Origin of the sequence: Paenibacillus sp. EKM212P, assembly GCF_011066115.1 — a bacterium.
Lineage (GTDB): Bacteria > Bacillota > Bacilli > Paenibacillales > Paenibacillaceae > Paenibacillus > Paenibacillus polymyxa_B.
In genome coordinates this window covers 1-115,343 of sequence record NZ_JAAMNR010000010.1, presented here as the reverse complement: position 1 = coordinate 115,343, position 115,343 = coordinate 1, and the positions used below count along the sequence as shown (strand labels likewise).

92 protein-coding genes and 4 pseudogenes (1 of these 96 running past the window's edge) are annotated in these 115,343 nt (G+C 44.2%); 66 read left to right on the top strand and 30 right to left on the bottom strand.

Going from position 1 to position 115,343, the window contains the following annotated elements; all coding sequences use genetic code 11:
* Positions 1-602 carry the 3' portion of a carbohydrate kinase family protein gene (locus G9G54_RS22710; protein WP_061830151.1) on the top strand. Its footprint begins 442 nt before the window's first position, so 602 of the gene's 1,044 nt are visible here — the last part of the coding sequence; its start codon lies off the left edge, out of view; its stop codon occupies positions 600-602.
* A 647-nt stretch (positions 603-1,249) separates the two neighbouring features.
* The gene (locus G9G54_RS22700; protein WP_165179717.1) at positions 1,250-2,989 is read left to right on the top strand and encodes a proline--tRNA ligase; all 1,740 of its coding nucleotides are present in this window, start codon (positions 1,250-1,252) and stop codon (positions 2,987-2,989) included.
* On the opposite strand, the gene G9G54_RS22695 is transcribed toward G9G54_RS22700, so the two are convergent.
* Positions 2,986-3,732, bottom strand: coding sequence for a spermidine synthase (locus tag G9G54_RS22695; protein ID WP_165179716.1), 747 nt, complete (start codon positions 3,730-3,732; stop codon positions 2,986-2,988). The genes G9G54_RS22700 and G9G54_RS22695 overlap by 4 nt on opposite strands.
* 236 nt (positions 3,733-3,968) lie before the next feature.
* Here G9G54_RS22695 and G9G54_RS22690 point away from each other — a divergent pair, with 236 nt between their 5' ends.
* From G9G54_RS22690 to G9G54_RS22675, 4 genes are all read left to right on the top strand, one after another.
* Positions 3,969-4,688 (top strand): YebC/PmpR family DNA-binding transcriptional regulator, encoded by a 720-nt coding sequence (locus G9G54_RS22690; RefSeq protein WP_165179743.1) that lies wholly within the window; start codon positions 3,969-3,971, stop codon positions 4,686-4,688.
* A gap of 169 nt (positions 4,689-4,857) precedes the next feature.
* Positions 4,858-5,442 carry a TetR/AcrR family transcriptional regulator gene (locus tag G9G54_RS22685; protein WP_165179715.1) on the top strand — a complete coding sequence of 195 codons (585 nt, stop codon included), beginning with the start codon at positions 4,858-4,860 and terminating at the stop codon, positions 5,440-5,442.
* Positions 5,443-5,658: 216 nt separating this feature from the next.
* Positions 5,659-6,036 (top strand): nuclear transport factor 2 family protein, encoded by a 378-nt coding sequence (locus tag G9G54_RS22680; RefSeq protein ID WP_165179714.1) that lies wholly within the window; start codon positions 5,659-5,661, stop codon positions 6,034-6,036.
* A gap of 74 nt (positions 6,037-6,110) precedes the next feature.
* On the top strand, positions 6,111-6,965 hold the full coding sequence (locus G9G54_RS22675; protein ID WP_165179713.1) for an NmrA family NAD(P)-binding protein: 855 nt from the start codon (positions 6,111-6,113) through the stop codon (positions 6,963-6,965).
* A gap of 82 nt (positions 6,966-7,047) precedes the next feature.
* Here G9G54_RS22675 and G9G54_RS22670 read toward each other — a convergent pair whose 3' ends face one another.
* The 3 genes from G9G54_RS22670 to G9G54_RS22660 form a co-directional block, all read right to left on the bottom strand.
* On the bottom strand, positions 7,048-8,238 hold the full coding sequence (locus G9G54_RS22670) for an oxalate decarboxylase family bicupin (protein ID WP_185156325.1): 1,191 nt from the start codon (positions 8,236-8,238) through the stop codon (positions 7,048-7,050).
* An 88-nt stretch (positions 8,239-8,326) separates the two neighbouring features.
* Positions 8,327-8,806 (bottom strand): Cys-tRNA(Pro) deacylase, encoded by a 480-nt coding sequence (gene ybaK / locus G9G54_RS22665; protein ID WP_165179711.1) that lies wholly within the window; start codon positions 8,804-8,806, stop codon positions 8,327-8,329.
* 17 nt (positions 8,807-8,823) lie between these two features.
* On the bottom strand, positions 8,824-9,189 hold the full coding sequence (locus tag G9G54_RS22660; protein WP_446723031.1) for a ribosomal protein L7/L12: 366 nt from the start codon (positions 9,187-9,189) through the stop codon (positions 8,824-8,826).
* 283 nt (positions 9,190-9,472) lie between these two features.
* Between G9G54_RS22660 and G9G54_RS22655 the strand changes: the two genes are divergently transcribed.
* The 10 genes from G9G54_RS22655 to G9G54_RS22610 all read left to right on the top strand — a co-directional run bounded on the left by G9G54_RS22655 (position 9,473) and on the right by G9G54_RS22610 (position 19,975).
* Complete coding sequence (locus G9G54_RS22655) at positions 9,473-10,381, top strand: ROK family protein (RefSeq protein ID WP_165179709.1); 909 nt, start codon at positions 9,473-9,475, stop codon at positions 10,379-10,381.
* A 35-nt stretch (positions 10,382-10,416) separates the two neighbouring features.
* Positions 10,417-11,025, top strand: coding sequence for a DUF1349 domain-containing protein (locus G9G54_RS22650; protein ID WP_103047531.1), 609 nt, complete (start codon positions 10,417-10,419; stop codon positions 11,023-11,025).
* 211 nt (positions 11,026-11,236) lie between these two features.
* Positions 11,237-12,652 (top strand): glycoside hydrolase family 1 protein, encoded by a 1,416-nt coding sequence (locus G9G54_RS22645; protein ID WP_165179708.1) that lies wholly within the window; start codon positions 11,237-11,239, stop codon positions 12,650-12,652.
* Between the two features lie 317 nt (positions 12,653-12,969).
* A complete protein-coding gene (locus tag G9G54_RS22640) occupies positions 12,970-13,350 on the top strand; it encodes a VOC family protein (RefSeq protein WP_023988486.1) in 381 nt (126 codons plus the stop codon).
* A 22-nt stretch (positions 13,351-13,372) separates the two neighbouring features.
* Positions 13,373-13,600, top strand: coding sequence for a maltose acetyltransferase domain-containing protein (locus tag G9G54_RS22635; protein ID WP_238808340.1), 228 nt, complete (start codon positions 13,373-13,375; stop codon positions 13,598-13,600).
* A gap of 228 nt (positions 13,601-13,828) precedes the next feature.
* Positions 13,829-14,380 carry a phosphodiesterase gene (yfcE, locus tag G9G54_RS22630; protein WP_165179707.1) on the top strand — a complete coding sequence of 184 codons (552 nt, stop codon included), beginning with the start codon at positions 13,829-13,831 and terminating at the stop codon, positions 14,378-14,380.
* Positions 14,381-14,498: 118 nt separating this feature from the next.
* Complete coding sequence (locus tag G9G54_RS22625) at positions 14,499-15,530, top strand: agmatine deiminase family protein (protein ID WP_165179706.1); 1,032 nt, start codon at positions 14,499-14,501, stop codon at positions 15,528-15,530.
* A gap of 26 nt (positions 15,531-15,556) precedes the next feature.
* A complete protein-coding gene (gene aguB / locus G9G54_RS22620; protein WP_025721082.1) occupies positions 15,557-16,432 on the top strand; it encodes an N-carbamoylputrescine amidase in 876 nt (291 codons plus the stop codon).
* A 410-nt stretch (positions 16,433-16,842) separates the two neighbouring features.
* Positions 16,843-18,864, top strand: a complete 2,022-nt coding sequence (locus G9G54_RS22615; protein ID WP_165179705.1) for an NAD(P)/FAD-dependent oxidoreductase — start codon at positions 16,843-16,845, stop codon at positions 18,862-18,864.
* Positions 18,865-19,054: 190 nt separating this feature from the next.
* Entirely contained in the window at positions 19,055-19,975 is a 921-nt protein-coding gene (locus G9G54_RS22610) for an aminoglycoside phosphotransferase family protein (RefSeq protein WP_165179704.1), read from the top strand.
* A gap of 44 nt (positions 19,976-20,019) precedes the next feature.
* On the opposite strand, the gene G9G54_RS22605 is transcribed toward G9G54_RS22610, so the two are convergent.
* Positions 20,020-20,451 (bottom strand): hypothetical protein, encoded by a 432-nt coding sequence (locus G9G54_RS22605; RefSeq protein ID WP_165179703.1) that lies wholly within the window; start codon positions 20,449-20,451, stop codon positions 20,020-20,022.
* Positions 20,452-20,630: 179 nt separating this feature from the next.
* On the opposite strand from G9G54_RS22605, the gene G9G54_RS22600 reads away from it, so the two are divergent.
* From G9G54_RS22600 to G9G54_RS22585, 4 genes are all read left to right on the top strand, one after another.
* The gene (locus G9G54_RS22600; RefSeq protein WP_061830167.1) at positions 20,631-21,080 is read left to right on the top strand and encodes an Imm63 family immunity protein; all 450 of its coding nucleotides are present in this window, start codon (positions 20,631-20,633) and stop codon (positions 21,078-21,080) included.
* 133 nt (positions 21,081-21,213) lie between these two features.
* Positions 21,214-22,197, top strand: a complete 984-nt coding sequence (locus tag G9G54_RS22595; protein WP_165179702.1) for an ABC transporter substrate-binding protein — start codon at positions 21,214-21,216, stop codon at positions 22,195-22,197.
* Between the two features lie 33 nt (positions 22,198-22,230).
* On the top strand, positions 22,231-23,256 hold the full coding sequence (locus G9G54_RS22590; protein ID WP_165179701.1) for a FecCD family ABC transporter permease: 1,026 nt from the start codon (positions 22,231-22,233) through the stop codon (positions 23,254-23,256).
* On the top strand, positions 23,253-24,260 hold the full coding sequence (locus G9G54_RS22585) for a FecCD family ABC transporter permease (RefSeq protein WP_165179700.1): 1,008 nt from the start codon (positions 23,253-23,255) through the stop codon (positions 24,258-24,260). The genes G9G54_RS22590 and G9G54_RS22585 overlap by 4 nt, the downstream gene beginning before the upstream one ends.
* A 275-nt stretch (positions 24,261-24,535) precedes the next feature.
* Here G9G54_RS22585 and G9G54_RS22580 read toward each other — a convergent pair whose 3' ends face one another.
* Positions 24,536-25,111, bottom strand: a complete 576-nt coding sequence (locus tag G9G54_RS22580) for an NAD(P)H oxidoreductase (protein ID WP_165179699.1) — start codon at positions 25,109-25,111, stop codon at positions 24,536-24,538.
* 234 nt (positions 25,112-25,345) lie between these two features.
* Here G9G54_RS22580 and G9G54_RS22575 point away from each other — a divergent pair, with 234 nt between their 5' ends.
* On the top strand, positions 25,346-25,717 hold the full coding sequence (locus tag G9G54_RS22575; RefSeq protein WP_165179698.1) for a winged helix-turn-helix transcriptional regulator: 372 nt from the start codon (positions 25,346-25,348) through the stop codon (positions 25,715-25,717).
* A gap of 101 nt (positions 25,718-25,818) precedes the next feature.
* On the opposite strand, the gene G9G54_RS22570 is transcribed toward G9G54_RS22575, so the two are convergent.
* The 3 genes from G9G54_RS22570 to G9G54_RS22560 form a co-directional block, all read right to left on the bottom strand.
* On the bottom strand, positions 25,819-26,247 hold the full coding sequence (locus G9G54_RS22570) for a VOC family protein (RefSeq protein ID WP_061830173.1): 429 nt from the start codon (positions 26,245-26,247) through the stop codon (positions 25,819-25,821).
* A gap of 218 nt (positions 26,248-26,465) precedes the next feature.
* Positions 26,466-27,878, bottom strand: coding sequence for a hypothetical protein (locus G9G54_RS22565; protein WP_165179697.1), 1,413 nt, complete (start codon positions 27,876-27,878; stop codon positions 26,466-26,468).
* Positions 27,879-27,920: 42 nt separating this feature from the next.
* Complete coding sequence (locus G9G54_RS22560; RefSeq protein WP_165179696.1) at positions 27,921-28,421, bottom strand: histidine phosphatase family protein; 501 nt, start codon at positions 28,419-28,421, stop codon at positions 27,921-27,923.
* A 216-nt stretch (positions 28,422-28,637) separates the two neighbouring features.
* Here G9G54_RS22560 and G9G54_RS22555 point away from each other — a divergent pair, with 216 nt between their 5' ends.
* The gene (locus G9G54_RS22555; protein WP_013310240.1) at positions 28,638-28,835 is read left to right on the top strand and encodes a DUF3934 family protein; all 198 of its coding nucleotides are present in this window, start codon (positions 28,638-28,640) and stop codon (positions 28,833-28,835) included.
* 114 nt (positions 28,836-28,949) lie between these two features.
* Positions 28,950-29,642, top strand: a complete 693-nt coding sequence (locus G9G54_RS22550) for a pseudouridine synthase (protein WP_165179695.1) — start codon at positions 28,950-28,952, stop codon at positions 29,640-29,642.
* A gap of 54 nt (positions 29,643-29,696) precedes the next feature.
* Here the strand turns inward: G9G54_RS22550 and G9G54_RS22545 are convergent, their stop codons facing one another.
* The 4 genes from G9G54_RS22545 to G9G54_RS22530 are packed head-to-tail and all read right to left on the bottom strand — an operon-like array spanning position 29,697 to position 33,690.
* Complete coding sequence (locus tag G9G54_RS22545; protein ID WP_165179694.1) at positions 29,697-30,791, bottom strand: GerAB/ArcD/ProY family transporter; 1,095 nt, start codon at positions 30,789-30,791, stop codon at positions 29,697-29,699.
* 12 nt (positions 30,792-30,803) lie between these two features.
* On the bottom strand, positions 30,804-31,031 hold the full coding sequence (locus G9G54_RS22540; RefSeq protein ID WP_165179693.1) for a hypothetical protein: 228 nt from the start codon (positions 31,029-31,031) through the stop codon (positions 30,804-30,806).
* Positions 31,032-31,036: 5 nt separating this feature from the next.
* On the bottom strand, positions 31,037-32,245 hold the full coding sequence (locus G9G54_RS22535; RefSeq protein ID WP_165179692.1) for a Ger(x)C family spore germination protein: 1,209 nt from the start codon (positions 32,243-32,245) through the stop codon (positions 31,037-31,039).
* 14 nt (positions 32,246-32,259) lie between these two features.
* Complete coding sequence (locus tag G9G54_RS22530) at positions 32,260-33,690, bottom strand: spore germination protein (protein WP_165179691.1); 1,431 nt, start codon at positions 33,688-33,690, stop codon at positions 32,260-32,262.
* Between the two features lie 329 nt (positions 33,691-34,019).
* Here G9G54_RS22530 and G9G54_RS22525 point away from each other — a divergent pair, with 329 nt between their 5' ends.
* The gene (locus G9G54_RS22525) at positions 34,020-34,862 is read left to right on the top strand and encodes an alpha/beta fold hydrolase (RefSeq protein WP_165179690.1); all 843 of its coding nucleotides are present in this window, start codon (positions 34,020-34,022) and stop codon (positions 34,860-34,862) included.
* 179 nt (positions 34,863-35,041) lie between these two features.
* On the opposite strand, the gene G9G54_RS22520 is transcribed toward G9G54_RS22525, so the two are convergent.
* Positions 35,042-35,863: an NAD(P)H-binding protein gene (locus G9G54_RS22520; protein WP_165179689.1), complete on the bottom strand. Its 822-nt coding sequence runs from the start codon at positions 35,861-35,863 to the stop codon at positions 35,042-35,044.
* 131 nt (positions 35,864-35,994) lie between these two features.
* Here G9G54_RS22520 and G9G54_RS22515 point away from each other — a divergent pair, with 131 nt between their 5' ends.
* Complete coding sequence (locus tag G9G54_RS22515) at positions 35,995-36,819, top strand: MerR family transcriptional regulator (protein ID WP_165179688.1); 825 nt, start codon at positions 35,995-35,997, stop codon at positions 36,817-36,819.
* A gap of 165 nt (positions 36,820-36,984) precedes the next feature.
* Here G9G54_RS22515 and G9G54_RS22510 read toward each other — a convergent pair.
* Positions 36,985-38,111, bottom strand: a protein-coding gene (locus G9G54_RS22510) for an IS3 family transposase (RefSeq protein WP_165179687.1) whose coding sequence is annotated in 2 segments (ribosomal slippage) — positions 36,985-37,862 and positions 37,862-38,111 — 1,128 coding nt in all. Because the reading frame shifts where the segments join, the coding sequence is not laid out codon by codon here.
* A gap of 231 nt (positions 38,112-38,342) precedes the next feature.
* Positions 38,343-38,945, bottom strand: a complete 603-nt coding sequence (locus G9G54_RS22505; RefSeq protein ID WP_165179686.1) for a TetR/AcrR family transcriptional regulator — start codon at positions 38,943-38,945, stop codon at positions 38,343-38,345.
* Positions 38,946-39,132: 187 nt separating this feature from the next.
* On the opposite strand from G9G54_RS22505, the gene G9G54_RS22500 reads away from it, so the two are divergent.
* The gene (locus G9G54_RS22500; RefSeq protein ID WP_165179685.1) at positions 39,133-40,338 is read left to right on the top strand and encodes an MFS transporter; all 1,206 of its coding nucleotides are present in this window, start codon (positions 39,133-39,135) and stop codon (positions 40,336-40,338) included.
* A 426-nt stretch (positions 40,339-40,764) separates the two neighbouring features.
* Here the strand turns inward: G9G54_RS22500 and G9G54_RS22495 are convergent, their stop codons facing one another.
* Positions 40,765-40,983: a helix-turn-helix domain-containing protein gene (locus G9G54_RS22495; protein WP_165179742.1), complete on the bottom strand. Its 219-nt coding sequence runs from the start codon at positions 40,981-40,983 to the stop codon at positions 40,765-40,767.
* A 114-nt stretch (positions 40,984-41,097) separates the two neighbouring features.
* On the opposite strand from G9G54_RS22495, the gene G9G54_RS22490 reads away from it, so the two are divergent.
* Complete coding sequence (locus G9G54_RS22490; RefSeq protein ID WP_165179684.1) at positions 41,098-41,376, top strand: DUF6809 family protein; 279 nt, start codon at positions 41,098-41,100, stop codon at positions 41,374-41,376.
* Positions 41,377-41,464: 88 nt separating this feature from the next.
* Here G9G54_RS22490 and G9G54_RS22485 read toward each other — a convergent pair whose 3' ends face one another.
* The gene (locus G9G54_RS22485) at positions 41,465-41,683 is read right to left on the bottom strand and encodes a helix-turn-helix domain-containing protein (RefSeq protein WP_044645949.1); all 219 of its coding nucleotides are present in this window, start codon (positions 41,681-41,683) and stop codon (positions 41,465-41,467) included.
* Positions 41,684-42,268: 585 nt separating this feature from the next.
* Between G9G54_RS22485 and G9G54_RS22480 the strand changes: the two genes are divergently transcribed.
* The 7 genes and pseudogenes from G9G54_RS22480 to G9G54_RS22450 form a co-directional block, all read left to right on the top strand.
* Positions 42,269-42,481: a hypothetical protein gene (locus tag G9G54_RS22480; protein WP_165179683.1), complete on the top strand. Its 213-nt coding sequence runs from the start codon at positions 42,269-42,271 to the stop codon at positions 42,479-42,481.
* Between the two features lie 39 nt (positions 42,482-42,520).
* Positions 42,521-42,709, top strand: a complete 189-nt coding sequence (locus G9G54_RS22475) for a hypothetical protein (RefSeq protein WP_238808337.1) — start codon at positions 42,521-42,523, stop codon at positions 42,707-42,709.
* A gap of 24 nt (positions 42,710-42,733) precedes the next feature.
* Complete coding sequence (locus G9G54_RS22470) at positions 42,734-42,913, top strand: hypothetical protein (protein WP_165179681.1); 180 nt, start codon at positions 42,734-42,736, stop codon at positions 42,911-42,913.
* Positions 42,914-43,123: 210 nt separating this feature from the next.
* Positions 43,124-44,403, top strand: a pseudogene (locus G9G54_RS26160) (WXG100 family type VII secretion target).
* A gap of 5 nt (positions 44,404-44,408) precedes the next feature.
* Positions 44,409-44,915, top strand: coding sequence for a hypothetical protein (locus G9G54_RS22460; RefSeq protein ID WP_165179680.1), 507 nt, complete (start codon positions 44,409-44,411; stop codon positions 44,913-44,915).
* A gap of 241 nt (positions 44,916-45,156) precedes the next feature.
* On the top strand, positions 45,157-45,396 hold the full coding sequence (locus tag G9G54_RS22455; RefSeq protein ID WP_165179679.1) for a nucleotidyltransferase domain-containing protein: 240 nt from the start codon (positions 45,157-45,159) through the stop codon (positions 45,394-45,396).
* A gap of 222 nt (positions 45,397-45,618) precedes the next feature.
* A pseudogene (locus G9G54_RS22450) lies at positions 45,619-46,398 on the top strand (glycoside hydrolase family 16 protein); the annotation flags it as partial.
* Between the two features lie 53 nt (positions 46,399-46,451).
* On the opposite strand, the gene G9G54_RS22445 reads toward G9G54_RS22450, so the two are convergent.
* The 3 genes from G9G54_RS22445 to clpP are packed head-to-tail and all read right to left on the bottom strand — an operon-like array spanning position 46,452 to position 48,047.
* The gene (locus G9G54_RS22445; protein WP_165179677.1) at positions 46,452-47,147 is read right to left on the bottom strand and encodes an MBL fold metallo-hydrolase; all 696 of its coding nucleotides are present in this window, start codon (positions 47,145-47,147) and stop codon (positions 46,452-46,454) included.
* A 49-nt stretch (positions 47,148-47,196) separates the two neighbouring features.
* Positions 47,197-47,403 carry a hypothetical protein gene (locus G9G54_RS22440; protein WP_165179676.1) on the bottom strand — a complete coding sequence of 69 codons (207 nt, stop codon included), beginning with the start codon at positions 47,401-47,403 and terminating at the stop codon, positions 47,197-47,199.
* Between the two features lie 59 nt (positions 47,404-47,462).
* A complete protein-coding gene (clpP, locus tag G9G54_RS22435) occupies positions 47,463-48,047 on the bottom strand; it encodes an ATP-dependent Clp endopeptidase proteolytic subunit ClpP (protein WP_165179675.1) in 585 nt (194 codons plus the stop codon).
* 223 nt (positions 48,048-48,270) lie between these two features.
* On the opposite strand from clpP, the gene G9G54_RS22430 reads away from it, so the two are divergent.
* Positions 48,271-48,972, top strand: a complete 702-nt coding sequence (locus tag G9G54_RS22430; protein WP_238808333.1) for an RNA polymerase sigma factor — start codon at positions 48,271-48,273, stop codon at positions 48,970-48,972.
* A gap of 312 nt (positions 48,973-49,284) precedes the next feature.
* On the opposite strand, the gene G9G54_RS22425 is transcribed toward G9G54_RS22430, so the two are convergent.
* Entirely contained in the window at positions 49,285-49,815 is a 531-nt protein-coding gene (locus G9G54_RS22425; RefSeq protein ID WP_165179673.1) for a DUF4303 domain-containing protein, read from the bottom strand.
* A 251-nt stretch (positions 49,816-50,066) separates the two neighbouring features.
* Between G9G54_RS22425 and G9G54_RS22420 the strand changes: the two genes are divergently transcribed.
* The gene (locus G9G54_RS22420) at positions 50,067-50,570 is read left to right on the top strand and encodes a hypothetical protein (RefSeq protein WP_165179672.1); all 504 of its coding nucleotides are present in this window, start codon (positions 50,067-50,069) and stop codon (positions 50,568-50,570) included.
* A gap of 207 nt (positions 50,571-50,777) precedes the next feature.
* On the opposite strand, the gene map is transcribed toward G9G54_RS22420, so the two are convergent.
* Positions 50,778-51,524: a type I methionyl aminopeptidase gene (map, locus tag G9G54_RS22415; RefSeq protein WP_165179671.1), complete on the bottom strand. Its 747-nt coding sequence runs from the start codon at positions 51,522-51,524 to the stop codon at positions 50,778-50,780.
* Positions 51,525-51,550: 26 nt separating this feature from the next.
* Positions 51,551-52,273 (bottom strand): TetR/AcrR family transcriptional regulator, encoded by a 723-nt coding sequence (locus G9G54_RS22410; protein ID WP_165179670.1) that lies wholly within the window; start codon positions 52,271-52,273, stop codon positions 51,551-51,553.
* 400 nt (positions 52,274-52,673) lie between these two features.
* On the opposite strand from G9G54_RS22410, the gene G9G54_RS22405 reads away from it, so the two are divergent.
* From G9G54_RS22405 to G9G54_RS22385, 5 genes are all read left to right on the top strand, one after another.
* Positions 52,674-52,946, top strand: a complete 273-nt coding sequence (locus G9G54_RS22405) for a CD3324 family protein (RefSeq protein ID WP_076161227.1) — start codon at positions 52,674-52,676, stop codon at positions 52,944-52,946.
* Positions 52,947-53,368: 422 nt separating this feature from the next.
* The gene (locus G9G54_RS22400) at positions 53,369-54,373 is read left to right on the top strand and encodes an alpha/beta hydrolase fold domain-containing protein (RefSeq protein ID WP_165179669.1); all 1,005 of its coding nucleotides are present in this window, start codon (positions 53,369-53,371) and stop codon (positions 54,371-54,373) included.
* 241 nt (positions 54,374-54,614) lie between these two features.
* Complete coding sequence (locus tag G9G54_RS22395; protein WP_165179668.1) at positions 54,615-56,681, top strand: thioredoxin domain-containing protein; 2,067 nt, start codon at positions 54,615-54,617, stop codon at positions 56,679-56,681.
* Positions 56,682-57,081: 400 nt separating this feature from the next.
* Positions 57,082-59,082 carry a methyl-accepting chemotaxis protein gene (locus G9G54_RS22390; RefSeq protein ID WP_165179667.1) on the top strand — a complete coding sequence of 667 codons (2,001 nt, stop codon included), beginning with the start codon at positions 57,082-57,084 and terminating at the stop codon, positions 59,080-59,082.
* Between the two features lie 146 nt (positions 59,083-59,228).
* A complete protein-coding gene (locus tag G9G54_RS22385) occupies positions 59,229-61,790 on the top strand; it encodes a response regulator (protein WP_165179666.1) in 2,562 nt (853 codons plus the stop codon).
* 5 nt (positions 61,791-61,795) lie between these two features.
* Here the strand turns inward: G9G54_RS22385 and G9G54_RS22380 are convergent, their stop codons facing one another.
* On the bottom strand, positions 61,796-62,482 hold the full coding sequence (locus G9G54_RS22380) for a response regulator transcription factor (RefSeq protein ID WP_165179665.1): 687 nt from the start codon (positions 62,480-62,482) through the stop codon (positions 61,796-61,798).
* A 592-nt stretch (positions 62,483-63,074) separates the two neighbouring features.
* On the opposite strand from G9G54_RS22380, the gene ectB reads away from it, so the two are divergent.
* Complete coding sequence (ectB, locus tag G9G54_RS22375; RefSeq protein WP_069291890.1) at positions 63,075-64,337, top strand: diaminobutyrate--2-oxoglutarate transaminase; 1,263 nt, start codon at positions 63,075-63,077, stop codon at positions 64,335-64,337.
* Positions 64,338-64,425: 88 nt separating this feature from the next.
* Here the strand turns inward: ectB and G9G54_RS22370 are convergent, their stop codons facing one another.
* The 3 genes and pseudogenes from G9G54_RS22370 to G9G54_RS22360 form a co-directional block, all read right to left on the bottom strand.
* Positions 64,426-64,944 (bottom strand): NAD(P)H-dependent oxidoreductase, encoded by a 519-nt coding sequence (locus G9G54_RS22370; protein ID WP_165179664.1) that lies wholly within the window; start codon positions 64,942-64,944, stop codon positions 64,426-64,428.
* Positions 64,945-65,112: 168 nt separating this feature from the next.
* A complete protein-coding gene (locus tag G9G54_RS22365; RefSeq protein ID WP_165179663.1) occupies positions 65,113-66,237 on the bottom strand; it encodes a GGDEF domain-containing protein in 1,125 nt (374 codons plus the stop codon).
* A 95-nt stretch (positions 66,238-66,332) separates the two neighbouring features.
* A pseudogene (locus G9G54_RS22360) lies at positions 66,333-67,983 on the bottom strand (GH36-type glycosyl hydrolase domain-containing protein); the annotation flags it as partial.
* 190 nt (positions 67,984-68,173) lie between these two features.
* Between G9G54_RS22360 and G9G54_RS22355 the strand changes: the two are divergent.
* Both G9G54_RS22355 and G9G54_RS22350 read left to right on the top strand, forming a co-directional pair.
* Entirely contained in the window at positions 68,174-68,908 is a 735-nt protein-coding gene (locus tag G9G54_RS22355) for a thioesterase II family protein (RefSeq protein ID WP_165179662.1), read from the top strand.
* 19 nt (positions 68,909-68,927) lie between these two features.
* Positions 68,928-69,791, top strand: coding sequence for a sugar phosphate isomerase/epimerase family protein (locus G9G54_RS22350; protein ID WP_165179661.1), 864 nt, complete (start codon positions 68,928-68,930; stop codon positions 69,789-69,791).
* Between the two features lie 91 nt (positions 69,792-69,882).
* On the opposite strand, the gene G9G54_RS22345 is transcribed toward G9G54_RS22350, so the two are convergent.
* Entirely contained in the window at positions 69,883-70,251 is a 369-nt protein-coding gene (locus G9G54_RS22345; RefSeq protein WP_061831662.1) for a DUF423 domain-containing protein, read from the bottom strand.
* Positions 70,252-70,567: 316 nt separating this feature from the next.
* Between G9G54_RS22345 and G9G54_RS22340 the strand changes: the two genes are divergently transcribed.
* The 21 genes and pseudogenes from G9G54_RS22340 to G9G54_RS22245 all read left to right on the top strand — a co-directional run bounded on the left by G9G54_RS22340 (position 70,568) and on the right by G9G54_RS22245 (position 113,121).
* A complete protein-coding gene (locus G9G54_RS22340; RefSeq protein WP_185156324.1) occupies positions 70,568-73,516 on the top strand; it encodes a glycoside hydrolase family 48 protein in 2,949 nt (982 codons plus the stop codon).
* Between the two features lie 134 nt (positions 73,517-73,650).
* Entirely contained in the window at positions 73,651-74,154 is a 504-nt protein-coding gene (locus tag G9G54_RS22335) for a ferritin (protein ID WP_013310291.1), read from the top strand.
* Between the two features lie 288 nt (positions 74,155-74,442).
* A complete protein-coding gene (locus G9G54_RS22330) occupies positions 74,443-74,991 on the top strand; it encodes a GNAT family N-acetyltransferase (protein WP_165179659.1) in 549 nt (182 codons plus the stop codon).
* Positions 74,992-75,047: 56 nt separating this feature from the next.
* Positions 75,048-75,650: pseudogene (locus tag G9G54_RS22325) on the top strand (LLM class flavin-dependent oxidoreductase); the annotation flags it as partial.
* 4 nt (positions 75,651-75,654) lie between these two features.
* Positions 75,655-75,843, top strand: coding sequence for a hypothetical protein (locus G9G54_RS26275; protein WP_446723030.1), 189 nt, complete (start codon positions 75,655-75,657; stop codon positions 75,841-75,843).
* A gap of 215 nt (positions 75,844-76,058) precedes the next feature.
* Positions 76,059-78,086: a S9 family peptidase gene (locus G9G54_RS22320; RefSeq protein ID WP_165179658.1), complete on the top strand. Its 2,028-nt coding sequence runs from the start codon at positions 76,059-76,061 to the stop codon at positions 78,084-78,086.
* A gap of 613 nt (positions 78,087-78,699) precedes the next feature.
* Positions 78,700-79,923 carry an ACP S-malonyltransferase gene (gene fabD, locus G9G54_RS22315; RefSeq protein WP_165179657.1) on the top strand — a complete coding sequence of 408 codons (1,224 nt, stop codon included), beginning with the start codon at positions 78,700-78,702 and terminating at the stop codon, positions 79,921-79,923.
* Positions 79,898-92,557 carry a non-ribosomal peptide synthetase/type I polyketide synthase gene (locus tag G9G54_RS22310; RefSeq protein WP_165179656.1) on the top strand — a complete coding sequence of 4,220 codons (12,660 nt, stop codon included), beginning with the start codon at positions 79,898-79,900 and terminating at the stop codon, positions 92,555-92,557. Before fabD ends, G9G54_RS22310 begins: the two co-directional genes overlap by 26 nt.
* Positions 92,558-92,581: 24 nt before the next feature.
* The gene (locus tag G9G54_RS22305; RefSeq protein ID WP_165179655.1) at positions 92,582-101,944 is read left to right on the top strand and encodes a non-ribosomal peptide synthetase; all 9,363 of its coding nucleotides are present in this window, start codon (positions 92,582-92,584) and stop codon (positions 101,942-101,944) included.
* Between the two features lie 12 nt (positions 101,945-101,956).
* Positions 101,957-103,210 carry an MFS transporter gene (locus tag G9G54_RS22300; protein ID WP_165179654.1) on the top strand — a complete coding sequence of 418 codons (1,254 nt, stop codon included), beginning with the start codon at positions 101,957-101,959 and terminating at the stop codon, positions 103,208-103,210.
* Between the two features lie 171 nt (positions 103,211-103,381).
* Positions 103,382-104,485 (top strand): DNA alkylation repair protein, encoded by a 1,104-nt coding sequence (locus G9G54_RS22295; RefSeq protein ID WP_165179653.1) that lies wholly within the window; start codon positions 103,382-103,384, stop codon positions 104,483-104,485.
* Between the two features lie 178 nt (positions 104,486-104,663).
* A complete protein-coding gene (locus G9G54_RS22290) occupies positions 104,664-106,253 on the top strand; it encodes an acyl-CoA synthetase (RefSeq protein WP_165179652.1) in 1,590 nt (529 codons plus the stop codon).
* A 47-nt stretch (positions 106,254-106,300) separates the two neighbouring features.
* Complete coding sequence (locus tag G9G54_RS22285) at positions 106,301-107,533, top strand: aminopeptidase (protein ID WP_165179651.1); 1,233 nt, start codon at positions 106,301-106,303, stop codon at positions 107,531-107,533.
* 229 nt (positions 107,534-107,762) lie between these two features.
* Positions 107,763-108,353, top strand: a complete 591-nt coding sequence (locus G9G54_RS22280; RefSeq protein WP_165179650.1) for a TetR/AcrR family transcriptional regulator — start codon at positions 107,763-107,765, stop codon at positions 108,351-108,353.
* A gap of 18 nt (positions 108,354-108,371) precedes the next feature.
* Positions 108,372-108,998, top strand: coding sequence for an HXXEE domain-containing protein (locus tag G9G54_RS22275; protein WP_023988548.1), 627 nt, complete (start codon positions 108,372-108,374; stop codon positions 108,996-108,998).
* Between the two features lie 120 nt (positions 108,999-109,118).
* Positions 109,119-109,814, top strand: coding sequence for a DUF4309 domain-containing protein (locus G9G54_RS22270; protein WP_165179649.1), 696 nt, complete (start codon positions 109,119-109,121; stop codon positions 109,812-109,814).
* A gap of 150 nt (positions 109,815-109,964) precedes the next feature.
* A complete protein-coding gene (locus G9G54_RS22265) occupies positions 109,965-110,492 on the top strand; it encodes a TetR/AcrR family transcriptional regulator (protein WP_069080840.1) in 528 nt (175 codons plus the stop codon).
* Positions 110,493-110,705: 213 nt separating this feature from the next.
* Positions 110,706-111,296 (top strand): sulfurtransferase TusA family protein, encoded by a 591-nt coding sequence (locus G9G54_RS22260; protein WP_023988551.1) that lies wholly within the window; start codon positions 110,706-110,708, stop codon positions 111,294-111,296.
* Positions 111,293-111,808, top strand: coding sequence for a DsrE/DsrF/DrsH-like family protein (locus tag G9G54_RS22255; protein WP_165179648.1), 516 nt, complete (start codon positions 111,293-111,295; stop codon positions 111,806-111,808). The genes G9G54_RS22260 and G9G54_RS22255 overlap by 4 nt, the downstream gene beginning before the upstream one ends.
* A gap of 76 nt (positions 111,809-111,884) precedes the next feature.
* Positions 111,885-112,151, top strand: a complete 267-nt coding sequence (locus G9G54_RS22250) for a metal-sensitive transcriptional regulator (RefSeq protein ID WP_013310304.1) — start codon at positions 111,885-111,887, stop codon at positions 112,149-112,151.
* A gap of 289 nt (positions 112,152-112,440) precedes the next feature.
* Positions 112,441-113,121 carry a YetF domain-containing protein gene (locus tag G9G54_RS22245; RefSeq protein ID WP_165179647.1) on the top strand — a complete coding sequence of 227 codons (681 nt, stop codon included), beginning with the start codon at positions 112,441-112,443 and terminating at the stop codon, positions 113,119-113,121.
* Positions 113,122-113,166: 45 nt separating this feature from the next.
* On the opposite strand, the gene G9G54_RS22240 is transcribed toward G9G54_RS22245, so the two are convergent.
* The gene (locus G9G54_RS22240) at positions 113,167-113,517 is read right to left on the bottom strand and encodes a hypothetical protein (RefSeq protein WP_238808331.1); all 351 of its coding nucleotides are present in this window, start codon (positions 113,515-113,517) and stop codon (positions 113,167-113,169) included.
* A gap of 235 nt (positions 113,518-113,752) precedes the next feature.
* Here G9G54_RS22240 and G9G54_RS22235 point away from each other — a divergent pair, with 235 nt between their 5' ends.
* The gene (locus G9G54_RS22235; protein ID WP_165179741.1) at positions 113,753-114,913 is read left to right on the top strand and encodes a trans-sulfuration enzyme family protein; all 1,161 of its coding nucleotides are present in this window, start codon (positions 113,753-113,755) and stop codon (positions 114,911-114,913) included.
* Positions 114,914-115,343 lie beyond the last annotated feature (430 nt).

The window sequence follows — 115,343 nt, the reverse complement described above, 5'->3', positions numbered from 1 at the left end:
CGTCCCGACTCGTTCTGCTGGACACTAATTTCTCTATGAACGTAATTGCAGCCACCATACATGTCTGCCATGAACATCGGGTTCCGATTGTCGTTTCTTCGGTATCGGCCTCCAAGATGAGAAAGCTTCCCCGAAATTTGCATGGAGTGGAATGGCTGGTATGTAAACCGGTGGAGGCTGAAGCTTATTTGGGGCTAGAACTTACAGATGATCAGCATATGTTGGATGCCACCCGGATTTTTCACAAACTTGGGGTTCAAAATGTCATTTTTATCTGTGGTGCTGATCGAGTTTTGTACGCCTCTCAGGATGGAACTCATGGACAAATTCCTATGCATCCCGTTCAAGAGGTCATTGATGTCACAGGCGCAGATGATGCTTTTATTGCCGGGATGATTTATGGAATCACCCAAGGTTATCCTATGGAGCAAGTGTGCCAATTTGGAATTAGCTGTGTCGACTTGACCCTGCAAACGGATCGGACGGTTTCAGAGACCCTTTCTATGAATAAACTCCATTCTAGGTTTCAGGAGCTGTATGGCACACATTCGCAAAATTTTGTGTTTTTCAAGGGCGTGTATTTTAAAAAGGAAGATACATAAGTAATTAAGAGAACTCTACCCTACAACAGCTCGTACTGGGAGCTACACGTACGTAATGGCCTCAACCAATTAATTGGTAAAAGGAGCATGTTGTCTGATGGACAGCGTGAAATACGTAATTGTTTTTCTGCCACAGTGCCTCCTTTATTTGCTTTTAAAGGGAGGTTCTTTGGTAGAGTCCGCTTTGTTCTGGGTTTTCGCAGGTGTATCCGTTCTAAAGTCTGGCCACTCATTATGCAATAGGGTAACCAACGGAATTTAATTATCTTGAAAATTAAATATCGTTCATGTCCCTGGCTGATCTCAGATAGACGATTATCTCCTTGACTAGAAATTACATTTCGTGTAAAGTGGTGAAAATTGTAATATATAGGAATAGTGTAGACCAAGGATCAAAGGTTCAATACCCGCTGTACAGAGAAGAAACTCATGGGCTGAAAGGTTTCTCGCCGCGAATGAACGTTTCCCTGCCTTGCGAGCTGTAGCGGTTTGTAAGATAAACCGTTACCGGCTAGACGCCGTTATCTGATGAAGGACCGTTCCGTGTATGGCTACGGTCAAATTAGGGTGGTACCACGACACATTCGTCCCTGACGGATGTGTCTTTTTGCGTACATTTTATCGTCCATACAAGGAGGTAGCTACACATGCGCCAAAGCCAATTATTACTGACAACCTTGCGTGAAGCACCCGCAGAGGCCGAAGTGATCAGTCATCAGCTTATGTTGCGGGGAGGATTTATCCGCCAACTGGCGGCTGGAATGTACACCTACATGCCATTGGGCAGACGGGTGCTCAGAAAAGTAGAGCAAATCATACGAGATGAAATGGATCGCGCCGGAGCTGGGGAGCTGCTGATGCCTGTATTGCAGCCAATGGAGCTATGGCAAGAATCAGGGAGATACGATGTTTACGGTCCTGAGCTGATGCGTCTGCAAGATCGACATGATCGAGAGTTTGCATTGGGGCCTACACATGAAGAGGTCATTACGTCTTTAATACGAAATGAAGTGAATTCTTATCGCAAATTGCCTGTAACCCTGTATCAAATTCAAACCAAATTTCGGGATGAACGACGTCCTCGATTTGGCCTGCTTCGCAGCAGAGAATTCTTGATGAAGGATGCCTATTCGTTTGATGCACATTGGGAAGGACTAGATCATACCTATTGGACTATGTTCCAGGCATATCAGCGCATTTTTACCCGCTGCGGTCTGTATTTTCGTGCAGTAGAAGCAGATGCGGGTGCCATTGGTGGCGAAGGTGAAACCCATGAATTTATGGCTCTAGCTGATATTGGAGAGGACACCATTGTAGCATGCACCTGCTGTGAATATGCAGCTAATCTTGAAAAAGCCGTCGCGCGGTCGACGGAGAAAATAGAAATAGCTCCAGTCTCAGATGAAAATGAACTTGTCAGCCATCCTTCTTTTGATACAGCTAAAATGGAAAAATTCCATACTCCAGGCCTACGTACAATAGATCAACTGGTTGAATCGCTTCACATAGAACCTGAAGAAATCATCAAAACACTGATTTATATGGCTGACGATCAACCTGTTGCTGTAGTTGTCAGGGGTGATCATGAGGTTAACGAAGTGAAAGTTAAACATATTTTAGGTAGTGAAAAATTCGAAATAGCAAGTACAGACACCGTGTCAAAGGCGACTGGAACCCCCTCGGGGTTCATAGGCCCATGCGGATTGACGATCCCTGTGTGGGTAGATTACGCCGTTGTCCAAATGTCCAGCGGTATCGCAGGCGCGAATGAGCTGGATTATCATTATCGACATGTGAATCCAAGGCGCGATATAGATCTTCGGCATGTGGCTGACTTGCGGAATGTAATAGAAGGGGATAGATGTCCTCGATGTGACGAAGGGGAATTGAAACTTTATCGTGGGATTGAGATCGGACACGTGTTTAAGCTGGGCACCAAATATAGTGAGAAGCTGGGTGCGACTTTTCTGGATGCATCTGGAACGGAGCAAACGATGATTATGGGCTGCTACGGTATTGGGGTTTCCCGAATCCTTTCTGCCATTGTAGAGCAAAATCATGATCAGAACGGAATGATATGGCCTCATGCGCTGGCCCCGTTTCAAGTTCATATCATTCCGATTTCTGTGAAAGACAGGCTTCAGATGCAATTAGCCGAGAAATTATACAACCAACTGCAGGATCACGGTGTGGAGGTGCTGCTGGACGATCGGGAGGAACGGCCCGGGGTTAAATTCAAAGACTCTGATTTAGTAGGCATTCCCGTGCGCATCGTCGTTGGTAAAGATGCCGAACACGGGAAAGTAGAGTTAGTGGAACGAAAAAGCTGCAACAAAGAGACGATTCATATCGAAGATGTAGAGAGACGGATATTGGAACTACGCTAAGCATCTGTATCCCGTAGAATATGGCCTTCTCCAAGTGTAATCTCATGAAAGTCCGCCATCTGACGTGCCTGAAACCGGATTGGCTTGTCCCGACCTACCATAATGATATTTTGAATGTCGGCAGCGCCTTCCGAGGGGAGCGAGAAAGTTGTGACATAGGCGAATTCTTCACGCAACGTTGTGTGAATGGCATTAATCAGATGGTCGTGTTCACTTTTGCCCATTAAATTCATGATCAGGGAGCCTTCGGAATCCAGCTTTTCTTTGGCCATCTTGAAAAATTCCCAGGATACTAAATGCAAGGGTGTACCCTGCTCTGTGAAGGCGTCCAGAATAATATAGTCATAAGCATCAGACGCTTCCTTCTCCAGAATGCGTCGTCCATCGCCAACAGTTACATTATCCTGATCGTATCCAAAGAATGTTCGGCTGAACTCTACGACTTGTGCATCCAGCTCGGCAATCTTAAAGCGTTTATCTGTAAAATGACCCGCTATTGTACCTATACCGTGCCCAATAACAAATACATCTTCAAATGACGGATCGTTCAGTTCCATGAGATGGATGATTGCTCTAGGATATTCGAACAAAATGCGTTGCGGATGATTCAAGTCCACCGCGCCTTGGATGGCTGTATTTGAAAACTGCATCACCCGAAATAATCCCTTTTCACCGTACAGCTCGGTGGTTTCGTATACTGTGATTTCATGATTATGGCTCAACTTTTTGTACAAGACATCCAATTAAATGATCTCCTTCAAGTCAGACTTCCTCCTCATCTTAGACATGGATAGGGGGATTGTCCATAGATGAGGAGAATTGAAAGTTCATATTTTCAAGCATCCCTAATTAGGTAGAATTGTTTATTTTTCCATAACGGAGTTGTTTGAACTTGTTCGTATGTCCTTTAGGAGATATAATATACGAGGATATAATGAAGTTCGTTGTGTATATTCATACAGGAAGAGAGCGGGATATTATGGGACGTAAGTGGAATAACATTAAAGAAAAGAAGGCATCCAAGGATGCTAATACGAGTCGTATATATGCTAAATTTGGCGTGGAAATTTATGTGGCAGCCAAACAGGGCGAACCTGATCCTGAATCCAATCGGGTATTAAGAGTCGTTTTAGAACGTGCAAAAACGTACAATGTACCCAAAGCAATCATTGACCGTGCTATTGAAAAAGCAAAAGGTGCTGGCGATGAAAACTACGTAGAGCTTCGTTATGAAGGTTTCGGACCGAACGGTTCCATTGTCATTGTAGATGCACTGACCAATAACGTTAATCGTACAGCATCGGATGTGCGTTCTGCTTTTACTAAAAATGGCGGTAGCCTGGGTGTGAGCGGATCTGTAGCCTACATGTTTGATTCAACAGCAGTTATTGGTCTGGTGGGTAAAACCGCAGATGAAGTGCTGGAGCTGCTGATGGAGGCAGATGTAGAGGTGCGTGACATCATTGAAGAAGATGAAGCCGTCATCGTATATGCAGAGCCTGATCAATTCCATGCTGTGCAGGAAGCTTTCAAACAAGCAGGAGTTACTGAGTTTACCGTTGCGGAGCTCACCATGCTTGCTCAAAATGATATTTCTCTTCCAGAAGATGCACAAGTTCAATTCGATAAATTGATTGATGCATTAGAAGATTTGGAGGATGTTCAGCAGGTTTACCATAATGTAGACTCTGACGAATAGTCGGATTGCATCATTTACATCTGAGCGTTTGTATAAAATAAACATTCCTAAACCATCGTATTTCGGTACGATGGTTTTTTTGTAAATAAACTTATAAAAAATCATTTTATTTTCTTGACTGATCAGTCTGTAAAAATTATAATCATAGGCAAGGAGGTGAACATAAGGTTTGGGAAGAGCAAAAGAATTTGATACTGAAAGTGTTCTACGAAAAGCTATGGCTGTATTTGGAGAGCATGGCTATGAGGGAACTTCTCTGACAATTTTACTGAATCAGTTGGGTATAGCGCGGCAGAGTCTTTATGATACCTACGGAACGAAATATGATTTGTTTTTTTCGGCTATTCAGCTTTATATACGTGACAAGACCGAAGCCGTAGTTCATCTGCTCAGTCAACCTGGGAGCATTAAGGATGCAATAGCGATGATTTTTAATGAATCTGTTAGAGTGTTGACGGATAAGAGGCTGTCCAAGGAATGCTTTATTATGAACAGTGCTATTGAACAGGCTCCGCATCATCATGAGATCAAAGCTTTTATTTCTGAAAACACTGAAAAGCTTGAACTTGCTTTTTACGACGCCCTAGTCCGCGCCCAAAAAGAGGGGGAGATTCATGCTACGGAATCTGAGCTATTGTCAATCGCCAGATTTCTAAATCATGCCCGACTATCGTTGACATTTACCGCCAAGACAGGCGCGAGCACTGAGGTGCTTAGAGATATTGTGCGTACAACGCTGTCGATTTTAGATTGATCTTTATGAACGCTTAATAGCGTTTATTTTTTGAACATTCCAGACTGATTGGTCAAATTTTTTTGAGTATTATAGACTGTTCAATCTAGAATGCTTATGTTTATTTTAGCGTCTTGAATTCGTTTTTTAAGCAGGAACTAAAAATATATTTGCGAGGTGTCTACCATGACAATCAATCCGAATATTGACGAAGTAAAACAGTAAGCGCAAGCAGTCATGCATAAATTTACGAGCAACCTGTTAGAAGAAAATATGGAGCAATGGATTTCATTATTTGATGATAACGCTGTTTTCGAGTTCCCTTATGCACCTAAGCATTTTGCACAAATGCTTCAAGGCAAAGCAGCAATTTACGAGTACATTAAGGAGTTTCCTAATATACTTCGGATTCAGCATTTCTCTTCACCAATTATCCATACGACAACGGACCCGGATTTATTCGTGGCCGAGTTCGCCTGTGAGGCGCAGGCTGTGAGCACAGGTAAACCGTATAATCAAACCTACATTTCTGTTATTAAGCTGAAGAACGGAAAAATTATTCACTACAAAGATTACTGGAACCCTTTAGTAGCTCTTGAAGCCCTGGAATCATGAATGAAAGAGTTCAAGCCTCATGGGGATATGGATATCTAGGCGAAAACAAAAAATTTAAATAGGAGTTGAATTTCATGAAAGACAGAAATATAGCGTTGATTACAGGAGCAAACGGCAAAACAGGTAGCCGTGTAGCCGCCAGACTTACGCAACTTCAGCATCCGGTACGTTTGGCAGGACGTGCTCATCCTGCCGAATGGGAAGGGAAAGATTATGTATATTTTGATTGGTATGATGAATCAACACATGCACAGGCGCTGATGAATGTAGATAAAATTTATTTGGTAGTACCTGTGCTGGATGTCAATCCCGCCAAAGTGATGATTCCTTTTATTGAGAGGGCCTTGAGAGAAGGAGTGCAAAGGTTTGTGCTGTTAGGGAGCGCATCTGTGCCTGAGGACGGACCAGTATTTGGACCTGTGCATCAAGCACTACGTAGATTAGCTCCAGAGTGGGCTGTATTGCAGCCATCCTACTTTATGGAGAATTTTACAGAAGGTCAGCATGTAAGTACCATCAAAAACACCAGCACGATTTATAGTGCGACAGGAGATGGGAGAGTAGGTTTTGTCAGTGCAGATGACATTACAGAAGTGGGAGTACGAGCTCTGATTGACGATAAACCACATAACACAGCTCATGTCATCACTGGACCTCAGTCACTAACCTATGGCGAAGTCGGTAAGATTATTGGGAAGTTAACAGGCCAAGCGATCCAGCATATCTCGTTGCCTGATGAAGAGCTAAAAGCGGGCATGGTTCACGCTGGAATGTCTGAAGAATATGCAGATATGCTGGCGGGATTGGATAGAAGGATACGTGAAAATGGAAGTGAAGATCAAGTTACTCATACCGTAGAGCGTGTCACTGGGCGCCGTCCGATATCATTCGAGCAGTTTGTGCAAACACACGTAGACATCTGGAAATAATCATGAAAGGGGCAAATGAATAACCCATCATATTCAAGAAGAGGATTCATTGATCTAGTGGCGAGCGTGATACCGTTCCCGGTTACTTCTTATTAGGGTCATAAGAATAACCAGGATATTTGACGACGGGCCATTTTACCTTTCGTAAATTAGAGATTACATCAACACCTACATGTAAATTACTCTGAATCAGTTCTGTGGGCGTAAGAGCCATCCATTGATTCAGGGAAACATCCGCAAAACGGTCACTTTTAAACATTTCAAGAAACCATAATGAGCTAGAGCCAGTATTTTGAATGTAATGACCATAAGCAAAAGGCACATATCCGACATCTCCGGCTCTAAAATCAAATGTGCGGGCAGCGCCATTACCACCAAAGACAGTCATCCGTCCTTGCCCTGTAAGATAGTATTGCCATTCGTCATTATTGGGGTGCCAGTGCATTTCTCGCATGGCTCCGGGCTCAATCTCAACAAGGGCGGCTGCGATGGTTTTGGAAATCGGAAAATTGGAGGAGTCAACGATGCGTACGCTTCCGCCCGGTGTTTTGATTGGGGGCTGGGCTAGTAATTCATGCTTGAAGGATTGGGGCAACGTCCCGTAAGGAGAGGGAACCGCTTGGCTTTGAATTGAACCGGGAATTGAATCCTGATAGATGTATACTTGGTCTTGAGGAATTGCTGCAAAATCAGCTTCTGGTACACCAAAATTTGCAGAAAGTACGTCTTTGGGAGTATGTGCGAACCAATCCGAGATGGATAGGGTGTTCAGATCGGAAAAGCTGCCATCATCAAAAACCAGCAGAAATTCACAGCCATCCTCAAGCCCCTCTATAGAGTGGGGAATGCCAGGAGGAAAATACCAGAGATCCCCGGGACCCACATCAGCAATAAAATTACGTCCATTTTGGTCAACTGCCGTAATACGAGCACTTCCCAACAGCATATAAGACCATTCCGCCTGCTGATGCCAGTGAAGCTCACGTACACCTCCCGGCGTCAAACTCATATTCACCCCGGCAAGGGTTGTGGCAATAGGTAATTCTCTTACCGTTACTTCTCTTGACCACCCACCATGATTAAGCTGCATATGGGCGTCAGAAAAAGAAAATCTCATATTCGGAATGAGACCATTGTCCGTTACGGGGGGAACCAGCATATCGGGATTTTGTAGATCCCTCATCACATCACGTGGGCCCTTGTCGATGCCCCCAGCACCATCGCTTCTGATGGGTTGGGGGATTCTTACATTTTTCGGGCAATCATTATGCATCATTAGATCTTCCTTTCCAGGTTGAAGCTTGATGAAGCAAGGAATTAGAGAAAATATGCATAAAGATTTTATGATCATGTGGTGAGTTTTATGCTGTATGCGTCAGATCTGCAAACTGTGCTTGAATGATTTGAGCTAAATCGTGTGGACTCAACTCCAGTTGGGTCCCAATTTTCCCACCGCTCACAACGATGGCTTCCAGTTCCAATGCAGGCTGGTCGATAAAAGTGGGGTAGAGCTTTTTCATTCCTATGGGGGAGCAGCCACCGCGAATATATCCCGTATACTTTTGCAAATCCTTAACTGGAAGCATTTCAATTTTTTTCTCTCCCGCGCATTTGGCTGCTTTTTTGAGATCAAGCTCTTTATGTACAGGGATTACAAAAACAAACAGATTTTGTTTGCTGTGTGCAATCAAAGTTTTGAAAACCATTTCTGGGGCTCTCTCTATTTTCTCAGCCACATTCATCCCGTCTATTTTTCCGTCTTGATGATCATAACTCAAAATATTGTATTGTATGTGTTGCCTATCTAATATGCGCATGGCGTTTGTTTTGCTGGCACTCATCTTATTTCTTCCTTTCTTTAGAGTTTTTCCAATTGATCGACATAATCCTTTGCATCCTTAAGGGAAAGATCCTTAGCGGTTCTCAGCTCTTTTATGGCTTGAATCTTTTTTCCTTCCCTAATTAGCAGGAGCAACTTTTCATTGATATCTTCTGAAGCTCCTGCATCTAGAACATGTGAAGGAGTGGCAGCAATAGTACCCGACAGCGATGTTCCTTGTATTCCTGAACGATTTTCAAGACGCTCCACGTCGGATTTCAGGTCATTAAGACGCGATTGAAGGCTATAGACCTTAATTAAAAGTATGACGGAGAGGAGCAACGCGATTATTGCTATATACTCAATAGCTGACAACAGAATCCCTCCTATTTCACTTAGTTTCATCGTAAAGATGCCGTATTAAGAATTTGTTTCTTATTTATAGTATAGCATGATGATGGAGGAGAAGAGGAAGACGCGTTCAAATTGACTTTTTGCAGGCAGAGCGGTATATTACAACTTATTATAAACCTTTTAATAAATACTGGAAAAGGAGTGTATTCAAATACAACCAGTCTCCAATAATACCATTCGGGTTAAACAAATTAATGTAGAGTTAGTTAAAAACACACTGAAATCCAAAGAATATGCAACCAAGTCATCCATAGCCAGTATCACAGGTCTTAGTGTGGCAACCTGCGGAAATATTCTGAATGAGCTTCTTCAAACCGGGGAAGTATTAGAGACGGAATTGGAAGAATCGAACGGCGGACGTCCGGCTAGACGGTACAAATATAACGCTGATTATTCATATATTATCTGTTTAAATGTGAAAACGGAAGGCGGTATACATTCTCTTACTTATGCTGTAGCCAATTTGCTTGGTGATATCATCATCGAGAATACTTCCATAGTGCCCCATATTGATTATGAGGTCATAGAAACCCAAATTGGAGAGCTGATTATTAACTATGGAAACGTCAAAGCCATTGGGATTGGCATCCCTGGGGTTGTTCATCAAGGGATTATCGATGTTTGCGATCTCGACCTGCTCATAGGAGTCCCTGTAGGTCCACGGCTTCAAGATAAATACGGATTGGAAGTTACCATTGAAAATGATATGCATTTGACAGTCTACGGATTTTATAACATGCAGAATTATGATGAGGATAAAACCTTTGCTATTGTTTCGTTTCCCAAAGACAATTTCCCCGGAGCGGGTTTTATTGTCGACGGACATTTGTTAAAAGGAAATACCAAGTTTGCGGGGGAGGTGTCCTTCTTACCCTTTGATTTAACAAGAGAGGAACAGCTTAAACAGTTAAATAGCACAGAGGGATTTGTTCCTCTGGCGATCCAAACGATTACTTCCATTATTGCAATTATAGACCCTGTATCTATCGCTTTGACTGGAGAGTTATCCAAGCCGACTCTGTTGGACGATATTTATAACGGCTGTCTAAAAGATGTACCCAAAGAACATATGCCCGAGATTTTTGTGAAAAACGATACGCATGATGAATATATGTATGGCTTGATTTCGGTGACCCTTGAAAGTCTGACGTACAATTTGCAATTGGTGGAGAAAAGGAAATAGGACATCGTTCAATAAAGCATGAGAGGATGAGATCAATGACTCAAAAATCAATTGCATGGACTACAGGAACATGGACTAATCACCCTGTATCATCCATAGAAGAAGACCAGTTTCTTAAAGTTGAAACCAGAGAAGGAAGCGACTACTGGGAAAAAACTTTGTATGGATTTGAACGCAGTAGCGGACATTCCCTGCTTACAGACTGGGAAGAAGGCTCTGCCATCGAAGTCACGTTTCAATTAGGCTCATTTACGGAGCTTTACGACCAAGCCGGTATTATGTTGTATCAAGGACAGCAAAAGTGGATTAAAGCTGGGATTGAATTAAATGACGGAATTCCTCAATTAGCTGTCGTAGTTACAGATGGCTATTCCGATTGGTCATTAGCTCCTGTACCTGAGTGGGTTGGGAAAAATGTCACGATTCGTGCTTCACAGCTACAGGATGCAGTTATCATTAGAGCTCGAACCGAAAATCAAAGCTGGCGCACCGTACGTGTAGCACGTTTTCCTTATGAAACGGGACAACAGGCGGGTCCTTTTGCCTGCGCGCCGACTCGAGCCGGCTTTCAGGTTATCTTTACACGTTGGGTAAGCACGGAACCAGATAGAGATATTCATGTAGATCCGCCAATTAAAGAATAGTCATTTTACTCAATAATAGAAGGGGTTATAAATATGGGAGTACTTATTGGAGGTAATACAGTTATAAGCTCTAGAAGTTTTTAAAATAATACTTGACATGAAACGCGTTACAAACCTTAAGATTCATTTAGAAGTACTTATAACAACATTAGCATAGAGGTAACGTATTTCTATCTAGTTAATGAAAAACATCAGCAAAGGCGGAGAAAATATGAGTACACAGTTTCCAAAAGATTTCCTGTGGGGCGGAGCAGTTGCTGCTAATCAGCTCGAAGGCGCTTATCAAGAAGATGGAAAAGGCTGGTCCATTCAGGATGTAACTCCTCGTGGTGGCTGGGGGCCCGTTACGGATGTACCAACAGAAGATAACATGAAGTTGATCGGTATTGATTTTTATCATCATTATAAAGAAGATATCAAACTTTTTGCGGAAATGGGCTTCAAAGTATTCCGTACTTCTATTGCATGGTCACGTATCTTCCCTAAAGGTGACGAACTGGAGCCTAACGAAAAAGGCTTGCAATTTTATGATGATTTGTTTGATGAACTTCACAAATATGGAATTGAGCCACTCGTTACATTATCTCACTATGAAACACCTTTACATTTGTCCAGAGAATACGATGGTTGGGTAAACCGTAAGCTTGTTGATTTTTATGAGCGCTATGCTACAACTGTATTTAATCGCTACAAAAATAAAGTTAAATACTGGTTGACTTTCAATGAAATCAACTCCATTCTTGAAGCACCATTCATGAGTGGAGGAATTAGCACACCAAAAGATCAACTTAGTGAGCAAGATCTTTATCAAGCTATTCACCATGAGCTTGTAGCGAGTGCAAGAGCGGTAAAAATCGGTCATCAGATCAACCCTGATTTCAAAATTGGCTGTATGGTGCTGAGCATGCCTACTTATCCGCTGACACCTAATCCGGACGATGTGATTGCTGCGATGGAATTTGATCACAGAAACATGGCATTTGCCGATATTCACGCAAGAGGTCAATACCCAGGTTACATGAAACGTTTCTTTAAAGAAAACGGAATTTCTATTCACTTTGAACCAGGTGATGCCGAAGATTTGAAGCATACCGTTGATTTTATCTCGTTCAGCTATTATATGAGTACTTGTGAGACAGCTGACGAAGCTAAAAAAGTCAAAGGTGAAGGTAACATCCTTGGTGGTGTCAGCAATCCGCATCTCGAGGCAAGTGAGTGGGGCTGGCAAATTGATCCGCAAGGTCTGCGTTATGTACTGAATACGTTCTATGATCGCTTCCAAAAACCACTGTTCATCGTTGAAAATGGCCTGGGCGCCGTTGATGAACTGATCACGAATGAAAAAGGCGAAAAAACGGTTGAGGATGACTACCGAATCAACTACCTGAATGATCATTTGGTTCAAGTTGGAGAAGCTATTGAGGACGGAGTAGAGGTTTTGGGCTATACGTCTTGGGGATGTATTGACCTTGTCAGCGCTTCGACCGCTCAGCTTAAAAAACGTTATGGCTACATTTACGTAGACCGTCATGATGATGGTAGCGGTACACTTGAAAGATATCCGAAGAAATCGTTCCATTGGTACAAAGAAGTTATTGCTACGAACGGTGAAAGCTTGAAACGTTAATTTATAAATAAACCAGTGATTAAGTATTAAATATACAATGAAGGCTTATAGATAGCGACCGCTTCTTCTCTTTTACGAAGCGGTCGCTAATTTTTTAAGGGGTATTAGCAACCGAATTACAAACTGAGGACGAAAGAGCTTTCATGAATGATTCGTAAGCGTTATTTATTGATAATTGATGATAAATAGATTGGACAAAAATGAATTACTGAGATATATTGAGACTTATTAAAACGTTAATAATAACTGTGCTAAAAATTGAGTCCAGTATAAATTAATGATTTTTTAATGATGAGGGCTGCAGAAGGAGGAAAATAATGAAGATTGAGCATGTAGCGATCTGGGTGAGAGACTTAGAAAAGATGAAAAGCTTTTACGAGCAATATTTTGATGGAAAATCTAACGATAAATATTATAACGCTACAAAAGGATTTGAGTCCTATTTTATCACCTTTGAGGATGGAGCAAGGTTAGAGGTTATGCGTAAAACGGGAGTAGATCATTCACCACAGATAAATATTACGGGCTGGGCTCATGTGGCATTTTCCGTTGGAAGTAAAGCACGGGTGAATGAAAAGACAGAGCAGCTCATGCATGCAGGATATGAAGTTGTGGGTCAGCCAAGATTGACAGGTGACGGCTATTATGAAAGCGTAATTAAAGATCCAGAAGGTAATTTGGTGGAAATTTCAATGTGAGTAGCTTTCCAGTTCTGAAGAGTTGATTGAAGAACGTTTATACGCCAAAAGTCTCTGCCACGAATATAATCAGCTTCATCCTAGAAATATCAAAGAACGAGAAACACTCATCAAAACTTTACTTGGGAAGACAACTGATAGATTCTTGATTGAGCAACCTTTTGTTGTGACTATGGCTATAACATTGAAATCGGTGAAAATTTCTATAGTAACCATAATACGATCATGCTTGATGGGGCAAAAGGTGTGATCGCTGCTGGAAACCCATGTAAGGTAATCCGTAAAATCACCGAAGATGATAAGACCAAGTACAAAAGGAACTAAGAATAAACTACAGTTCACTCGGAGCTGTAGTTTATTGTCTTATAAGAGTGTTACCAAACAAAAGAACAATTTTGCACAGATTTGTTCAGGGAATAATGCAATAATGTACTTAAGTGGAATATTTTTTAGCCTATTCAGAAAGGAAAGAACAATCATGAAATTGATGTTTATATCAGATATTCACGGCTCATTACACTGGTTGCAATTGGCACTGGAAAAGTACAGGGAGGAGAAAGCCGATCGTCTTGTTCTGCTCGGAGACTATATGTACCACGGACCACGTAATCCGTTACCAGAAGGGTATAATCCGGCAGAAGTGGCAGCTCTGCTGAATAAGTACAAGTCCCATATTGCGGTTTCTGTGCGCGGAAATTGTGATGCAGAGGTGGACCAGATGCTACTGGAGTTTCCTATGATGGGTGATTATGCTTTGTTGCACCATGAAGGACGGAGAATCTATGTCACGCACGGACATGGCTTTAGTATCGGAAATTTACCACCACTGGAAGCGGGAGATGTGTTCATCCAGGGACATATTCATATTCCGGTAGCGGATGTGGAAAATGGGGTCTTTATACTGAATCCCGGTTCGATCTCGCTGCCAAAAGGAAACTACCCATCCTCTTACGGTGTGCTGGACGGAGCACAATTCACTGTGAAGGATTTTGATGGGAATACGGTGAAAGCAATCACGTTTTCAAAGTAATTTATTCCAATGTGAATGTAAATTATTAAAACTTTTCCGCTTCGATTGAGACAAAGATCATATTATTGTATGATAGGAGCGGAGTCTACATTATGAAAAAGAAAGAGAGCTTCAATACATGCAAATTAAGGATTCACATTATAAGATGCCGCCTGAATGGGCGCCACATGAACGCACGTATATTTCTTGGCCTGTAAAATCTTCAATGGTTTACCCAGATATGCATGCTGATGTATGCAAGGGCTATGCCGGAATTGTACGCGCCATGGCGGAATTTGAACCAGTTACTGTGGTCGTAAATCCGGATGATCTGGAGAACGTTAAGGCGCTTGAACTTGGGGAACGGGTAGAACTGCTGCCGATTGAGCACAGTGATGCGTGGCTGCGTGACAACGGCCCTACTTTTCTCACAGACGAGCATGGTCAATTGGCAGGTGTAAACTGGAAGTTTAACGCCTGGGGCGGCAAATACGCTCCATGGGATCTAGATGACCAGGTTGCGCCGCAAATTTTGGACCAACTTGGAGTTCCACGGTTTGATGCACCGCTTGTGATGGAAGGCGGCTCACTGCACGTAGACGGCGAAGGCACACTGATTACAACCGAAGAGTGTTTGCTCAATTCCAACCGAAATCCGGAATTAAGCAGAGAAGAAATTGAACGGTATGTATGTGAGTATACAGGTGTCGAGAAAATAATATGGCTAAAACGTGGTCTTAGTGGCGACGAAACAGATGGCCATGTGGACAATATTGCTTGCTTTGCAGCTCCTGGCAAGGTCATTATGCAAGTATGTGATGATCCTGAGGATGAAAATTACGAAATCACGCAGGAAAATCTGCGTATTTTGGAGCAAGCAACGGATGCCCAAGGCCGTAAGCTGGAAGTGATTCGGATCGGCCAGCCACCGCGCGTGGATTATGAAGATAGCCGATTGACACTGAGCTATATTAACTTCTACTTTGTGAATGGCGGCATTATTTTGCCGGTGTTTGGCGGCACTGCCGCTGAGAGCGATCTTGCAGCTGAGCAAGTGTTGGCAAATGTATTTCCAGATCGCATCATTCGTACTGTAGACGGTATGGCGGTCATCCGTGAAGGCGGTAACGTACACTGTACGACCCAGCAGATGCCTGCTGTAAATCGTTGAACGATACAATTAAAAGGAGGACTAACGTGAGAAAAGTAAAAGTGGCAGCAACTCAAATGAGCTGCTCTACCAATATCGAAGAAAATATTAGTAAAGCAGAGAAGTTAGTACGTGAAGCGGCTGCGCAGGGCGCACAAATTATTTTGCTGCAGGAGTTGTTCGAGACTCCATATTTCTGTCAGAAGGAAAAGTCTGATTATTATTCATATGCAACTGAGCTGGAGCACAACAAGGCGGTTAACCATTTTAAGAAGATCGCCAAAGAATTACAGGTTGTGCTGCCCATCAGTTTTTATGAAAAGAAAAACTACGCGCGCTACAACAGTCTTGCTGTCATTGACGCAGACGGTGAAGTGTTGGGTAAATACCGCAAAAGCCATATCCCTGACGGTCCTGGGTATGAGGAAAAATTTTATTTTAATCCGGGCGATACCGGTTTTAAAGTATGGAATACACGTTATGCCAAAATTGGGGTAGGCGTGTGCTGGGATCAATGGTACCCAGAGGCGGCCCGCTGTATGGCGCTCATGGGCGCAGAACTTTTGTTCTATCCGACAGCTATTGGCTCAGAACCACAGGATTCTGCCATTGATTCCAAAGATCACTGGCAGACCTGCATGCTGGGTCATGCGGCTTCCAATCTGATTCCAGTCATTGCTTCCAATCGGATTGGAACTGAAACGGACGAGGACTCCAGTATTACATTCTACGGTTCTTCCTTTATTGCCGGACATCAAGGTAACAAGATCGCAGAAGCGGGTCGTACCGATGAGGAAGTGCTTACTGCTGAATTTGATCTGGATGAGCTGGAAGTAGGACGGATTGAATGGGGCATTTTCCGTGACCGTCGTCCTGAACTGTACAATATGATTGCCACCTATGATGGTGATTTAAAAGTATAATCTGTATACGGATAGACAAGTCTCCCTTGACGTCAAGCTGGGGTGTTTCCTTTCATTGGATTCACCCGGCTTTTCGGGCAGGGGATTTTGGAGCGTGTACCCAACGGTTTCAAAAGAACGGATCGGTAGGTGGTCCGGAATATAAGCATGATTTTTTCACACAAAAGGGACATTCCTCACAGGTTTGTTCCTTTTTTATGTCTTAATCCAGTTAATCTATAGACTGAAACTATGATTCACTACATAAAATAGCATTAGAATTTATGAATTAGATGATATAAAATCAAACCATAAGGAATGATCGTACTCAATAACATCTCGATATTCCTAAAAGTGAAAAAAATCACATATGAGAATGCTTTAATGGAAGCTTTAACATGAAATTTGTAAACTCGCAAGGAGGAAGAACAATGAACCACTATCCTGCTATCTTTGAACCTCTAACCATACGACGCATGACCTTGAAAAATCGGATTGTTATGCCCCCGATGGGAACTAACTTTGCTGCCATGGACGGAAGCTTTGTTCAGGATCATATTGACTATTACGTGCAACGGGCCAAAGGTGGTACCGGCTTGATAACAGTAGAAAATGTTTGTCTGGATTTCCCAATGGGTACGAACGGAACAACCCAGTTGCGTATGGATAACGATCAGTTTATTCCCGGACTATTTAGATTAACAGAAGCCCTGCACTCTTATGGAGCTTGTGTTTCTGTACAAATTAACCATGCGGGTGCTTCGGCTTATGTGGGACGACTGAACGGAGTTCAGCCTGTATCTTCTTCGAATATTCCTTCCAAAAAGGGCGGAGTGATTCCAAGACCTCTGCAAAAAGAAGAAATTTACTCCATTGTGCGCAAATACGGAGAAGCAGCGGGAAGAGCGCAACGAGCAGGATTTGACTGTGTTGAAATTCATGCGGGACACTCCTACTTGCTGAGTCAGTTTCTTTCGCCGATGTATAATAAACGCACGGATGAATTTGGCGGAAGCGCAGAAAACCGTACCCGTTTTGCCAGATTAGTCATTGATGAAATTCGTTCAGTGGTGGGTCCATTTTTCCCTATTTGCTTACGGTTTAGCGCGGAAGAGTTCACAGAAGGTGGGAACACACTGGAAGATACACTCGAGTTATTGGAGTATCTTAATGATGAGGTAGATATTCTGAACGTTTCTGCTGCTCTGAATGATTCCATCCAGTTCCAGATTGACGGGATGAACTTGCCGGATGGTTGGCGCTCATATATGGCCAAAGCAGTAAAAGAAAAATTCGGGAAGGTCACGATGACCTCTGGTAATATTCGGAACCCACAGGTTGCGCAGAATATTTTGGAGAGAGGTGACGCTGATCTTCTGGCTATGGGTAGAGGCTTGATTGCAGAACCGAACTGGGTGCTTAAAGTGCAAAACGGCTACGAACATTTGCTTAGAAAATGTATCTCTTGCAACATTGGTTGTGCGGATCACCGTATCTCCAAAAGTAAACCGATTTGCTGTACGGTAAATCCGGATCTGTTCAAAGAAGCTGAATACAGGAAACAACGAGTTAAGAACAATATTCAGGTTGTGGTTATTGGTGGTGGGACCGCTGGTATGGAAGCTGCATGTACGGCAGCCGAAGTAGGCTGCAAAGTAACCCTCTTTGAGGAAAAACCAGAGTTGGGCGGCTTGGCTCGTGATATTGCCCGCCTGCCAGACAAAACACGCATCAATGATTTCCCTGATTATCTGATTCAACGCACCAAACAGTTAACCAATCTGAACATTGTAACAGGGACCCGAGCCGATTTGGCTATGATTAGTGCCCTGAATCCTGATATTATTGTCAATGCAACGGGGGCCACACCACTTCTTCCGCCCATTGCAGGTTTACATGAGCAATTGGGTAAACCAGGTACAAAAGTGTTCTCCATCTTTGATCTTTTGCACAACATGGAGAAATTCCAGGAATTTGAAGGTAAACGCATTGCTGTAGTTGGCGGCGGAGCCGTGGGACTGGATGTCGTCGAATATTATGCAGAGCGTGGAGCACAAGAGGTTTCTATTATTGAGATGATGCCGTTACTGGGTAAAGATCTGGATATGATTACTCGGATTTCCATGATGAAAATGGTAGAGGAGCGGGAAGTGAACGTCCATATGGAAACAGCTTTGACAGAAGTGTGTAGCGACCGCTTCAAAGTAAAGCATGGAGAACAGGAGTTTGAGATTCCTTTTGATCTTGGATTCGTATGCTTGGGTATGCGTTCACACAGTCCGCTGATGGACAGCTTGCTCGAATATGGTAAAGAACATCAAGTAGAAGTTATTAATATCGGGGATAGTAAACAAGCTCGTCGTATTATTGATGGCACACGTGAAGGTCGCAATATTCTGAAAACCATTCAACGGGTAGACGAATTTAAACATGAGTTTTCTTATTCTTACTGATTTGAAAATACAAGTGATGGGTGTTCACGATGGCAACTCAGTGAATGTTGAGGTTGAAGAGACGGCTTGTCTTTTCAGCCTTTTTTATTTGAGTTTTTCCGGGAAGAGGATTGATTCCTCTGTCATTACGAAGGTAAACTATGGAAAGCATATATAGTAAGTAAGGCTATCTTAACTTGGGGGGATGAGCGTGAATCAACTCTTTAGTGAAATACCGGGTGCCAGCAGGTGGAGACACGTGGAAGAAATTCATAGAGGCTGGTCCAGTGACAAGAAATATTATATTCAAACCACTGACGGTAGGGACTTGCTGCTAAGAATGGCGGATATGGTTCATTATGATAAAAAGAAGCGCGAGTTTGAAGCTGTAACAAAGCTGAACCACGTGGAGAATCTGTTCATGTCCCGGCCGCTTGAATTTGGGATTTGTCATGATGGTCAATATGTATATTCCCTGTTCACCTGGATCGAAGGGAAAGATGCTGAAGAGATTATCCCTACGTTGACCGCAGCACAACAGTATCAACTCGGGGTTCAAGCAGGAGATGCATTGAAAAAAATGCATGAGATTCATGCGGAGCAAGATCGAGTCCCATGGGCTGAACATTATAATGGCAAAATAAACAGATATATTACAAACTATAAGTCATGCGGTATTCCCCTAAAGGGAGCAGATCAAGCCATAAGCTTTATTGAGCAAAATCGTCAGCTATTAGAAAATCGTCCCCAGACTTTTCAGCATGGGGATTATCATGTGGGCAATATGTTGGTTACCCCATCCGGTGAACTGGGTATCATCGATTTTAATAGAATGGATTATGGTGATCCTTGGGAGGAATTCAATAGAATTACCTGGTGTGCAGCGTTAAGTCCTTTATTCGCTTCGGGCCGTATCCACGGTTATTTTAATAACCATGTACCTGATTTATTTTTTAGATTAATGGCTCTGTATATTGCAAGCAATCAGCTTTCATCGGTTCACTGGGCCATTCCATTTGGCAATAAAGAGGTGGACGATATGGTGCAACGAGCTGAAGAGGTTTTGGAAGCGTATGATTACTTTCAAACCTATATACCGAAATGGTATGTGCCCGGTTACCGCGACTTGTAAAAGCGAAGACCGCCCCTCCTGGGAGTGACGGTCTATTTTTTCTATTATTGTTTCTTAATCTTATACGTAAATTCCCAAACGGCTTGATGACCTGAGTAACGCCCACGGTTTTCAGTAACCGTCACTCTTAGCTTAACGGTAGAACCTTTGGCAGAAACAGAGGAGACCTTTACATTCTTGGTGGCTTCGCCTTCATCAGGAATTTTGTCTTGTTCCTCGGCATACGCATACAGCTTAATGCTGCCCCCTGATTTGACCTTTACCTTTTCGCTGTTGCCTTCACTAATGGATTGGCCCGCCACCTGGGCAGCAATGGCCCATTCGTTGCCTACGTGATCGTTGGATACCAAGGTTGCTTGTTGAAACGTAACGATATACGTTGATGTTGCTGAAGCTGCGAGCGCGTACGTTCCATTGAACAACAGGGATATTACTACCAATAGAATAGCCGATGCTTTCGTCCATACTCTATTCATTCGCCTGTCTCCTTCAGTTGGATATATTGAGGGAAATCCCTCTATTCTAATTATCGTTTGCATCAAACAAAATTGTTAATGGTTGGTAAAAAAAGAGTTTGACTTCTTATTGCATCACTTGTGATCTAATTTAACTATGACTTGAATTTATTTAGCAGAGAAAGGCAAGGGAAAATCTGATGAAAAAAATATACAGTGAACAAGAAATCATAGATATGACTATTAAGCTGCTTGAACAAACTTCAATATATGAAGAGCAGTATGAGCAATATGTAAGACGACCTTTCCGTACGGATTTTTATGATGATCTTAGTCCGTATGTTCAAGTAGGCAAGCGGGGTTATACGCTCCAGATGTATGAAAGAGGCATACAGATGCTGAACAAGCTTACGAAAGATGTAGAGGATGTGATTTATTGGATTATCGAAGATACGATTCACATCATTGCTCATCTAAATCTGCTTCGCAAATATAAAGTGGATAACATAAATACTCATTTAAAATATACCAAGGAGATCATGAAGGAGCTGACAACTGTAATGAACAAAGCCTTTTATGAAATTGGAGGAATCTATCAGGAATGGCATGAAGCAAATAGAAGAGGGGAGCTGGAGAACCCATTAAAGTAAAACATAAAACTTAAAGAAACAGTTGACAATCAGTGAGGTAAAATTTACAATTTGAAATTAGTGATAATGATTATCAATATCACTAATTTTAAGTATGTTTTGCACTTACTATATTTCAAAGGAGATTTACAACATGCATCGTATGATGAATAAGAAGTTTCACATGATTTTATGTGCACTATTCGTAGTGATTTTCGTTATTTCAGGTTGCGGGAATGCTGGCAGTTCCTCTGATTCATCTGCTAAACCCGCGTCGTCCGTGAAGGAAGAGACAAGCAGTGATTCTGATACGCGTACAGTCTCTACGATAAAAGGAGACGTGAAGGTGCCCGCTAATCCTCAACGGGTAGTCGTGAACTGGTATGTTGGCGATGTATTTACACTAGGGATTAAGCCAGCCGCAGTCATGGGGTGGAAACAAGAAACGATGCCTTTTTACGATAAGTTTAACGACATCCCTAATATTGAAAAGTGGGAAACTGAGGAAATTATGAAGTATGATCCTGATCTCATCATTACATATGATACAAAGGATTATGATAAGCTGTCTAAAATTGCGCCTGTTCTTGTGATACCTGAGGATAAAATGACTTCTATAGAACGTCTGAAATTCCTTGGTCAGGCCACAGGACATGAAGCAGAAGCAGACAAAGTGATTTCACTGTTTGAAAGCAAGCTGAGTCAGGCCAAAGAAAAACTAAATTCCGACATATTCAAGGACAAAACGTTTAGCATTTTCGAGGATTGGGGCAGTGGTTCTTACGGAATATATTATGAAACAGGCTCACGTGGAGGAACGTTGCTTTACAATTATCTGGGACTTCACAAACCGGAAAAGCTCAACACATTGGTTAAAAATTCCGGAGAGAGTCGGGGTTCTTTATCCTACGAGGTAGCTGCTGAATACTTTGGAGATTATGTCCTTTGGTTTAAGCAGGAAGGCAAGGAATCTGAATATGCGAAGACAAAAATCTGGAGCAGTATTCCAGCCGTTAAAAACGGACATATCATCGAAATTCCAGCGAAATATGCAGGACTGTTCTATTATTCGGACGTTGCTAGTATGACGGGACAGCTAGATTATATTATTAGCAAATTGCTGGAACAGACTAAGTAACGATGCATAATTGACCAACTAAGGGTGTAATCGATGTCTACTCACAAAGAACCAAATAAAAAAGGAATATTTCATTTTGTAAGCTACATGATCGTGGGCGTGTTCCTGCTCCTGCTGGTTACCGCAGCATCTATTACCTTTGGTGCTGCGGAAATGAGCCTGAAGCTGGCATGGGGTGCTATATTTCAGTTTGATCCCAACATTACAGAACATCAGATTATTCACACCTTGCGTTTTCCACGAACCGTGGCAGATATCATTGTAGGGTGCAGCTTGGCTGTGTGTGGGGCAATTATGCAGGGAACCACTCGTAATCCACTAGCGGATTCGGGACTCATTGGCATAAGTTCTGGGTCGACATTTGCAATTGCGTTATGTATGGCCTTTTTGCCTGGTCGCACCTACGGAGAAACTATGCTGTATTCTTTTCTAGGTGCAGCAATCACTACAGGCATTACGTATTACATCGCATCTATAGGCAAGCGAGGAATGACGCCTCAGCGACTGGTGCTGGCAGGAATGTCCATCTCCATGCTTTTTGGTGCGTTTAGTACGTTTATCGCTATTAAGTATGAGATTGGCCAAGCCCTTGATTACTGGTCTGCTGGTGGTACAGCTAGTGCCAAGTGGGGTGAATTAGCTTTCATTGCGCCACTGTTTGTAGTGGGTTTGATCTGTGCCATCGTGCTTTCTCCCTCGATTACGATTTTGAGCTTCGGGGAGGATGTGGCATCAGGCTTGGGTATTCGTGCGAACAGGATTAAGCTATTTTCAACCTTAATTGTATTAATTCTAACGGGGTTATCGGTTATTGTGGTCGGCCCTGTTGGCTTCGTTGGTTTGATCGTGCCACACATTATGCGCCATCTGGTCGGAACGGATTATCGGTATATTATCCCGGCCTCAGCTTTGTATGGAGCAGTCTTTCTGTTGGCGGCGGATTTACTCGGACGTCTAATCAATCGTCCCCACGAAACACCCCTTGGCATTATTTTTGCCTTGGTGGGCGTACCCTATTTTCTCTACCTTGTGCGCAAGCAGAGGAGGGAGTTTAGTTGAAACCGTCCCGTAATACCAGGGGGATTAGCATTATTTTACTGTTAGTAGTGCTGACGCTGCTAGTGGCTGTACTTAGTATGAATGTTGGGAAAATGAACCTTTCTCCACTCGAAGTTTTCAAGGTTATCATTGGCGAAGGAACGAGCAAACAGAACCTGATCGTGTTTGACTTTCGACTGCCACGTATTGTGCTTTCTATATTGGTAGGTATTGGCATGGGGATATCAGGCTGTATTATGCAAAGCTTGCTCAAAAACGACATGGCCAGTCCGGGAACACTCGGCATCAGCTCAGGCTCAGGGTTATTTGTACTTATGTATATTACGTTGTTCGCTAGTGAAGGATTGCTATCGCCTATTCTTCTTCCTGGGCTGGCTTTTGCAGGCGGCCTTACGGCAGCATTTTTGATTTTTATGTTTGCTTTCAGGCGGGGAAGAGACATCTCGCCTACAGGCTTAATTTTAACTGGTGTCGCTATGGGCAGTGGCTACAGCGCATTATCTCTGATGTTGACACTCCGGCTAGACAAGCAACAGTATGACTTTGCTTTGAGATGGCAGGCTGGAGACCTGTGGGGGGACGACTGGAGCTATATTATGGTGCTGCTCCCATGGGTGCTTATCATCTATTTTTACGTTTTTTACAGGTCGAACACACTCAATACGTTGAATTTGGGGAATCAGACAGCATCGGGCCTCGGCGTAGCAATTAAAAGGGAGTTTATCGGCTTGACGATTGCTGCCGTTGCGCTTGCTTCTGGTAGCGTGGCACTTGGCGGAAATTTCTTTTTTGTAGGCATGGTCAGCCCCCATCTAGCGCGCAAGCTAGTAGGGCCCAATCATAAGCTATTGCTACCTACGACGGCATTAGTTGGTGCACTCGTCATTTTGATTGCTGACACACTTACTCGGACGATTAGTTTTGGGGCAGATATTCCAACCGGAATTATTATCACCATACTGGTCACCCCTTATTTCCTTTACTTGCTGTCAAAAGCCAGTTAAATGTACGATAAGTAAAAAGACGCTAACCATGTCCATGGAAAAAATGGCTAGGTTAGTATCTTTTTTTGTTACTACTTAGGTCTCCTTGCGGAAAAACAATTCTTTCTCACATTCTGTTAGGATTTCCGGCCTTCGTGTTGAAGGGTGGGGATTGTAAAAAATTGATTTGCTATAAAGCTGAACAATTATTGTAGGAAACACATTATCATTGTAGGAGTTTTGATACGTTGGGCCAATAAGTTGTCACGATTGTTCAAACTCAGCCTACTTAAAGCCTAATCCTTGGCATAATTCAAACCCAAGTGATAAGCTTGGTCCAGCAGCATTTCAAAATGACCGGAATTTGAACTCAGGGTCTCATATAAGAATTCAACCTTGGAATTGGAAACCCCGCAATAATCTGCAATTCCCACATTCAGCAAATGAGTAATCATTTCATCATACTTACGCTTTTTCATCTGTTCCTTCGAAACTCCGGCCAAGCCAATCCACAAGACATGCTGATGATGCAGGTAATTCGAACCGTACGCAAACCCATTGTTCCATACACGGTCAATATAACCCTTCAGCATAGCTGGCAAATTCCACCACCAAAGAGGAAAAATAAATGCCAATGCATCATGCTCCTTCATCCGCCTTATTTCCATTTCTACTTCAGGGGAAAAGGACTGTTCCGCAACTGTCAAATCCGGTTCATCTACTCCTTTTAAAATAGGATCAAAACCAATCCCATGCAAATCCAATATCTCATAATCGTGGCCTGCATCGGCAAGACCCTGTACGAAACGATCAGCAACCTTAAAGGTCAAGGAATCTTTTCTCGGGTGTGAAACAACGGTTAATACTTTCATGCTTCTTCACTACCTTTCTCAATAGCTTACTTCTAGGAATGCTCAATGCTTGATGCTATTATATACAGTAGGAAAATAATCTGGAAGTACGCACTTCTAAGTTCTATAGGATGATACAGGTGCCATAGGAACATGGAAGTGCCCTAGGTAGATTCCCTAGAAACTGATCTGAGTAATGAATTGAAGTGATGGGTTGTTCTGAGCAAACGAAGCCTTCTAAAGGAGGATTAAGAAATGACTGAACAGACAAAAAATAGGGTTCAAAAGAAGTATCAAGTTGGAGTGGAAGCGGCTTTAGAGGTGATGGGAGGGAAATGGAAGCCTTTAATTATCTACCATCTGATGACAGGACGGAAACGAACGTCTGAGTTTCGTCGGTTAATACCCGGCATTACACAAAAAATGCTGACCACTCAGCTCAGAAGCCTAGAAAAGGATGAGATCGTTACACGAAAGGTTTATAATGAAATCCCTCCTAAAGTAGAGTATGAGTTAACGGACTACGGCTGGGGATTAAAACCCGCGCTAGACCATTTATGCTACTGGGGAGAGGATCACCTGGATAAGATTCATGGAGACAAATTCAAGGTTTTGGAAGAATTCTAAGGCTGCTGTATAGAGTAACTTTAAGCTGATATTAAGCCCTCACAAAGTATTCAATCAGAATAGCTTGCGAGAGCTTAACTATCGCAGGGTAATATAACAGACTAACTGTCGGTCATTCCGTTATCATAACTTAATTGCCATTCAATTCCGAACTTATCTTTAAGGCTACCGTAACATTTGCTCCAGAATGTTTCTTGAAGTTCCATGCTTACGGTTCCTCCTTCTTTTAATTTATGAAAGTACGATCGAATTTTCTCTTCGTCCTTATTGACGATGGCGAGGCTGATGTTGTTTCCGGCTACGAAAGGCATACCAGGAAAAACGTCTGAGAACATGACATTACTACCATCAATTTGAAGCCGTGTATGCATGACCAAATTTTTGGCTTCTTCAGGGAGAGGATAATCGGGGTTGGGTGGTGCTTCACCGAACGTCATGATTTGTGGTTTCTCAGTCCCAAATGCCTCTGCGTAAAACTCCGCTGCTTCACGACAATTTCCATTAAAGTTAAGATAAACATCAACAGACATGTGTTTCACTCCCTTATGGCTGATTTTTTTACTTGCAAATTCTCACCTATCATTATTAGCCTGTGCAGAAGCAAAAATACCAAGTGTTCATGGACTTTCTAACGTGTAGCCGTTGAGGGGGATGTTAGCGTCTTTTTAAGGGATTAGAATTAAACTAACCCGCAAAAAGGCTGCTTGTCCTTAAGCAAACTATTTTGCGGGTTCTGATTATGGCTTGCTTAGAGTGAAATCAGGTTTGAAGTGGCAGGGTGATAGAGCAGATGACGTGAAATATCGCCGGGATGCTGTACGAAAAGTGGTCCCCAAGCAGGATTGGTATCGTGCATCAGCTTTAACAGCGACAGCATCCGATTAAATATAACCTGCAGATCCGCTTCGCGGGAAAGTCCCTCAGTAACAGCGGCAGCTACCACATGCGCTGCGTAGAAGCCAGAGCGGTGTTCGTCGGTAAGGGAACCGGTGGTTTGCAGCAAGGTACGTAAAAGTGCGGCGACGCTCTCATCCTCATTTCTCCAGTTTTGGATTTCATCCAGACTGTGATTTTCAAGGCTTGCAAGTTTAGTCTTCATAATGGCTTCAGCTACAATTCGTGCAGAACGTTTTGCTGTATTAGCGTCGATGGCTCTGCCGTTAAGCTTAATATTTGTCAGATCCTTGTCGGTTTCCGATTCAATGACTTCTGCCCATGCTCCAGCTTGGTCGAATTCCAAAAGTGCAGTGGCGTAGGCACCCAAATATCCCCGTAAAATATCTGCGGCATGTGGATCACGGGTAGGTCCTTCATTTCGAAGTTGAGCTCTTCCCGAAAAGGCGGCATTCATACCCCGGAAATAACCGATTAAGCCAATGGCAGCTGCCGGTCCCAGATTAAGGACACCCAATACATCCGACGCAGTTTCATCGATGCGGGAAGCCCAGTAGTCCGGTAGTCCTTGTCCGATGTTTTCGCTGTTTAATCTGTTTCTAACGACATTGGCCAACTCTTGAAGTAGACCCAGATCAGCATGCAAAATGTCATGACCACATACTTCATGCGGGATACTGGACCAAGCCAGCAGTCCATTTGTCGCATGCGCAGGAGGAAGACTGACAATCGCTGCTTGCACTTTAAATACGGTTGTGGCATCAGCGGGCCATGTATACGGGCCATTTTCCGGCTCTCCCCATTTAACAAGTGCTGGAATAATACTGAGATCCGGTTCTTTTATTCCTTCACGATCTTCTGCGCTAAGAAAACCGTCATACAGGTCACTCACAATCTCCTGAAAAGCATCGGTCGCAAGTGCATTGTAGCCTTCTCCGTTTTGCAAAATGCTCTGAGCGATATCCAGCATGAGTCCGGCAGCTCTAGTTCTGCTTGGGTCCTGAATCAAAATTTCAGTGAAGCCCTGTTGCCCAAGCTTGTCCAATTCCTTAATAAACGGAATTGCGACCGTTTCCTGATATATTTTCGGCAGTTTGGCTTTTGCCGCATGGAGTCTTCCCATCAATTGGTGATAATCCGTAGGGGCTGGCGGCCCCTGAAGATTGGAGAGCACAGCCTTTTTCACATTTTCAATACAAGCAGACATGTTGGATACATCGGGTTTGGTAACAGCGGTGATGCGATTTCTTTCCAGCATTCCTTGCATAATTAGATGACCCCCAGTTTTTTTGAATTAAAATACAACAGTCTACTCTGTACTCCACAAATGCTTTGCCTGACATTTTCCATCACTAAACGTTAAAAGATAAAGATCCGGATTCGTGATTTCCTCTAGAATAAAATCTGGAGCATAATGATGCAGCATGAGTGTTATGATCAAGCGATGGGTGACTAACAGAAAAGTGTGTCGACCGCTCTCCAGCAATTCTTCCGTTAAGGCAGTGACCCGGTTGTTAACCATTTCTTCAGACTCTTCATCCGTAACTTCGGGCACCCCTCGTTCTCTAAGACGATCTTCAGGTGGATCAAGTCTGATGTTTAATCGTTCTTCAATGATTTCCGCTGTCTGCCAAGCTCGTTTATACGGACTGGAAATCAAACGGTCTACATGCAAGCCATCCATATGCAGTAGAAAATCAGCCAACTGCTCGGCTTGCTCGAAGCCCTCTGGAACTCTGAGCGTAGCATCCGGCTCATTACCAGTCCCAATACCGTGACGGACCACAAACAGCCTTACTTCATTATTCATCCTGTATCCTTCTTTTCTAGAGGGATTTAGCCGTTTAATGGGGAAAAAGAAAGCTTTTTTCGCGGCCTACAATAACATGTGTGAGCTTTCACATGATTATGTGCTCCTTTATTTGGCACAGTTTATACTTCAATTTTTAAAACAAATGGGCATTATGATCAAAGTAATGGTATGATAGCTTAGTTAAATCTGAACGACTAGTAATGGAGTGATCATATGGGTGGAAAAAGCAAGGGCGGCGGAACCGGCAGAGGTACAGGTAGTAAGGGCTGGACACGCTGGAACAAAACTGCGAAGCCAGTAAGGACAAAAAGCGCTTCTACAAGCGCACCGGGAAGCAAAGCGGCAGGTGGCACAAAAGGCGGCACAGCCAAACCAACAAGGAATAAAAGCGGCGGCAACAGTAGCAAATAAGCCGGGAAAGTATAAGTTGTCGTAAACGTCGAACATCTGATTAAGCAAGAACAATCAGGTGTTTTTTAATTATTTTACTTAAACTCGCATATTATAATCAGAAGCAGGTGAATCGTGAGAATTAACAAGTACATCAGTGAGACAGGATTTTGCTCACGTCGGGAAACCAACAGGCTGATTGCAGCAGGACGAATTACGATTAATGGCAATGTTTGTGAAGCGGGCGCAGAAGTAGAGCCACAGGATCTCGTGCTGGTTGATGGGGAAGTTATTCCAGCCAACTGTAATGAACCTGTATATTTGGCTCTGAATAAGCCTATAGGCATTGTTTGTACCGCAGCGGAGCAAGTGGCTGGCAATATTATTAGTTATGTTAACTATCCTTCGCGGATTTTTGCCATCGGCAGGCTGGACAAAGCGTCAGAGGGACTCATTCTATTAACCAACGATGGAAGCATTGTCAATCAAATGATGCGTTCCGAGAATGGTCATGAGAAGGAATATATAGTGACTGTAGACAAACCTGTTACAAACGAGTTTACGCAAGCCATGTCTCGTGGCGTTGAAATATTGAACGTCATTACCAAACCGTGCAAGGTTGATCGTACAAGCGAATACGAGTTCCGCATTATTTTGACGCAGGGTCTGAACTTGCAAATTCGCAGAATGTGCAAGGCCTTGGGGTACAGGGTGCTAAAGCTGGAACGTGTTCGAATTATGAATATTAACTTGGATCATCTGGAACGTGGACAATGGAGACATCTTGAGAGGGAGGAACTGGAGTTGCTTCTTGCTAAATTGCAATAATGAGTACAACAAAAGTTTATTTGAGAACAGTATGTTCATACAGCCAACGCAACTTTAGTGATACTTTTTACTTAATTTCAACGATACCTTACCCACCAGCCATAGCACAATAGGAAACACGATACCGAAAATCATGGCGTAAAAAGGCCATACTGAAAAAAACTTGATTAAAAATTGCATATTTGGCCAAATAGAATGAACCATTGCCAATGCGATTAGGATCAGAGGAACTAAGAGAGAGTTAGCGCTTCGAAGACGAAAAGCATCTGCAAGCCCTTGCGCTGAAACATATAAAAGCAGTGCGAGTCGGAAAAAAATGGTGACAAACCAAAACACTGCAACGAAAATTTCAAACCGTTGAAGAAACTCTCCGTTACTGATTGTTCGGTTAATAAAAAAAGTAGGAAATGTCAAATTAGATACAACACCTTCACTCATCACGGCGATTATTTGTAGAACCATGAAAAAATACATGCCGCCACTAATCAAAGCACAAGTTATCACTGTCTTTCTCCACTTTTTTGGATCGGGGATGTGCTGTGCAAAAAAAAGATACAGAATTGCCTCAAGGTAGGGAAAGGCAAACAAATTGAACGAAGCGAGAACGATAGGATTGAAACCATACTCAAAAATAGGGAGCACATTATCTATGGTGGTATCAGAAAGAAGGGTAATCCTGACCAACAGATACAGAACCAGAAGGAAAAAAAATAGGATTTCCGCACAACGGCCAATTACAGCAGGGCCTGATCGAACGGCAAAATAAATGACTATAAGCATGATGAAATATATCGAGTCGGAGGGAGTTTCCGGCATAATAGCTGTCGTGATAAAGTCGCCCAGATTTCGAAGTGTCATAATGAACACAAGAAAGGGAAAGAAAAAAATGAAAACGATGCTGATCGTCCCGCCCAAGGGACCGAAGAGGCAACGGAGATGCTCTACGAAAGATTTCCCCTGCATTTGCCTAGCGATGGAGGCATATAAAGGTATCAATAACAGATGGAAACCTAAGGAGACTGGGATGGAGAGCCAGGCATCTTGTTTAGCGACAGCGGTAATTACCGCTGGGAGCACCAGATATGCGCTTCCTATTTGATACAATGCAAACCACAAAATAGCTTGTCGAACTGTCAAATTGGAATTCATTCGAATGCCCCCTTAAGATAACATTTCTGTAAGTAACCGACTTATCGGTTGAAATAGGATTTGAACACCCGTCAGTGGAGTCGGCAGTTTAATGTTGGCGATCCGTAGGATAATCAATATAACGCCTATAATCAACAATATCGAGCTGAATACAATTTCACGCAAATATTGTTTCTCCTTAAATTTTTTAAACTCATACAACGATGTTAAAATGGAAGTTACGAGAATCACATAAAGCATTGCACTCACTCCTGATTGTGTATTCCCATATCGATTGGACTGGTAATGTCTCCGAACCGGACTAAACGATAATTGAGCTGAATATCCACTTTAAGCGTTTGAAATTTTTGTGGCCAATCCTCTTTCCATTTATGCCATTCACGTGGGTACTTGCGGTGAAAAGCTTCTCCAAACCCGAATATATCGGAACCGATTTGTTGTGCGTACGAAATGCCTTCCTTCAAAGACTGTTCCAGATGCTCTTTAGCTGATTCTTGAAGATCTCTAAATGTCTCTTCATTCTTAAGGTTGGCATTGCACGAGACCGTTCCGATATTGGATTCTGTATCCACAATAAGAGAAATGTACGGCTCATGGTCTATTATTTCTGGACGCATCTTTACTTTGGAACGGATTACTTCAACAACAAATTTTCCTTTGGAATTCGGACAATCGATGGAAGCTACGGTGCTGGAAACACGGTTGGATATATAGGTAAAGGCTTTACTTTGTGAATCATCCATCCAATCGATAAGTCGGTCGCCCTTGAAAACACCAATTCCAGTGAAAAAATATTTAACATGTTGGGGCGACTTTGTCACATTATCAATAGTTAGACCTTTTTCTAGGTTTGTCAGTCGAATACCAGTGAGAACCGGTTCAATGCCATCCTCTGTAAATTTTTGTAAAATGTCTTTCACATTGACCGCGGAAGTAGGAGCCCATGCTTTTTCAGAAAGCCTTAATGCCTTATACATATCCATTGCAGGCAAGACCTCGGTTGGAGCTACAAAAGTAACGGCCTCCTTTGCCGAGTTTCCTCTGACAACGGCCAAATAGAAATCAGGCCGAACTTCATGATCACGGAACAGAAAGTCCAGCGGCTCCTTGATTCCTTTTTTTGCCGTTTTTTCATCAAAAATGACAAACTTTAAGTGAGACATATACATTTTTCGGGACGATTCCGTTGTTAATTTTCGAATAGCTTCAAATATGGTATCGGCGCGTTTGGAAAAAACGATCGTTGGCGTCCGTTCCATGGGGGAATTATGAGACATTTTCGATGGGTCAACCACTTGTAAACTGACTTCATATTGGTCATCAACTGCATCAATGCCCAGAGCCATCACGACGGAAATTGCGCTCAATTCCTTACTGTTCCAGCAACCCGTAAGAAACACCATTAGCCAGATGCACATAAACAGTAATAAAATGGTGGATCGATACGAGTTCATGATGGTCTACTCCTTTAGTTTTTGCGATGTTTTTTTTTAGTTCTATATGGAAAACGCAATATGGCGTCCCTCTGCTCCGACGATTTGTAATTGGCAAAGGGGCTCAAATACGGTACACCGAACGAATGAAGCCCATTCAGATGCACAAAGAGCATGAGGATACCAACAGTCAATCCGTACACACCAAACATAGCGGCTATGCCTATGAAAGCGAAACGTAATATCCGGATTGGAATAGCAAAGGTGTACGAGGGAATGACAAAGCTCGAAATGGCAGTTATTGCAACAACAATGACCATAACAGCCGAAACGATGTTTGCTTCTACAGCTGCCTGGCCGATCACTATTGACCCAACAATTGAAACGGCTTGACCGACCGTCCGTGGCATACGAAGACCTGCCTCCCTCAGAATTTCAAAAACCACTTCCATGATCATTGCCTCAATAAATGCTGGAAACGGTACTCCTTCACGTTGCGCGGATAAGCTTAATAACAAAACTGTTGGAATCATATCCTGATGGAATGTCGTTAATGCGACATAAATGGCCGGAGCCAACATACAGATTGCTAGACAGATGTACCTTAATATTCGAATGATACTGCTGTAAATAAAGGATTGATAATAATCTTCTGCGGATTGAAGGAAATCTGCAAACACCGCAGGTGCAAGGATGGCGAAGGGAGATCCATCCACAAATATCGCAATTTTCCCCTCCATAATTCCTGCTGCAATAGAGTCTGGGCGATCAGAATTATAAAAGAGCGGAAATATCGTGAGTTGCTTATCTTCATGGAGACATTCTTCCAAATATTCGCTTTCAAGCACGCCTTCTACATGCATGTTCTTTAACTTGGATATCATGTCCTGCACCTTTTTTGGGTCAGCGACCCCATGTAAATACATGACAGATACATCGGTCTTGGTTTTTTCGCCAACTTTTACCGTAGTTAGACGTACTCTTGTATCCTTCACCCTTCGACGAACCATAGTCGTATTCGTACGTAAAGTTTCTGTAAACGCTTCTTGCGGACCTCTGACCACAGGCTGCGTCTTCGAGTCCGTAATGCTGCGTTCTTCCCATCCAGGCAAAGAAATGACCAATCCTTCATCCGTATCGTTCAGTAGTAGGAGAAGACCACCTGAGAGGATCTGTTCCAAGGCATCTTCAAAGTTTTGAGTAAAGCTTGCTTCACCAATGTCCAAAATTGCGTTTTTCAATAACGGTAAAGTGATCTCGTCAGAGGAAACACGATCATGCAACGGACGGATCGCGTTGTCCTGTACCTTTTGCATGTCAGTCATTCCGTCCAAATAAAAAAGTGCGGCGTGTTTATGGCCAACTGTGATTTCACGAACAATAAAATCCGAACTGTTTCCCATGAAGTCACAAATGAGATCGATATTCCGGCATAATTGTCTTGAAAATTTGGTATGTAACTTCATTTTCACCCTCCTCAGATACGTAGTATTAACAATAATCCGAAATAATACCACAATAATCCATAATTGCGTTTGTTGTCGGTAAGGTCAATGACATCTTAACGGTGGAGGATTCGGGCTAAGTAATTTTTGAAGACAGCTGCGGACAACAAGAAACTCTTGGATAAGGGAAATTTTGATATAGCAAACAGCGTGAAAGAAACCAATTGTGTGCTTAAAACATCCGTTTGACTACGGAAAACACTAAAATCCATAGCTGGGCCTAATCAGGACTAGCAGAAGGGTGACTACGAAGGGTACAATATCTATATCATTGAGGGGAGGAATCCTACATGAACGAACAACTCATAAAAAGCGATGGAATAGAAATTTGTACTGACAGTTTTGGAAAGCGAGTTAACCCGGCAATATTACTGATTATGGGGGCTCAATCCTCACTGATCTGGTGGGAGGAAGAATTCTGCCAGCGTTTAGCTGAGACAGGTCGCTTTGTTGTTCGCTATGATAACCGAGATGTTGGATGTTCTACAACCTATGAACCTGGGCAACCAGACTATACTTTCGAAGACATGGCAGATGATGCTATTCGAGTATTGGAAGCGTATAAGATTGAGCAAGTGCATATCGTAGGGATGTCCATGGGCGGAATGCTGACTCAAATGATAGCTCTGCGACATCCAGGCAGAGTTCTAACCGTTACCCTCGTATCAACATCCAATTTTGCTCCCGATCTTCCACCGATGGAGGAAAAGGTTATGGACTATTTCTCGAATATGGGAGCAATAGATTGGACGAACGAACAATCGGTGGTCGATTTTGTGATAGGTAGATCAAGAATTCTAGTAGGTTCAAAACACGCTTTCGATGAAAAAAAAGTTTATAAATTAGCAAAAGAAGAATGGAAAAGAAGCAACAATATAGCCAGCATGAACAATCACGCAATGCTGTCAGGTGGAGAATCCTATCTGGCTAGGACAAGGGAAATAACCGTCCCTGCTCTGGTTATACACGGTACTGAAGATCCGATTATCCCTTATGAACACGGAATAAATCTTGCTAACGAAATTCCGGGTGCGGTTTTACTTACATTGGAAGGAACTGGACATGAACTTCACTACGACGATTGGGATTTAATAATCGATTCTATTTCAAATCACATTTCGATATCCAATTAAGTCAAACTGATGTGTAGGATAGTTGAATAAAACAGTGGCAGTCTAAGACTTTATTTTTCGTCCATGGCTGCCGCTGTTTCTATTACTTGGATCAGTCTAATGTAGTATCGTTTTAATCTTTGCCATTCATCGTTCAACTAACGTTTTCCGTTAGGTAATTAGTAAAAGTACATAAGGGGTTATACAAAATAATGCTTGTTTTCATTAACCCATTGAGTAAATGTTCTGGCTGGCTTGCCTGTAACTTGTTCTACTGTCGGTAGAACGGTATAGGCTCCTTTAGGAGGGTTTTTCCCCATCTCTATAATAAAGTATTCAATAAATTCATTGTCATAGCCTTTGCTTTTCCAATCTTGTTTTACTTGTTCTTCTGTAATTTCAACAAGATCAATGTATTTATCTATAACTACAGAAATTTGTTTAACCATACTTCTTGGAGACAATGCTTCTGGTCCTGTCAAATCATATGTCCGCTTATCATGGCCTTCTTCTGTTAGTGCCTTTACTGCGACATCAGCGATATCAGCTTCATGAATTCTAGCGCTTAAACTATCGGGGAAAGCCGTACGAATAAGTCCTTCTTTTTGGATTGATTCTGTCCAACCACTGTAAAGTGCATTTTTCATAAATTCCACTGGCTTTAATAAAGTCCATTCCATTCCGCTATTTTTAATAACATCCTCAATTGGGTTCCCTTCAAAATCTATCAGGGCTACAATTCTTGCAACATTAGCTTGTTTTGCCATCTGAATAATTCTTTTGTTTTTCATAAATTTTTCGTCCGTTTGTTCACTCTGAGTGATCAGAAACAAGCTATCTATAGTATGGAGATGTGCTTTTATAGTTTCGGGAATATCAAGATCACCTAGAACTACTTGTGCTCCTTTAGGCAAGTTGCTTTCCTTCCTTGATAATGCCTTTACTTCTATATCTTTTGCAAGTAGTTGTTCAACAATATGACTTCCCACACTTCCTGTTGCTCCTGTAACTAGAACTTTCATTTCTTATATCCTCCCAAGATTAATTATTTAGGTATTACTTTCGATTAGATACTCCTCATGGTCTACTGCTATTTGAAGGTTACTTGGTTATAATAAAGTGTGGTGTAACACTATAGTCAAGGAGGGATTTCATGGAGAATAATGTTCAAACTCATTTAACGTCAGGACAATTTGCAAAAGTAATGGGTATTAGCAAGGATACTTTATTTCACTATGATCGACTTGGAATTCTTTCTCCTGAATTTAAAGCTGAAAATGGGTATAGATATTATTCAATTAATCAAATGGATGTTTTTAAAGTGATTTCAATACTTAAAGAATTAGAAATGCCATTAAAAGAGATAAAAGAGTATTTAAATAAAAGGTCACCTCAGGAGCTCATTGTCCTACTGGGGAAAGAAGAGGCAATGCTGAATTCAAAAATTAAACAACTGCAAAAAATGAAAAGTATAATATCAGAGAAGAAACGAATTACCCAAGCAGCAACTGAGATCATTTCAACTGATATTATTATTGAGGAAAAAAAGGAGGAGTTTTTGGTAGTAACAGAGGCTGATCCTTACACAAATGATAAAAGCATTTACGATTCTATGATAAAACACGAAAAGTACTTGAACATTTATAGTATTGATGCTTCCCATACAGTAGGCTGGATGAGAGATACTAAAAGAGTCTTAGCAAATGAAACATTCAATTATGATTATCTTTTTACTAGAGTTAGTAAAAAATCAAATTATTTAAATTTCAAGCGAGAAAAAGGAACATATTTAATCGCGTACCATACAGAGGGATACTCAAGCGTATGTGACACTTATGATCGAATAATAAATTATGCTAAAGATAAGAGCATAGAATTACAGGGATTTTTTTATGAGGATGTTTTGTTAGATGATCTTTCAGTTAGAGGTTATGAAGAGTATTTAATTAAGATCTCTGTTCAAATCTTAAAGATGTAGATTAGACAACAAAGAGAACCCATTTCTCTACTTTACTGTATATAATACTCACGGCAAATCAAACTTTCCTGCTGGTTAAACATCCATGCATCCCAATAAAACATTTTCCGGTACAGACGGAATTCTGCATAAAAATAGATACAGGTTTGGATTGTCAACACTAAACTAGACAACCTTTTTGTGGTGTCTCTGTTTGAATTCAACCGGACTCAAGTATTCTAGAGAACCATGAATCCGAATATGGTTAAACCAGTGCACATAGTCATGTAATTCTGTGGTTAGCTCAGCTAGACTTTCAAAATGACGTTTCTTCACAAACTCCGTTTTGAAAATTTTAAACGTGGCTTCCGCAACGGCGTTGTCATAGGGGCAGCCTTTCATGCTTAAGGAACGCTCAATCTGAAAAGCCTCCAGCGCATCGTCAATGAGCTTATTCTTGAATTCATTGCCTCGGTCGGTGTGGAAGAGCTGAATGTCATTCAGGTTGCTCTCAATCGAAGCCAAAGCACGGTAAACCAGCTTGGCATCCTTGTGTGGCCCCGCACTGTAACCGATAATTTCGCGGTTAAACAGATCCACAAAGAAGCATACGTAATTCCAATATAAACCTACTCTAACGTACGTCAGATCGCTTACGACGACAGATAACGCCTGCTCTTGCTCAAATTTCCGGTCCAATACATTCGCTTGCTTGGCTTCATTGTATTTCGTGGGATGAGGCTTGTACTGAGCGACCGTATACGAGGAAACCAGTCCGAATTCCTTCATGATTCGTCCTATTCTCCGCCTGGATACCGTAAAGCCTTGTTGGTGCAGCTCTTTTTTTATCTTACGCGTACCATAGTTTTGACGACTCCTTTGAAAAATGTCTACAATAATAGGGGAAATTTCATCCTCGGATGGAACTTCGACTTTGCATTCTTCATAATAATAGGTGCTTCTGGGGATGTTCAGGACGTCGCACATTGCTGATACCGAGTATTTATGTTTATTCTGGCGAATGACATTTACTTTCGTCCCATGATCAGCGCGGCTTGCTTTAAAATGTCATTCTCCATGAGCAGTTGCTTGTTCTGTTTTCGAAGCTCGATCAGTTCTATTTCCTCTGGAGTTCGATTGTCTTTCTCTTTGAAGGATCCAGATGCGGAACTTTGTTTCACCCATTTATCCAGCGATGAAGGATTTAAATCATATTCTTGAATGATATCCTTTCGCGGTTTACCACTTTGATAGAGTTGAACCATCTGTGCTTTAAATTCAGCGCTAAAGGTACGTCTTTCTTTTTTAGTCATGATCTGCTCCTTCTAGAATGGGTCTGTAGTCTACTATAGTAGACCACAATTTTTCTGTCTAGAAGAGTGTAGCCGATCCAGTTTGTTAGTCGTTGTTGAAGAGGTGGGTAGAGAGGCTATGGTGTTTTTTGAGAGAAGCAATCTTCCTAAATCAAAAGGCAATCTCCTTTTTTAGAGAGATTGCCTTTTTCTATTTATAGGTTCTTATTTTCATGAAGACTGGGGCAAGTCTCAGGCACAAGTATCCCAAAGCTCCATCAATTTAGTTATGGCTGCTTCAATGTTGTCTAGGGACACACCATCTCTGGCTTCCGTAGATATACCTTCCAGAAAGGTAACGAATAGTGTGGTTAACATGCTAACATTTGTGGATTCTTGAAGTTCTCCATTCTTGGTAGCTCGCTCAATACGAGCATAGAACTTGTTCCTAGTCACTGCTCTTTGCCTGATCAATAGTTCTCGAATATGAGTGTTTTCCGGCGAACAAGTATTTGCAGAGAATATGACTAAACAACCCAAGGGATGGGTCTGCTCAGTCTGCATGATTGCTGAACTTCTTAAGGCTAATTCAATAGCTGTGCGCGATGAAAGTGAATAGTTTGTAAGGCTTGTCGATACTTGTCCGTATGTAGCCAAATACTGGTCCAGTGCTTCTTTGAATAATGCGTCTTTTGATTCAAAAGCTGCATAAAAGCTGGCTGAGGAGATGCCGCCCATCGCCTTTTTGAGTTGAGCCAAAGAGGTTGATTCAAATCCATGCTCCCAAAACAACATCATAGCTTGGGAGATCGCTTCGTCGCGACAGAATTTACGTGGTCTTCCGGTTCTAACCATGGAGTAGCCTCCTTTTACCTTGTACTTATATACTAATCGATCCAAAAGTAATTGACAAGAGCGGGAGGTCTCTTTAAAATATGGAATGATCGATCCATAAATAAATATAAGGAGGTCAAATCACTGGCACATTTGCTTGGTCTTATGCTTGAACTTGTTTTGAAATCGATATTAAGGAGCTGCGCTAATGTCCAGCAATAATTCTTCTACTACTGCAAAGATCGCGTCTTCCGCTTCCTCTAGGTCCTTTCCCTGGCTTGGCCTGCTCGCTTTGGCTATGACAGGATTCATCTGTATTATGACAGAAACGATTCCGGCTGGTTTGCTTCCGCAAATAAGTAAGGGACTTCATATTTCAGAGGCAATGGCCGGTCAACTGGTCACCGTGTATGCTATTGGTTCCTTAGTGGCTGCCATCCCTGTAGCTATAGTTACCCGCCAATGGCGGAGGCGTCCCCTGTTACTTCTGGCTATCTGCGGATTCCTGGTTTTTAACAGTGTCACCGCAATTTCTTCCAGCTACATACTGACGCTGGCTGCCCGTCTACTGGCAGGAGTTTCGGCTGGAGTTCTATGGGGGATGATCGGCGGTTACGCTCTCCGCATGGTCTCTGCTACATTGAAGGGGAGGGGGATGGCGGTTGCCATGGTTGGAACGCCTATCGCCTTGGCTATTGGTGTCCCTGCGGGAACGTTTCTGGGGAACCTTATGGGTTGGCGTTCTGTTTTTGGAATCATGTCGCTACTGACTGTTATACTGATCGCGTGGGTGCTTTGGAAGGTGCCGGACTATCCGGGACAGTCCTCCGATAAGCAAGCTTCGATCTATGCAGTCTTCCTTACACCGGGGATTCGGCCCATACTATTGGTTGTACTGACCTGGATGACAGCACATAATATTCTTTACACTTATATTGCTCCATTTCTTGCGGCCAATGGGATGGGGGAGAGAGTGGGTCTGGCGCTGGCTTTCTTTGGCATTGCTGCTCTCGTAGGTATATGGATAACTGGCGTATTCATCGACCGTTGGCTGCGTAAGCTTGTCCTTATTAGTCTTATTTCTTTCGTCTTAATTTCTATTTCCATGAGCTTTAGCAACTCCAATGTCCTTATAATCTATATTATTGTTACGGTATGGGGTTTAACTTTCGGCGGCGCAGCAACGCTATTGCAAACGGCGCTTGCTCAGGCTGCAGGGGAGAGCAAAGTGGATATGGTCATGCCGATTAACACGACCGTATGGAATCTGGCTATCGCTGGCGGCGGGATGACTGGGGGTATTTTACTTGAAACTTTTGGTGCGGGATCATTTTCATGGGCATTATTCATACTCTTATTCCTTGCGCTTCTCGTGGCTTGGGGTGGCAAAAAGTATTCGTTCCCTCCACAGTAATCTGATAATTAGTGAGAATTTGTTTGAAAAATTCGCTTGTTATGACTTCTAACGTTAATGAGTAGAAGATGCTGTTCCAAGGGCAGTTTCAATAATATAAAGAGCATTGTCCAAGCCGATGTTGTCGACAGGGCAATGCTCTTTGTGTTTGCATTCGAACATGAGGGTGGGGGAGAAGGTAGCTCAAACGAGCTTTTCACCTATATATCGTGCCACTACGCAGTCGGATGATGCTTCCGAAGCGTGCTTTCCTACGGGAAGCTTTTAAAGCGAACTGCTTCGCTTGTACAGCACCATTCCACCTAATCCGTTTTGATGTGAATTTTTCGAGTTTGGATTATATAGTTGTTGAGTTTGAAAACTTGTGTAAGTTAGGCTATAAAACATTGATTTTATAGGCTTGAAAGTATTGGGTATTCCTGGGTACTATTCTGCGGGGTAGGGCTTTTTTTGGTTCGTTTTATTTAGTAAATAGTCTGTGCTTGTGTGATGAAAATTTGCCAGTCTAATCAAAATCTCCGTGGGAATGTCTATTTCCCCACGTTCATAATTGCTGTATATCCGCTGACTACAATTCAGATAATCGGCCATTTGAGTTTGAGTCAAATCTTTATCTTCACGTAAATCTCGAATCCGTTGATACATCATATTCACCTCGAACTAAGAATATCTTAGCGAAATAATCGCTATTGATTTTTAGCGAATAATTCGCTAAAATTAGTCAGAGGGTTAATAATACATATTAAGAAGGAGTAGATCATGAGTATCTTGGAGAACTTTTATTACGGAAAATGTAACCCAAGTGAACGAATCAAATCGAAAGACACTGAGTTTGAACTGGTCTCTCAGAGAATAGCCGATACTGAGGAAGCCCTCAAAACAAAATTGCCAGAACAGGATTACAAATTAATTGAAGAACTTTCGGATTTACAAGATGTTTTAATTTCCTTATTGTCCGCTTCGGCTTATATTGAGGGTTATAAAATGGGGGCACTAATAATGATTGAAGTATTTGACGGGAAAGAAGGGTTAAAATAGGTAGTTCAGAAGATTGAAGGGGGCGATATTAAAATTTTTGAAAGGTAGCTCCTTCATGAGGAGTTACCTTTTTTATTTCTAAAAGTAGCTAGCCTGCCGGATAAGGTTTTTTTTGTTTCGTTCTGTTTAACAAGTAGTCTGTGCTTGTGTTATGGAAATCAGCTAGTTTGATTAGAATTCTTGTGGGAATATCAACATCGCCGCGTTCGTAATTGCTATAAATTCGTTGACTACAATTCAAATATTCAGCCATTTGGGTTTGAGTCAAATCTCTATCTTCACGTAAATCTCGGATTCTTTGGTACATCTTCTCACCTCCAAACCAAGAATATCCCAGCGAAATAATCGCTATTTATTTTTAGCGAATATTTCGCTATTTAGTCGAAGGATTTCATTTAGGTTTAGAGAAGAAGGGAACAGACGTATGCGCATCCATTTATTGTTTGAAGTATATGATTTTGAGACTCAATATATTTACCAAATATGCGTACGCACCGTTTCTTACTGCGCTTGCTTCTGTAGACATGATTTATGTTCTCCTAATATGGTTTGTTGAAAAATCAAAAGGCCGGCACATTGGCCGACCTGGTTCACCGAGGCTCGAAAGCTGTGGTGTGATCCTTATTTGATTTTCTATGATACAAATATATCACGCTGAAAGTCTAACGAACGGCCATCATTCGGTCAAAAATCATTCAATAAACAGTCTCTTTTCACAGGTTATAATAACCATTTATTATCCAAATCCTATGAATAGATATTATTATAGGAAAAATCATCTACTATATCCCTCTATTTTATAAATATATATAATTCATGTTAGTATATTGATGAAAATACCAAATATATGAAGAGAGGATAATCTTCTATAACTTCTGAGACTAAGATAGACTTGGAAAATGGAATTGTTGATGAAAGAGTAGAGCAAAAATTAAGACAAGTTGATTATGATGACCTTTTCAAAATTGTAGGTAGTAATCTTGGACTGGTCGATACTCAGCAGTCATCTGGGGAAGTAAGTACACAAGGCTGGAAAACAAAGCTCGCAAAAGAAGTGGCACTGAAATTAATTTCCAAACTCAAGAATATTGGATCACGTGCTTGAAATGAACAGATAAAAATTTATGTAGATAAAATACCACTTTTGACCGAAGGTGCAAAAGAAACTTTGAAATATTATCTTGGCTATCAAGTATTAATGCAAGCTTTGGATATCATGGTAGATTTCTCAGGCACAGCAGAGGATGGTCTTGCTTACGCCTTAAAATATGTTGGGTTGCCTGCGTGGTTGGCCGAACCCGCATCCAGAGCTATTGTCTTCTTCTTGCTGTAAAACCGAACAAAAGGGGGACTAAACGTGTACATACTCGCATTGATTATACTTATTACTACAGGTTTGGTATCCATAGCTGATATTTTGTATGATATAAAAGATTCCGGTGAAGGAATCCGGTTGATGGTTAAAACTTCACAGGCTCTATTCTTCTTATCATTGTTGTTTTTTACAGTAAAAAGCGGTACCAAGAAAAGAGACTGAACTCGTCACACACAGAAAAAGGGTGGAGTTGATAAACTATATCAACTCCACCCTTTTTAGTTATTCGTCGTACGTGTTGATATAACCGCTGCTTCTCCTGGCTTAGCAAACAACTTCACTTCCATTTCTTTTAACAATTAGGAGTAAAGATGGGTTTCCATAAATTTGAATAATGTTATTATGTCTTAATGAACTCAACCGAGGTAAATTATGACAACAATTAAAGTGACACCTGAACAACTTATAACTGTCTCTAAGAAATTTGAGCTTGCACAGCAAACGGCGATGCAAATGAACAGTCAGTTATTGCAGCATATCTCGTTTATGGAACGATTTTGGGAGGGGATAACAAAGGAGCAATTCTATTATAGATTCCAAACATCTCAGAAGAATATGAATGACTTTGTTACACTAACAGATTCGATTGCTAGAGAACTACGGCAGCATGCAAATAAGTTTAGATTAGCAGATATGATGGAGGATGGGAATCTAGACCCAGGTTGCTTGCCACCTCCACCGAATACTTGCGCAGTTCCTGTTGCAATACACGAAATGCGCTCCAGAAATCGGCGGATAGCTTAACGGAGCTTGGGCAGGATTTTGTAGCAGCTAATTCAGAACGATATGAGAAAAAATTTGATTCAGTCTGGAGCTTCCTAGATTATATGTCGTACGGCATTCCGAAGGGAATGTATCAAGGGTACATGGAACGGGCAGCTAAACAAAACGATTCATGGAATGACATGCTCAATTTCGGTACATTTGGAGTATCGGGCATGATTCAGGGAGCATTTAATCCCACAAATGCATGGTCAAAAGAACATATGGCAAATTTGATTGGTACAGCTGGTTTGATGATAGGTTCTACGACGACCAAAGCGCTGATTAAGCCCAAGAATATTTTGGAGGGATCTGTTAAGTATGAAGGTGCTAAAAGTACAAATATTTTAAAAGAAAGCGAACAGCGTCCTGCTACTAACACAGAGACAAGAAATGGATTTACTGGTGCTGGTTCAAAGGATTATGATACATTTGCAGAAGCAGAGTACCAATCAATAAGAAATATAAAGATGAAGGATATTGAAGAAGTTGCTCAGAATACAGGCCTTAGTGTGGATGAAATAAGAGCTATGAAAAAGCATTTATTCTTTGGTAAGCATGAAGTACCTCAACCGGGAGGAATAGAATTTAGGCTTGAGCGATTTACTGCTGATGATGAGATTGCTTTTGCATGGAAAACAGCCCAAAAAGGAGAGTTATCTCCTGAACAAAAAACATGGTTCAAGCAATTGGCTGAACATGAGCTAACAGAACGTAAATTAATGGCAGAAGGGCAGAAGTACCGCACGCTTGAATCTTGGAATCAAGAAAAGGGAACCTACGAAGGTTATCGCCTGGTGCTCACGAAAATGCCCCTTCTCAACCCAATAAATCCTTTCCAGGCTATGAAGATTATTACTTTAAAAATATGTTTAAATAAGCGAGGTTAAACCAATTGGGAAGAATACTTAATCAAGCTGTAGAGCGTTTGTCTTCAATTCATTTTGAAAGTTTAGGGGATCAGCTGTGTGATTCACACCATATTTTGGTCAGTGAATATTTCAGAAGAGTCAATGCATTTATAGAATCTGCATCTGTTTCTGTCGATAAGTATCCCATATTTAGTATCGCTAGTGTGTTTGGAAAAACAGTTAACCTTGATATATCTAAAGTGTGCCCCAAACTTGAAAAGCTAGAGAACATATATAACAAAGCTTTGAGTTACTGTTACTTGGAAATTTCCACATTAGCCGATGAAGGGATTAAAGAAGCATTAGACCATATAGATTTGTATGAACCGATGATTAAATTTTTGGAAAGAGGGGGGAGTTTTTATATACGTCAAGGTGAAATGCTCGTGGGTAAGTCCGCTTATCCTTTGAATTACTGGCGTAATTTAAACATTCCTATTAATGATATTAGTGATGTAAATTTGAATAATTTAGATAGTGGACGCAAATGAAATAGATGTGAACACAGTTCAATAACTAAAATAAGAGAAGTCAAAGCATAAACGAAATGTGCTTTGACTTATTTTTTGTAGAATTATATATGGTAAATACGTTCCGAACGTGGATAGGTAAAAATGTGTACCTCAAGAATAAATTAGAGTCATGGGTATATATGAGAAACTAAAGACAGTACGTAAAGGAATTCAAGATACCATAAGGACTAACTTCAGCACAATTGAGAAGATTTCATCAATGAAAAGAGATAAAGTTGGTCATTTAAGTGGCGATATTGTTGTTCAAGGTAGTCGAGCGGAAGGTACAGCTAAGCCCACCTCTGACATTGATATAGCTGTCAGAGTATCAGCTGAGAAATTTGACGATCTTATTCAAAATTCTTTTAGTAAAGTCAAACCGTCTAATCCTGGATCAGCTAAGGAGAAAACCATGTTACATGCCATTGAAGCTTTATCTATATGGGAAAGTAATTTTTGAGAAAAAACCTTAAATAAAGGTTGAATATGGATTTTGTTTCCATTATACTCCTGCTTGAGCGGTATATTTTTTCAATAGTCTATCTACGATTCTAATTTATGAGCTGTCCAAGAAGAAAAATATAAAGAGAGGTGATCCCCGTTTCAATGGTCAATACCGCTTGAAGGCTTATTTTCCTGAAGTGTCTAAGAACTTGGATTATTATTATTGAGGAGGGAACTAATGCTAAGAAAAGGATTATGTGCGGTTGCGCTGCTCAGTCTCCTAACCGTTCTGCTTCCAGCAATGCATACAAGCGCAGCACCGAACTCGAATCTTGTGTGGAGCGACGAATTTAATGGAACTTCGTTAAACCGGTCCAATTGGACCCCTGAAATCGGTACCGGAAGCGGCGGATGGGGAAACAATGAACTGCAGTACTATACCGACCGTAAGCAGAATTTGCAGGTTACCGGAGGCAATCTGGTGATTACGGCACAAAAAGAAGCTTACGGCGGAATGAATTACACCTCAGCCCGGATCAAAACTCAAGACTTGAAAAAATTTACTTATGGGAAAGTGGAAGCGCGCATCAAGTTACCGTCCGGTCAAGGGATATGGCCGGCTTTCTGGATGTTAGGCAGCAACATCAGCTCGGTAGGTTGGCCGAAATGCGGAGAAATCGACATTATGGAACGTGTAAACAACAATCCTTCTGTGAACGGTACTGTGCATTGGGATGCGGGAGGCCACGCTGACTTCGGGCGGGTATCGGGCAATCTGGATTTTTCTCAATACCATGTGTACAGCATCGAGTGGGACTCCAAGTATATCCGCTGGTTTGTCGACGGGCAGCAGTTTAATGAATTTTATATAGAGAACGGAACCGGGAACACCGAAGAATTTCAACAGCCGTTCTTTATTCTCCTGAACCTAGCGGTCGGCGGAAACTGGCCTGGTGCTCCCAATAACTCGACGCAGTTCCCGTCCCAAATGCTAGTCGATTACGTGCGTGTCTATCAATAAAGTGTGGGTATTAGATACAATTCATATGAACATTATAAAAGCAACCCCGGTCATTTACGGGGTTGCTTCAATTCGCTATAAATTAACTCGCCACTAAGTCCTAATATCTGATCATTCACATGTACATTACTTAATCCCCCGTGGTAGCAAACTACGGATGCAATGTCGAGATCCAAATACTTTTTCAATGAGAGACGAGCTGCATCCATATCCGGTGTGGTCGGGACATGAATTCCCCCCAGAATCCCGTTTACACTGTACATCGAATCCCCGGCAATAAGAGTCTTACTTTGCCTTAAATAAAGACTGATATGACCAGGAGTATGCCCAGGCGTATGGATGACGCGAATCCTGCCGCAAAACGGCAGTTCCTGACCATCTATTAAGGTATCGTCCACTTTGCCCTTCGGGGGATGCACAAGGTGACTGTCTTTTAAAAGTGGGAGTTCTCCCTGAATATACGGCTTATCCAGTTCGTGTGCATAGACTTTAATATGACTGCCACACTCCTGCAAAATCTCAGGAAGACTTCCTATATGATCCACATCTTGATGCGTCAAAATCACAGCTTTTAGTTGGCCAAACGACACGCCTACCTTTTCCATAGCCACGCGTAAATCTTCAATTTGCCCGGGAAATCCTGTATCTATTAATATAGCCATTTCTTGATCCCACAAAAGAATGGGGTGAATTATATTCCCATGAAAATCTAGCTGAAGCATTTCTACTCCCTGTGAAATTTCCATAATATCGGGCCTCCGTACAATGTAATTGCCACCCCATGCTAAAATAGGTTCAAGGGGCGAATCCAACTCTGTGGCGTTGCCGTTCCTTAATGTCAATGGATACGGTGCGAATGGATGTAATAGGAATAACAAGCGTCTGATATTGCGTAAGGTATTTAACGAACTTGTCGTCAATCTGATCCAGTACCCCGTCGCATACATTTGTCCCATCTATAAAATGAATAGTTACTTCCTTGCCTTGTAAGCTTGCTAACATGATATCACCTCGTATTATTTCTTGAAGTTTCTTGCAGATTATTAGGTTTTGAGCATACTCTACAAAGAAGTTATCACTTGATCAATAACCCCATATTCCAGTGCTTCCTGAGCGGACATGTAAAAATCCCGGTCCATATCTTTTTCGACTTTTTCAAAAGGTTGCCCGGTTCGTTCAGCTGTGATACGAGTTGCCTTTTCACGAGTCCATAAAATTCGTTTCGCGCTAATCGCAATATCGCTGGCTTGCCCTTGTGCGCCCCCGTGCGGCTGATGGATCATGATTTCACTGTTCGGCAACGCCGAACGTTTCCCTCTGGCGCCCGCTAGCAACAGGATCGCGCCAAACGAAGCAGCGAATCCCGTACATATCGTGTGTACATCGGGTTTGATGTACTGCATCGTATCATAAATGGCAAATCCTGCAGAAGTAGAGCCACCCGGGCTGTTGATATACATGTAAATTTCTTTTTCCGGATCTTCTGCCGCCAGGAACAATAATTGAGCAATAATACTGTTAGCCAAATGATCATCGATGGCTGCCCCAACAAACACAATACGATCCTTTAAGAGTCTGGAATAGATATCGTACGATCTTTCACCTTGAGCGGTTTGCTCAACAACATAAGGAACATAAGCACTCATTTTGATACCCCCAATTTCCTGTTTTCAGTTGATTTCTCCTTGTAAACGAACCGAGGCCGTAAAAAGATACGGAGGTTTAAAGGGGAAAACGATTTGCGTAAAAGGTGTAACTTTTACAACCACTTGTTCGTTTACATTGGAGGTAACAAATGGCTTTGCTCTAGGAAAGGGCAGAATAAGACCGTGGAGGAGAGGACCTATGCGCATAGATAATTCTATACAAATGACAGATAATACAATAAACATCGAGAACTTGGAGGAATTACAGGCGGTCCTGAAACGTTACTGTCTGTCGCTTACGAAATCAAATTGGGATGCGGAAGAACTGGCTCAGGACACTTGGATAAAAGCATTAGGTAAGTTAAATAGCTTCGAGCATACAAACCCCAAAGCGCTTTTGCTACGAATTGCTAAGAACACCTGGATTGATGATATACGGAGAAAAGCAGTCTACACTCGAATATTGAATAGGGAACAAGCGAAAGTAACTGTACCGGATCATGGATCTTTTGAAATCGAGATAGCGTTGCAGTCCTTAATGAAACATTTATCTCCGCTTCAGAGAACTGTTTTTTTGCTGCGAGATGTGTTTGGATATTCGATTAGTGAGACATCCGACATGCTCGAAACAACGGAGGGAGCGGTAAAAGTTGCACTCCACCGGGCACGAAAATCGCTTGAAGCAGTCAAGAAGGATCTCCTCAAAGGAGAGTTATCCTTACCGGAAAGTGAAAACTCGAAGACTTTTCTAAGGGCGTTGACGGCGGCATATCAGAAGGGAGATATTGCAGCTATGGTTATGCTCTCCCATCAGGATGAAATGGAGCCGGACGTGGTGATCGGAATCGTCAATCATAAGCTGCACCGGAGTCTCGCTTTAGTAAAACAAACGGATTCCCATACCATGAGTATGATAGCGGCGTAGTTTGCGAAGAGAAATGCGGGGCTGATCATAGTGGTTGTTTCTGATGAAACAAGTTCCCGGTCATACCAATTTACAGCTCTTAGCTGGGAATAAAATGAAGTATATTAAAGAAGATAGCGGAAGGGGAATGTTCAAATAAGTGAATTAGAAAATTTGCTAGAAGATAAGAACCCCGGGGGTAGTGTCAGCTTCGCTAGTACTACCCCGTGTAGATCAAGAGGGTACTAGCGATGCATAGGACAAGCACATTGCGAATTTGTCTAGCAAAGCAACCTACCTAAACGAAATGAGTGTACTATTCCAAACGCACTTTTATTGATAACGATGCAAGAAGCCATCAACTAATTTGGCGTTTGTCATCTGAATTACGGACTGATTTTCCAGTTCCTCGGCCATATCATCATCCGTCATGGACACGAAAAAAATAATATCTTCTTTGGATTGGCCAAATTGATTAAAAAGTACATCGTCTGTTTCCTTAACTACCTTGGCCATAATTTTTATCACTTCATCTTTATAGTCAAACACATTTTCGGTTGCATACAGAAATTTGCTAATATGATTGAGATGTGTTGTATCGCCATATTGATATTCGCTTAATCCCCATCTATAATAATTTTCATCTTCCTTGCTGTTGCACAGGCCTTGGGCTTTCATGTTTGTGATATGTCTAACAAGTGATTCCTCCGTATTAACAGCAAGAAACAAAGTGACAAAATAGCTGTCTGTGCCAAAAGCACAAGCGTAAACCTGCTCATTCTTCACTTCTTCCAGTATGCTTTTAAGATCATCCAAAAATCCTGCCCTAAATCTTTCCTCAAATTCATTTAGAAAATTGCTCATCTGATTCATATACTCCTTAATGTCTCTTTTGATAAACTTAGATTATCAGATTTCTCTAATTAAAGTTAGCTGGAGTTTGTTCAACTAACTGGCAGAAAAAATGTTTTAGAAATCCGTTCATTTGTTTAAAAAAAGTTGTTATAATTGTTAGATCAGTGTGTAGAGATATTGGTAATAGTTTTAATGACCAAAAATATATGTCGCATGATACGTCTACCATCTGAAATATTTTTATTTCGGAGGGAAACAATATGTATAAGGAAGAAAGACTGCCTCAAAACGCAAAAGAAGGTATATTATTTTTATTGATTATTTCAATTATTTCAGTAAACACGATCGCCCCGATTATTATGGGATTGGAGCGCGGCTTTAGTAAAGAAAATTATTTAGAAACGCTAAAGATTATTCCGTTTATGTGGATTATCGTTGTTTTGTTAGTGAGATTGGTTGCGGGACCGTTAGTGGGTAAAGTGATACCCAAATTCGTAGAACAAACAGATGGATTTAATGCTAGAGTTTTATTGAATACTTTATTGAATGTTACGGTCTTATCTGTTCTTCTAACCATTATAGGAACTTGGGTTGGTACGAAACAAATAAGCCTAGAACCTTTTCAGAACTTCTTTCACAGTTGGTTTAGAAATTTTGGTGTAGCATTTTGGATTGGGCTATTGGTTGCTCAGCCAATAGCCAGATTTGCAATGAAAAAAAATACACGCAAGACAGGCTATCCAAGAGAGAGTGTAAATCCGTAACACGATACCAAAGTCATAATAAAAAACCGCATAACAATGTGGTTTTTCGTAAATCGGTAAAGTTACAAACCATGTAAAAAAAGCGCTGTTCCCAGGCTGGAACCAGCGCTTTTTCGCGTTTCGGATTACGAACTTTCGTCAGGCCAAGCAGGCCGGGGTGGCGACTTATTTCTTAAATGACGCTTTGCCGTCCGTTCGCCTCTATTCTTAATGGGCCGTTAAAATCAGTGGTCCGTCCGACGTAACTGCGATCGTATGCTCATATTGCGCTGACAACTTGCCGTCGGCCGTTCTCGCCGTCCACTGATCGTCGTCGATCGTGATACGGAACGTACCTTGGTTGATCATCGGTTCAATCGTAAACACCATGCCTTCCTTTAACCGAATGCCTTTACCAGCTACGCCGATATGCTCGTAACTCGGCTCCTCGTGCAGGCTCCGCCCGATCCCATGCGCCAGCAGATCGCGTACGACCGAAAACCCGTTTGATTCCGCATGCTGTTGAATCGCCGACGTTATGTCGCCGAGCCGGCCCCCCGGGAGTGCCCGGGCGATCCCCAGATCCAAGCATTCCTTTGTCACCTTCATTAATTTTTGCGCTTCCGGCCGGATATTGCCCACCGCATAGCACCAGCACGAATCGCCGAACCATCCGCCGTATTCCACGACGATGTCGAGCTTCAGCAAGTCGCCGTCCATAAGCGCCTGGTTCGAAGGAATGCCGTGGGCCACCACATCGTTGACCGAAATGCAGGTTTCGGCGGGGAACCCGTTGTACCCTTTCGTAAACTGCTTGCCGCCCAGCTTGGTGATGTGTCTGGCAACAAAGTCATTGATTTCCCGGGTGGTGATCCCAGGCTCGATCAGTTTGGCCACCTCGCGGTAGCAGTCCGCAACGATTTGGCTCGCCGGCTTCATCTCTTCGATTTCCCTAGGTGATTTTAAAATGATCATTTTTGTGTATTCGCTCCTTATCAATTCTATAATTTTAAAAACCGGACGATATCTTTGGCCTCCTCGTGCAGCTTTCCGCGACGAAGCGAAAGCGACGCGCAGCCGACCAAGGCGGCCAGCAGCATTTCCGCGCGCTGTAGCCGATACGGCGGCTCCGCCGCGTTTACGCCGGAAGCGGTAGCCCCGTCCGCCGCACGACCGGTTTCCAGCAGCGAGGCAAGCGGCGCGAGCACCTCCCGGCGAAAGGCGGCTGAGAGCGGGGCAGAGCGCGCTTCAGGCAGCGAGGCAAAGCCCTCACCGGCCAGCTTATGCAGCAGGTACAAGGCGTGGTCCTCCGCCCAAAGCTGCAGCAGCCGAATGCCGGCGGCGGCGACGGGGCCAAGCTCTGCGGCAGCGGCCGTTTCGCGGCTTCCGCTTTGGGAATCCGCGGCAGCCGAGTTCCCAGTGTCCGCCGCCGCAGCCAAGCCGAAATGCCCGCCCGCCGGCGCCTCCCCCGAAGCCGAAGCGCGCGGGGCCTCCAGCCATCCCCCGGCCCGCTCCAACGCGTCCCATAGCAGATCGTGGAGCAAATTGCCCTTATTGCTGTAATAATGGTATACCGTGCCATAGCCGAGTCCCGCCTGCACGGCCACATCGCGGATTTCCAGTAAAGGCCCTTTATTCAAAAACACATCGGCAGCGGCTTTCCGAATTTGCGCCAGACGCCGCAGCCGGATCTCTTCGTTTTGTTCTTTCGTACGTGGAGACATCTCGTCCGTTCACCTCTTTTATTTTTGACCTACTCTTATGTCAATATAAAACATTGGCTTGCGAATAACAAGAGTCGGGCAAACAAAAGTCCCGGCAACACCTCATAAACGAATGAAGATCAGTTATATATCAGCTCAATTTTAATGGTTTGATTGTACTGATATCATTTAGCTGGTCCCAGGTGAGCAGTAGTTATGCTATACTTGCGAAGTAAAAGGGGGTGCCTACTGATGGAGAATCTATTGGGATTGTCTGTGACTTCTTACACTCATGCAAAGCCAATTATTAGGAAAGCGTTACTTTGTATGGGGCGAAACCATTTTTAACGCTGAACAAGCTTTTTTAATATTTTTGGCTTTGCACCTTATTTTAAAGAATCAAAATAAGGGGCGAGCAAAATTGAGATATACGAATGCTACAAAAGTTTTACCTCAAAAACTAATCATGGAAATTCAAAAATATGTTCAAGGAGAGACGCTGTATATTCCTAAGCCAAAAACGGAATATATGGATTGGGGAAGTTTGAGTGGCGGGAGAAGGTTGCTTGAACAGCGAAATGCTGCAATCAGAAATGCTTTTCAAAATAGCAGCAGTATCGAGCAATTAGCTAAGGAGTTTTTCCTCTCTACCGAAACCATTAAGAAAATTGTGTATTCACATAAAAATACCTAGTTTGCAAAGTGGCGTGGTGCTATACTCGCGTCAATGAATTTAATTTTGGCCTCATAACATGGTGAGCTTAGGGCGTGACCGGATGATCGTGGTGAAAAATCAATCCGGTCACGTCTTTTTGTTTGGCAAAAGGTTTGATGTGTGTTCGCATTTCATTTTCTCTCTTGAGCTTTTTTACATACCGTTCTTGATCCCAAAATTCCGTTCACCCTCCCCGATGATCCAACAGACCCATTCTATTTCAAAGGCTGTACTTCATTTTTTCATTATTGTTTTTATGCCAAAAATGATTCTAAATCGTTGTTTTCATTTATTAAGCTTATTTTAATCTTTAAAATATGAATATAAACAACAGCAACAATTAAAGGGAAAAATGTATTGATTCATTGTCTTTAAAATAAGAAAGTGAGGAAACAATTACTATGGGAGAGCAAAAAAGTAGAAGTAGACATCTGATTGATCCGGAAATTATCAGTGCAGTTGATTTAATACCAACAACCGATCTTACCGAATCTACACTAATGGAAGCACGTAAAAATCAATCTCAAATGATGCAACAAATAGATGTAACGCAGATGTTCCCTATTACATTAGAAAAAAAGGTTGTGCCAAGTTATTTAAGTGGTCCAGATATTCAAATAGAAATTATTAAGCCCAAACATTCAAAGCATCATAAGATGCCTCTATATTATTCGATACACGGAGGCGGGATGGTCTTAGGAAGTCCAGTCGTGGATCGTCCTGCTAATGCATCTCTTGCTGCACAACATGGTTTCTGTTGTGTATCCGTGTACTATCGCCTAGCACCAGAGCATGTGCAGCCAAGTCAGTTACAGGATTGTTATTCGGGCCTAAAATGGTGTATTGAACATGCGGAAGAGTTAGGGATAGATACTCAGAAAGTTGCCGTAGGGGGCAGCAGCGCTGGCGGCGGTTTGGCGGCTGGCCTAGCCTTGTACATTCGTGATCAGAAGGAATTCGAAATCCATCATCTAAGATTGATGAGGCCAATGCTAGACGATCGGACAAGTACCGCACCAGAGCATCCATACGCAGGAGAGTTTATTTGGACAAAACAAAGTAATTATTTTGGCTGGAAATCTGTATTAGGGGAAGAACCGGGTCAAGAGGAGGTAAATGAGTATTATGCGCCGGCCCGTGCTAAGTCATTGGCCGGGTTACCACCGACTTATATAAATATAGGTACCATTGATTTATTCATTGATGAAGCCTTGGTTTTTGCAAAACAACTGGCTTTTGATGGAGTCTTAGTGGAATTACATGTCTATCCCGGGTACCATCATATGTCTCCTGCGTTTCCGGATGCACATTTTTCAAAAGAAGGGGCCAGAACAAGTGAATACGCCTTACTGAAAGCGCTGGACATCTTTGATATAAATTCTAATGAGTATAATGCTAAACGCTAATAAGGTACGATTGCAGTAAATAAAGCACTGATGAAGAATATCCATCAGTGCTTTTTCATACCTACTTATGATCTGAATAAACAATTTATGGATAGATTCGGTTGAGAGTCATTGATACTTCTTAACAATGTAGTAATTCTAATCTGATATCATCTTTTTTTCATCTCTTCCGACTTTTACCACCCATTTAGGGTAAAATAGTACCAAGCATAAAATCCAACAACGGAAGTGGTGATGTCCCATGACAACGAGCAGCAAACCGAATAGACTATCCAAGGAAAAATCACCGTATTTGCTACAGCATGCTCACAATCCGGTAAATTGGTTCCCTTGGTCAGATGAGGCTTTTGAAATTGCTAAACGTGATAACAAGCCTATTTTCCTATCTGTTGGCTATTCCACTTGCCATTGGTGCCATGTAATGGGGAGAGAATCTTTCGAGGATGAAGAAGTGGCTAAGGTATTAAACAGGGATTACGTATCCATTAAGGTGGATCGTGAAGAACGTCCGGATGTGGATCATATCTATATGTCCATCTGCCAGACGATGACGGGGCATGGAGGCTGGCCACTGACGATATTGATGACGCCGGATCAGAAGCCTTTTTTTGCGGGGACGTATTTGCCCAAGGAGCAGAAATTTGGCCGTGTCGGACTGTTAGAGCTGCTGGACAAGGTGGGTACTCGGTGGAAAGAACAGCCTGAAGAGCTGGTGGAGTTGAGTGAGCAGGTGCTTACCGAGCATGAGCGGCAGGACTTGCTTGCAGGTTATCGCGGTGAACTGGATGAACAGAGTTTGAATAAAGCTTTCCATGAATACAGCCACACCTTCGATAAGGAATATGGCGGCTTCGGGGAAGCTCCTAAGTTTCCTTCTCCGCATAACCTGTCTTTTTTGCTGCGATATGCACAGCATACGGGGAATCAACAGGCACTGGAAATGGCAGAGAAGACGCTGGATGCGATGTCCCGGGGCGGAATCTACGACCATATAGGCATGGGGTTCTCACGATACTCCGTGGACGAGAAATGGTTGGTGCCGCATTTTGAAAAAATGCTGTATGACAATGCTCTGTTGGCCATCGCGTATACAGAGGCTTGGCAGGTGACAGGCAAGGAACTGTACCGACGGATTACAGAACAAATCTTTACATATATCGCAAGAGACATGACGGATGCAGGGGGTGCCTTTTATTCGGCGGAGGATGCGGATTCCGAAGGAGAAGAGGGGAGATTCTATGTCTGGGACGACTCTGAGGTAAGGGCTGTACTAGGCGATGAGGATGCCGCCTTTTTCAACGATTTGTATGGGATTACACCTTACGGCAATTTTGAAGGCCACAACATTCCAAACCTGATTGATATCAATCTGGAAGCCTATGGGATCAAACATGACTTGACTGAGCAGGAACTGGAGCAGCGGGTTAGTGAGCTACGCGCCAAGCTGTTTGCTGCCAGAGAGCAACGGGTTCATCCTCATAAGGATGACAAGATTTTGACCTCGTGGAACGGGTTGATGATTGCTGCACTGGCGAAGGCGGGACAAGCTTTTGGAGACACGAGATATACAGAGCAAGCTCAGAAAGCTGAGACGTTTTTGTGGAACCATTTGAGACAGGAGAACGGACGGCTGTTGGCACGTTATCGGGACGGAGAAGCAGCTTATCCCGGTTATGTAGATGATTATGCTTTTTATGTGTGGGGCTTGATCGAGCTATACCAGGCGACCTTCGATATAGAGTATCTGCAACGGGCGTTGACGCTCAATCAAAATATGATCGACTTATTCTGGGATGAGGAACGGGACGGATTATTCTTTTATGGGTCAGATAGTGAGCAGCTAATTGCCAAGCCTAAAGAAATCTATGACGGTGCGATTCCGTCGGGTAACAGCATTGCGGCCCATAATTTTGTGCGGCTTGCACGGCTAACGGGTGAATCCCGATTGGAGAATTATGCAGCCAAGCAGTTTAAGGCTTTTGGCGGCATGGTTGCTCATTACCCGTCAGGCTGCTCAGCCTTGCTCAGCGCGTTGTTGTATGCAACAGGAACGACAAAAGAGATTGTGATTGTAGCTCATAGGGACGATCCACAGACCGTACAGTTCATTCAGGCGATTCGAGCGGGGTTCAGGCCGAATACGGTCGTTATTCTGAAGGATGAAGGACAGTCGGAGATTGCAGAGACAGTTTCCTATATCCGTGATTACAATCTTGTGGAAGGCAAACCAGCTGTATATGTGTGTGAGCATTTTACCTGTCAGGCACCTGTTACCAGGCTTGAAGATCTGAAGGTGTTGTTGGATTGAACTGAATAAAGCGATCAAACCTAATCCCCTCGGGGGTAGTAAGCATGAGGTGATTTTCGAAAATGACCCTATGTTTGCTACCCTCAAGGGGATTATTTTCATATTAAGAGGTAGGTATAGTGAGATGAAACTAATATTTTCTTAACATATGCTACGCATTTTTTTTAATATTTTTTAGGTATATTATATCAAAGAACCGGTTCCGACCAGCCTTGCTGTTTTCGAAAATAAGTACATATACCTATTTAACTAGCGTGTTTATATCTTTTATGTCCAAGCGTTTTAGCAGCAGATGTGAAAAATGTGAAAGAGAGTCTGTCGGGTGATTGTCATCATCGGCAAGACGAAGAGGTTCGCCATAGGTTAGGAAATCCAGGTAATGAAATGGAGATGTTTATTAATGAAGAAGTTATCGGGGAAAAAGTGGTTAGTCGCAAGGATGCTCAGCAAAAATTTTAAAACGAAGCTAATGGTCGCCTTTATTGCATTTCTGATTTTACCGTCCATGATCGTGGGGGCTTTGTCGTTTATAAGCGCTAGTCAGCAGATTCGAAACCAGATTGAAGAAAGTGCCGAGCAGGCTATCATCCGCACTAATTTTATTATTGATAGTACTATTGAACCCAAGGTACATGACGCAGAATATTTTGCAGAAAGACTAAAAGGCAATCGGGTAGAGACGGAGGAACAAGCGGCCAAACTGGAAGAGTTTTTTAAGCAATATGCTGCACTTCATCCTGAAGCAGAATCCATTTCTTATGGTACGAAGGACGGTAAATTTACAACCTATCCACAGAAGCAATTACCGGATAATTATGATCCACGAGTCAGACCTTGGTACGATAAAGCGATAAAGGAGCAAGCAAAGACAGCGATTAGTTCTCCCTATCTTTCGGCAAGCTCGAAGCAAATGACGGTTACGGTGTCCAAGGCAACGTTAGATGGATCGGGTGTTATTGGCATTGACCTGAAAATAAGTGGTATTAAAGAGACGTTGAACAATATTAAAGTAGGTCATGAGGGTTATGCTATATTGCTGGACAGCAACCATACTTACATTGTACATCCGACGAAGGAAGCGGGCACCAAAATTACAGATATTGAATCACGCATGTTTCAGAGCGATGCTGGTGAATACGAGTATGAGTATGAAGGACAGCCCAAATATATGAACTATGCGACTAACAAGCTAACTGGCTGGAAGATAGGCGGAACGCTATATTTGTCTGAAGTCGATGAGGCAGCAGGACCGATTTTGATCAGCACTTTACTAACCATCATCGGTTGTCTTGTGATTGGTATTATCATCGTTTATTTCCTGATCCGTTCCATCATCAAACCGATTTTAAAGTTAAAAGAACAAGCGGTAAATGTGAGCGCCGGAGATCTGACACAGGACATTCAAGTAAAGAGCGAGGACGAGATCGGAGAATTAGGAGTGGCTTTTCAAAATATGCAGAATAACTTGCGATCTGTCATTCAGAACGTAGGGAACAGTGCAGATCATGTCGCAATTTCTTCGAATGAACTGACAATAAGCGCGGAACAAACCAGTGCTGCAAGTGAGCAGGTGTCCCAGGCTGTGCAAGAAATAGCCAGTGGTGCAGAGAAGCAGACTACAGGGCTGGAAAATAATTCGGTGGCCCTCGATGAAATTGCACAAGGAATCACCCAAATCGCTGAACGCTCGATTTCGGTAGCCGATTTGGCCAAACGATCTGCCTTGCAAGCCGAGGAAGGACGAAAGTCTGTTGAGCAGACAGGTGAGCAAATGAATTCCATTCATCAATCAGTAGAGCGTTCCAACCAGATGATTCAAACCTTGCAAGCCCGCTCTCATGAAATCGGTGAAATTACGAAGGTTATCGGCGATATCTCCAATCAGACAAACCTGCTGGCCTTGAATGCAGCTATTGAGGCAGCCAGAGCGGGTGATCATGGAAAAGGCTTTGCCGTCGTTGCTGATGAGGTGCGCAAGCTGGCAGAGCAGTCTCAGACATCCGCCACACAGATTGCCACCTTGATTGCCGAAATTCAGCATGAAACCGAAACAACAGTGAAGACGATGGACAGGGTTACGACTGAGGTGCAGGATGGACTGCAGATTTCCAAAGCAACCATTGTCAAGTTGGGTCATGCGATGGAAGGCATTCGAGAGACAACACCTCAGGTAGAGGAGGTCGCTGCGATTGCACAGCAAATATCAGCCAGTGTACAAGAGATTGCAGCGACAGCCAACGAACTGGCGACGATTGCAACCGGTAATGCCGCCACATCTGAGGAAGTTGCCGCCTCCTCACAAGAGCAGCTGGCTTCCATGGAGGAAATATCAGCTTCTGCACAGTTGCTTTCAACCATGGCTACTGATTTGAAGGTGATGATCAGTCGTTTCAAATATTAAAACGAGCTTGAACCCTATGGAATCTATAGTACAATGAATGCTCGGGACAGTTCTTTAAGCCTTATGGCATAAGGAATCTGTCCTGAGTTTTTTTATATTTTCGATTTATTGTACAAAACATGGAAGATTATAAGGGGGGCGAACACTTGGTTCGAGATTTAATGCTATGTGCTATCGTGATATTATTGTTTGTTTTGGTTTTTCAGCGTCAACTTGTTCGTCAGACGATCACAGGTGTATTTTATGGAGTGGCGGGAATGTTGTTCTTATGTTTTGGCATAAGCGATAAAACACTGCTGACCTGCGTACTGGAGCTTGGGATTGGTCTAATGTTCATGATTCTGCTTGTGCACACTTTAACCACCGCTAAGTATACATATGGACAACGTTTGTTAAACAAAGACCGTGATCTGCTGAATTTACTACGGGTTCAACCTGGCTTTACCTTCAGGCTGGAGAAAAGCGGTAATGAATTTTATTATAGGCTGCTTGAAGGGGAATTGCTGGAGCGCGTAGGTCTGAATCTGCAAGTCAACTACAACAAAAGGGAGCATGTGAAGCGTCTCGGGGACATATTGGAGCTTTCCTCTGAAACGATGGAGCAGCTTAGTCAATACTACAAGCAAGCTTGGTTTGGTGATCGAACCGTATTTGAATTGGAGTTTTGGGAATATTCGGCTCTCATTACCTTACATCCGGTTATGGAGGACGGGATTACTGGGTATGTTATCGGTCACGTGTTGGATATTACAGAGTATAAAGCCTCCGAGCAGAAGAGAATGGAGATGGACGAGGCTAACCATGCGAAAAGCATTTTTTTGGCTCATATGAGTCACGAAATCCGCACCCCGCTGAATGGAATCATCGGTCTGTCAAAGCTATTGAATAAGACTGAACTGACTGCCGTTCAAAGAGATTACCTCGACAAGCTTCTTGCCTCCTCGCGTACCCTTTCATCCATGCTCAGTAACGTATTGGATTTTTCCAAAATGGAAGCCGGCAGTCTGGAACTGGAAAAGGTAGAATTTGAGCCGGAAAAAATGCTTCGGCATCTCGCAGATACCGTTGGAACTTTGCTGGAAGATAAGGAAATAGAGATCGTATTTATAACGGACCTGGCGTTACCGAAAAGGTTTAAGGGTGATCCGCTTCGAATGGAGCAGGTGCTTTCAAATCTTCTGACCAACGCCATCAAGTTTACGGATCAGGGACATGTATTGTTACAGGTGAAAATGCTCAGTCAGCAGGGCGGACGAGTAGGCGTTTCTTTTATGGTAGAAGATACGGGAATAGGAATTTCCGAGACGTGTATGGACAAGCTATTCGTCCCTTTTATCCAGGCGAGTACCTCAACCAGCCGCAGATATGGGGGCTCTGGGCTGGGTTTGGCCATTAGCAAGCATTTGGCTGAAGCTATGGGGGGGAAAGTAGAGGTGAAAAGCCAATTAGGAGAGTACAGTCAATTTTACTTTAATGTCGAGTTGGATACCGGGGAATTGAATGCGGGAAGCACACGAATAGAAAAACAAATCAAAGGCAAAGCCTTAATTGTTGCGCAGCATGAACTGGTGAGGTACAGTTTGAACGAATTACTGCAAGATTTGGGGCTAAAACCATTCACTATTTCATCCTTCCAAGAAAGTATGGACGCTTTTCAAAAGGGTGAGCATTTTGATTTTGTTATCATTGATATGGGGATGGAAGGTTTTAGAGAACTGGACTCCCGGAGGCAATGGCTTCAAATGCTGGATAGGCAGATAACTCAGATCATTGGACTTACAACCGTGTTTCAGATGGGAACCATAGCTGATGGGGACATGGATCATAGGATAGATGCCTTTTTGTCCAAGCCCGTTACCCGGAACGCTCTGCTGGAGGTTCTCTGCTGGAAGAAGGAACAGTCAGTGCCTGCAGATGGTAATACTCTGGAGACTCATGTGATCATGAGTTCCCGCAATGAGATGGGGGATACAACACAGAAGTATCAAATTCTCATAGCAGAGGATAACGAAATTAACCAGGTGGTGATTAGCGAGTTTTTAGCAGAGCGTAACTTTGAGGTAACGATGGTCACGAACGGAAGAGAACTAATAGCGTTACTGGAACTGCGTTACTGGGATATGGTGTTGCTTGATCTGCATATGCCAGAGATGGATGGTTTTGAGACGGCGAGACATATTCGGAGAAACAAAGCTTTTAACAGGCTTCCCATTATCGCTTTTACCGCTGATGCTGTGCAGCATGAACAGGAAGTTTGTCTTCGTGCCGGTATTAATGCCGTGCTTCTCAAGCCTATCCATGAGCTGACCGCTGCTAGAGTGTTAACTAGCTGGATTAATTTAGCGTGGCTGCAAGATTTACATGGTATTCACGCAGAGCAGGCGATAGCCGCTATGGATGGCAAGGTGTATATTTTTCAATTTGCCCTTTATAAATGGATTCAGGAATACCAGCATCTTGATAAGAGAGTTCTGAAAAAAATGGGCAATGGGCAGTTATCTTCTGCTCTTCGATTAATCCACTCGCTTAAGGGAGGAACGGGGAACCTGTGCGCGCCTGAGTTGCTGGCAAAGGTAATAGAGTTGGAAAAGGCATTGAAGCGCAGTAATGAAACCTCAACAGGGGAACTGTATCCGGACTGGAAAGAGCATCTGAGCGCGGTTCAGAAGGATATTAACCAAATCGAGTTATCACTTCCCTGGAGCTGACCGTATTATTGCATAAATTTGTAGCCGATTCCCCAGATGGTCTTAATCAATTGCGGTTTCTTAGGGTCTTTTTCGATTTTTCTGCGTAAATGGTTAATATGTACGTCCACAGCCCTCTCATTAATAAAGGAGTCTGTGCCACGGAGAGCCTGAATCAAAGCATACCTACTGAATACAATTCCCCGGTTCAAATAAAAAAGCTTCATGAGCTCAAATTCTGAATATGTTGTCTCCACATTCTGTCCGTTAACGGTAATCATTCTTTTCGCTAGATCCAAAGTAATGCCCGTTTCAGGTTCAGGTGCTCTGCCTCTTCCTTGCAAGCGTGTGATTTCAATACGACGGAAAAGAGCCTCTATCCGTGCTTTTAGCTCTTGCATACTAAAAGGCTTGCAAATATAATCATCTGCTCCCAACGTAAGTGTACGAATGCGCTCTGATATGTTGTTTTCTGTAGAAATCACGATGATGGGCACGTCCGTATGCTTGCGTATCAGTGGGCAGGGATTCATTCCATCCAAATCTGGAAGCAACAGATCCAGCAAAATAATATCGGGCTGTACGATCTCAAGCCTAGCAATACCCTCAGACGCTTGTTCCACTCGAGTAACGTTGTAGTCTTCTCCTGTTAAATACAAGGAAAGGGTATCTCCCAGCATATTGTCATCTTCAATAATTAAAACATTAGACATGATCATATTTCCTTATCTTTCTATCAAATTCGAGCCAAATAGTTAGGATAGCTGCAATAGTTTACAACAAGTTTTTGGCAGGTCCTGTTGATAGAGTAAACTCCTTTGGACAGTCTGTCAAAAGATCAGGTTTGTTGTGGCAATCCTGTGGACAAATAGTCCAGATGTATATCTATTTGATATGGAAATGTACTATTTTTGAGATTTATTTCTATAATACGACATTTTTCGTTTTCTTATAACAATATACTACAAGCCGTTGATAATAAATTACAAAAATTTAACAAAACACCTCAGAAACATGCATTGACTTAAATGAAAATTATGGTATTTTATTACATAGGAGTTGACATCCTCTGATAGGCCTCTTAGAAAAACCCACTATTTAATCTTCTACTAACTTACTCTCAATGTGCTATCTCTGTATTTAATTTTCGTACTTTAATTGTTCTTGCGATCATACTTATGATTCTTTGGTGTGGATATCCCATTGTGAATTCAGACTGTCTACTCTTTTAGATTACATATTTACATTTTTTTGCTTTCCATGCTTGTATTTTTTAAAATCAGGTCAGCGGGAGGACGAGAGATCATGAACACATTCGAAGTGCTGGAGTCCAATGTAAGATCCTATTGCAGAAGTTTTCCAGTTGTTTTCAACAAAGCTAAAAACGATGTACTGTACACGGAGGCAGGCAAGGGTTACATTGACTTTTTTGCCGGTGCAGGGGCTTTGAACTATGGGCACAATAATGATTTTATGAAAAACCGGATATTGGATTATTTAACTTCCGATCGGATTATGCATGGTCTGGATATGTACACGACGGCCAAGCAAGAGTTTATGGAGTCTTTTTCAGAGCGTATTCTCCAGCCCAAGGGCTTGAATTATAAGCTGCAATTTTGCGGACCGACCGGAACTAATGCAGTGGAAGCAGCACTGAAACTTGCACGCAAGGTGAAAAACAGAAATGGTATTTTTGCTTTTATGGGTGCGTTCCACGGGATGTCGCTGGGTAGTTTATCTATTACCAGCAACAACTCCATGCGAGAGAGCGCAGGGGTCCCCCTGAACAATGTTACCTTCATACCTTATAACAGCACATTTAACGGAATGGATACCATTTTGTATATGGAGCAGCTTTTAACAGACACCCATTCGGGTGTGGAAAAGCCTGCCGCGATCATTTTGGAAACGGTACAGGCTGAAGGCGGTATTCATATTGCAGAGACCGAATGGCTGCGTGATTTGCGACAGCTGTGCGATGATCATGATATTTTGCTCATTGTTGACGATATTCAAGTCGGTTGCGGCCGGGTTGGATCGTTCTTCTCATTCGAGCGGGCGGGAATTGTTCCTGATATGGTTGTTTTGTCCAAATCGATCAGTGGATACGGATTGCCAATGTCTCTGTTGCTACTGAAGCCAGAATTGGATATATGGAGTCCGGGTGAGCATAACGGCACCTTCCGTGGAAATCAGCTTGCTTTCGTCGGGGCAAAGGCTGCGCTGGAGTTCAGAGATACGGTAGAGCTGGAAGCACAAGTGAAGGAAAAAGAGGCTTTTGTTCAGCAGTTCTTACGTGAACATATCCAATCGATAGATCCTCTTATTGAAATTCGTGGCATGGGATTGATCTGGGGGATTGATGTGTCTCATCTGGGAGAAGTGTTCGCCAAGGAGGTAGCGTCTCTCTGCTTTAGTAGGGGACTCATTATTGAACGTGCTGGGCGTAACGATACGGTAATTAAAATTATGCCAGCGTTAACGATAAGCTTGGAAAACTTGCGTAAGGGCTGCGAAATTATTAAAGAAAGTATGGCACAGGTAACCAGTACCTTGGTTACGATGTAAATCGATCAGTAAAGCCCCTTGGCTGGAGCTGCCGTCTGCTGTAAAGCAGGTATGGCGGGCGCCGTCCAAGGGGCTTTCTAGTAAAAAATTAAGAAATAACCGTTTGGGCGTATTTTTGTGCGGATTGTTCTAGTTGCTCATCGGTCAATACTGCAGCACCATATTGTACGAAATAAGGGAGCAATTTGACACCAATCATATGGCCTGTAGCTTCCAGAGGTCTCAACAGTTCTTCGATCGTATACCTGTTCCGTCCGTCATGTTGATAATTTTCCTCAACGCTGGCAGCAGACAAGGCGATCAACAACTCTTTGCCCTGTAGCTTGCCACCTTCGCTTCCATAAGCCCAGCCGTAGGTTAGAACCTTATCCAGCCATTTTTTCAGCAGAGAAGGAGTGCTGTACCAGTAAAAAGGGAATTGCAGAACGATACGGTCATGCTGCTCTAGCAGTTCCTGCTCCTGGGCGACATTGATTTGCTCATCTGGATATACCTCATACAGGTTGTGAACGGTCACGTCGGATTGTTTCTTGAGTTCTTGCACCCATCTTTTGTTAATGCGAGATTGCGCAAGATCAGGGTGAACGACAATAACGAGGGTTGACATTTAAAAACCATCTCCTTCGAACTTATTTATTGTAAGTAAATAACTAATACATATGTAACAATTTTAGTTTCAACTTATGGAATTGTCAACTCTATTACATTTTAAGCTCTATATTCAAAAGACTCCGGCAAGCTCATGCCGGAGTCCATCAAATGAAGTGTTTTTACATTAAGCGATATGATTAAGAGCAACAATTTTGTTTTTCCCGGAGCGCTTAGCTTGATACAGATAGTCATCTGCTTGCTGAAAAAATACATCTTTATCTTTGTTCATTTCCTCTGTATAGCTTTTCAGTCCAATGCTTACGGTTACAGAAACGATTTGCAATTTCTCCTGAAAGGTCATTTTCTCCACTTCACGCCGGATGTTTTCGACGATCTGATAAGCTTCTTCGAAAGTATGCTCGAACATCAAAATAGCAAATTCCTCACCGCCATAACGAGCCGCGATGTCATTTGCGGTAATCTGCTCTGTAATGATTTGCGAGATGCCTTCCAAAATTTTATCTCCGAACTGGTGTCCGTAAGTATCATTGATCTTCTTGAAATTATCAATATCCACTAACGCCAGATGGATGATCGCGCCTTGTTCGGCATATTCGAGTGCTTTTTCATAAAAGTTTTGAAAGGACAAATGATTGTACAACTTTGTCAAACCATCAGTCATTGACATTTTGCTGATAATCGCGTTACTGATCATTAATTCCTGTTGGGCACGTTTTGTTTTATACAAATCCACTAACAAATCGCGGCCGCTGGCCTGAATAATGAGAGCAATAAAGGTGGACATAATCAAAAAGGTTGGAATCGCCACGATATCAAAGTCTGACAAATAGCTCCGGAATGATCCATCTGCTGCCAGCAACAGAAAAAAGACGACCACTTGCAATACAAAGGAAAGCCATATTAAGCGACGATTGAAGAACAGAATAGAAGAGAAAATAGGCAACAAACATAGCGCAGGAATAATCCGGATATCATAATTTAGGCGAATAATCATCCAGCAAATGACGGTGCTTGCCATAAACAGGATCGCAAAAGAATACCTGTTCAATTTAAAATGAGCCAACTCTGCCAGTAAGTTGGAACCACTCATGATTAGCGTGGGAACAATAAGGGTTCCGACGTAAAATTCATAAGGCGAAGCGTGGTAATCAAGAAATAAGTAGCTGCCCAGCTGGACGATAAAATGTACAGCTATAATCATCCAATACAGTAATAACATTTTGCGTACCCAGCGGGCTTGCTTTGTTTTGTAATCCATGGTTTGAGTAAGCCGTTTTGTCTTGTTCATGATGTCACCACACTTAATGTATCTTTAGCCATTCTCGTATTATAAGATACTATGTGATGAAGTTGAAGCTAATTTTTTTGAAGGCCATGAACTTGCTAGCCTAGCAACACTTTTACTTGGTGGATAGCCCCGTCCCCTGCAACCGGCAGAATATTATCGTAAGGACGGTGCCATCTAAGGTAACTGTAACTACACCCTTGGAGACATGCTGTGGATTCGTGATATGAATCACGTAGGTATCACCGCGGAAGACACGGGTGACTGTGAATTCGTCCCAGGCTGTAGGAATGCACGGATCAATACGCAGACCATCCCATTCAGGCTGAATACCGAGAATGAATTGAGTAATAGCTATAAAGTTCCATGCCGCTGTACCCGTCAGCCAGGAATTTTTGGCTTCGCCTTCACGAACAGCATCCTTGCCCGCAATCATTTGAGCGTACACATACGGCTCGGTGCGGTGAATGTCGCTGATGTCCTCCAGATAGGCGGGTGCAATTTTGCTATACAGCTCGAAAGCACGGTCCCCACGTCCTATTACGGCTTCCGCCATCATAATCCACGGGTTATTGTGACAGAAAATACCGGCATTTTCCTTATAACCGGGAGGATAAGATGAGATTTCGCCCAGGTTGATGTAATAGCGAGAATACGGTGGATTTTGCAACATGATGCCGTAGGGAGTTTCTAACCGATTACGTGTAGAATCGAGAGCTTTTTGAGCTAGACCTTCTTCAACACCAATTCCTGCCATGACACAGAAACCTTGAGGTTCAATGAAATTTGACCTTCTTCACAATCCTTGCTCCCTATTTTGTCTCCATAATGGTCATAAGCACGTAAGAACCATTCCCCGTCAAAACCATGCTCCAATGTGGCTGTTTGCATACGATCCACATATGCTTGAGCGGTTGCCGCCTCCTCATCCAATCCTCTGCGCTTGCAAAGCTCAATAAAATCCGGTCCCGTATATACAAATAATCCAGCGATGAACACGGATTCGGCTATTCAACCCTCAATAAGCCACAACGGATCGTCGTTAAAGCCACCGCCAACCTCGTGATTTCCTTTTTTGGTTAACGGTTGGTACTGATGATAAGCCCCCCCCCCCCGTTTTCAAATTGAGTAGAGGCAATGTCGATAATCCGTTCCCGCGCCCGCTCCGGTATTTAGTGGACGAAACCGAGCAAGTCCTGATTCGAATCCCGGAAGCCCATTCCACGCCCGATACCAGATTCAAAATACGAAGCGGAACGCGACATATTGAACGTAACCATACACTGATAAGGGTTCCATATGTTTACCACTCGGTTCAGCTTGTCGTCGTGGCTTTGAAGGGTATACTTGGACAGCAAATTATTCCAATAGGTTCGCAGCTCACTCAACGCTCGTTCTACATCAGCTTCATCCGCAAACTGCGCAATGAAGCTTAACCTGATGGACCTCGCCGTCAAAGGATAGGGGCACAAAAGCCAGCTGCGTGGCCCGAATACCGCTGCGTTCCCCCATAATTGAGGTATAGCCAAGTCCATGGCGGCATTCATACTGCTCCAGCTCCCGTTTGACCGGCATCCAGCCCAGAGTCCAATAATCCCCTTCATCATAAATATAAAAATAACGCCCCCCGTTATCGACAGGAATATTGTTGTACCGGTAACGTGTTAAGCGACGTAAGCGAGCATCCCGGTAAAATGCATAGCCACCACTTGTATTAGAGATTAGTCCAAAAAATCGTTCATTACCTAAGGCCCAACACATGATTATATTCAAACATAAAGCCGTTCTTTCTTTAGAAAAACATTTCCTGCCTTATACAAAATGTGCTTGATTTTCTCAAGCATTCTTCTGGAATTTGCAAAATATTTGAAATGGGTAAATATACCTTTTTATGCTAAAATGAAAAAGTTAGAACTTAGCAAGGCAGGAGGTTGCAAGAATGGCACCTATCACATTATTTTTTATCCCGTATGCAGGCGGATCGGCGTCGGTCAGCTTCAAATGGAAAAAGTTGCTGCTTCCGCAGATTAAGCTTGTTCCACTGGAATTAGCGGGCAGAGGTATTCGTTCTGGGGAACCGCTAAAGGAAAGCATTGAGGAGATGAGCGAGGATCTGTTGCACAAGATCAGCGAAGAGATAGCCCCCGGCGATCCTTATGCCATATACGGTCACAGTATGGGGACGATGATCTCATTCGAGCTGTACTACAAGCTGGTGGCCGCTGGATATGGCAAGCCTGCACATCTGTTCGTTTCGGGTGGACGGGCACCGCATGTCCCAAGAAATTCCCCGTGGTTACACGATCTGCCCGCAGATCAGTTCAGGACGCATTTGCAGCGGTACGGTCAGCTTTCGGAAGCGATTTTTGACAATCGGGAATTATACGACTATTTTATGCCAGTGTTAAGAGCGGATTTCAAAGCTGTCGAGTTGTATAAGTACATGGCTAAAGCCGTACCTTTACATTGTCCTATCACCGCTTTGACGGGAATGACCGATAACACGGTGACCTTACAAGATGCGGAGGCATGGGCACACCATACGGATCAGCAATTTCGTATGTTTACCTTTGAGGGAGGACACTTTTTTATTCATGATGAAGTGGAACGGATTACGCACATCATCAATGAGACCTTGGAGCAGAGTACGGTAACAAGTAGCATACAACAATAAAAATAAGAGGTGATTTTTAGTGACAATAGGTGTATTGGCACATTTGTTTGGCAAGTTGCCTTATCGTGAATTGGCTGCAAAGGTAGGCGCAGCGGGCTTTACTCATGTTCAGCTGGCTCCTTGGAGAGCGATCAGTGATGTAGATTTTAATAAACCGGGTAAGTTCAATCCGGGATTGGCACTGTCTATCGCAGAAGAATTTCGTAAGCATGGTGTATCCATATCGGTGCTCGGGTGCTATTTACATTTTTTTATACAGGATGAGGAATTGCTGCGTGAAAATGTAGAGCGCTTCAAAGAGCTGATCCGATATGCGGGTCTGTTAGGAGCACCAATGGTTGCAGCTGAAGTCGGACGTAATGAGGGCGGTACTGTCTATACGGAACGTGACTGGAGAGTTGTAAGGGAAGTAGTGCGTGAATTAGCAGATGAAGCGGAGAAGTGGGGCGTATTCGTAGGATTGGAAGCTGCAAACGATCACTTGGTCGGAACCGCCGTAGAGTTGGCTACCTTTCTGGAGGAAGTACCTTCTTCACACATCGGTGTTGTGATTGATCCGGGTAATCTGCTGAAAACGGAAAATCTGGCGCAACAGGATGAGATCATCCGCGAAGCTTTCCAACTGCTAGGCCCCCGGATTATCGCAGCGCATGCCAAAGACCGGCGGTTGTCATCGTCAGGTGAAATTGAGACGGTGCCGCCGGGTTTTGGAGACATGAACTATGGCCTCTACATGGAACTACTGGAGCAGTACAAGCCGGGGGTTCATATTATTATGGAAGCTGCTCAGGAGCATGAGATGGCTGAATCCAGACGTTATATCGAAGGTCATCGGATAGCCGCTCAGAAAGCGCAACAAGTGCAACAAGTGCAGACGAGATAGTGCATTCTTTCATATAATCAGGAATGCTGCGTTAATAATTGAGAGACTTGGAAGCGCCTCCTTTTCCAAGTCTCCGTTCCTTTATCCTTCTTTAACCTTGCACAACCGCCACGATTACAATGACCCAGCTTGCCAAAAAAGCCAACCCGCCAAGGGGAGTGATTGCCCCAAGCTTTCTCACACCGGATATACTAAGGGCATACAGACTGCCGGAAAACAGGAGAATACCCACTAGCATAACCCAACCTGCGGTTACGATGAGAGAAGAATGGACAAGGCTGTCAGCAAGAACTCCAAGCAGTAGCAAACCCAGTCCATGAGCGATTTGATATTGAATTCCTGTCTGGAATATGCTGAGCATGTCTGCGGAAAGTCTTTTTTTCAATGCATGCGCGCCGAACGCTCCCAGAGCTACGGCTAAAAACATCACGATACAACCAAGCAATAGCAAAATTTTCATATTTTAACGCCTCCCTGTGAAATAGTACCGATTCCAATCGATTTCGTCAATTTTCCTTGTGAATCTCTAAACTTATAGAATTTTTCGACTCTCATTTGGCGCCTAGTATGATATATTTTTTCCAGGGCCAATGCGAAGCATTTGGAGCAATAGACAGCGTGTCCTCCACCTTTTTTACGGGAAAGTGAGGTGATGATGCTGTCTTTTTGTGCTATCGTTTTTCGGAATAAAATCTTGTGTAAAGCCAAAATTGATAATGGAGAGGATGAATGCAAAAGTGATCAGCAGAAAATCCGTGTTCAGAAAATCTATCTCTATGGTCATGTCAGCCATTTTGGTACTTCCGTTAACCTTGGGCTTATTTCAGGCAGGACCCGACCGTGCATCAGCCGCAACACCGGAATCGACACGTTTTCTACAATTGTATAAACAGCTGAAGGATCCGGCTAGCGGATACTTTTCAAAAGAAGGCATCCCTTATCATTCCGTTGAAACGCTTATGAGCGAGGCTCCGGATTACGGACACTTAACGACTTCAGAAGCGTACAGCTACTGGATGTGGCTGGAAGTGCTGTATGGTCATTATACCGGGGATTGGGGGCATTTGGAATCCGCATGGGACAACATGGAGAAATATATCATTCCTGTTAATGAAGGCGACGGTAAGGAAGAGCAACCGACAATGAGTAACTATAACCCGAACAGCCCCGCCACTTATGCCGCAGAATATTCGCAGCCGGATCAGTACCCAAGCCGCCTAAGTGGTCAGTATGGTGCTGGCAAGGATCCGCTGGACTCTGAGCTGAAGGCAACCTATGGCAACAACCAGACTTATCTGATGCACTGGTTGTTGGACGTGGATAATTGGTATGGCTTCGGCAATCTTCTGAATCCGTCGCATACAGCAGCCTATGTAAACACCTTCCAGCGTGGGGAACAGGAATCGGTCTGGGAGGCTGTACCACATCCATCGCAAGACAATCAAAAGTTTGGCAAGCCTAATGAAGGCTTTATGAGCTTGTTCACTAAGGAAAATAATGCCCCGGCACAGCAATGGCGCTACACGAATGCCACCGATGCGGATGCACGGGCAGTTCAAGCGATGTACTGGGCTAAGGAATTGGGATATGATAACTCCGTATATTTGAATAAAGCCAAAAAGATGGGAGACTTTTTGCGTTACGGTATGTACGATAAATACTTCCAAAAAACCGGAAGCGCTTCCAATGGAAGTCCTATTGCTGGTACGGGCAAGGATGCCAGTCTTTATCTGATGGCATGGTATACAGCCTGGGGCGGCGGACTTGGCCAAAGCGGCAACTGGGCTTGGCGTATTGGTGCCAGCCATGCACATCAGGGCTACCAAAATGTCGTCGCAGCGTATGCGTTGTCCGATCAAGATGGTGGATTAATACCGAATTCACCAACGGCGGGACAGGACTGGGCGACCTCGCTGAAGCGCCAACTGGAGTTTTATACTTGGCTGCAATCCGATGAGGGGGCCATTGCAGGCGGAGCGACGAATAGCTGGGATGGTGCCTATAAGGCTTATCCATCTGGCACAAGTACCTTTTATGGTATGGCTTATACAGGGGCTCCTGTATATAACGATCCACCGTCGAACAACTGGTTCGGGATGCAGGCTTGGCCTGTCGAGCGAGTTGCCGAGCTGTACTACATTTTAGCCAAGAAAGGGGATACTTCATCCGAGCAGTTTAAAATGGCTAAACAAGTGACGGAAAACTGGATAGCGTGGTCCAAGAGCTATGTATTTGCCAACGAACGGCCTGTGACTGATGCACAGGGATACTATTTGGACGCTCAAGGTAAGCGTATTCTGGGTGGCAAGAATCCGAAAGTGGCTACTACAGCAGCTAAAGGGGAATTCTGGCTGCCGAGCAATCTGGAATGGAGCGGAAAGCCTGAAACCTGGAGCGGATTTGCCAATCATAAAGGGAATACCAATCTCCATGTGGTAACAAAGAATCCAGGGCAGGATGCCGGAGTGCTGGGCAGCTATGTTAAAGCACTTACTTTTTTTGCTGCTGGAACGAAAGCTGAAAAAGGAGACTATTCCGAGTTAGGCAAGGAAGCTAAGGATCTGTCTAAAGCTTTGCTTGATGCTGCATGGGGTTATAATGATGGTATAGGCATTACAACGAAGGAAGCGCGCGAGGATTATTATCGCTATTTCACTAAAGAAGTGTATATTCCGAGCGGCTGGAGCGGTAAGACTGGACAAGGCAACACAATCCCTGGCACAGGTGCTACACCGTCTGATCCGTCCAAAGGCGGTAATGGTACGTATTCCAGCTATAGTGACATCCGGCCTAATATCACTAAAGATCCGCAATGGTCTTATCTCAAAGATAAATACATGACTTCTTGGAACAATCAGACCAAAAAATGGGATAAAGGCGCTCCAGAATTTACGTATCATCGTTTCTGGTCCCAAGTGGATATGGCAACGGCTTATGCCGAGTATGACCGTCTCATTAACGGTGGTGGACCAACCGAGCCGACAGCTCCCAAAGCTCCGGCAAATGTGAAGGCAAATGCTGGGGATGCTCAGGTTACACTGACCTGGAGCAAAGCGACGGGTGCCGATAGCTATACGGTCAAGCGCTCGACAACCAGTGGTGGCCCTTATACCACAGTAGCAACGGTAACAGACAGCACTTACAAGGATACAGGAGTGGTGAATGAAACCACTTATTATTATGTGGCAAATGCAACAAATTCTTTAGGAACCAGCCCGGATTCTGCCGAGGTCAGTGCCAAGCCTACGGCAGCACCCATTCCAGTAACGGGAGATGTGATTGCACAATATCGCGTGGGTGACACCAACCCGGGAGATAACCAGATTCGGCCACTGTTCCGTGTAGTAAACAAGGGCAAAGAGACAGTTGATCTGAAAAATGTCAAGCTGCGATACTACTACACTGTAGATGGCGACAAGCCACAGGAATTCCATTGTGACTATGCACAGTTGGGCAGTAGTAACGTTCAGGGACGTTTTGTGAAACTGGATAAGGCCGTTACAGGCGCAGATTATTATCTGGAAATCTCCTTTGGAGCTGGTGCGGGAAGTCTGACAGCAGGGGAAAACACAGGGGATATTCAGATTCGCATGAACAAGGCGGATTGGAGCAACTATAACGAAAGTGATGATTTTTCCTATGATCCAACCAAGACATCTTATACGGATTGGGACAAAGCACCTTTGTATATAAACGACAAACGTGTCTGGGGGCTGGAGCCTTGATTGTGAACTGATTGTGGAAATTGCGGACGGAACGTGAGAGCACTGAATTCACTTCCGTCCATTTTTTTGTGATCGGATTCGTGGTACACTATGATCGTTACATCACTACATACATGACCGAGGTGACCTGAGACATGAATGACAATTTGGCACAGGCTCTGAATGAGCAAATGAACTTTGAATTTTACTCCGCTCACGTATATCTGGCGATGGCTGCTTATTGCTCCAGTGAAAGTCTGGATGGGTTTGCAAACTTCTTCCTGGTACAAGCTGAGGAGGAACGGTTTCATGCCATGAAACTGTATAAATACATTAATGACCGTAGAGGACGCGCCACATTGGCTGCATTGCCGGAGCCGAAAAATAGCTACGATTCCATGCTGGATGTATTTGAGCATGGCTACAAGCATGAGCAGCAAAACACGCAAAAATTTTATCATCTGGCTGACTTGGCCCTCGATGGACGCGAGCATGCAACGATCCATTTCCTGAAATGGTTTATTGATGAGCAAGTCGAAGAGGAAGCTCTGTTCGACAGTGTTATCCAGAAGCTTAAACGCATTGAAAGAGACAGCAATGCCTTTTATATGCTGGACAGCGAGTTTGCCAAACGCAGCTTTACTGCCCCTGCGGAGTAATACAGCTTACATGGTGTGTTTTGAATGCCGGAGATATGGCCAGTATTTTATTCGTCTAGAAAGTAGAGGAGCCCGATTTTCGGGCTTTTTTGCGTTGACTTTAATTAATGAATTCTCATCTTTCGAGGGGCTATTGTTATTTTAAATGGAGTTATAGAAAAAATTAATTTGTCGCTGAATGGTGAGCATGCTACAGTTATGTTAACTTTTATATCTTATTAAATAGATGGGAATAGTTATATAGTGGTTCACTCGTTTTATAAAAACATTATAAGGAGGCGGGTTAGTATGAGTGAAATCTATCGTCTGGCACTCCAGGAGGACGCAGAAAGATTGCAGTATGTGACGTATGAGGCGTATGAAACAATTCGGCAGTTGGAGCTTCGATGGCCTGCCGCTCAGGCAGACGTTGCTCTCATTCAAGAAAACATTAGAAATAATGATTGCTATGTGCTGGAAGTAGACGGTGTTATTCAGGCTACCGTTAGCCATCTCAAAAATAGAGCCCTTAATTTTATAACCGATCTACCGTTTGTGATGTGGTTCGCTGTAGACCCGGCTGCCCAGGGCAAAGGATATGGGAAAAAACTGCTGAATTGGGTAGAGCAAACGATTATTCGTGACAAGGTCGGTGCTCCTGCTGTGACACTGGCGACTGCGGAAAAGCATCCCTATTTGCTATCCATGTACGAGCGTTGGGGATATGAACGTATCCATGCTTTTGACCATGGAACAGGGGACGGGACGATGCATTTACTACGTAAAGTGGTGAATCCTGAATTATTCTCCACCTACATTCGTGAAAAAAATGAAGCCGAGACAGTTAATCGAAATTAGACGCGATCATAGGGAACGGACGAAGCCGATTCGTTTGCAGAAGGGGGGCAGGACTTATGAAGTTTGTATTGTTCAGCCTAATGGCTAATCTGCCTAATGCGATTACCGGAGAAGCCTGGAGTTCGCAGCAAAAATTCCAAAATGTAATAAAGCAGGCTGTGGTCGCAGAGGAGCTTGGTTTTGATGCGTATGGTGTGGGGGAGCGGCATGGTACGCCTTTTTTGTCGTCTTCACCTCCACTCGTTCTGACCGCTATAGCAGCGAGAACTGAACGGATTCGTCTGCTGACGATGGTAGCGGTGCTTAGTATTCTTGACCCGGTACGCGTAGCTGAGGATTATGCGACATTGGATCATTTATCGGGCGGAAGATTAGAACTGATTATCGGAAAAGGCAATGATCCACGCCATTATCCGTTGTTTGGAATTACGGAGGAAGAGCAGTGGGAGTCGCTAGCAGAACGCTATCGTCTGCTCAAACGGCTATGGAGCGAGGAAGAGGTTACGTGGAAGGGCAACTATCGGCCCCCGCTGTATCAGGTCACGACACAGCCACGCCCGTATCAACAGCAAATTCCGATATGGCATGGAAGTGCCTCCAGTACATTATCGACGGAGCTGGCTGCACAATATGGAGAGCCGTTATTTTCCTCTAATTCTTTGCGTGGATGGGCTGGGAGAGCAGGAGCAACTTGAACAGTTGCATCGGTTTGCCGAGGATATCATCCCTGTGCTGCGGCGAGAGATTCCCAGCACTATTTGGCAGCAGGTGCCGAACCTACACAAAGAAAATGGATCACTGGCTGCTATTCCTAAAGGTGCTCCCTCCATTTCTCCTATTTTTCAGTTGTGATTGATGAATAACGTTACCCTCTCTCATGAAAGCAACCGAAGTAGCGGTGTTTTCGGGTCGATAGCGACTGAGAGAGGGGCTTTTTAGTTTTAGACAAATTGACAGAGATACATAAAAAGAGTAACGTAATTGTATATTTATTTAAATCTCATAAAATTAATCGGATTAATTAAATTTAAAGATGTGGAATCTAATGATATAAAGGAGGAATTTTTTTGAGCGACCCACAATCTAGTACGACCAAGCGCTGTATAACAGCCGAGGATTTATATCGACTTCACTGGGTTAGCGATCCAGCTATTCATCCTCTCAGCAGTGAAATCGCTTACGTAGAGCAGCATATTAATAAAGAGCGGACAGATTATAACTCAGGAATTTGGCTATTATCGCCTGAAGGCGCTAACGCAGTACCCTTTACATATGGACCCAAAGATGAAACGCCTGTCTGGTCACCAGATGGAACACAACTAGCTTTTCTCCGTACAACAGACGGCAAGCGCCAGGTATGGATTATTCCGAAACGCGGGGGGGAGGCACGACAGCTTACACACGTAGAGAACAACGTTCGTTCATTAGCCTGGTCTCCTGATGGGACCAGCATATCGTTTGTAGCCAAAACGGCCGAGAACCCGTCAAGCCCTCCATCCGATGGAGGAACTCAGGAGGCACAACTTAAGGGACGAGTCGTTAATCGAACGAAAGCTAAATCGGACGGCTATGGACTGTGGGATGATACTCGTGATCACTTGTATGTAACTGATGTGACTTCGGGGCACACGGTTCAGCTGACGTCCGGCGCCTATGATGTGGCAGAGCCTGTGTGGTCACCGGATGGTCGTCGTATTTTATTCGTCGCCAGGATCGCAGAGCATTCGAAAGAGGATACGGATTTACGTGAGCAAAATGATTTGTTTACGATAGCTCCAGCGACCTCAAGTAGTGATGCAGTAGCACCGCTTAAGCTGACCCATTCCGAACTGCACATTGAGAGTGCTGCTTATTCTCCCGACGGTTCAACGATTGCCTTTTACGGTCATGATCGACATGCCAAAGGCGCTACTCAGACTCGACTGTATACGGTTCCCTCCAGTGGCGGGACGGTAGTATGTGTTAGTGAGACACTGGACGCTCACATCGGTAATGCAGGTATGAGCGACATGCGTTCACATCTTCATATAGGACCACCACGCTTCAGTGCGGATGGTCAATCCCTGTATACGCTAGTAACTCTTGAAGGGAATGTACACGTATATCAGTTTGCGCTTGATGGAACTTTTAAAATTTTAACGCAAGGAGATCGGGAAATTTATCAATTTGAGCTTACTTCAGATGAGCAGCATATCATTGCTGCTTCCACTGATGTGGCTTTACCAGGCGATTTGTTCCGAATTGCGATCCATTCAGGAATTGAGGAACGGCTGACCAGAGTGAATGACCCTCTGCTTGATGAGATTGAGATCAGTGTGCCTGAGAGCTTCTGGACTGAGGTTGAGGATGGACGACGGGTGCAGGGATGGGTGATGAAACCTGTTGGATTTAAGGAGGGCGTATCTTATCCTGCCATATTGGAAATTCACGGTGGTCCTCATGCCATGTATTCCAATTCTTTTTTTCATGAATTTCAGTTGCTGGCCGCTCAGGGATATACAGTCATCTACACGAATCCGGGAGGAAGCCGAGGGTACGGACAGTCTTTTACCAATGTCGTCCTTGGAGATTATGGCGGGCGCGATTACACCGATCTGCTGAGCGCAGTGGACGAGGCTATACGTCAATTTCCATTCATTCATCCAGAAAGGCTGGGCGTAACAGGGGGCAGCTATGGTGGTTTTATGACAAACTGGATTGTCGGCCATACCGATCGTTTCCGCGCAGCTGTAACCCAGCGTTCCATATCCAACTGGCTATCGATGTATGGGGTGAGTGACATAGGGTACTCGTTTACAGAAGACGAAGTTGGCGGGAATCCGTGGAAAGATTTCGAACTCCTGTGGAGACAATCTCCGCTGGCTTATGTGCAGCAAATCAATACACCGCTGCTCATATTGCACGGGGAGCAGGATCTGCGTTGCCCAATTGAGCAGGGAGAGCAGCTGTTTACAGCATTACGTCGCTTGGGGAAACCTACGCAATTTGTCCGTTTTCCAGCTTCAAGTCACGAGCTTTCACGAAAAGGGCACCCGCAGCTTCGCGTGGAACGACTGCAACGTATTACTAATTGGTTTGTCAAGCACCAGATATAACACATTATGCGTTTCTTGCACTTACGACACAGAAATTTTCACAAAAATCATTAAAAATTTACAAACAATGCCTGATTTTTAAACAAAAAAGGGTATTGTTTGTGTGTATAATATTTTTATACATTATAACGTCATACTTTAATTTTTTGTGTTTATAATAACATAAAAAATGACATATACATTTTTTTCTTATTAAAGGAATTTAAAAATATTGACATTTTTATAGTCCATATTTATTATGTAAATAAAATATTTCACATTTAATAATTACTTATGGAAAAACATCCTGTATGACCTCAGCAATTTCTCACCACATTCATCTTTGATGCTGAATTTTAGGTTCCAAGCCTGAAATTCCAGTATACTCCAAGGTTTTTTACACTTCCAAGTCTACTCACACACCTGACTTTTGATCTCAATCACACCACGAATGGAAACTCCATAACCAATTCACTTTTACAAGTCGATTACTGTTTTTTTGGAAATCCGTTTTGTTTCTTTTTGCTGCATCTATCTCTACATCTCGATGTCTCCATACATATGTACATTAACACCTGAATCGTAAAAACATTTTTGTTTTGCCACATCTTTGTGGGGAGGAAAGGGGTTTGGTATGAATCGCATTGCTTTGGTTTTTCCAGGACAAGGTTCTCAGTATGTAGGAATGGGAGCGGCATGGCATAGCGATTTTAATGAAGCGGATCGTTTGTTTGAAGAGGCTGCAGATATTTTGGGATATGATCTGAAAGCTTTATGCATGGCAGGTCCGATTACCCAGCTATCCAGAACATTCTATACTCAGCCTGCACTGCTTACGATCAGCGTCATTGCATTTCGGCGTTATATGCATGAAATCGGGATGATCCCTGAATTTTCAGCAGGTCATAGCCTGGGTGAATATTCAGCGCTGGTAAGTAGCGGTGTTCTAGCCTTTGGCGACGCTTTACGACTGGTACAAGAGCGGGGACGCTTCATGGAAGCAGCCGCAGAGGCCGGTCTGGGCAGCATGATTGCCATTCGCGGAGCTGAGTTGAACGCCGTGGAAGAATTCTGTCGTCTGCACTCCACAGTCGATCAGCCTGCTGTCATTGCTTGTTACAATTCGCCCAATCAGTATGTCGTCTCTGGTCATCATACGTCGGTAGCTATGGTAGCTGGCAAGTTAGAACAGCGGGGAGCCCAAATTACTCGCTTGCAGGTTAGTGGTCCTTTTCATAGTCCGCTTATGCAGCATGCTGCGGACAGGCTGACCATCGAGCTGCAAAAATACACTTTCCATGAAGCGCTGTGGCCCGTGATCTCCAATGTGACCGCTCTGCCATACCCCGATGTTGACAGCATCCGTCAAGGATTGATTTTGCAAATGACTCACCCGGTTCGATGGATTCAAACTGTGCAATATATGATGAATCATGGCGTAAAACAAGGTATTGAGTTAGGTCCACGAACGGTGCTGAAAAATTTAGCGAGGGAAATAAGCCCTAATATCGAAGTGCTGTCCTTGGACAGAGACTTGGATCGCCTTGAACTGCACCGCCGTTTCTCGATCCGTGATTGGATTGCCTGCTCCCTGTCACTAGCAGTGTCTACCCCCAACGCCAATTGGAATGAAGATGAGTATCGAAAGGGTGTTATTTTACCTGTGCGTAGACTGGAAAAATTACTGCGAAACTTGGAATCAGGCAGCAGTTCGCCTCCTGCTTCTGAGCAAAGACAGGAAATACTGGAGTGTATTCGCCTTGTGTTGCAAACCAAACAGGTCTCCGAAGGAGAGCAGAAAGCAATGCTAGAGCAATTGAGGAGGTATCAGGATGGAGCAGTTTCAAACCTTAGTTGAAATCATTCAAGACCGTGCAAGCCGGGATGAGAACGGAATCATTTTTATTTCCGGTGATAAACAAGAGGAATACGTATCCTACAGGAAACTTCTGGAGCAAGCATTACAGGTACTTTATGAATTACAGGAACAAGGAGTAAAACCCGGCGGTGAGCTGATCATACAGATCGACGACAACCATACCTTTTTGAATGTATTTTGGGGTTGCCTGCTTGGTGGAATCGTTCCTGTGCCTGTAAGCATAGGGAATAATGATGAGCATAAAATGAAATTGTTTAAAATCTGGAACACACTCTCCCGCCCATATATGGTTGCAGATGACAAGGTATTAGAGCAGCTTGAAAAATACGCGCACCAGCACGAACTGCTGGATTCCTTTGAGCCGGTTAAAAAAGCGACTTTTTCAAGCTATGCTTTCGATTATTCTACTCAGAATAAAGGTTTAGTTCATATATCCAAACCGGAGGAGCTAGCTTTTATCCAATTCTCCTCAGGTTCTACAGGCGATCCCAAAGGAGTCATGCTGACGCATGAAAATCTAGTTTACAATATCCGGGATATTTCAAATCAAACAGACATGAGCTCCAAGGATGCTTATTTGGGCTGGATGCCGCTTACGCATGACCTGGGATTGATCGCATTTCATTTAACCTGTGTGATCGCTAATGCCAAGCAGTTGATTATGCCAACGGCACTTTTTATCAGGCGCCCGTCTTTATGGCTAAAAAAAGTATCGGAGCATAAGGTGACTCAAATATGCTCTCCCAATTTTGGATATAAATTTTTTCTCGATCAGTATAAACCCGAAACAGCAGCTAACTGGGATTTGTCAAGTGTCCGTATGATCTTAAATGGAGCGGAGCCCGTATCTGTGGAGCTTTGTCATGTGTTTATGGATGCAATGAGTGTTCACGGTTTGAATGAAAATACGATGTTGCCTGTCTACGGATTGGCAGAGGCGAGCGTGGGTGTTTCCTCTCCACCTCTGGACAAAAACACCTTTATCCCCATTCATTTGAATCGGCAGCAGTTACACGTAGGTGAGCCTGTAGAAGAAGTGGACAAGTCTGACAAGCGGTGTCTTACTTTTTTGGATTTGGGTTATCCATTGGCTAATACCTCTGTCCGCATTTGTGATGAACAAAACCAGGTGCTTGATGATGGGGTGATTGGATACACGCAGATCCGCGGCAAAAATGTATCATCCGGATATTATAACAATCCAGAAGCTACCGCAAAGGTTATAACGGAGGATGGCTGGCTTATCACTGGAGATTTAGGGTTTATGCGGAACGGACGCCTGACTATTACCGGTAGAGCCAAGGATATCATTTTTGTGAACGGACAGAATGTCTACCCGCATGATATTGAGAGGATTGCCGAGGAACTGGATGGTGTGGAACTCGGAAAAGTAGCTGTGTGCGGTGTTCATGATACGCAAACGAGGCAGGATCGTATTATTGCCTTTGTGATGCACACAAAAAAGATAGAGCATTTTGTGCCGCTTGCCCAAAAGCTGAAAAGCCATCTGAATTACCGGGGAGGCTGGCATATTCATGCGGTGGTTCCGATCCGGCGTATACCTAAAACAACCAGTGGAAAGGTTCAGCGTTTCAAATTAGCCCAGAGCTATGAGCAGGGTGAATTTGATGAAATATTGACAGCACTGGCCGAGGCTGCTCGGGTCGCGCAAGCTGCTGAGCGTGCGGTCTTCCCTCAAGGAGAAGTAGAGAAGAAGCTGATTGGAATATGCCAGGATATTTTAAATATAAAGTCGATCGGGACGGATGACAGCTTTTTTGATATCGGAGTAACCTCCTTGCAGCTTGTTCAAATTATGGACCAGCTGGAGGATCAATTAGGGATTCATATTGAGGTTACAGACTTCTTTTCCTATCCGACTATCGCCAAGCTGGCTGCGTATATCTCCAGTCAGAATCTAAGCGAAGGCGCTGCTGCAATAGTACAGTCCGAAGGCAAGGAGGAAGCAAATGTCCGGGATATCGCCATCATCGGCATGTCAGGTAGGTTTCCTCAAGCGGAAACATTGGAGCAGTTTTGGGCGAATGTGTCATCAGGCGCTGACAATATCGGCCCGTACAGCGACGAAAGAAGAAAAGATGCCGAAGCTTTCCTTTCACGTCTGAATACGGAAGGACGGAATATGCAAATTGCAGAAGGCGGTTACCTGGATGAAGTAGACAAGTTCGATTACTCCTTCTTTAAATTGACTCCAAGGGAAACCTCGCTCATGGACCCGAACCAACGGTTATTTCTAGAAACAGCCTGGAGCACGATTGAGGATGCAGGGTATGGTGGAAAGCAACTGGCAGGCCAAAAGGTCGGCGTGTATGTCGGCTTCTCCAAGACCAGCTTCGAATATGAGCGTTTGTTGTCCGAGGTAGAACCGGGCGCGCTGCCGAACTTTGCCATTGGTAATTTACCGTCCATTATTTCCAGCCGGATTGCATATCTGCTCGATCTGAAAGGTCCTGCGGTAACAATTGATACAGCATGCTCTTCCTCGCTCGTGGCAGTGCATTTGGCCTGCAAGTCTATCCTTAATGGAGACTGCGACATGGCCTTGGCAGGTGGAGTGAAAACGATTTTGCTGCCGCTGAAAGCGGGCATTGGCATGGAATCCTCCGATGATCGGGCACGCGCCTTCGACGACCAGTCGGACGGAACGGGCTGGGGTGAAGGAGTTGGTGCTGTTTTCCTGAAACCGCTGCGCAAAGCGGAACAAGACGGCGACCACATTTTAGCCGTGATCAAGGGTAGCGCCATAAATCAGGACGGCAGCACGATTGGTATTTCCGCGCCTAATGCGCTGGCTCAGGCAGAAGTCATATTGCAGGCGTGGCGCGATGCACGGGTTGATCCTGAAACGATCAGCTCTATCGAAGCGCATGGAACCGGAACCAAACTGGGCGATCCGGTTGAGATTGACGGCATTACCAAGGCTTTCCGCAAGCATACACAGCGTAAGCAGTTTGCGGCGATCAGCACGGTCAAAACGAATATCGGTCATTTATACGAAGCCGCCGGGATTGCGGGTTTGATCAAATCCGTGCTGTCCATGAAGCACCAGCAAATTGCGCCGCTTGTTCATTTTCGCACACCAAACCAGAAGATCCATTTTGAGGAGTCCCCGGTATATGCCAATACGAAGCTGAGGGAATGGAAGACGGACGGTTTCCCGAGAAGAAGCGGGGTGAGTTCCTTTGGATTCAGCGGGACGAACTGCCATGTGGTGCTGGAGGAATATATAGCGAAGACGGAATCAGATCCAAGCTCAACGGGCAGCAACAATAAATCATCACCGCTGCTGTTGACCCTGTCGGCGCGAAGTGAATCCGCTTTGCGCCAGTTGGTCGGACGGTACGCAGAACGGTTCGGACGCGCAGAAGAGCTCGTGATGCAGGATGTGTGCTATACGGCTAACACAGGCAGAAGCCATCTGAATCATCGGATTGCTGTGACTGCCGCAGGAGCGGATGCGTTAAAAGCGAAGGTGCTTCAGTTGCATGAACAAGGCAGAGTAGTCGAAGGTGTATACACCGGAATAGCGGATAGCATAGGCAGCGTAGAGACGGTCACTGGAAGCTTGAACACGCTCCAATCCCTCGAGCAGCTTGCTGCCAAGTACGTGCAAGGAGCGCAGATCGATTGGAACGCCCTCTATGCAGGTAAGCGTTATAAAAAGGTTTCTCTGCCTACGTATCCATTCGAACGGAAAAGATGCTGGATTAACGTACCCGAACAGGTTCGAACGGAACAGAAGGCGCCAGTTCATGAAAACTCAACAGTAAAGGAGTCTGGAATGATGGGGAACGAGTATTCAGCGCCGGCACCTGCTGCCGATCAGCATAAATCATCTATCCTGCAAAAGTTAGCGAAAATGATCGGTAACGTGTCCCAGCTCAGCCTGGAGGAACTGGAACCGCAGACACATTTTCTCGAACTTGGGCTAGATTCCATTAATTTGTCCCAGGTTCGCCACAGTATCAAGGATACCTTCGGACTGGATATTCCAATGAATGAATTTTTCGAATCGTTGACCACGCTGGAGCTGTTGGCCAGCTACGTAGCCGAACGGGTGAGCACTTTCACTTCTGCTGAAACCCCGGTTCAATCTGTGGAAAATCGTCCAGAAACAACTCTGAATCAGGTTGATCATGCAGCTTTCCCGTTAACCCAACCGTCTCATGAATCCGCTGTTCCGGCTGCGGCATCCGTTTATGCCATAGACACGGCTGGGCAAACACGGGCTCAAAGCTTTCCAATCGCTACGGCTCCTGCGGCTGTAGAGCGAATTTTGGAGCAACAGCTACATCTGATGTCACAGCAGCTCGATGTTCTCCGGCATCAGCCATCTGCATCCGTAATAGCTTCCGAGCTATTAAGTCCGGAAGCGAGCGTTTTTTCATCGGGAATTAATGAAAGCACGCAGATCATGCGTACCGAACCCAAGCAGAAGGTTACAGTTCCATCCGCAAAGGCTGCTTCCAAGCAGGCAGGCCATGAAGCCAAGCCGTATACGCCCTATAAAAAGCTAGATGTTAAAGCACATGAATTGCTTTCGCTCCGTCAGGAACAACACCTGCAAGAGCTGATAGAGCGCTACACGGCCCGTTCGTGTAGCACTAAAAAGTACACTCAGCAGTACCGCTCCGTATATGCCAATAACCGGAATGTGGCTGGCTTTCGGCCTGTTTTGAAGGAAATGGTGTACCAAATTGTATCCCAACGTGCAGACGGGGCTAAATTCTGGGATTTGGATGGCAATGAATATGTCGATTTGACGATGGGCTTTGGTGTAAATCTGTTTGGACATAATCCAGCCTTTATTCGTGAAAAAATTGAGAAAGAACTGAAGAACGGCATGTGTATTGGCCCCATGTCCAACATGGCTGGGCAAGTCGCCGAGCGAATGTGCAAGATGACCGGTGTGGAACGGATTGCCCTGTATAATTCCGGCACGGAAGCCGTCATGGTCGCGCTCCGTTTGGCACGTGCTGCCACTGGACGAGCTAAAGTCGTCATTTTTGCTGGCTCGTATCACGGTACATTCGACGGGGTGCTGGCACTGGGGAGCGCGGGTGATGACAAGGAGCATTCGACACCTCTAGCTCCAGGTATCTTGCAGCATATGGTGGACGATGTCGTCGTGCTTCATTATGGGGCGGACGATTCTCTGGATTATATCCGCACCCATGCGCATGAACTGGCCGCGGTTATCGTGGAGCCGGTACAAAGCCGCCGACCAGATTTTCAGCCTAAAGCCTTTTTGCAGGAAATTCGCCAGATAACGGAGCAGTCGGGTACTGCCTTCATTTTTGATGAAGTCATCACAGGCTTCCGGATTCAGCCCGGAGGAGCCCAAGCGTGGTTTGGGGTACAAGCCGACCTCGTGACCTACGGTAAAATCATTGGCGGCGGGCTGCCCATCGGCATCGTAGCCGGAAAAGCCGCCTTTATGAACGGGATCGACGGAGGCACGTGGAGCTTCGGAGACGATTCCTATCCGCAGCATGAGCAGCAGCGAACCTTTGTGGCAGGAACCTTCTGCCATCATCCGCTGGCCATGGCTGCATCCTTAGCGGTGCTGGATCATTTGGAGAAGCATGGCGAGCAACTGCAAAATCGCTTGAACAGCCGCACCTCGGCGTTAGCAGCGGAGCTGAACAGCTATTTCACTGACGAACACGTACCTATGAAGGTCGTTCACTTTGGCTCCCTATTCCGCTTCGTGCTCAAAGGCGATTTGGAGTTGTTCTTCTATCACATGCTGGACAAAGGCATCTATATCTGGGAGGGACGAAACTGCTTCTTGTCCACGGCCCATACCGAGGAAGATATTGCGCGAATCGTAGAAGCGGTCAAAGATAGCGTGAACGAGCTGCGTAAAGGGGGATTTTTACCGGACCCGCCCCCGAATGGAAACGGCCCGGGACCGGGAAAGCAACCTGTAACCGTACCTCCAGAGGCTGAAGCAGCAGAAACTATTATTGCGTTAACTCCAGAGCAAAAGCAGCTTTGGTTCGCTTCTGTTTCAGATCGAAGTGACTCTCAATCTTTACACGAAACCGCCTTGTTGCGGTTTCGTGGTCCACTTCAGCAGCAGGCGTTCAACCAAGCTGTCCAGACCATTGTAAACCGTCATGAAGCCTTACATATCTTTATGAGCGGCGATGGGGAAACTCAGGTGTTCGCTCCTGTGATGAAAGCGGAAATCCCGCTTCATGATTTTACCAGTTATCGCCCAGATGAACAGGAACAACATATCCGGGCATGGATGATCAAGGACAGTGAAACTCCATTTGCCATGACGCCAGGCAAGCCATTATTCCGAATTCATCTGCTGAAAATATCGGATGAAGAGCATCTGGGTGTTTTTACGTTTCATCATTTTATCGCGGATGGCTGGTCAATCAGTGTATTCATTCAGGAACTGGAACACATCTATTCTGCGCTTGTTCGACATGCTGACTACAACCTTCCCGATCCAGTACCTTTTCGGAATTACGTTGTTTGGCAGCAGGATCAATTGAAAGCAGGGAAAAAAGAGGCCCTTGCTTTTTGGTCAGCAGTGCTAGAAAAGCAGCAGCCTGTCCTCCATCTGCCATCTCCGGTAAGGGGGATACAAATTCCGTCTTCCAGAGGAAGCAGACATACCATAATGCTCGAAGCGAAGCTCGTTAAACAATTGAGATCCGCCAGCATAAAGCTAGGCAGCAGTCTTTTTATAACGCTGCTATCCGCCTTTCAGATTTTTCTACATCGGCTGACAGGGCAGCAGGAAGTAACGGTGGGGGTTCCCACCGCAGGACAATCCCATATGGACGCCTTCTCTCTGATCGGCAACTGTGTCAACTTGCTTCCGATGATCAGCGAAGTGCGTCCTGATGCTACTTTTACGGAGCATGTTCCAACAGTCAAAAAGCGCATGAATGAACTGGACAGCTTCCAAAAGTACAGCTTTGCCGGACTCGCTCAGCTGGGACTAAAGAATTTGCCTGTCATTAACGCTGTATTCAATATGGATCGACCGATTCCGCGTTTTCAATTCCATGGAATGGAAGCAGAACTCATTGAGAATGAGGTATCATTCAGCAAATATGAGTTGTTTTTGAACGTGACAGAGGCACAGAAGCAATTACGTCTTGATTTTGACTACAATTCGGATCTTTTTCAGCAAAACATCATCGAAGCTTGGTCAGGGTATTTCCTGAATCTGCTGCATTCCATTGTAGAGGAAGAAGGGGCTCGCGTTTCCGCGATGTCTTTACTTCGTGCGTCAGAGAACGAACAACTTCGAGGTGCATGGGCAGCAAATACCGATGCCAACGGAAACTATCTTTGCGTTCTCGATGCCTACAAGCATTTGGCACCTGTCGGGACAGCAGGGGAGGTGTATCAAGCCTCAGGAGCAGGCCTGTTGGGAACGACCCGGGAATGGGTTTACGTGGAAAACGATGGCAAGCTGCGGCATATTGGAAATTTAAATCGGACCATTCACATTCGCGGACATCAGGTTAATCTGGAGCAGTTGGAGAAACATCTACTGCAAACTTTCCAATTGGAGTCCTGCGTCATTACACCGCAAACGGACGAAGCTGGAAAAGTCTCATATATAACCGCCTATGTGGTTGCAAACGCATCGAAGCCATGGGAAGAAGACGCACTGAAAAAGGCTGTAATCGAAATTCTTCCAGATTATACGCAGCCCCGCTTTTGGGTTCCTATGGATCATATTCCTCTTCTGCCGGATGGTCAGCCTGATCTACAGGCTTTGCCAGAGCCGAGACAAGCAAGCATATTCACTAAAACAGACGCCGCTTCTGGGAACCAGGGCATAGAAGATCAACTCGTGAACATTTGGAAGGACGTTCTGCATGTAACGGATATCAGCTATGACGATAACTTTTTTCAACTGGGCGGTGATTCACTAAAAGCGACGGTCATTCTGTCGAGAGTCAATAAGGAACTGGGTGTACACATTCCACTTAGCCACATTTTTGAGCTGCAAACGATTGCAGAGCTGGCTACATATATTGCGGGTGGAACAAAGAAGACCTACGAACCGATTGTATCTGTGAAATCGCAAGCCTTCTATCCGGTATCTTCTTCCCAAAAGAGAATGTACGTGCTGGATCAGCTGGGAGGCGGAACGGCCTATCATGTACCCGGCCAGCTTTTCATAGAGGGAGATCTGGAGGTTCCCCGCTTCATTAAAGCCGTTAGGGAAGTTATTTTGCGTCATGAATCCTTTCGGACGTATTTCGATCTGGAAGACGGAGAAGTGGTACAAAAAGTTCGGGACACGATTCCATTCGACATCCCGTGTACCCGCATTTCCAAGGAAGAAGCAAAACAGGCTCGGACCTTGTTTGTTCAGCCTTTTCACCTAGGAACAGCTCCTTTATTCCGCGCCGAACTGTACGAATTTATCGAAGGTGGCTTCATACTGTTAGTGGATATGCATCACATCGTGTCCGATGGTTTCTCCATGGCCGTGCTGCTGGATGAAATCATTCAACGGTATCAGGGCAGACAGCTTGCGAACATTCAGCTTCATTACAAAGACTTTGTTGCTTGGCAGAAGCAGCAGATCACTGACGACGCATTGCAAGCGCATGAATCATATTGGCTCCAGACCTTGAATGGCGAGCTTCCTATACTGAATATACCTACGGACTTTTCACGTCCACAAACACAAAGCTTTGAAGGTGACAGCTTGACCGTCACCTTGGAATCCAAACTTACTAACACACTCTACAAATTGGCCCAAGATACCGAATCTACGATCTTTATGGTACTTTTGGCGGCTTATAATGTCCTGCTGGGCAAGTATTCTGGTCAAGAGGACATTATCGTGGGTATACCTGTTGCCGGAAGACGGCATGTGGATACGCAAACGATGATTGGCATGTTCGTCAATACGCTGGTTCTTCGCAATCAGCCGCGATCTTTTTTAACGTTCCAATCCTTTTTGCAGAAGGTTAAGCAAAACTCGCTGCTGGCACTGGAGCATCAGGAATACCCGTTTGATGAGCTTGTAGACAAACTGGAACTGGTACGCGACGTAAGTCGAAACCCGGTGTTCGATACGATGTTTAGTTTGCAAAATGTCGGCACAGATGTTTTGGAAACAGGAGGCATTCGTTTTAAACCGGAAGAATTGAACGCGGGTATATCCAAGGTGGATTTTTCATTGCATGTGACCGAGGAAAAAGAACGTTTGTCTTTCACTTTGGAGTATGGCACAAAGCTGTTTAAACCGGAGACCATCCGACGGCTGGCAGAGCATTTTGTGCGAATTTTGGAAACGGTGACGCAGGATGTCCGGGTACGGTTGGCCGATATTACGATCGTATCTGATGAAGAGAAGCAATTGCTGCTAACCGGTTTTAATGATACCGTCGTACCTTTCCCGTACCATGAGACAGTCCACGGGCAGTTTGAAAAGCAGGTCGTACAGACGCCGGGTCATATAGCATTGGTGTTCGAAAATCAGCGTCTGACCTACCGGGAGTTGAACGAACGTGCTAACTCACTGGCACGGATACTTCAAGCGCATGGTGTAGGACCCGATAAGCTAGTCGGCCTGATGGTGCAGCGTTCGGCGGAAATGATTATCGGTCTGCTCGCCGTGCTAAAAGCGGGTGGCGCTTATGTGCCTATCGATCCTGAATATCCGTCAGCCCGTATTGAGTATATGCTGAGTGACAGTGAGGCTGCCGTGCTCCTGACCAGTCGCGATCTGGTAGGAGAACACCATTACAGCGCCAACACCCTGTTTATCGAAGATGAGGAAGTATATCAAGGGGAAAGGACCAATCTGGAAGCCACTGCTCAGCCGGAGCATCTGGCTTACGTCATCTATACTTCTGGCTCAACCGGAAATCCGAAAGGAGTTATGCTCCAGCATCGCTCGGTGCTGAATTTTATTACAGGAATGCGTGAAGTGATCGACTTTGCAGCGAACAAAACGATTTTATCCCTAACCACCATTTCGTTCGATATTTTCGTTTTGGAAACGATTCTGCCGCTGCTGGGCGGAATGACCGTCGTGTTAGGCGACCGCCATCATCAGGTCGATCCTCAGGCACTTGGCGAGCTGATTACTGCACATCATATTGACATGCTGCAAATGACGCCATCTCGGCTGCACATGCTGCTGAGTCATGAAGAAGGCTCCCGTGTGCTGCAAGGTGTACAGGAAATTATGGTTGGGGGAGAAGCGCTTCCGCCCAGGCTGCTGGAGGCAATGCAGAAATTGAACGGCCCCCGTATTTATAACATGTACGGACCTACGGAAACGACGGTTTGGTCGGCAGTGCAGGAACTTACCGATGCCAATCAGATTGACATTGGACGCCCCATTGCGAATACGCACATTTATATCATGGATGCGCAGAACAGATTACAGCCAATCGGTATACCGGGCGAGCTATGCATTGCAGGGGAAGGGCTGGCCCGTGGCTATTGGAACCGCGAGGATTTGACGGCAGAAAAATTTGTGGATAATCCATTTTCAATAGGGACACGAATGTACAGAACGGGTGACCTCGCTCGCTGGAAAGCAGATGGAAATCTGGAGTTTATCGGCCGAATCGACCATCAGGTGAAAGTACGTGGATTCCGGATCGAACTGGGTGAGGTTGAAAATGCTTTGATGAGCCATTCTGTAATTCAAGAGGCTGTCGTCACTGTATATCAAAACAAAGAGCAAGAATCCGTCTTGTGTGCCTACATTGTATTGCATACAGAAGAAACACCAAGCTTAACGGTCATTCATGAACATGCCGCCAAGTTGCTCCCGTATTATTCGGTTCCGTCTCACTTCGTGTTTCTGGATCGGATACCGTTGACACCGAACGGAAAAACCGACCGAAAAGCATTGCCGGAGCCTGAAAAGCTATTCCGACCGGATGTGGCCTATGTAGCGCCGCGAAATGATGTGGAAGAAGCTTTGGCCGCCGTATGGCAAGATGTTTTGGGACGCGATCAGGTGGGCATTCAGGATAACTTTTTTCTGCTCGGAGGCGACTCGATTAAAGCAGTTCAAGTCATCGCACGCATGCGTCTCCACGGGTATTTACTGGATATCCGACACGTACTGGAGCATCCGTCCATTGAAATCCTGAGCGGCTATGCAGAAACATTGTCCCGTCCGATAGAGCAAGGTCCGATAGATGGAGAAGTACCACTGACACCGATACAACGACACCTACTCAATGGGTTTGAACGGCATCCAGCATCCGAGGCACTTCCTGCCGCAATGTCGGTACTGCTGTTGGCAAAGTCGGGCTTTGACGAGCAGCCATTGCGAGCCGCATTGAAGAAAATCGTAGAGCACCACGATGCTCTGCGCCTTGGCTTATTACAACAGGCTGACGAGTCGGTTACGCAAGCTCACAAAGGACTGCATGAGGAGCTAATCACGCTGGAGGTACTGTCGCTTACGGGAACGGAAAGCGAAGCACGCAGCCAGATGGAAGCTGAATGTCAACGGATTCAAAGCAGCCTGCGGCTGTTTGAAGGACCACGAGTTCGGGCAGGGCTTTTCCGTCTGGATAGCGGAGATCATCTTTTCCTTGCTGTAGACCCACTAGTGGCTGACGCCATTTCATGGAATATTTTGCTCGAAGATCTGGCAACAGGCTACGGACAAGCTCTGGATGGGGAAACGATTGTTTTACCGGACAAAACGAACGCTTACCAAACGTGGGCAGAGCATCTTGAGCATTATGCGAATAGTAAAGAGCTGCTCAAGGAGCAGGACTATTGGAACAAGATAGAGTTGTCAGAGTGGAGAACGCTTCCCAAAGACCATGAAGTCATTACGGATTCTGGATCGGAGAGACAAACACATCAGCTCCACCTGCAATTATCAACAGACGAAACCCAGCATCTGATGACACAGGTCAATCATGCCTATAATACCGTGCCGGAGGAAGTACTGCTGTCCGTACTGGGGCAAACAGTATCCGAATGGTCAGGACAAGAACGGATTGCACTCTACGTGGAGAACCCTGGCCGAGAACAGGCTGAAACAAATTCGCTGGATATCTCCAGAACGGTAGGGCAGTTTACGTCCGTGTATCCAGTTGTACTGGACATCAAATCTGCGGATGATATAGTGCTGTTGCTCAAGCGTGTGAAGGAAACGGTTCGGCAGGTTCCAAATCACGGATTGGGCTACGGTGCATTGAGATATCTGACCGAAGCCAGCAATCCAACGGATTCTAAACGTTTTCGTCATCCGGAAATTGGTTTCCGTTATATAGACTCCCCACACCCGGAATCGGTTTATTTTTCTATATCGCCGCTGCAAGCTGAAATTGGACCAGGTACCAAGGATGTGATTAATGGTTCATCTTATGCTCTTTATATGGATAGCCGGTTGGAGGACGGAAAATTAAGTATCCGTATATCCTATGACAGGAATGCATATGAAGAGCGCACGGTCAAACAACTTTTCTCCCGCTTCGAAACACACCTGTTGAATACCATTCGTCATTGCCTTGATCAGTCGGGTCAGGAACTGACACCAACAGACGTAGGGGCAGATGATCTGGATTTGGAAGAGTTCGAAGAGATGAAGCATTTTTATGAAAGCCTATAAATATTCGATTGAGGGGGAAATCCGATGAGTAAAAGGCTTGAAATCGAAAAAGTGGCCAATTTAACGCCTTTGCAGGAGGGGATGCTCTTTCATACAGTCATGGAGCCGGAATCACAGGCGTACTATGAGCAAGTACGAATGACCATCCGGGGTGAACTGAACCTGGAGGCTCTGCAAAAGAGCTTCGAGACTCTGGTGCAGCGTCACGAAACGCTTCGTTCGAATATTTATCATAAAAGTGCTTCCCGTTCGCGGCTCATCGTGTTTAAGGAGCGAAATCCAACGCTTCGTTACGAGAATCTGACGAATATTCCCGAGGCAGAGCAAGCAGAGGCCATTCGCAGCTACGCAGACGCAGACCGAAACCATCGTTACGATCTGAGCAAGGATTTGCTCATTCGTCTGGCTGTGCTTCAAACCCAAACGCACGTATATACGCTACTTTTAAGCTTTCATCATATAATTATGGACGGTTGGTGCCTCGGAATCGTTATGGACGAGCTGTTCGCGGCTTATGAAGCACTGAAAGCGGGTAAGACCGTACAACTGCCAACACCGCAGCCCTATACTGGCTATGCCCGCTGGCTGGATAAGCAGGATAAGGAGGCGGCGAAGGAATACTGGCGGTCCATCCTGAACGGCTATGATCAGCCAGCCGTGCTGCCAACCCTGCCAATAGCCCATCCGCTCCAGCCAGATACCGGGTACTTGCTGCATGAGCATAAAATAACACTCACGGATGAAACAACCCGTCAATTGCGGACGGTGGCTGAACGCAACGGAACAACCCTTAGCAGTCTGTTTCTGGCTGCATGGGGAGTGGTGCTTGGAGGATACAACCAAAGTGAAGACGTCGTCTTCGGCACCGTTGTTTCCGGCCGACCGCCGGAACTTGAAGGTGTTGAACAGATGTTGGGACTTTTCATTAACACAATACCGGTACGAATCAAATTGGATGCAGATCTGCCATTCTCAGGTCTGCTTCGTGAAGTGCAGCGCAGCGTGGTTCAATCACGGGCGTATGACTATTTTTCACTCGCTGAAATACAGTCCCAGTCAGCGCTCAAGCAGCAACTCATGGATCATTTTGTTGTATTTGAAAACTACCCGCTGGAGGATATGGTTGGCCGGCCTGATCTGAAGGAACGGCTTGGATTCGTCATGGAGGACGCCCAGCTGTCCGAAGAAACACCTTACCACTTCAACATCGAAGTGGAGGACGGAAGAGCGCTGAGCTTTATGCTGTCCTACAACAACCATGTCTACAGCGATGAAGGGATGACACGGTTAGCCGGGCATTTGGAGCATGTACTCGTCCAGATTGCACGTACACCAGAACTCCTGCTGCGGAACATTCGTCTGCTGACCGCTACAGAAGAGGCGGAACTCACCAATGTATGGAGCGGACCGATTGCCGACTATCCTACCGGAACATTTCATGGAATATTTGAGGCACAGGCAGAACGTATCCCGGAACAGACCGCTGTCATCTACGAAGATACTGCACTGACCTATCATGAGCTGAATGAGCAGGCCAATCTGCTTGCTCAAGCATTACAAAACCGCGGGGTCCAACGCGAACATCTCGTCGCCGTGATGCTTGAGCGTTCAGCAGACATGATTATCGCTGTGTTAGGGATTATGAAGGCGGGAGCTGCCTACGTACCTGTCGATCCGACCTACCCGAAAGAAAGAATTGCTTACATGCTTCAGGACAGCGGAGCTACGATTATGCTCACGCAGTCTTCCTTGACTGAACTATTGGCCGATGTGGATTTTGCGAGTGAAGTGCTGGACTTGCCAGCGTTACTTCAACAAGCTTCACAAGCGGAGCATTCCCATCAACAAGCGCCTATCTACGCACCTATTTATGATCCTGAGGCTTTGGCCTACGTCATTTACACATCGGGAACGACGGGCAACGCCAAAGGCGTGATGATCGAGCATCGCCATTACGTAAATACGGCGTGGGGCTATAGAGAAGCTCACCAGTTAAAAGAGTTTCCCGTCAAGCTCCTTCAGATTGCCAGTATGTCGTTCGATGTCTTTGCCGGTGATCTGGCCAAGACATTCGTGAACGGAGGCACCATGGTCATTTGTCCACAGGATGTGCGCAACGATCCTCCAGCTTTGGCCCAGTTTCTCGAACAGCACGAAATTACGACGTTTGAAGTTCCGCCAGCCTTGTTGACGTTGCTTATGGCCTACGTATATGAACACGGTACAGATGTCAGTGCCATGAAGCTGCTTACTACAGGCGCGGACAGCTTTGGCGTTGAAAACTACCGGACGCTTTTGAATCACTTCGGCGATACGATGCGCATCATGAATACCTACGGTGTAACCGAAGCGGCTATTGATTCCAGCTTTTATGAAGAAACAGCTGAACGTCTGCCTCCGTCAGGTATCGTCCCGATTGGAAAGGCACTGCCGAATCATAAAGTATATATCGTGGATGAGGCTTTGCGTCCGCTCCCTGTCGGCGTAGCCGGGGAGTTGTGCTTGGGCGGCGCTTCTGTGGCCCGCGGTTATTTGAACCGTCCTGACCTGACGGCGGAGAAATTTGTACCGAATCCTTTTGTAAAGGGAGAGCGTCTGTACCGCACCGGAGATCTGGCACGCTGGCTGCCGGATGGCAACATTGATTTCATCGGTCGGATTGACTTTCAGGTGAAAATTCGTGGCTACCGGATCGAACCTGGTGAAATTGAGTCGGCCTTACTCCAATTGGATGAGGTACGCCAAGCGGTGGTCACGGATAGAACGGATAAAACCGGACAAAAGTATTTGTGCGCCTACGTAGCAGGTACAACCGACAAATCCTTCTTGCGGACAGAGCTTGCCAAGCAGTTGCCAAGCTATATGGTGCCCGCACATATTATCGTGCTGGATCAATTGCCTTTGACCCATAACGGTAAAATTGATCGACGTGCGCTTCCAGAACCCGAAGATTTTGTGTTGACCGACGTCGAGTATGAAGCGCCGCAGAGCGAACTGGAGCAAACACTCGCTTCCATCTGGGAGGAAGTCATTGGTGTTAAGCCGATTGGTCTGCGCAACAACTTTTTCGAGCTTGGTGGTGATTCGATCAAAGCGTTGCAAATCGCAGCCCGATTGAACGCGAAGGGCCTCAAAATGGACATGAAGGATTTGTTCCGCCATCCGCAGATTGATTTGATTGCTCCTTATATAAAAAAAGTAATTCGGACCATCCCGCAGGGGGCGGTACAAGGTACAGTGGAGTTGACACCGATCCAATGGGAATTTTTTGAGCATCATCGAACAGAACGTCATCATTACAGTCAGGCTGTCATGCTCAAGAACCCCGAAAGATGGAACGAAACCTTGCTGCGAAGCGCCGTGGACAAGCTGACCACGCACCATGATGCCTTGCGCATTACCTTTGATGAACGTGAAAAAAAACCTGTCGCCTATAACAGAGGCACAGCCGAAGGTGAACACTTTACATTGGAAAGCTACGATTTTTCACATGCTGACCAGCCTGAGGAAGAAATCGCGCAGCTCACTGACGCGTTACAAAGCCGTTTTGATTTGCGTAACGGCCCGCTTGTGCGTTTGGCTTTAATCCGGCTACAGGAATCCGATCATTTGTTAATCGTCATTCATCATCTTGTCGTAGACAGTGTGTCGTGGAGAATCCTGCTGGAAGACTTGGAAACAACCTACCAACAGTTAGCTAACGGTGAAAAGCTACAGTTACCCGCCAAGACCGATTCCTACAAAGAATGGGCAACACGTCTGTCCAAGTATGCGCAAAGCGAACTGGCGCGTCAGGAAATCAGCTATTGGAATACGGTAGAAGCTCGTGAAATACTTTCGCTACCAAAAGATCATGAGGTTCCAGATAGCCTGATCCGTGACGGGCGCAGATCCGCAGTGACACTCAGCCGGGAAGAAACCGAAAACCTGCTGAAACACGCGCACCATGCTTACAATACAGAAACAAATGATATTTTACTGACGGCGCTAGGACTGGCTTACCGGGAATGGAGCGGACATGCTGAAATTGCAGTTCAGGTGGAAAGTCATAGCAGGATGGAATTGATTAAAGACATTGACGTATCCCGTACAGTTGGCAGGTTTACGTCCGTGTATCCGTTTGTGGTAAATGTGAGCAAGCCCGAAGATTTGGCCCATCAAATCAAGCTGGTTAAGGACAATTTGCGACGTGTACCCAACAAGGGTGTCGGCTATGGCATTTTACGCTACTTGACCGACAGGGAGCAGCAGGATAGGGCAGCTCTTTTTTCTGCCAAGCCACCTGAGATCAGCTTTAGCTTTGACGGAGAAGCCAGAGAAGGTACGACATGGCGTACCTCGCCACTATCCACGTTTGCTGGTACTGAAATCAACCCTCTGACTGAAAAAGCGTCCAGCTTTGATATTCATGGTGCGGTGACTGACGAAAGACTCCGCATTGTATTCGAATACAACGGACGTGAATATGAAGCATCGACGGTGGAGCGACTTACAGCCAGCTTTAAGACTCATCTGATCGAACTTATTCGCCATTGCTGTGCCAAGGATACAGCAGAACAAAGCCCGACGGATTTTACATATGGGCAATTGTCTCTGGACCAGTTTGAAAATATTGCAAATCGCTTATCAAATAAGGTGTTAAACCACCAAGTGAAAATTAAAGACCTCTATCCGCTATCCCCGATGCAGGAGGGAATGCTATTTCATTCCATACTTGATGAAAAGTCAGAGGCTTATTTCGAACAAACGATTATTACCATTCATGAAGCTATGGATACCAACCTAATCAGCCGAAGCTTACAAAAGCTGATTGAGCGATATGATATTTTCCGTACGGTATTCATGTATAAGGAGATGGATCGTCCGCTTCAGGGTGTACTGGAGGAACGATTAGCTGCTCCTGTCCATACCGAAGATGTGCGTAGTCTACCGGATGCGGAAAAGCACAGACGACTTCAAGCCATTTTACAGGAAGAGCGGCAGAGAGGTTTTGATCTGGAAAAGGGGGTTCTCATCCGGTTAGCGCTTGTACAGTGGGATGAGGACACCTCAAAGCTCATCTGGATCTCTCATCATATTATTATGGACGGCTGGTGCCTGCGGACGGTAGCCAAAGATTTTTTTGATATTTACACATCACTTCGGGACGATACTCCTTTAAAATTAGAGCCTGTCCATCCATTTAGCAGCTTTATTCAGTGGTTGGAAAGACAAAATAAAGAGGAAGCAGCAGCATACTGGAAACAATATGTGACTGATTTTGAAAATGAAACCGTCGTGCCCGGCTATACTCGATCCGTCGATCATTCGTTTCAGGCAGAGCAACTCATATGCACATGGGGAGAGCAGCTGACCCAAGGCATGGAACAAATCGCCAAACAAAACCGTGTCACCGTCAGCACCTTATTTCAAACCGTTTGGGGCTTATTACTACAAACGTACAACAACAGTAAGGACGTCATTTTCGGGTCTGTCGTATCGGGCAGACCTGATGAAATCCCCGGTATTGAAAATATGGTCGGATTATTCATTAATACCATACCTGTACGTGTTAAAAGCTCCGCTGACCTGCGGTTTTCCGACTTGCTTACGTCTATACAGGATTCCTTGATGGAGTCCAATCGGTATTCCTATTTTTCCTTGGCTGATATTCAAGCCCATAGTGTACTAAAACAAAATCTGATCCAGCATATTGTCGCCTTTGAAAACTTTCCCGTTTCGGAAGAACTTACGGGCCTGGAAAAAAATCCTAAAGCCCTCCGTGTTGGTGAAATAGAGGATATTGAACAGACCAATTATGATTTGAATGTAATCGTCATGCCTGGCCGAGAGCTGGAAATCAAATTTAGCTATAACGCGCTGACGTATAACAAAAATGCGATCAAACAATTGGCTGCTCACCTCATCCAAATGATGGAGCAAGTTATTCAAAACCCAAATATCCGGGTTTCGGAGATTGATCTTTTGACAGCGGAGGAAAAACAGCAGCTCTTGTTTGATTTTAATGATACACGGAGACCGTATCCATCGGACCACACCATACATCACGGCTTTGAATTACAGGCAGAGAAAACACCGGATGCAGTAGCTATTGTATTTGAAAATCGTGAGCTAACTTACCGCGAGTTAAATAAAAAAGCTAATCAACTGGCTTCGAAGCTGCGGAAACTGGGTGTTACGCCGGATACCATCGTAGGCATTTTGACTGAACGTTCACCAGAAATGATTATCGGTATTCTTGGTATTTTGAAGGCGGGTGGAGCCTACTTGCCACTGGAGCCTTCTTATCCACTAGAACGGATTATGTTTATGCTTCAGGATAGCGGTAGCGAAATTCTGCTAACCCTATCCAACAAGGGAAGACAGATGAACACTTTCGATTTTTCCGGTACTGTTCTGGATCTGGCCGACATCAGCTCCTACGACTCCGACGACTTCATTTTTTCCGAATCGACAACGGCAGACGATCTGGCCTATGTCATGTATACATCCGGCTCGACCGGGCGTCCCAAGGGTGTCATGATTGAACACCGGAATGTCATACGGCTGGTGAAGAACGCCAATTACATGCCATTTGCCGAGAACGAGCGCATTTTGCTGACCGGGGCGCTCGTGTTCGATGCCTGTACCTTTGAAATTTGGGGAGCTTTGCTGAACGGATTGCGCTTGTACATTGTACCGGAATCCGTAATCTTGGATGCTGTTCAGCTTGGTGAAGCGCTGAATCGATATCATATTACAACGATGTGGCTGACATCGCCCTTGTTTAACCAACTCACTCAGCATAAACCAGATCTCTTTGCTTCGCTAGAGCACCTACTGGTGGGCGGGGATGTGCTTTTACCTGGGATCATTAATACAGTGAGAGCACATTCTCCGGAGCTGAACATTATCAACGTCTATGGCCCGACGGAAAACACAACATTTTCTACTTATTTCCCGATTGATAAGGAATATAATCGCATTCCTATTGGTCGTCCAATTGGCAATTCAACTGTTTATATTTTGGACTCTTCAAGCAGGCTGCTGCCTATTGGTGCTCAAGGAGAAATATGTGTTGGCGGGGATGGTCTGGCACGTGGCTATCTGAACAGGGATGATCTGACCCAGCTAAATTTTGTCCCTAATCCATTCATTCCGGGCGAAAAAATGTATCGGACAGGTGATTTGGGCAGATGGCTACCGGATGGCAATCTGGAGTATCTCGGACGGATAGACCAGCAGGTTAAAATCCGCGGATATCGTATTGAGCCTGGGGAAATTGAAACCCAGCTCATGAGGCATGATGCAGTTCAGGAGGTGCACGTAGCCGTAAAAAGCACAAACGATGGTCAAAAAACGCTCTGTGCTTATATCTCAACCGACGTACCGCTATCTAAGAGTGATATGAAGACCCATTTGACTGGCCAGTTGCCGGATTATATGATTCCTGCCCAGTATGTGTTCCTGCCAGCGTTTCCTCTGACAACGAACGGTAAAATCGACCGCCAAGCATTGCCTGAGCCAGAAATGACCAGCGGTTCCGATATGGAATACGTTGCTCCAAGAAATGAAGTGGAACAACAGTTGGCGGACCTGTGGCAAGCAGTGCTTGGCGTTGAAAAGGTCGGCATTGACGACGGCTTTTTCGAGCTTGGAGGTCATTCATTGAAGGCCATTCAACTGGTATCCAAAGTACAGGAATCGAACATTCCGCTGGATATACATCAATTGCTTCAATATCAGACGATAAGAAGCTTGTCTGATCTTTTACAACGTGGTGAAGAGGGCGGAGTGAACGCGGATACGCTCATTGCGAAAGCTCAGGAGGTTGAGCGGGCTATTACAGAAGCGTTTGGTGTACAGGTCTTGCTTCAGTCCGTATCCACCGATAAGCAAAACTATTTGTTCCTGCAAGTAGAGCCTTTTTGTGTAGAACAAGTTCAGGCAATCTCTGAATTTATCCAATCTTATATCCATCCAGACCTGCACCCGCATTATATCGTTCGCTGGGGAACCGACGAACCAGATAGAATTCTCGGAGCTACACCGATACACGAAGAACAAGAAACCTTACTTAAACAACAGGCCGATGTATGGCTTGCCAGCATTGCTGAGTTAAATACAGAGTGGAATACCAATATACTAAGTCTGAATGCTATTGGGCGCTATCCGCTTGCACCAGCTCAGCATTACCATTTGCAACATTTTACAGGTTCGGGTATGGCTGTGCAGTTAGATAGCTACTTGGACACCGAGCGTTTGACCGTAACAATTCAGCGGCTTATTCAACGCCATGAATTGCTAAGAAGCGTACTTGTTCAATCGTCCGGAGCATGGGAATGGGAGTTGCGTCCAGTTCCAGAGCATCTTTCTTTACCGACTGTTGATCTCTCGGATCAGCCGGTACAAGCACAACGCAGGCTTCTTTCTTCCATTGCCTCTAACCTATTTTTAGAACCTTATGAACTTGCACAGTCGCTGCAGTACCGGATCGTCCTGATTCGCTTAAATTTGCGGGAACATCTGCTATTGCTCCCTTGCTCGCACATCATTTTTGATGCTACGAGCAGTGACATCCTGCGCAGACAACTCCTTGATGAATATCATCGTCCGCAGCAGACGGCACATGCGACAGAAGAGGTGCAATACGGGGAATATGTAAACCATATCCGCCAAGGCCCTCAAGGAATCGGGGATCAGGAAATCAGCGAGCAATTCAAACTCCAGACGTTTGGTGAGAATAATGATCGTATCCATGTGCTGACCGAAGAACGCAACTATGCGGACACTACCAGATATCGTTGGGAGCTGAATTTAAGCGACATTTCAGAGCAGCACAGCGCTGCGAATATGTGGGATATTTCGCTTCAAATGGCTGTACGTTTTTTCAGCAGCTATTTCCAACTCTCTGATGTTCCGCTTTGGCTTACTAATTATGGAAGACAATATGGCGACCGAAACTATTTTGGAACCGTAGGCGAGTGTATTGATCATATACCCGTTGTACTGCAGGAAGATGACACTGAATCCTATGAAAAGAGTATCCATACCCACCTGGGCTTTGCTTCACGCTATCATTTGAACTTTTTCAATCTGATCTTCAATGCTGAAATGGAGAAAGCTTACCCGGTATCCAGCAGCATTTTGAAAAAAGGACTTGAACAGCTGCCTATCGTATTCAACTATTTGGGTGAGGGACGAGAGGATGCAGAATTGCTCGACAATCTGCATACCGAAGGCACACAGGCCAATGTCAACAAGGTTATTTTCTTTGAGTCAGAGCATGTAGGGGATATTCTGAAAATCTCACTTACCATTCCATATCATGAGAACGACCAGTATATCCATCAAATCTTCCAGACTGCTAGTGACAGGCTCTTGAATGCTTTGACCATTTTGCAGTAAGGAGATGAAGATGTGAATCTATTGTTTAAGGATAGCCGTTTTATCCGTTTTTTTGCATCTCGTACTTCTGCCAATATCGCAGACAGCATTTATTCTATCGTCCTGCTGTATTTTGTTCAGCAATCGACACAGTCGGTGGCGATGACCAGCTTCACGTATACGGCCGTATCTGCGGCGTCGATTTTTAGCTTTCTCGTAGGTCCTTTGGTGGACCGTTATTCACCGCCTTTGTTAGCCAGCATCGCCTTGTTTACGCAGGCTGTGCTCATTTTGGCCGTCCCGTTTCTCATTCAGAACGGGATGGTCAATCTGGTCGCTATCCTTGTTATTGTATTCATTGCATCCTGCTTCTCCACACTCTTTTATCCGGCCAATAGTAAAATGCTGCCGCAATTGATAGGCTCGCCGGATTTGATTGTCCGGGCGAATTCCATGATTTCGTCGACGGATCAGGTTATTAATATTGTCGGATATCTGGCTGGAGCCTCGCTCATCATCGCAATGGGGATGAAAAATACTTTTTTTCTAGCCGGCGCGATGCTGTTTCTGGCAGGCTTTGTATATGTCAGGCTCAACAAGCAAATTGATGCTCCTCCGGTGGAAGACACGAACGGAAGGAGTTCGCTAAAGATCGTGTACTATCTGAACGAATTGAAAGAAGGGTATCTTTTTGTAAAACGGCACACCTTCCTGAGAATTATGCTTCCGTTCTTTGCGCTGACAAACTTTTCGATGGCGATCTTGGTCATTGCCATGCCTTCTATCGCAGTATCCTATGGCTCGCCGATCTATTACAGCTTGCTGTATGTAGCCTACTTTATCGGTATTTTCATCGGTTCCTTTCTGGTCAGTGTACTGAAAAAGAACGGCATTACCATCGCGGTTTCCTGGGTAGCTATGGGGCTGGCAATCTATGTGTTTTCCATTGTGCCGGAGATGTGGATGAAGCTGCTGGCAGCTCTGTTATTAGGCGTTTTTACAGGCATCATCAATGTACTGCAAACGTCTTTGATTCAAATTATTACACCGCTGCCGTTACTGGGACGTGTTACAGCCTTTCTTAACACCTTGTCGAGCGCGGCTCTGCCATTAGGGGCCTTGATTGGAGGGGCGTTAGCTTTACGGTTTGCTCTGAGTGAGGTCCTTTTTTTCAGCGGACTGATTACTGGATTGTGCGGATTGGTTATGTTCCTGGTCAAGGATATTCGCCAGTTTGAGATTCCATCAGAGGAGATTGGAGGAGTAGCCCCTTTCCACAATTCATAAGCCACGCATGCAAAATGTCAGGTCCTCATCACAGGGTCTGGCATTTTTAGTATGTCTGGCTTCGCTCGTTTAGGCTGACTATTTTGGCGCTGGTGTTGGAGCGCCGTTTATGGTTATCATAGACGAAGATATCATTCGTAGTTTACATTCACATATTAAAGGAGATATATAATGGCCGAGCCCTTAAAAAATATGTACACGGAGAATTTTCTTCAACAATTCGGTGAAAAAGTACAGTCTGCGTACATGCCGTTCGATACCATCGGATTCATCCATCAAGTGATGGATGAAAATTGGGATGAACTGGAGCTAAAAGAACGAATACGGCGTATTTCGTTTACATTAGGGTCATTTTTGCCCAGCAATTATAGAGAAGCTTTGGATATTCTTTTTGCTATAGACGAGCATTGCAGTGGTTTTCCGTACTTGTTTTTCCCCGATTTTGTGGAGGTGTATGGGCAGGGAGAAGAGCATTGGGACCTGTCCATGAAGGCACTGGAGCGCTTCACATCTAAATCTTCTGCGGAGTTTGCCGTGAGACCCTTCCTCCTGCGTGAACCAGAACGGATGATGCAGCAGATGACGACCTGGGCGGGACACCAAAGTGAACACGTTCGCCGTCTTGCCAGCGAAGGCTGCCGTCCAAGGCTACCCTGGGGACAGGCATTGCCTGTGTTTAAGCGCAATCCTGCTCCAGTATTGACCATATTGGAATTACTGAAGGCCGATCCATCACTATATGTACGTAAAAGTGTAGCCAACAACCTGAACGATATTGCCAAGGATCATCCTGATGTGGTCATTGCTACGGCTCAACGGTGGAAAGGGACACATCCTGACACCGACTGGATTGTGCGTCATGGCTGTCGAACCTTGATTCGCAAATCCATCCCCGAAGTGATGGCAATGTTTGGCTATGCGGATGAAACAGACGGGGCGCCGTTAGTCACTGAAGCCTCTTTCAGCACAGCCCCTGCCTTGCTAAGGCTCGGTGATAACTGTGAGTTGAGCTACGCGCTTCAGCTTCGAGAAGGTGACCCAGTACGAGTCCGTATCGAGTACGGCATCGATTTTGTGAAGGCGAGAGGACAAGTCTCACGTAAACTGTTTTTGCTATCTGACAAAACGGTCCCTGGAGGAACCCGTCTTACAGGTACACGGACACACCGTTTTGCAGACCTGACAACTCGTCGCCATTATGCGGGAGAGCACCGGATTGCGCTGCTCGTAAACGGGCAGGAAGCAGCTTTTACAATGGTAGAACTCCAGTTGTAGAATCACGATAGCGGTGAAGAAAAAGAGCCTGAAATCAGGCTCTTTATTTTTATCGTTCGCTTTACCAAATTTATTTTTTTCCAAAAAAATGATTCTGGTATTAGAACCTGGTACTAAGACGTGTTATACTACAGTAAGAAAGTGGATCTCATCTTATGTATAAAGGGGAAGGTATAATTTGACAGATCAACAACAATGGCTTGCGCCTGAATATTACAATATGACTTCGGAAATGGAACACCATGATACTGGTAAAACTGCACTCAAGTGGCTGAGTGAGACAGGAGAATACGAAGAAATCACCTACGGAGAGCTGTTGAAAAAGGCTAACCGGCTGGCTGGAGGACTCGCAAATCTGGGATTTAACAAAGGTGACAGGGTTCTGGTCGTAGTACCACGGCGTATTATTGCGTATGTAATTTATCTGGCCTGCTTGAAGCTGGGGCTTGCTGTCATTCCATCTTCAGAAATGCTACGTGCCAAGGATATTGCATATCGTCTTCGCCATTCGGAAGCGCGTGCAGTCATTGCCTGGACGGGAGTAACAAGCGAAGTGGACAAAATAAATGATGATTTGCCTGCTCTGGATTATCGTATCGTGGTCTCCGGGGACGACACGGCAGATGTATCTGGCTGGCTCGTGCTGAATGAACTGATGGATGGACAGGGAGATACTTTTGAAGCTGTAAAGACACACCGTGACGACATGGCCATTCTGGCCTATACATCGGGCACCACGGGAAATCCTAAAGGTGTTGTACATAGCCATGGCTGGGGATATGCTCATCTGCGGATAACATCACCATGGTTGGATATTCGAGCTTCAGACGTAGTATGGGCTACAGCTGCACCAGGATGGCAAAAGTGGATTTGGAGTCCGTTTTTATCCGTACTGGGGAATGGAGCGACGGGATTTGTATATAATGGTCCGTTTCGTCCGGGTCGCTATTTGCAGTTCATGCAGCAGTACGGAATCCAAGTGTTGTGCTGTACGCCGACAGAATACCGGATTATGGCGAAAACGGATGGTTTGGATCAATATGATCTATCCCAATTGCGCAGCGCAGTTTCTGCGGGAGAGCCTCTCAATCAGGAGGTCATTAATAAGTTTCAGGAGCAGTTCAACATTACGATTCGTGACGGCTACGGTCAAACAGAGAGCACATTAATTATTGGTAATTTAAAGGATGCACCTCTGCGTACAGGCTCAATGGGCAAATCTATTGCACCGGGACTCGTTGAGGTCGTAGACGAGGATGGCATTCCGCTGGCTCCGGGGCAAGTGGGCGATATTGCGGTACGCGCTGATCTGCCGGCATTATTCCATACGTATTACCATGATCCAGAACGCAAATTAGCTAGTGTCCACGGAGATTATTTTGTTACGGGAGACCGGGCTCGCAAAGATGAGGATGGATATTTCTGGTTCGAAGGACGTGGGGATGATATCATTATCAGTTCTGGCTATACCATTGGTCCTTTTGAAGTAGAGGAAGCGCTTATGAAGCATGACTCCGTGCAGGAATGTGCTGCCGTAGCCAGCCCTGACGAAATCCGTGGACATGTTGTAAAGGCTTTTGTCGTACTCAAAGCTGGAGTAGAAGGATCACCAGCGTTAGTGAAGGAACTGCAACATCATGTGAAAACATGGACGGCGCCTTATAAATATCCACGAAAAATAGAGTTTATTCAAGAGCTTCCTAAAACTAGCTCGGGCAAAATACGAAGAGTGGAGCTGCGTGAAATGGAGAAGCAATCCGTACTGTAGTGATGAAATCATTCAATATAATCAAAACGGAACAGGAGCGTGGAAAAATGAGTACATTTGAATCATTGTTGGAGCAATACGCAGAACTGGTCGTAAGAGTAGGGGTTAACATTCAGCCCGGACAGGCGTTTTTGGTAACTGCACCACTGGAAACTGTTGAGTTTACACGCCTGATTGTCAGCAAAGCCTATGAAGCAGGCGCTAAATATGTACAGGTAGAGTTCGAGGATGATTCCATTACACGTAGTCGTTTTGAACATGGTGACGAAGCCAGCTTTGATTACTACCCTGCTTGGAAGGCAGAAATGATGGAGAAATTTGCTGAAGAGGGAGGAGCCACACTAACGATTAAAGTGCCGAACCCTGATTTATATCAAGGCATTGATCCACAAAAGGTTTCTCGTGCGACCAAGGCGGCGGCTACGGCGAGAGAAGGTTTTTCCAAATATACCCGAAATCATAAAATTAGCTGGTGTTTGATTAAAGCGCCGACGAAGGCTTGGGCCGATAAAGTATTTGCTGATGTAGCAGAAGAAGATCGTATACGTGTCATGTGGGATACAATCTTCCAAATGAATCGTGTAGATGGCTCTGATCCTATTCAGAATTGGCAGAAACATTTGAAAAACCTTGAACAGGTACAAGACAAGCTGAATCATAAAAAGTATAAAAGCCTCCACTATCGTGCACCAGGAACAGATTTGAGAATTGAACTGGCTGACGGACATATTTGGCGCAGCGGTGGTGGTGAGAACGAACGCGGAGATTACTTTGTCGCGAATATGCCGACAGAAGAAGTGTTCACGATGCCTAAGCGTACAGGTGTGAATGGTCATGTCACAAGTACCATGCCACTCAATTTAAATGGACAACTGGTGGATCGCATAACGTTTACCTTTAAGGACGGTAAAGTCACTGAATATACAGCAGAATCCGGCGAGCAGCATTTGACTCATTTGCTCACTACGGATGAAGGGGCCAGCTATTTGGGAGAAGTTGCACTGGTGCCGCACGATTCACCGATTTCCAATCTCAATCGCATTTTTTACAATACAGGTATTGACGAAAATGCCTCCTGTCACTTGGCTCTAGGCAGTGCGTATCCATTTAATATGGAAAATGGCACACAAATGAACCGGGAGGAGCTGCTCCAGAACGGTGCCAATGTCAGCCTGACTCATGTGGACTTCATGATCGGCTCAGCTGAGCTGGATATTGACGGCGAACTGCAAGACGGAAGCAAAGAAGCCGTGTTCCGCAAAGGAAATTGGGCTATTTAGGCCTTTTTTCAATCTCCATTCAATCGACCCGCAAACGATCTTATTCGTTTTGCGGGTTTTTCTATACCTAAATCTCAAATCGCCCCTTGTTTTGTGAAATATAAAGTGCTAAACTGAGTTCAAACAGTAATTTAAACAACGTTTTAATTACTGTTTGAAAAGTCATTTACATAAAATCGTCCCATTTCATTCATCCGTTATGATTGGACGAAACAGGAGGAGGAAAAACATGAATCACCCAGACAAAAAACAACAAACCAAAGAAAAAATCTTAGACACTACGCTGGAATTTATTCAAAAGGAAGGTTTTGAGGCGGTTACAATCAGAAAAATTGCCGACCTGTCTGCTACTAATATTTCATTAGTTAATTATTATTTTGGCTCCAAGGAAAATCTGCTCAGTGAAGCTATTGAAGTGATATTAAATGGCTTTCAGCACACCTTTTCTATTTTGGACAATACAGCGATGCCCCCCCAAGATAGACTGAAACAATTTTTACTTAACTATCTACAGGTCATTCGTCAATATCCAGAGCTTCTTTCGCGAATTATTGCCATGGGCAGCACGCCCTTTACATCTCAACAGGAATACGGAAGGTTTTTAAACATAATGGGATTTCCAAAGGTTCAGAGTACGATCAAGGAGCTGACAGGCGAGCAACAGCCGGAGCGCTTGTTAGCGATGATGCTGCAAATATTCGGAGCTATTTTTCTGCCTGCACTGATGAGTCCGATTCTTGAATCAGGGGCAGCTGTGGAAATACCTTCAATAGAGGAACAATTAAATCTGCTGTTTGAAAGATATTTTGATCAAAAATAAATCAGAGGGGTGACTAATATGAATTTTTTAAGAAAATATTGGCAAGATGCAGGGGCTATAATCGGTGTGGTTGTATGTATTGTTTTACTTATGAATCCAGCTATCCTTTCGGATATAACAGGCATGTTATGGTTGAGTTTTGTAGCTATATTGTTTCATCAATTTGAGGAGTACCGCTGGCCTGGATATTTTGCTGGTTTATTTAACAATGTTATGTTTAAAAGTGATACACCGGATCATTACCCCTTAAACACTCAATCAGCGATGATTATCAATGTGGCAATTGCCTATGTGTTTTATCTGCTCCCTGTATGGTTCCCGCAAGTAGTCTGGCTTGGACTCGCACCAATTTTTATGGGATTCTTTCAGGTCGTTTGGCACGGTATCGTTGTCAATATTAAAGCAAAAACTTTATATAATCCTGGCTTGTTTACGGCACTTCTCCTGCATGTTCCAGTCGGAATCTGGTATATTCATGAAATAGTACAGCGAGACATCCCAACGGCAATAGACTGGATTGCGGGTACGATCTACTTTGTTTTTGCTGTATACATCTTCATCATTAAAGGGAATATATGGTTGAAGAAGAGTGACTCTCCTTACTCCTTTTCTAAACAACAGCTGGGAGCTTATGGTCGTAAATAGGGTATGTTAGAAAATCATCAATGTCCTTGTTTACAAGTTGGAAACAAGTAGAGGTATTCCGGAAATGAGGTTCGGTTACACTTGGTTTGTACCCAAGAACAAGGAAAGAGTGATCTTATAATGAAGCATACACATCAATCTTATGATCGTAAAAAGTTGGCTTACAAGCTAATCACCACTAGTGCTTTATTGGCTATAGGTTTTGCTGTGATGACAGGATGCAGCAATAGCGGGGAGGAAAAATCAACTGCTCCTACTAGAGCAGAAACAGTCACACCCCCTGCTAGTTCTACAGATCAAAACACGGATCTCAATACTAATGGGCAAGGCTCAACCTCTACCCATCAAGAACCTGCCAGTAGTACAGCTTCATCTCACGGTAAACACAGCTCCGCAGCTGCTATACTCAGCGCAGCCAAGCAGGGGACCTTACCGAATTTGCCTAAAGGTCTTGGCTTGGGAACTAGTAGCGATTTGTTATTTGAGCTGTGGGGGAAATCCGAGTCAGGTTCTACAGGTCCTATGAGAAGCTATGCTAAGTATCATACAGACATCATGCTGGATGGAAGTGATAAAGTTACAGAAATTACATCTTCCGATCCAGACTATAAGAAGTTGCTTATCAAACAAGTTGTTGACGAATTGGGCAAACCTACGGAAACCGTTGACACCTCTAGAGACATACCTGACACAGCAGAAGCTAATTATACGATCAATAACACATCAGGACTTAGTTATTATTTAGTATTTTCCTATCAAACCAAAACGCAAAAGATCAATTATATACGATTATATTTCAACTCTAAAACACCATAATTGGATGTATATAACAGAGTCGTTTCCGTCAGAATTGCGGAGGCGACTTTGTTCAAACTCATTGCATTTTTAGGTTATGTCGTTTATACTAATTTGTAATTGATTAATCACTAATCAGAAAACTGTGCTAAATAAAGGGATGAAAAAAACATGGCTAAAGCTACGTCAACCTCTATAAATCGCCAAAAGGAAATCATATCTGCTGCCATTGAAGTGTTTGCAGAGATGGGCTACTACCGAGCTACAACAGCCAAAGTTGCGGAACGGGCCAATATTTCTCAGCCTTATGTCTTTCGTTTTTTCGCTACCAAGGAAGCGTTGCTTGTTGAAGCCCTGAAGGTTTCATTTGCACGTATCATAGACTCTTTTCACAGAGTCATTCATTCGGCCTCATCTGAACAGCTCGAGCAAGAGCTAATTGCAGCCTATTCGCAAATGATGATGGAATACCGCAATGAAACACTTTTGCAAATGCAGGCGCAGACGATCCGCGAGGATGAGATTGTAAGCGTGATGCAGCAAGGATTCCGTGAAATTCATACGACGGTTTATGATGCTTTCCGACGGGCAGGTATTGAACAAGCAATGGAAAGAACGATGCTTTTTCTCGCCAGAGGTATGCTGTGTAATATTTCGATGTCGCTGGATCTGCCAGAACTGATGAAAAAAGACGATTAATTTGGGTTTATGCATTAGAGTCGCGTTTTTGCGCGGCTTTTTTTGCTTTTAATTTTATTTTGTTCAAGACATGATTTCATTTGCTTCTGAGAAAAAACGGCCAAATAAGTTGACAAGAGAAGCGAGTCTCGTTATTCTAATACCCATAGGGGTATATGTATAAAGAGATTTAACTAAACTAAGTCCCCTCAAGAAAAAGGCGGAGGTTATAGAATGTCATCAACTAACAATATCCAAGCAGATCATATTCTTGATTGCAAAGGGCTAGCTTGTCCTATGCCTATTGTAAAAACAAAAAAGGCTATGAATGAGCTCGTTCCCGGAAAGATTATAGAGGTTCAGGCGACTGACAAAGGTTCATTAGCCGATTTTCAGAGCTGGGCTAAAAACACCGGACATCAATATTTGGGCACCCTCCAAGAAGGAGATGTAATGCGACATTATTTACGAAAAGCAAATCCGGCTGAAGTGAAGAAGGAGCAAATATTTTCTTCTACGATAAGCCATGAAGAGCTACAAGCAAAATGTTCTGGAAAAGAGAACTTCATTTTGCTTGATGTTCGTGAACCCGCTGAATTTGCGCTTAAACATATCCCTGGATCTAAGCACATCCCTCTTGGCGAACTGGAGAACAGACTTTCTGAGCTGAACTTGGAAGAAGAGATCGCAGTGATTTGCCAAGCTGGAGCACGCAGTGAAATGGCTTGTCAGTTCTTAGTTTCCAAAGGCGCTAAAAAAGTCAAATCTGTGCTTTCAGGCATATCCGAATGGGCTGGAGAAACTAAGGGAAGCGAATCCATATGAGTACGACAGCAGGAATTTATACAAATAATCAAGAACATGTTCAGTCCAAAACAACGATTGTATTATTCAGCGGGGAGCTGGATAAGTCGATTGCTGCATTCATTATTGCGAATGGAGCGGCAGCATATGATCATGAAGTAACTATTTTCTTTACTTTTTGGGGGCTAAATACGCTGCGCAAGGATGAAATCGTGAGCACCAATAAGGGAATACTCGAAAAAGCCTTTGGCTGGATCATGCCTCGTGGACCCAAAAAGCTTGCACTATCCAAAATGAATTTTGCCGGACTCGGTCCACAGATGATCAAGCATGTCATGAAAAAGCACAATGCGCTTTCCTTGCCGCAGCTTATAGAGTTGGCACGAGAGCAGGGGATCAAGCTCGTCGCCTGTACCATGACCATGGATTTGTTAGGGCTGCAGCAAGAAGAGTTAATCGACGGTTTGGAATATGCTGGTGTAGCCGCCTACTTGGGGGATGCTTCGCAGGGCAAGGTGAATCTATTTATTTAGGGTATCCTATTTATTTTTTTGGTTTATAATATACCTATACGTGTATATGGTAAGTCAAAAAAGGAGTGCATTACTTATGGATTACAATTACAGTGATGAACTGAAAACGCGCCTGAGGAGGATTGAGGGACAGGTGCGTGGGGTACTTCGTTTAATGGATGAAGGAAAATCGTGCAAAGACGTCGTTAGCCAGTTATCTGCTGTACGTAACGCATCAGATAAAGCGATTGCCCAAATTGTAGCAGAGAATCTGCAACGATGTATATTGGAAGAGCAAGAGGCTGGAGGAGACACGGATAAGCTGGTTAAAGAAGCGATTCAGCTTCTTGTGAAAAGTAGATAATCCTGACTCCAGAGTCCAAGCTAGCGGGCAATGATGTCACTATGCACAAAATTACGGGAGCTGGCATATTGCCTTTAACCAGCCACATATATTGGACGTGGTTAAGAGTTTTTTGATAAACATCTGAAAGATTAAGATTATTTAATAGCCGTAATTAGTAAGTTCGCTGCCTCTAGTTGGTAGCGGGCTTTTTTAATCGAACAATTTTAGGAATAAGCCTCTGTTTATGCTGAGGTAGACAGGTGTAAATAACACATAAGGAAAACAACTTCTTCCGGGAGGCATACTTATGGAGGTATTTGTTACGATTGGTGTCAAATTGACCATCAGCTTTTTTGGCTTGTGGATCATTACTTTTATTACAGGTCGGAAAACACTCAGTCAGTTAACACCACTCGATTTCCTAACATCATTGGTGTTAAGCGAAATTGTGGGAAATACGTTATATGACGATAAGGTAACCATTGGGCAGCTATTGTTTGCTTTGGCACTATGGTGCGCGCTGGCCTACTTTTTTGAAAAGGCGACGACCCGTTTTGTGAAATTTGGCTATATGGCAGAAGGTCGAACAGTGCTGCTCGTGGATAAGGGCCAGGTCAATCAAGAGATGCTTGAAAAATATGATATAGAATTCACACAGTTGCTCTCCATGCTGCGCCAGCAAAATATTTTTTCTCTACGTGAGGTCTGGTATGCCACGTTAGAGACGAACGGTTCATTGTCAGTCATGCGCAAACCCGAATACGAGCCACCCGCCGCTCAGGATATGGGAATAGATGCACAGCCTGATCTTTTTTCTGTTACAGTCATTGATAAAGGAAAATTCCTGAACGAATCTATGCGTGGGAAGTCAATCGATATTGAAGAGATTAAAGCAAAAGTGCGAGAGCAGGGATATGATAGTATCGATAAGATTGCCTATGCAGAGTTTAGCGAGGATGGAACACTTTACATCGTGCCGATGAAATAGAAAAAGCACAATAAAAGAGGCTAAATTACGAAGCGGGCTGTTTTTTTAGCTCGGTATTGTTCTTTCTAATAATGAAGCAGCAGTAATTCTTTCAAGCTTCAAAGAAGCTGTGGAGGCCATCTCTGTAATCAAGCCCTCCATTAAATCAGAAAGCAAGTTTTGGTCAATCAGTCCTTCAATATAACAAACGGCAAATTGGCCGGCATGGGTAGGACTTTCGGGAAAATCACGAATTATAAAGTCAGAGCTTTTCCCAAGTTTTAATTTGAGCAAAGATAGAGTATGTGCTAATGATGGATTTATGGGTTCTGAAGAGGCTTGCTGTTTGGATTTTTCGATATCCTGTGTGTACCTTTTTCCAGGTTTCAGAACATTTCTAATCCAACGTGTTAACACATGTGAACCCCCTCTTTTTTTGATAAAGCATATCTTTGCCCTGTAACCCCAAAATATACGTTATTTTTATGAATTGGATACTTAGTGAAAGACATTTGGAAGCCTCATAATTCTCCGAATTTCGCAATCAACCAGCACAGGGTGCAGAGCAGTTTGACTTATAGAATATTTGGGTCCCGGATTGAGGAGACTACCTCTTATGGGTTTGAAATTTTTTCAGAAAGTGGTGATCAGTTTGAGTTTCTCGGATGATCAGCTTATCTGTCTCCGATTTGAGGGCGAACTAGGGTATTTTGCTAAGGCTGCTGCTCCTCCTATTTATGAGACTGCTCCATTTTTCTTTGATACTTACGAAGATTATGCTGAAGCAGCTAATAATGAAAAGGAGCATTATGTCTATTCGAGGGGAACCAATCCTACCGTTCAGATTGCAGAGCAAATGATTGCTGCGCTGGAAGGTGGGGCGGACTGTAAGTGCTTTGCTTCCGGAATGGCTGCTATCAGCGCCGCGCTAATGTGTAGCTTGTCCGCAGGGGACCATCTGATTTTGGTCGGACACATATATGAGACCTCCGTCAGCCTAGCCCAATATTTAAAGAGGTTCCATATAGACTATACAATCGTACATTCGACTTCTACAGAAGCAGTCGCTAGTGCCATCAAACCGCAGACCCGAGCTATTCTTATGGAGTCTCCTACCTCATTCACATTCGATATGGTAAATATTCAGGAGGTAACTGCGCTTTCCAAAGAGAAGGGTATACGCACAATCATAGATAATTCATGGGCTACACCCCTTTTCCAAAAACCATTGGAATGGGGCGTAGATATCGTTGTTCACTCCGCATCCAAGTACTTGGGTGGTCATAATGATTTAATTGCAGGGGCAGTGATCGCTTCTAAAGAGATAATAAACCGTATGTATGCTGAAGAGTATGAGTTGATTGGCGGCTCGTTGGGCCCTTTTGAAGCCTGGCTACTCATTCGGGGGCTAAGAACACTCCCGCTCCGAATGGAAGCCCATCAGAGAAATGCTTTGTTGGTTGCTCGTTTTCTATCAGATCATCCGGCCATTTCCAAAGTGAATTATCCCGGACTCCCTTCTCATCCACAACATGAGCTCGCATGTAGACAGCTCAAAGGCTATGCCGGATTATTCAGTTTTGAACTAAAGGATTCGACTTATGAGGATATATGTAGAGTGATCAATAAACTGCGACTGATCCGGATCGGTGTATCTTGGGGGTCCATGGAGAGTCAGGTGATCTCACCAAACTACGGCTTCAATAAGCAGAGTCTAAAAAAACAACACATGCCTGAATCGCTTATCCGCTTGGCTGTAGGGCATGAGCCTGCTGAACTTTTGATACAGGATTTAGCTACAGCTTTAAGCTAAACGAACATTTCAGGATTTTTATCATAAAAGCTAAAGCAGTAGCTCATCCAATACATAAAGAGCTTCTGCTTTTCTGATTTATGACGTTTATACCTGATCAACTCTGCACTTCAAGTAGGAGTAAGAGAGTTTCGGTTATTACAGGTAAATCATCGTGTGTTTGGAGTATTTTAATAAAAACTACACCGTGTAGAAATACAAATTAGCAAACTGGTAAATATTACAACTTGCCTGATAGGTATACACGTGATAAATTATATATCCAGCCAGTTAAACGGCTGTTGATTTGATCTTTGAAAACTGAACAACGAGTGAGTAAAACGGTTTTGTTCGCAAAATCAAACAAGAGATATTTTTATCTCGTCAGTTTCAACATGAGCTTATCGCTCTTTCTATAAACCAACTTCGGTTGGTCTTTAATGGAGAGTTT

What these genes read in the sequence shown, in the direction of transcription:
- G9G54_RS22250 (WP_013310304.1), top strand. Translation starts at nt 111,885, where the DNA reads ATGGATTACAATTACAGTGATGAACTGAAAACGCGCCTGAGGAGGATT.
- clpP (WP_165179675.1), bottom strand. Translation starts at nt 48,047, where the DNA reads ATGAGTGCTTATGTTCCTTATGTTGTTGAGCAAACCGCTCAAGGTGAA.
- map (WP_165179671.1), bottom strand. Translation starts at nt 51,524, where the DNA reads ATGATCATTTTAAAATCACCTAGGGAAATCGAAGAGATGAAGCCGGCG.
- G9G54_RS22390 (WP_165179667.1), top strand. Translation starts at nt 57,082, where the DNA reads ATGAAGAAGTTATCGGGGAAAAAGTGGTTAGTCGCAAGGATGCTCAGC.
- G9G54_RS22495 (WP_165179742.1), bottom strand. Translation starts at nt 40,983, where the DNA reads ATGTATCAACGGATTCGAGATTTACGTGAAGATAAAGATTTGACTCAA.
- G9G54_RS22670 (WP_185156325.1), bottom strand. Translation starts at nt 8,238, where the DNA reads ATGCATAATGATTGCCCGAAAAATGTAAGAATCCCCCAACCCATCAGA.
- G9G54_RS22500 (WP_165179685.1), top strand. Translation starts at nt 39,133, where the DNA reads ATGTCCAGCAATAATTCTTCTACTACTGCAAAGATCGCGTCTTCCGCT.
- G9G54_RS22285 (WP_165179651.1), top strand. Translation starts at nt 106,301, where the DNA reads ATGAGTACATTTGAATCATTGTTGGAGCAATACGCAGAACTGGTCGTA.
- G9G54_RS22525 (WP_165179690.1), top strand. Translation starts at nt 34,020, where the DNA reads ATGAACGAACAACTCATAAAAAGCGATGGAATAGAAATTTGTACTGAC.
- G9G54_RS22310 (WP_165179656.1), top strand. Translation starts at nt 79,898, where the DNA reads ATGGAGCAGTTTCAAACCTTAGTTGAAATCATTCAAGACCGTGCAAGC.
- G9G54_RS22395 (WP_165179668.1), top strand. Translation starts at nt 54,615, where the DNA reads ATGACAACGAGCAGCAAACCGAATAGACTATCCAAGGAAAAATCACCG.
- G9G54_RS22560 (WP_165179696.1), bottom strand. Translation starts at nt 28,421, where the DNA reads ATGAATAATGAAGTAAGGCTGTTTGTGGTCCGTCACGGTATTGGGACT.
- G9G54_RS22530 (WP_165179691.1), bottom strand. Translation starts at nt 33,690, where the DNA reads ATGAAGTTACATACCAAATTTTCAAGACAATTATGCCGGAATATCGAT.
- G9G54_RS22295 (WP_165179653.1), top strand. Translation starts at nt 103,382, where the DNA reads ATGGCCGAGCCCTTAAAAAATATGTACACGGAGAATTTTCTTCAACAA.
- G9G54_RS22340 (WP_185156324.1), top strand. Translation starts at nt 70,568, where the DNA reads ATGGTCATGTCAGCCATTTTGGTACTTCCGTTAACCTTGGGCTTATTT.
- G9G54_RS22355 (WP_165179662.1), top strand. Translation starts at nt 68,174, where the DNA reads ATGGCACCTATCACATTATTTTTTATCCCGTATGCAGGCGGATCGGCG.
- G9G54_RS22425 (WP_165179673.1), bottom strand. Translation starts at nt 49,815, where the DNA reads ATGAGCAATTTTCTAAATGAATTTGAGGAAAGATTTAGGGCAGGATTT.
- G9G54_RS22540 (WP_165179693.1), bottom strand. Translation starts at nt 31,031, where the DNA reads ATGCTTTATGTGATTCTCGTAACTTCCATTTTAACATCGTTGTATGAG.
- G9G54_RS22330 (WP_165179659.1), top strand. Translation starts at nt 74,443, where the DNA reads ATGAGTGAAATCTATCGTCTGGCACTCCAGGAGGACGCAGAAAGATTG.
- G9G54_RS22600 (WP_061830167.1), top strand. Translation starts at nt 20,631, where the DNA reads ATGAAAAAAATATACAGTGAACAAGAAATCATAGATATGACTATTAAG.
- G9G54_RS22595 (WP_165179702.1), top strand. Translation starts at nt 21,214, where the DNA reads ATGCATCGTATGATGAATAAGAAGTTTCACATGATTTTATGTGCACTA.
- G9G54_RS22280 (WP_165179650.1), top strand. Translation starts at nt 107,763, where the DNA reads ATGAATCACCCAGACAAAAAACAACAAACCAAAGAAAAAATCTTAGAC.
- G9G54_RS22700 (WP_165179717.1), top strand. Translation starts at nt 1,250, where the DNA reads ATGCGCCAAAGCCAATTATTACTGACAACCTTGCGTGAAGCACCCGCA.
- G9G54_RS22445 (WP_165179677.1), bottom strand. Translation starts at nt 47,147, where the DNA reads ATGGAAATTTCACAGGGAGTAGAAATGCTTCAGCTAGATTTTCATGGG.
- G9G54_RS22505 (WP_165179686.1), bottom strand. Translation starts at nt 38,945, where the DNA reads ATGGTTAGAACCGGAAGACCACGTAAATTCTGTCGCGACGAAGCGATC.
- G9G54_RS22255 (WP_165179648.1), top strand. Translation starts at nt 111,293, where the DNA reads ATGAGTACGACAGCAGGAATTTATACAAATAATCAAGAACATGTTCAG.
- ectB (WP_069291890.1), top strand. Translation starts at nt 63,075, where the DNA reads ATGAACACATTCGAAGTGCTGGAGTCCAATGTAAGATCCTATTGCAGA.
- G9G54_RS22675 (WP_165179713.1), top strand. Translation starts at nt 6,111, where the DNA reads ATGAAAGACAGAAATATAGCGTTGATTACAGGAGCAAACGGCAAAACA.
- G9G54_RS22305 (WP_165179655.1), top strand. Translation starts at nt 92,582, where the DNA reads ATGAGTAAAAGGCTTGAAATCGAAAAAGTGGCCAATTTAACGCCTTTG.
- G9G54_RS22590 (WP_165179701.1), top strand. Translation starts at nt 22,231, where the DNA reads ATGTCTACTCACAAAGAACCAAATAAAAAAGGAATATTTCATTTTGTA.
- G9G54_RS22260 (WP_023988551.1), top strand. Translation starts at nt 110,706, where the DNA reads ATGTCATCAACTAACAATATCCAAGCAGATCATATTCTTGATTGCAAA.
- G9G54_RS22565 (WP_165179697.1), bottom strand. Translation starts at nt 27,878, where the DNA reads ATGCAAGGAATGCTGGAAAGAAATCGCATCACCGCTGTTACCAAACCC.
- G9G54_RS22515 (WP_165179688.1), top strand. Translation starts at nt 35,995, where the DNA reads ATGGAGAATAATGTTCAAACTCATTTAACGTCAGGACAATTTGCAAAA.
- G9G54_RS22275 (WP_023988548.1), top strand. Translation starts at nt 108,372, where the DNA reads ATGAATTTTTTAAGAAAATATTGGCAAGATGCAGGGGCTATAATCGGT.
- G9G54_RS22370 (WP_165179664.1), bottom strand. Translation starts at nt 64,944, where the DNA reads ATGTCAACCCTCGTTATTGTCGTTCACCCTGATCTTGCGCAATCTCGC.
- G9G54_RS22430 (WP_238808333.1), top strand. Translation starts at nt 48,271, where the DNA reads ATGACAGATAATACAATAAACATCGAGAACTTGGAGGAATTACAGGCG.
- G9G54_RS22535 (WP_165179692.1), bottom strand. Translation starts at nt 32,245, where the DNA reads ATGAACTCGTATCGATCCACCATTTTATTACTGTTTATGTGCATCTGG.
- G9G54_RS22270 (WP_165179649.1), top strand. Translation starts at nt 109,119, where the DNA reads ATGAAGCATACACATCAATCTTATGATCGTAAAAAGTTGGCTTACAAG.
- G9G54_RS22650 (WP_103047531.1), top strand. Translation starts at nt 10,417, where the DNA reads ATGACTCAAAAATCAATTGCATGGACTACAGGAACATGGACTAATCAC.
- G9G54_RS22440 (WP_165179676.1), bottom strand. Translation starts at nt 47,403, where the DNA reads ATGTTAGCAAGCTTACAAGGCAAGGAAGTAACTATTCATTTTATAGAT.
- G9G54_RS22575 (WP_165179698.1), top strand. Translation starts at nt 25,346, where the DNA reads ATGACTGAACAGACAAAAAATAGGGTTCAAAAGAAGTATCAAGTTGGA.
- G9G54_RS22365 (WP_165179663.1), bottom strand. Translation starts at nt 66,237, where the DNA reads ATGAACAAGACAAAACGGCTTACTCAAACCATGGATTACAAAACAAAG.
- G9G54_RS22645 (WP_165179708.1), top strand. Translation starts at nt 11,237, where the DNA reads ATGAGTACACAGTTTCCAAAAGATTTCCTGTGGGGCGGAGCAGTTGCT.
- G9G54_RS22345 (WP_061831662.1), bottom strand. Translation starts at nt 70,251, where the DNA reads ATGAAAATTTTGCTATTGCTTGGTTGTATCGTGATGTTTTTAGCCGTA.
- G9G54_RS22400 (WP_165179669.1), top strand. Translation starts at nt 53,369, where the DNA reads ATGGGAGAGCAAAAAAGTAGAAGTAGACATCTGATTGATCCGGAAATT.
- G9G54_RS22455 (WP_165179679.1), top strand. Translation starts at nt 45,157, where the DNA reads ATGAAAAGAGATAAAGTTGGTCATTTAAGTGGCGATATTGTTGTTCAA.
- G9G54_RS22420 (WP_165179672.1), top strand. Translation starts at nt 50,067, where the DNA reads ATGTATAAGGAAGAAAGACTGCCTCAAAACGCAAAAGAAGGTATATTA.
- G9G54_RS22615 (WP_165179705.1), top strand. Translation starts at nt 16,843, where the DNA reads ATGAACCACTATCCTGCTATCTTTGAACCTCTAACCATACGACGCATG.
- G9G54_RS22680 (WP_165179714.1), top strand. Translation starts at nt 5,659, where the DNA reads ATGCATAAATTTACGAGCAACCTGTTAGAAGAAAATATGGAGCAATGG.
- G9G54_RS22485 (WP_044645949.1), bottom strand. Translation starts at nt 41,683, where the DNA reads ATGTACCAAAGAATCCGAGATTTACGTGAAGATAGAGATTTGACTCAA.
- G9G54_RS22335 (WP_013310291.1), top strand. Translation starts at nt 73,651, where the DNA reads ATGAATGACAATTTGGCACAGGCTCTGAATGAGCAAATGAACTTTGAA.
- fabD (WP_165179657.1), top strand. Translation starts at nt 78,700, where the DNA reads ATGAATCGCATTGCTTTGGTTTTTCCAGGACAAGGTTCTCAGTATGTA.
- G9G54_RS22410 (WP_165179670.1), bottom strand. Translation starts at nt 52,273, where the DNA reads ATGTCTCCACGTACGAAAGAACAAAACGAAGAGATCCGGCTGCGGCGT.
- G9G54_RS22490 (WP_165179684.1), top strand. Translation starts at nt 41,098, where the DNA reads ATGAGTATCTTGGAGAACTTTTATTACGGAAAATGTAACCCAAGTGAA.
- G9G54_RS22625 (WP_165179706.1), top strand. Translation starts at nt 14,499, where the DNA reads ATGCAAATTAAGGATTCACATTATAAGATGCCGCCTGAATGGGCGCCA.
- ybaK (WP_165179711.1), bottom strand. Translation starts at nt 8,806, where the DNA reads ATGAGTGCCAGCAAAACAAACGCCATGCGCATATTAGATAGGCAACAC.
- G9G54_RS22520 (WP_165179689.1), bottom strand. Translation starts at nt 35,863, where the DNA reads ATGAAAGTTCTAGTTACAGGAGCAACAGGAAGTGTGGGAAGTCATATT.
- G9G54_RS22660 (WP_446723031.1), bottom strand. Translation starts at nt 9,189, where the DNA reads ATGAAACTAAGTGAAATAGGAGGGATTCTGTTGTCAGCTATTGAGTAT.
- G9G54_RS22555 (WP_013310240.1), top strand. Translation starts at nt 28,638, where the DNA reads ATGGGTGGAAAAAGCAAGGGCGGCGGAACCGGCAGAGGTACAGGTAGT.
- G9G54_RS22245 (WP_165179647.1), top strand. Translation starts at nt 112,441, where the DNA reads ATGGAGGTATTTGTTACGATTGGTGTCAAATTGACCATCAGCTTTTTT.
- G9G54_RS22580 (WP_165179699.1), bottom strand. Translation starts at nt 25,111, where the DNA reads ATGAAAGTATTAACCGTTGTTTCACACCCGAGAAAAGATTCCTTGACC.
- G9G54_RS22605 (WP_165179703.1), bottom strand. Translation starts at nt 20,451, where the DNA reads ATGAATAGAGTATGGACGAAAGCATCGGCTATTCTATTGGTAGTAATA.
- G9G54_RS22640 (WP_023988486.1), top strand. Translation starts at nt 12,970, where the DNA reads ATGAAGATTGAGCATGTAGCGATCTGGGTGAGAGACTTAGAAAAGATG.
- G9G54_RS22265 (WP_069080840.1), top strand. Translation starts at nt 109,965, where the DNA reads ATGGCTAAAGCTACGTCAACCTCTATAAATCGCCAAAAGGAAATCATA.
- G9G54_RS22380 (WP_165179665.1), bottom strand. Translation starts at nt 62,482, where the DNA reads ATGTCTAATGTTTTAATTATTGAAGATGACAATATGCTGGGAGATACC.
- yfcE (WP_165179707.1), top strand. Translation starts at nt 13,829, where the DNA reads ATGAAATTGATGTTTATATCAGATATTCACGGCTCATTACACTGGTTG.
- G9G54_RS22545 (WP_165179694.1), bottom strand. Translation starts at nt 30,791, where the DNA reads ATGAATTCCAATTTGACAGTTCGACAAGCTATTTTGTGGTTTGCATTG.
- G9G54_RS22690 (WP_165179743.1), top strand. Translation starts at nt 3,969, where the DNA reads ATGGGACGTAAGTGGAATAACATTAAAGAAAAGAAGGCATCCAAGGAT.
- G9G54_RS22570 (WP_061830173.1), bottom strand. Translation starts at nt 26,247, where the DNA reads ATGTCTGTTGATGTTTATCTTAACTTTAATGGAAATTGTCGTGAAGCA.